The 113918-nt window shown below is 68.7% G+C and carries 101 protein-coding genes, 2 tRNA genes and 2 pseudogenes (1 of these 105 running past the window's edge); 53 read left to right on the top strand and 52 right to left on the bottom strand.

Annotated features, from left to right (window positions below):
• The 3 genes in view from EJ913_RS13305 to EJ913_RS13295 are tightly spaced (each overlapping or abutting the next) and all read left to right on the top strand, a layout consistent with a single transcriptional unit that may run on beyond the window.
• On the top strand, window positions 1-889 hold the 3' portion of the coding sequence (locus tag EJ913_RS13305) for an HlyD family secretion protein (protein WP_126998569.1). It extends 755 nt beyond the left edge of the window; 889 of the gene's 1644 nt are visible here — the last part of the coding sequence; its start codon lies beyond the left edge, outside the window; its stop codon occupies window positions 887-889.
• Window positions 879-1592 carry an ABC transporter ATP-binding protein gene (locus tag EJ913_RS13300; RefSeq protein ID WP_238519822.1) on the top strand — a complete coding sequence of 238 codons (714 nt, stop codon included), beginning with the start codon at window positions 879-881 and terminating at the stop codon, window positions 1590-1592. The genes EJ913_RS13305 and EJ913_RS13300 overlap by 11 nt, the downstream gene beginning before the upstream one ends.
• Window positions 1589-2821: an ABC transporter permease gene (locus EJ913_RS13295; protein WP_126998567.1), complete on the top strand. Its 1233-nt coding sequence runs from the start codon at window positions 1589-1591 to the stop codon at window positions 2819-2821. The genes EJ913_RS13300 and EJ913_RS13295 overlap by 4 nt, the downstream gene beginning before the upstream one ends.
• Here EJ913_RS13295 and EJ913_RS13290 read toward each other — a convergent pair.
• Window positions 2790-3194: a hypothetical protein gene (locus EJ913_RS13290; RefSeq protein WP_126998565.1), complete on the bottom strand. Its 405-nt coding sequence runs from the start codon at window positions 3192-3194 to the stop codon at window positions 2790-2792. The two genes, EJ913_RS13295 and EJ913_RS13290, sit on opposite strands and share 32 nt — an antisense overlap.
• Before the next feature lie 129 nt (window positions 3195-3323).
• Here EJ913_RS13290 and EJ913_RS13285 point away from each other — a divergent pair.
• From EJ913_RS13285 to EJ913_RS13275, 3 genes are all read left to right on the top strand, one after another.
• Window positions 3324-3400: transfer RNA gene (locus tag EJ913_RS13285), tRNA-Pro, on the top strand.
• 52 nt (window positions 3401-3452) lie between these two features.
• Window positions 3453-3749 carry an ETC complex I subunit gene (locus EJ913_RS13280; protein WP_126998563.1) on the top strand — a complete coding sequence of 99 codons (297 nt, stop codon included), beginning with the start codon at window positions 3453-3455 and terminating at the stop codon, window positions 3747-3749.
• Window positions 3750-3772: 23 nt separating this feature from the next.
• Window positions 3773-3849: transfer RNA gene (locus tag EJ913_RS13275), tRNA-Arg, on the top strand.
• 130 nt (window positions 3850-3979) lie between these two features.
• Here the strand turns inward: EJ913_RS13275 and metH are convergent.
• Genes metH through EJ913_RS13250 form a run of 5 tightly spaced genes read right to left on the bottom strand, consistent with a single transcriptional unit; the run spans window position 3980 to window position 10396 of the window.
• Window positions 3980-7471, bottom strand: a complete 3492-nt coding sequence (metH, locus tag EJ913_RS13270) for a methionine synthase (protein ID WP_126998561.1) — start codon at window positions 7469-7471, stop codon at window positions 3980-3982.
• A gap of 42 nt (window positions 7472-7513) precedes the next feature.
• Window positions 7514-7987 carry a DUF29 domain-containing protein gene (locus tag EJ913_RS13265; protein ID WP_126998559.1) on the bottom strand — a complete coding sequence of 158 codons (474 nt, stop codon included), beginning with the start codon at window positions 7985-7987 and terminating at the stop codon, window positions 7514-7516.
• Between the two features lie 3 nt (window positions 7988-7990).
• Window positions 7991-8464, bottom strand: coding sequence for a DUF29 domain-containing protein (locus EJ913_RS13260; protein ID WP_126998557.1), 474 nt, complete (start codon window positions 8462-8464; stop codon window positions 7991-7993).
• Window positions 8465-8513: 49 nt separating this feature from the next.
• The gene (metF, locus tag EJ913_RS13255) at window positions 8514-9425 is read right to left on the bottom strand and encodes a methylenetetrahydrofolate reductase [NAD(P)H] (RefSeq protein ID WP_126998555.1); all 912 of its coding nucleotides are present in this window, start codon (window positions 9423-9425) and stop codon (window positions 8514-8516) included.
• Window positions 9422-10396, bottom strand: a complete 975-nt coding sequence (locus EJ913_RS13250; RefSeq protein ID WP_126998553.1) for an ArsR/SmtB family transcription factor — start codon at window positions 10394-10396, stop codon at window positions 9422-9424. The genes metF and EJ913_RS13250 overlap by 4 nt, the downstream gene beginning before the upstream one ends.
• Window positions 10397-10787: 391 nt before the next feature.
• Here EJ913_RS13250 and EJ913_RS13245 point away from each other — a divergent pair, with 391 nt between their 5' ends.
• A complete protein-coding gene (locus EJ913_RS13245) occupies window positions 10788-11564 on the top strand; it encodes an MlaA family lipoprotein (RefSeq protein WP_126998551.1) in 777 nt (258 codons plus the stop codon).
• 166 nt (window positions 11565-11730) lie between these two features.
• Window positions 11731-12315, top strand: a complete 585-nt coding sequence (locus tag EJ913_RS13240; protein WP_244939346.1) for an MlaC/ttg2D family ABC transporter substrate-binding protein — start codon at window positions 11731-11733, stop codon at window positions 12313-12315.
• Between the two features lie 75 nt (window positions 12316-12390).
• On the opposite strand, the gene EJ913_RS13235 is transcribed toward EJ913_RS13240, so the two are convergent.
• Window positions 12391-13647: an MFS transporter gene (locus tag EJ913_RS13235; RefSeq protein WP_126998547.1), complete on the bottom strand. Its 1257-nt coding sequence runs from the start codon at window positions 13645-13647 to the stop codon at window positions 12391-12393.
• A 185-nt stretch (window positions 13648-13832) separates the two neighbouring features.
• Here EJ913_RS13235 and EJ913_RS13230 point away from each other — a divergent pair, with 185 nt between their 5' ends.
• Complete coding sequence (locus EJ913_RS13230) at window positions 13833-15317, top strand: pentapeptide repeat-containing protein (protein ID WP_126998545.1); 1485 nt, start codon at window positions 13833-13835, stop codon at window positions 15315-15317.
• Here EJ913_RS13230 and EJ913_RS13225 read toward each other — a convergent pair.
• Entirely contained in the window at window positions 15299-15556 is a 258-nt protein-coding gene (locus EJ913_RS13225) for a hypothetical protein (RefSeq protein ID WP_126998543.1), read from the bottom strand. The two genes, EJ913_RS13230 and EJ913_RS13225, sit on opposite strands and share 19 nt — an antisense overlap.
• Between EJ913_RS13225 and EJ913_RS33005 the strand changes: the two genes are divergently transcribed.
• From EJ913_RS33005 to EJ913_RS13205, 5 genes are all read left to right on the top strand, one after another.
• Window positions 15555-15686, top strand: coding sequence for a hypothetical protein (locus EJ913_RS33005; protein WP_274389805.1), 132 nt, complete (start codon window positions 15555-15557; stop codon window positions 15684-15686). The genes EJ913_RS13225 and EJ913_RS33005 overlap by 2 nt on opposite strands.
• 3 nt (window positions 15687-15689) lie before the next feature.
• Window positions 15690-16112: a YsnF/AvaK domain-containing protein gene (locus EJ913_RS13220; RefSeq protein WP_126998541.1), complete on the top strand. Its 423-nt coding sequence runs from the start codon at window positions 15690-15692 to the stop codon at window positions 16110-16112.
• A 3-nt stretch (window positions 16113-16115) separates the two neighbouring features.
• Window positions 16116-17030: a YsnF/AvaK domain-containing protein gene (locus EJ913_RS13215; RefSeq protein ID WP_126998539.1), complete on the top strand. Its 915-nt coding sequence runs from the start codon at window positions 16116-16118 to the stop codon at window positions 17028-17030.
• Between the two features lie 199 nt (window positions 17031-17229).
• Complete coding sequence (locus tag EJ913_RS13210) at window positions 17230-17790, top strand: sigma factor-like helix-turn-helix DNA-binding protein (RefSeq protein ID WP_244939345.1); 561 nt, start codon at window positions 17230-17232, stop codon at window positions 17788-17790.
• 100 nt (window positions 17791-17890) lie between these two features.
• Entirely contained in the window at window positions 17891-18097 is a 207-nt protein-coding gene (locus EJ913_RS13205; RefSeq protein ID WP_126998537.1) for a DUF6494 family protein, read from the top strand.
• A gap of 184 nt (window positions 18098-18281) precedes the next feature.
• On the opposite strand, the gene EJ913_RS31635 is transcribed toward EJ913_RS13205, so the two are convergent.
• Window positions 18282-18431 carry a hypothetical protein gene (locus tag EJ913_RS31635; RefSeq protein ID WP_185909769.1) on the bottom strand — a complete coding sequence of 50 codons (150 nt, stop codon included), beginning with the start codon at window positions 18429-18431 and terminating at the stop codon, window positions 18282-18284.
• Between the two features lie 181 nt (window positions 18432-18612).
• Between EJ913_RS31635 and EJ913_RS13200 the strand changes: the two genes are divergently transcribed.
• Together EJ913_RS13200 and EJ913_RS13195 are read left to right on the top strand one after the other, a co-directional pair.
• Entirely contained in the window at window positions 18613-19110 is a 498-nt protein-coding gene (locus tag EJ913_RS13200; protein WP_126998535.1) for a pentapeptide repeat-containing protein, read from the top strand.
• A gap of 102 nt (window positions 19111-19212) precedes the next feature.
• A complete protein-coding gene (locus EJ913_RS13195; protein ID WP_126998533.1) occupies window positions 19213-20238 on the top strand; it encodes a GGDEF domain-containing protein in 1026 nt (341 codons plus the stop codon).
• 152 nt (window positions 20239-20390) lie between these two features.
• Here the strand turns inward: EJ913_RS13195 and EJ913_RS13190 are convergent, their stop codons facing one another.
• The 5 genes from EJ913_RS13190 to EJ913_RS13170 all read right to left on the bottom strand — a co-directional run bounded on the left by EJ913_RS13190 (window position 20391) and on the right by EJ913_RS13170 (window position 26876).
• Window positions 20391-21488, bottom strand: a complete 1098-nt coding sequence (locus tag EJ913_RS13190) for an NAD(P)H-dependent flavin oxidoreductase (RefSeq protein WP_126998531.1) — start codon at window positions 21486-21488, stop codon at window positions 20391-20393.
• 99 nt (window positions 21489-21587) lie between these two features.
• Entirely contained in the window at window positions 21588-23639 is a 2052-nt protein-coding gene (locus EJ913_RS13185) for a molybdopterin oxidoreductase family protein (protein WP_126998529.1), read from the bottom strand.
• A gap of 146 nt (window positions 23640-23785) precedes the next feature.
• Complete coding sequence (locus EJ913_RS13180) at window positions 23786-25084, bottom strand: TRAP transporter large permease (protein WP_126998527.1); 1299 nt, start codon at window positions 25082-25084, stop codon at window positions 23786-23788.
• Entirely contained in the window at window positions 25081-25650 is a 570-nt protein-coding gene (locus EJ913_RS13175; RefSeq protein WP_126998525.1) for a TRAP transporter small permease, read from the bottom strand. Before EJ913_RS13175 ends, EJ913_RS13180 begins: the two co-directional genes overlap by 4 nt.
• A 215-nt stretch (window positions 25651-25865) precedes the next feature.
• Window positions 25866-26876 carry a TRAP transporter substrate-binding protein gene (locus EJ913_RS13170; RefSeq protein WP_126998522.1) on the bottom strand — a complete coding sequence of 337 codons (1011 nt, stop codon included), beginning with the start codon at window positions 26874-26876 and terminating at the stop codon, window positions 25866-25868.
• Between the two features lie 140 nt (window positions 26877-27016).
• Here EJ913_RS13170 and EJ913_RS13165 point away from each other — a divergent pair, with 140 nt between their 5' ends.
• From EJ913_RS13165 to EJ913_RS13155, 3 genes are all read left to right on the top strand, one after another.
• Complete coding sequence (locus EJ913_RS13165) at window positions 27017-29083, top strand: sensor histidine kinase (RefSeq protein ID WP_244939344.1); 2067 nt, start codon at window positions 27017-27019, stop codon at window positions 29081-29083.
• Window positions 29080-29676 carry a response regulator transcription factor gene (locus EJ913_RS13160; protein ID WP_126998520.1) on the top strand — a complete coding sequence of 199 codons (597 nt, stop codon included), beginning with the start codon at window positions 29080-29082 and terminating at the stop codon, window positions 29674-29676. Before EJ913_RS13165 ends, EJ913_RS13160 begins: the two co-directional genes overlap by 4 nt.
• 169 nt (window positions 29677-29845) lie before the next feature.
• Window positions 29846-31540 (top strand): sensor histidine kinase, encoded by a 1695-nt coding sequence (locus EJ913_RS13155; RefSeq protein ID WP_238519840.1) that lies wholly within the window; start codon window positions 29846-29848, stop codon window positions 31538-31540.
• A 48-nt stretch (window positions 31541-31588) separates the two neighbouring features.
• On the opposite strand, the gene EJ913_RS13150 is transcribed toward EJ913_RS13155, so the two are convergent.
• Window positions 31589-32887, bottom strand: coding sequence for a pentapeptide repeat-containing protein (locus EJ913_RS13150; RefSeq protein ID WP_244939343.1), 1299 nt, complete (start codon window positions 32885-32887; stop codon window positions 31589-31591).
• A gap of 438 nt (window positions 32888-33325) precedes the next feature.
• Here EJ913_RS13150 and mepK point away from each other — a divergent pair, with 438 nt between their 5' ends.
• The 6 genes and pseudogenes from mepK (at window position 33326) to EJ913_RS13120 (ending at window position 45760) form a co-directional block, all read left to right on the top strand.
• The gene (gene mepK, locus EJ913_RS13145) at window positions 33326-33931 is read left to right on the top strand and encodes a peptidoglycan L,D-endopeptidase MepK (RefSeq protein WP_238519842.1); all 606 of its coding nucleotides are present in this window, start codon (window positions 33326-33328) and stop codon (window positions 33929-33931) included.
• A 714-nt stretch (window positions 33932-34645) separates the two neighbouring features.
• Window positions 34646-35573 (top strand): annotated as a pseudogene (locus EJ913_RS13140) (transposase).
• A gap of 862 nt (window positions 35574-36435) precedes the next feature.
• Complete coding sequence (locus EJ913_RS13135; protein WP_126998518.1) at window positions 36436-42927, top strand: calcium-binding protein; 6492 nt, start codon at window positions 36436-36438, stop codon at window positions 42925-42927.
• 261 nt (window positions 42928-43188) lie between these two features.
• Window positions 43189-43467, top strand: a complete 279-nt coding sequence (locus EJ913_RS13130) for a hypothetical protein (RefSeq protein WP_126998516.1) — start codon at window positions 43189-43191, stop codon at window positions 43465-43467.
• 181 nt (window positions 43468-43648) lie between these two features.
• Window positions 43649-44483, top strand: a pseudogene (locus tag EJ913_RS13125) (IS5 family transposase).
• Between the two features lie 686 nt (window positions 44484-45169).
• The gene (locus EJ913_RS13120; RefSeq protein ID WP_126998514.1) at window positions 45170-45760 is read left to right on the top strand and encodes an IMPACT family protein; all 591 of its coding nucleotides are present in this window, start codon (window positions 45170-45172) and stop codon (window positions 45758-45760) included.
• A 62-nt stretch (window positions 45761-45822) separates the two neighbouring features.
• Here EJ913_RS13120 and EJ913_RS13115 read toward each other — a convergent pair whose 3' ends face one another.
• Window positions 45823-46683: a DMT family transporter gene (locus tag EJ913_RS13115; protein ID WP_126998512.1), complete on the bottom strand. Its 861-nt coding sequence runs from the start codon at window positions 46681-46683 to the stop codon at window positions 45823-45825.
• 161 nt (window positions 46684-46844) lie between these two features.
• Between EJ913_RS13115 and EJ913_RS13110 the strand changes: the two genes are divergently transcribed.
• Window positions 46845-48239 (top strand): aminotransferase-like domain-containing protein, encoded by a 1395-nt coding sequence (locus tag EJ913_RS13110; RefSeq protein ID WP_126998510.1) that lies wholly within the window; start codon window positions 46845-46847, stop codon window positions 48237-48239.
• A gap of 160 nt (window positions 48240-48399) precedes the next feature.
• Here EJ913_RS13110 and EJ913_RS13105 read toward each other — a convergent pair whose 3' ends face one another.
• Entirely contained in the window at window positions 48400-49290 is an 891-nt protein-coding gene (locus tag EJ913_RS13105) for an AraC family transcriptional regulator (RefSeq protein ID WP_126998508.1), read from the bottom strand.
• A 133-nt stretch (window positions 49291-49423) separates the two neighbouring features.
• On the opposite strand from EJ913_RS13105, the gene EJ913_RS13100 reads away from it, so the two are divergent.
• Entirely contained in the window at window positions 49424-50179 is a 756-nt protein-coding gene (locus tag EJ913_RS13100; protein ID WP_126998506.1) for an SDR family NAD(P)-dependent oxidoreductase, read from the top strand.
• 533 nt (window positions 50180-50712) lie between these two features.
• Window positions 50713-51804, top strand: a complete 1092-nt coding sequence (locus EJ913_RS13095) for a TRAP transporter substrate-binding protein (protein WP_126998504.1) — start codon at window positions 50713-50715, stop codon at window positions 51802-51804.
• Between the two features lie 55 nt (window positions 51805-51859).
• On the opposite strand, the gene EJ913_RS13090 is transcribed toward EJ913_RS13095, so the two are convergent.
• Window positions 51860-52402: a MaoC family dehydratase gene (locus tag EJ913_RS13090; protein WP_338019045.1), complete on the bottom strand. Its 543-nt coding sequence runs from the start codon at window positions 52400-52402 to the stop codon at window positions 51860-51862.
• Between the two features lie 60 nt (window positions 52403-52462).
• Between EJ913_RS13090 and EJ913_RS13085 the strand changes: the two genes are divergently transcribed.
• A complete protein-coding gene (locus EJ913_RS13085; protein ID WP_126998500.1) occupies window positions 52463-53053 on the top strand; it encodes a TetR/AcrR family transcriptional regulator in 591 nt (196 codons plus the stop codon).
• Between the two features lie 85 nt (window positions 53054-53138).
• On the opposite strand, the gene sciP is transcribed toward EJ913_RS13085, so the two are convergent.
• From sciP to EJ913_RS13055, 6 genes are all read right to left on the bottom strand, one after another.
• Window positions 53139-53474 carry a CtrA inhibitor SciP gene (gene sciP / locus EJ913_RS13080; protein ID WP_425321112.1) on the bottom strand — a complete coding sequence of 112 codons (336 nt, stop codon included), beginning with the start codon at window positions 53472-53474 and terminating at the stop codon, window positions 53139-53141.
• A gap of 161 nt (window positions 53475-53635) precedes the next feature.
• Window positions 53636-54379 carry a flagellar hook assembly protein FlgD gene (locus EJ913_RS13075; RefSeq protein WP_126998498.1) on the bottom strand — a complete coding sequence of 248 codons (744 nt, stop codon included), beginning with the start codon at window positions 54377-54379 and terminating at the stop codon, window positions 53636-53638.
• 71 nt (window positions 54380-54450) lie between these two features.
• Entirely contained in the window at window positions 54451-56271 is a 1821-nt protein-coding gene (locus tag EJ913_RS33000; protein ID WP_126998496.1) for a flagellar hook-length control protein FliK, read from the bottom strand.
• A 250-nt stretch (window positions 56272-56521) separates the two neighbouring features.
• The gene (locus EJ913_RS13065) at window positions 56522-57034 is read right to left on the bottom strand and encodes a flagellar basal-body protein (protein ID WP_126998494.1); all 513 of its coding nucleotides are present in this window, start codon (window positions 57032-57034) and stop codon (window positions 56522-56524) included.
• On the bottom strand, window positions 57027-57404 hold the full coding sequence (locus tag EJ913_RS13060) for a rod-binding protein (RefSeq protein ID WP_126998492.1): 378 nt from the start codon (window positions 57402-57404) through the stop codon (window positions 57027-57029). The genes EJ913_RS13065 and EJ913_RS13060 overlap by 8 nt, the downstream gene beginning before the upstream one ends.
• Window positions 57404-58555: a flagellar basal body P-ring protein FlgI gene (locus tag EJ913_RS13055; RefSeq protein ID WP_404323642.1), complete on the bottom strand. Its 1152-nt coding sequence runs from the start codon at window positions 58553-58555 to the stop codon at window positions 57404-57406. The genes EJ913_RS13060 and EJ913_RS13055 overlap by 1 nt, the downstream gene beginning before the upstream one ends.
• 231 nt (window positions 58556-58786) lie before the next feature.
• Here EJ913_RS13055 and EJ913_RS13050 point away from each other — a divergent pair, with 231 nt between their 5' ends.
• Both EJ913_RS13050 and dksA read left to right on the top strand, forming a co-directional pair.
• Complete coding sequence (locus EJ913_RS13050) at window positions 58787-59212, top strand: flagellar assembly protein FliX (RefSeq protein ID WP_126998490.1); 426 nt, start codon at window positions 58787-58789, stop codon at window positions 59210-59212.
• A gap of 190 nt (window positions 59213-59402) precedes the next feature.
• Window positions 59403-59822: an RNA polymerase-binding protein DksA gene (gene dksA / locus EJ913_RS13045; protein ID WP_126998488.1), complete on the top strand. Its 420-nt coding sequence runs from the start codon at window positions 59403-59405 to the stop codon at window positions 59820-59822.
• A 62-nt stretch (window positions 59823-59884) separates the two neighbouring features.
• On the opposite strand, the gene EJ913_RS13040 is transcribed toward dksA, so the two are convergent.
• Window positions 59885-60691, bottom strand: a complete 807-nt coding sequence (locus EJ913_RS13040; RefSeq protein WP_126998486.1) for a C1 family peptidase — start codon at window positions 60689-60691, stop codon at window positions 59885-59887.
• A gap of 106 nt (window positions 60692-60797) precedes the next feature.
• A complete protein-coding gene (gene ybaL / locus EJ913_RS13035) occupies window positions 60798-62537 on the bottom strand; it encodes a YbaL family putative K(+) efflux transporter (protein WP_126998484.1) in 1740 nt (579 codons plus the stop codon).
• A gap of 124 nt (window positions 62538-62661) precedes the next feature.
• Between ybaL and EJ913_RS13030 the strand changes: the two genes are divergently transcribed.
• Window positions 62662-62982, top strand: coding sequence for a helix-turn-helix transcriptional regulator (locus EJ913_RS13030; RefSeq protein ID WP_126998482.1), 321 nt, complete (start codon window positions 62662-62664; stop codon window positions 62980-62982).
• 132 nt (window positions 62983-63114) lie between these two features.
• Complete coding sequence (locus tag EJ913_RS13025; protein WP_126998480.1) at window positions 63115-63420, top strand: Gas vesicle protein V; 306 nt, start codon at window positions 63115-63117, stop codon at window positions 63418-63420.
• Window positions 63421-63605: 185 nt separating this feature from the next.
• Here EJ913_RS13025 and EJ913_RS13020 read toward each other — a convergent pair whose 3' ends face one another.
• The 4 genes from EJ913_RS13020 to EJ913_RS13005 form a co-directional block, all read right to left on the bottom strand.
• Complete coding sequence (locus EJ913_RS13020; protein ID WP_126998478.1) at window positions 63606-64280, bottom strand: hypothetical protein; 675 nt, start codon at window positions 64278-64280, stop codon at window positions 63606-63608.
• Between the two features lie 101 nt (window positions 64281-64381).
• Window positions 64382-65425, bottom strand: coding sequence for an MBL fold metallo-hydrolase (locus EJ913_RS13015; RefSeq protein WP_126998476.1), 1044 nt, complete (start codon window positions 65423-65425; stop codon window positions 64382-64384).
• A 96-nt stretch (window positions 65426-65521) separates the two neighbouring features.
• Window positions 65522-66181 carry a DUF6655 family protein gene (locus EJ913_RS13010; protein ID WP_126998474.1) on the bottom strand — a complete coding sequence of 220 codons (660 nt, stop codon included), beginning with the start codon at window positions 66179-66181 and terminating at the stop codon, window positions 65522-65524.
• Between the two features lie 44 nt (window positions 66182-66225).
• Window positions 66226-67305 (bottom strand): lipid A deacylase LpxR family protein, encoded by a 1080-nt coding sequence (locus EJ913_RS13005; RefSeq protein WP_211098951.1) that lies wholly within the window; start codon window positions 67303-67305, stop codon window positions 66226-66228.
• 282 nt (window positions 67306-67587) lie between these two features.
• Between EJ913_RS13005 and rraA the strand changes: the two genes are divergently transcribed.
• The 4 genes from rraA (at window position 67588) to tam (ending at window position 72300) form a co-directional block, all read left to right on the top strand.
• The gene (rraA, locus tag EJ913_RS13000) at window positions 67588-68082 is read left to right on the top strand and encodes a ribonuclease E activity regulator RraA (protein ID WP_126998472.1); all 495 of its coding nucleotides are present in this window, start codon (window positions 67588-67590) and stop codon (window positions 68080-68082) included.
• Window positions 68083-68284: 202 nt separating this feature from the next.
• On the top strand, window positions 68285-70879 hold the full coding sequence (acnB, locus tag EJ913_RS12995) for a bifunctional aconitate hydratase 2/2-methylisocitrate dehydratase (protein WP_126998470.1): 2595 nt from the start codon (window positions 68285-68287) through the stop codon (window positions 70877-70879).
• A 194-nt stretch (window positions 70880-71073) separates the two neighbouring features.
• The gene (locus tag EJ913_RS12990; protein WP_126998468.1) at window positions 71074-71481 is read left to right on the top strand and encodes a DUF1810 domain-containing protein; all 408 of its coding nucleotides are present in this window, start codon (window positions 71074-71076) and stop codon (window positions 71479-71481) included.
• A gap of 45 nt (window positions 71482-71526) precedes the next feature.
• On the top strand, window positions 71527-72300 hold the full coding sequence (gene tam, locus EJ913_RS12985; RefSeq protein WP_126998466.1) for a trans-aconitate 2-methyltransferase: 774 nt from the start codon (window positions 71527-71529) through the stop codon (window positions 72298-72300).
• A gap of 10 nt (window positions 72301-72310) precedes the next feature.
• Here the strand turns inward: tam and EJ913_RS12980 are convergent, their stop codons facing one another.
• From EJ913_RS12980 to EJ913_RS12945, 8 genes are all read right to left on the bottom strand, one after another.
• The gene (locus tag EJ913_RS12980; protein ID WP_126998464.1) at window positions 72311-73129 is read right to left on the bottom strand and encodes an enoyl-CoA hydratase; all 819 of its coding nucleotides are present in this window, start codon (window positions 73127-73129) and stop codon (window positions 72311-72313) included.
• Window positions 73130-73355: 226 nt separating this feature from the next.
• Window positions 73356-74423 carry an ABC transporter ATP-binding protein gene (locus tag EJ913_RS12975; RefSeq protein ID WP_126998462.1) on the bottom strand — a complete coding sequence of 356 codons (1068 nt, stop codon included), beginning with the start codon at window positions 74421-74423 and terminating at the stop codon, window positions 73356-73358.
• On the bottom strand, window positions 74420-76138 hold the full coding sequence (locus EJ913_RS12970; RefSeq protein WP_126998460.1) for an ABC transporter permease: 1719 nt from the start codon (window positions 76136-76138) through the stop codon (window positions 74420-74422). The genes EJ913_RS12975 and EJ913_RS12970 overlap by 4 nt, the downstream gene beginning before the upstream one ends.
• A 338-nt stretch (window positions 76139-76476) precedes the next feature.
• Window positions 76477-77532, bottom strand: coding sequence for an extracellular solute-binding protein (locus EJ913_RS12965; RefSeq protein WP_126998458.1), 1056 nt, complete (start codon window positions 77530-77532; stop codon window positions 76477-76479).
• A 66-nt stretch (window positions 77533-77598) separates the two neighbouring features.
• A complete protein-coding gene (locus EJ913_RS12960) occupies window positions 77599-78363 on the bottom strand; it encodes an SDR family oxidoreductase (protein ID WP_211098950.1) in 765 nt (254 codons plus the stop codon).
• Window positions 78360-78809, bottom strand: a complete 450-nt coding sequence (locus tag EJ913_RS12955; RefSeq protein WP_126998456.1) for a MaoC family dehydratase — start codon at window positions 78807-78809, stop codon at window positions 78360-78362. Before EJ913_RS12955 ends, EJ913_RS12960 begins: the two co-directional genes overlap by 4 nt.
• Window positions 78806-79222 carry a Zn-ribbon domain-containing OB-fold protein gene (locus tag EJ913_RS12950; RefSeq protein WP_126998454.1) on the bottom strand — a complete coding sequence of 139 codons (417 nt, stop codon included), beginning with the start codon at window positions 79220-79222 and terminating at the stop codon, window positions 78806-78808. The genes EJ913_RS12955 and EJ913_RS12950 overlap by 4 nt, the downstream gene beginning before the upstream one ends.
• A gap of 10 nt (window positions 79223-79232) precedes the next feature.
• On the bottom strand, window positions 79233-80402 hold the full coding sequence (locus EJ913_RS12945) for an acetyl-CoA acetyltransferase (RefSeq protein ID WP_126998452.1): 1170 nt from the start codon (window positions 80400-80402) through the stop codon (window positions 79233-79235).
• 448 nt (window positions 80403-80850) lie between these two features.
• Between EJ913_RS12945 and EJ913_RS12940 the strand changes: the two genes are divergently transcribed.
• The 4 genes from EJ913_RS12940 to EJ913_RS12925 all read left to right on the top strand — a co-directional run bounded on the left by EJ913_RS12940 (window position 80851) and on the right by EJ913_RS12925 (window position 85184).
• Entirely contained in the window at window positions 80851-82053 is a 1203-nt protein-coding gene (locus tag EJ913_RS12940; protein WP_126998450.1) for a CaiB/BaiF CoA transferase family protein, read from the top strand.
• A gap of 155 nt (window positions 82054-82208) precedes the next feature.
• Entirely contained in the window at window positions 82209-83114 is a 906-nt protein-coding gene (locus EJ913_RS12935; RefSeq protein WP_126998448.1) for a LysR substrate-binding domain-containing protein, read from the top strand.
• Between the two features lie 58 nt (window positions 83115-83172).
• Window positions 83173-84678: a malonate--CoA ligase gene (locus tag EJ913_RS12930; RefSeq protein WP_126998446.1), complete on the top strand. Its 1506-nt coding sequence runs from the start codon at window positions 83173-83175 to the stop codon at window positions 84676-84678.
• Window positions 84675-85184, top strand: a complete 510-nt coding sequence (locus tag EJ913_RS12925; protein WP_126998444.1) for a thioesterase family protein — start codon at window positions 84675-84677, stop codon at window positions 85182-85184. The genes EJ913_RS12930 and EJ913_RS12925 overlap by 4 nt, the downstream gene beginning before the upstream one ends.
• 484 nt (window positions 85185-85668) lie before the next feature.
• Here the strand turns inward: EJ913_RS12925 and EJ913_RS12920 are convergent, their stop codons facing one another.
• The gene (locus tag EJ913_RS12920) at window positions 85669-86049 is read right to left on the bottom strand and encodes a cytochrome c (protein WP_126998442.1); all 381 of its coding nucleotides are present in this window, start codon (window positions 86047-86049) and stop codon (window positions 85669-85671) included.
• Between the two features lie 304 nt (window positions 86050-86353).
• Between EJ913_RS12920 and EJ913_RS32465 the strand changes: the two genes are divergently transcribed.
• The 6 genes from EJ913_RS32465 to EJ913_RS12890 all read left to right on the top strand — a co-directional run bounded on the left by EJ913_RS32465 (window position 86354) and on the right by EJ913_RS12890 (window position 91063).
• Complete coding sequence (locus EJ913_RS32465; RefSeq protein ID WP_244939342.1) at window positions 86354-87313, top strand: hypothetical protein; 960 nt, start codon at window positions 86354-86356, stop codon at window positions 87311-87313.
• A gap of 208 nt (window positions 87314-87521) precedes the next feature.
• Window positions 87522-88016, top strand: a complete 495-nt coding sequence (locus tag EJ913_RS12910) for a sigma-70 family RNA polymerase sigma factor (protein WP_126998440.1) — start codon at window positions 87522-87524, stop codon at window positions 88014-88016.
• Between the two features lie 3 nt (window positions 88017-88019).
• Entirely contained in the window at window positions 88020-88820 is an 801-nt protein-coding gene (locus EJ913_RS12905; protein ID WP_126998438.1) for an anti-sigma factor family protein, read from the top strand.
• 57 nt (window positions 88821-88877) lie between these two features.
• Window positions 88878-89609 carry a Bax inhibitor-1/YccA family protein gene (locus tag EJ913_RS12900; RefSeq protein ID WP_126998436.1) on the top strand — a complete coding sequence of 244 codons (732 nt, stop codon included), beginning with the start codon at window positions 88878-88880 and terminating at the stop codon, window positions 89607-89609.
• 39 nt (window positions 89610-89648) lie between these two features.
• Window positions 89649-90290, top strand: coding sequence for a DUF2076 domain-containing protein (locus tag EJ913_RS12895; protein ID WP_126998434.1), 642 nt, complete (start codon window positions 89649-89651; stop codon window positions 90288-90290).
• A 236-nt stretch (window positions 90291-90526) separates the two neighbouring features.
• Window positions 90527-91063, top strand: a complete 537-nt coding sequence (locus EJ913_RS12890) for a VOC family protein (protein ID WP_126998433.1) — start codon at window positions 90527-90529, stop codon at window positions 91061-91063.
• A 9-nt stretch (window positions 91064-91072) separates the two neighbouring features.
• Here the strand turns inward: EJ913_RS12890 and EJ913_RS12885 are convergent, their stop codons facing one another.
• Complete coding sequence (locus EJ913_RS12885; protein ID WP_126998431.1) at window positions 91073-91954, bottom strand: universal stress protein; 882 nt, start codon at window positions 91952-91954, stop codon at window positions 91073-91075.
• A 156-nt stretch (window positions 91955-92110) separates the two neighbouring features.
• On the opposite strand from EJ913_RS12885, the gene EJ913_RS12880 reads away from it, so the two are divergent.
• Window positions 92111-93775, top strand: coding sequence for an MASE1 domain-containing protein (locus tag EJ913_RS12880; protein ID WP_126998429.1), 1665 nt, complete (start codon window positions 92111-92113; stop codon window positions 93773-93775).
• Window positions 93772-94386 carry a response regulator transcription factor gene (locus EJ913_RS12875; RefSeq protein ID WP_126998427.1) on the top strand — a complete coding sequence of 205 codons (615 nt, stop codon included), beginning with the start codon at window positions 93772-93774 and terminating at the stop codon, window positions 94384-94386. Before EJ913_RS12880 ends, EJ913_RS12875 begins: the two co-directional genes overlap by 4 nt.
• Before the next feature lie 16 nt (window positions 94387-94402).
• Here the strand turns inward: EJ913_RS12875 and EJ913_RS12870 are convergent, their stop codons facing one another.
• From EJ913_RS12870 to EJ913_RS12860, 3 genes are all read right to left on the bottom strand, one after another.
• On the bottom strand, window positions 94403-95590 hold the full coding sequence (locus EJ913_RS12870; RefSeq protein ID WP_211098948.1) for an ABC transporter substrate-binding protein: 1188 nt from the start codon (window positions 95588-95590) through the stop codon (window positions 94403-94405).
• 128 nt (window positions 95591-95718) lie between these two features.
• On the bottom strand, window positions 95719-96861 hold the full coding sequence (gene ada, locus EJ913_RS12865) for a bifunctional DNA-binding transcriptional regulator/O6-methylguanine-DNA methyltransferase Ada (protein ID WP_126998425.1): 1143 nt from the start codon (window positions 96859-96861) through the stop codon (window positions 95719-95721).
• A gap of 129 nt (window positions 96862-96990) precedes the next feature.
• Window positions 96991-97791, bottom strand: coding sequence for a TerB family tellurite resistance protein (locus EJ913_RS12860; protein ID WP_126998423.1), 801 nt, complete (start codon window positions 97789-97791; stop codon window positions 96991-96993).
• Window positions 97792-98077: 286 nt separating this feature from the next.
• On the opposite strand from EJ913_RS12860, the gene EJ913_RS12855 reads away from it, so the two are divergent.
• Both EJ913_RS12855 and EJ913_RS12850 read left to right on the top strand, forming a co-directional pair.
• A complete protein-coding gene (locus EJ913_RS12855) occupies window positions 98078-98641 on the top strand; it encodes a GNAT family N-acetyltransferase (RefSeq protein ID WP_126998421.1) in 564 nt (187 codons plus the stop codon).
• A 112-nt stretch (window positions 98642-98753) separates the two neighbouring features.
• On the top strand, window positions 98754-102410 hold the full coding sequence (locus EJ913_RS12850; protein WP_126998419.1) for a hydantoinase B/oxoprolinase family protein: 3657 nt from the start codon (window positions 98754-98756) through the stop codon (window positions 102408-102410).
• Window positions 102411-102470: 60 nt separating this feature from the next.
• On the opposite strand, the gene hmgA is transcribed toward EJ913_RS12850, so the two are convergent.
• From hmgA to EJ913_RS12830, 4 genes are all read right to left on the bottom strand, one after another.
• On the bottom strand, window positions 102471-103772 hold the full coding sequence (gene hmgA / locus EJ913_RS12845) for a homogentisate 1,2-dioxygenase (RefSeq protein ID WP_126998417.1): 1302 nt from the start codon (window positions 103770-103772) through the stop codon (window positions 102471-102473).
• 30 nt (window positions 103773-103802) lie between these two features.
• On the bottom strand, window positions 103803-104189 hold the full coding sequence (locus EJ913_RS12840; RefSeq protein WP_185909766.1) for a Rieske (2Fe-2S) protein: 387 nt from the start codon (window positions 104187-104189) through the stop codon (window positions 103803-103805).
• Between the two features lie 11 nt (window positions 104190-104200).
• Window positions 104201-105259: a 4-hydroxyphenylpyruvate dioxygenase gene (hppD, locus tag EJ913_RS12835; protein ID WP_126998788.1), complete on the bottom strand. Its 1059-nt coding sequence runs from the start codon at window positions 105257-105259 to the stop codon at window positions 104201-104203.
• Between the two features lie 165 nt (window positions 105260-105424).
• On the bottom strand, window positions 105425-106300 hold the full coding sequence (locus EJ913_RS12830) for a polysaccharide deacetylase family protein (RefSeq protein ID WP_126998413.1): 876 nt from the start codon (window positions 106298-106300) through the stop codon (window positions 105425-105427).
• An 83-nt stretch (window positions 106301-106383) separates the two neighbouring features.
• Here EJ913_RS12830 and EJ913_RS12825 point away from each other — a divergent pair, with 83 nt between their 5' ends.
• Window positions 106384-106926: a GNAT family N-acetyltransferase gene (locus tag EJ913_RS12825; RefSeq protein WP_126998411.1), complete on the top strand. Its 543-nt coding sequence runs from the start codon at window positions 106384-106386 to the stop codon at window positions 106924-106926.
• A 224-nt stretch (window positions 106927-107150) separates the two neighbouring features.
• On the opposite strand, the gene EJ913_RS12820 is transcribed toward EJ913_RS12825, so the two are convergent.
• The 5 genes from EJ913_RS12820 to argH form a co-directional block, all read right to left on the bottom strand.
• Window positions 107151-108548: an MmgE/PrpD family protein gene (locus EJ913_RS12820; protein WP_126998409.1), complete on the bottom strand. Its 1398-nt coding sequence runs from the start codon at window positions 108546-108548 to the stop codon at window positions 107151-107153.
• 86 nt (window positions 108549-108634) lie between these two features.
• Window positions 108635-109477: an ABC transporter substrate-binding protein gene (locus tag EJ913_RS12815; protein ID WP_126998407.1), complete on the bottom strand. Its 843-nt coding sequence runs from the start codon at window positions 109475-109477 to the stop codon at window positions 108635-108637.
• An 84-nt stretch (window positions 109478-109561) separates the two neighbouring features.
• On the bottom strand, window positions 109562-110365 hold the full coding sequence (locus EJ913_RS12810) for an amino acid ABC transporter ATP-binding protein (protein ID WP_280531378.1): 804 nt from the start codon (window positions 110363-110365) through the stop codon (window positions 109562-109564).
• Complete coding sequence (locus EJ913_RS12805) at window positions 110362-111207, bottom strand: amino acid ABC transporter permease (protein WP_126998405.1); 846 nt, start codon at window positions 111205-111207, stop codon at window positions 110362-110364. Before EJ913_RS12805 ends, EJ913_RS12810 begins: the two co-directional genes overlap by 4 nt.
• Before the next feature lie 103 nt (window positions 111208-111310).
• Window positions 111311-112717: an argininosuccinate lyase gene (gene argH, locus EJ913_RS12800; protein WP_126998403.1), complete on the bottom strand. Its 1407-nt coding sequence runs from the start codon at window positions 112715-112717 to the stop codon at window positions 111311-111313.
• 127 nt (window positions 112718-112844) lie between these two features.
• On the opposite strand from argH, the gene EJ913_RS12795 reads away from it, so the two are divergent.
• On the top strand, window positions 112845-113753 hold the full coding sequence (locus EJ913_RS12795; protein ID WP_126998401.1) for a LysR substrate-binding domain-containing protein: 909 nt from the start codon (window positions 112845-112847) through the stop codon (window positions 113751-113753).
• The last annotated feature ends 165 nt before the right edge of the window (window positions 113754-113918 follow it).

Below are 113918 nucleotides of genomic sequence, written 5' to 3'. Positions count from 1 at the left end.
GGTCAGCACCGGCCAGACCGTCGCCGCCAGCCTGTCGGCGCCGACCCTCTTCACCATCGCCCAGGACCTCCGCCAGATGGAGGTGCTCGCCAACATCGACGAGGCCGACATCGGCCGCGTGCGCGAGGGCATGCCGGTGCGCTTCACGGTCAACGCCTTCCCCGGCGACAGCTTCACCGGCCGGGTGACGCAGGTTCGGCTGGCGCCCAAGGAGGACCAGACCGTCGTCACCTACATCGTCGTGATCACCGTCGAGAATCCTGAGATGCGGCTGCTGCCGGGCATGACCGCCAACCTGCGCATCACGGTGGACGAGCGGCTGGCGGCGCTGAAGATTCCCAACGCCGCGCTGCGCTTCCGCCCGCCGGGCGCCGAGCCCGCCGCCGCATCCGCCGACGCTGGGCCGACGCCGACGCTGGGCGGCCCTGGCGGCGGGCGCGGCGCCCAGGCGCTGGAGGCCACCGCCGCCCGCGCCGCCGACGCGCTGAAGCTGGAGGAGGCCAGGCGCCGCGACATCGCCGCCCTGATCGCCGAGGCGCGCGAGCGCTTCACCGCGCTGGACGCCGAGGGCGGCGACCCCGAACGCCGCCGGGCGGAGGCCAACGCCATCCGCACCGGCACGCTGGAGCGCATCGCGGCGCTGCTCGACCCGATGCAGCGCGCGCGCTTCGACGCCCTGATCGACCCGCGCCGGGCTGAGGCCGCCCGCACCGTCTGGGTGCCGGGGCCGTCCAACGGCGCGCCGATGGGGGTGCCGGTGCGGCTCGGCATCGGCGACGGCAGCTTCACCGAGGTGGTGGGCGGCGACCTCCGGCCGGGCCAGGACGTGATCACCGGCATCGCCCCGGCCAACCGCGACGACCGCCGGGGACCGCGCCTTGGCTTCTGACGCCCCTCTGATCGCCGTCGACTCCCTGTCCCGCTCGTACCGGATGGGGCCGCATCGGGTGAAGGCGCTCGACGGGGTGACGCTGCGGGTGGAGCGGGGGGAGTTCGTCGCGGTGATGGGGCCGTCCGGCTCGGGCAAATCCACCTTCATGAACCTGCTGGGCTGCCTGGACCGCCCCGATTCCGGCCGCTACGCCCTGGACGGCGAGGAGGTCGGCCGGCTGTCCTCGGACGCGCTGGCCGTGGTGCGGAACCGCCGCATCGGCTTCGTCTTCCAGTCCTTCAACCTGCTGCCGCGCCAGACCGCCCAGGCCAACGTCGAACTGCCGATGCTCTACGCCGGGGTCGCGCACGCCGCGCGGGCGGAGAAGGCGCTGGCGGCGCTGGCCGCCGTCGGGCTGGACGGGCGGGCGCATCACCGGCCGACCCAACTCTCGGGCGGCCAGCAGCAGCGCGTCGCCATCGCCCGCGCGCTGGTCAACGACCCGGTCCTGCTGCTGGCCGACGAGCCGACCGGCGCGCTCGACACCGCCACCAGCCTGGAGATCATGGCCCTGTTCCAGCGCCTGAACCGCGCCGGCATCACCGTCGTGCTGGTGACGCACGAGCCCGACGTGGCGCGCTTCGCCCGCCGGGTGCTGAGCTTCCGCGACGGCCATCTGGTGGACGACCGGGCGCAGGTGCCCGAGGAGGCGCTGGCGTGACCGCGCTGGACGCCCTGCGCTCGGCCTTGGATTCGCTGCGGGCCAGCCCGCTGCGCAGCGCGCTGACCATGCTGGGCATCGTCATCGGCGTCGCGGCGGTGATCGCCATGGTCGCGGTCGGCGCCGGGGCGCGGGATCAGGTGATGCGGCAGATCGCCAGCCTCGGCACCAACCTCGTGATGGTCGGGCAGGGCAGCGTCGTGCGGTCGGGGGTGAAGCTGGGGGCCGGCACCGCCGCCACCCTGACGGAGGACGACGCGACGGCGATCCTGAACGACATTCCCGCCGTGACGGTGACGGCGCCCTCGGTGCGCTGGGGCCTGCAGATCGTCGCCGGCAACCAGAACTGGGGCACCGTGATGTTCGGCATCACCCCCGACTACATGGAGGCCCGCGACTGGAGCATCGTCCAGGGGCGCGGCATCTCCGACCAGGACGTGACGCAGGCCGAGAAGGTGGTGGTGCTGGGCCAGACCGTGGTGCGCAGCCTGTTCGGCGGCGGCGACCCGGTGGGGGAGCAGGTGCGGGTCTTCGCCACCCCCCTGACCGTCGTCGGCGTGCTGGGCGAGAAGGGCCAGAACACCCAGGGCCAGGACCAGGACGACGTGATCTTCCTGCCGCTCTCCACCGCCAAGCGCAACATCCCCGGCATGGCGAAGTCCAACCCCCGCTTCATCCACAGCGTGGTGGTGAAGACCCACGACGGCGCCGACCAGGACGAGGCGCAGGCGCAGATCCGCGAGCTGCTGCGCCAGCGCCACCGGCTGATCGACGGGCAGGACGACGATTTCTGGATGCGCAACCTGTCGGAGGTGGCGGCGACCCGCGACGCCTCGTCCCGCGCGCTGTCCTTCCTGCTGGCCGCCGTGGCGGCGGTGTCGCTGCTGGTCGGTGGCATCGGGATCATGAACATCATGCTGGTCTCGGTGACCGAGCGGACGCGCGAGATCGGCTTGCGGCTGGCCATCGGCGCCAGGCGGCGCGACATCCTGATGCAGTTCCTGATCGAATCGACGACGCTGTCGCTGATCGGCGCGGCGGTGGGGGTGGTGACCGGGATCGGCACCGCGATGGTGGTGGCCGGGCTGGCCGGCTGGCCGACGCTGATCCGCCTCGATTCGGTGGTGCTGGCGGTGGTGGTCAGCGGGCTGGTGGGGGTGTTCTTCGGCCTCTACCCGGCGCGCCGGGCCTCGCGCCTCAACCCCATCGAGGCGCTGCGGCATGAATAGCCGCGAGACCGTCCTCCAGCCCCTTCTCCGGGCCGCCGTCCAGCCTCACCGCCGCCGTGCCGGTGCGGGCCAGCGCCACCGCCAGCCGGGCGACCCAGAAGACGCCCTCCGGGGCGGCCAGCAGGGCCGGGCGCCGCTCCGCCAGACAGCGCGCCAGGGCCAGCGGGGAGGTCGCGGCGTGCCGCTTGGCGAGGTCGATCTGCCCGATGCCGGGATCGAGCGCCGCCCGCAGCGGCCCCCCGCCCATCGGCGCCACGAGGTCGACGGGATGACCTTGGGCGAGCAGCGCGTGGGCCAGGGCGACGGCGGTGCGGCGATCGGGCGCATCCGACAGGTCGGGCACGAAGACGGCGATGCGGGGCAGGGCGGGCAAGCGGGCGTCCGTGGGGCTGGGGGTTGCGGGCGGAACGCCTTGCGGCCCCGCCTGTCAAGAAACCGACACCGGAATGTGTGCCGACTTCTTGCCGTTCACGCGGGGTTCGTGTATCTCACAACGCGGCGACGGGGTGTAGCGCAGTCTGGTAGCGCGCCAGTTTTGGGTACTGGAGGTCTCCGGTTCGAATCCGGGCTCCCCGACCACCGCCGCAGTCGTTTCGATCCGTCAGGCCATCCCAAGGGAGAGCAGTCCGTCATGAACGTCCGGATCTACCAGCCGACCAAGACGGCCATGCAGTCCGGCCGGGCGAAGACCCACCGCTGGCAGCTCGATTGCGAGCTGGAGACGCCGCGCCGTCCCGAGCCGCTGATGGGCTGGATCAGCTCGGGCGACACGCTCAATCAGGTGCGCCTCAGCTTCGAGAGCAAGGAGGAGGCGATCGCCTTCGCCGAGCGCAAGGGCTGGAGCTATTCCGTCGCCGACGCGCCGATCCGCCGCGTGCGCCCGCGCAACTACGCCGACAATTTCCGCATGGACCGTCCGCGCTTCTGACGCGACGTTTTCCGCCCAGGCAAGGCCCCATAGCTCAGTTGGATAGAGCAATCGCCTTCTAAGCGATAGGTCGCTGGTTCGAATCCAGCTGGGGTCGCCAACGGAAAATGTGTTGAACACAGCGCATGAGCCCCGCTTCGGCGGGGCTTTTTCATGCGCGCAACCCATTGCGTCGTCGTCGCCCAGACGCTGGAGGCCGGCAGAGCCGGCTCCCAGCGTGTTGAGCGCCCTTACACCGAGAAGTACTTGGCGCGGGGGTGGTGCAGGACGATGGCGGAGGTGCTCTGCTCGGGGTGGAGCTGGTCCTCGTCCGACATCTCGATGCCGATGCGGCCGGCGTCCAGCAGCTTGAGCAACTGCTCCTGGTCCTTCAGGTTCGGGCAGGCCGGGTAGCCGAAGCTGTAGCGCGAACCCCGGTAGACCTGCTGCAACAGCTTCTCCTTGTCGCGGCTGTCCTCGGACCCGTAGCCCAGCTCCGCGCGGATGCGGGCGTGGACGTATTCCGCCATCGCCTCGGTCATCTCCACCGACAGGCCGTGCAGGTAGAGGTAGTCCTGGTAGCGGTTCTCGGCGAACCACTCCCGCGCCACCTCGGCGCAATGCTGGCCCATGGTGACGACCTGGAGTCCCAGCACGTCGCGTTCCGGATCGTTCACGTCGCGCAGGAAGTCGGCGATGCACTCGCCGTCCTCCTTGGCCTGACGCGGCAGGGAGAAGCGCGCGGCCTCGGTGGTGCCGTCCTCCTCGAACAGGATCACGTCGTTGCCGTCGGCCGCCGCCTTCCAATAGCCGTAGACGGCGGTCGGCCGCAGGATGTTCTCGGTCGCGGCGATGCGCAGGATGCGGTCGAGCACCGGCCGCAGCTCCTTCTTCGACCACTCCTTGAACTCCTCGAAGGACTTGCCGTCCTTCCGGTAGCCCCATTGCAACTGGTAGAGCATCCGCTCGTTGAGATAGGTCACCAGCGTCTTCAGCGGCACGTGGTCGATCAGCTTCGGCCCCCAGAAGGGCGGGGTCGGCACCGGCACGCCCTCGGCCAGCCGGTGACGGCGGGCGCGGATGGCGTCCTTGTCGAGCGGGCCGGTGGCGACGGTGGTCGCCTGCCCCAGGGTGCGGCGGCGGTTGACCGCCTTGCCCGCCCGCTTGGCCTGCTGGATGGCGATCTGCTGGTCGAAGCTGCCGCCCACCACCTGATCCATCAGGGTCAGCCCGTCGAAGGCGTCGCCCGCGTAGGCCACACGGCCGGAGCCGTAGGAGGCCACGCAGTCGCCCTCGACATAGGCGCGGGTCAGCGCGGCGCCGCCCAGCAGGACCGGCACCTCCAGCCCCTCGCGGGTCATCTCGGCGAGGTTCTCGCGCATCACCACGGTGGACTTCACCAGCAGGCCGGACATGCCGACGGCGTCGGCCTTGTGCTCCTTGGCGGCCTGGATGATCGAGGTCACCGGCTGCTTGATGCCGAGGTTGACCACTTTGTAGCCGTTGTTGGTCAGGATGATGTCCACGAGGTTCTTGCCGATGTCGTGGACGTCGCCCTTCACGGTGGCCAGCACCATGGTGCCCTTCTGCTGGCCGTCGGCCTTCTCCATGTGCGGCTCCAGCCACGCCACGGCGGCCTTCATCGTCTCGGCCGATTGCAGGACGAAGGGAAGCTGCATCTTGCCGGCGCCGAACAGCTCGCCCACCACCTTCATGCCGTCGAGCAGGTAGGTGTTGATGATCTCCAGCGGCGGGTGGGTCTTCATCGCCTCGTCGAGATCGACCTCCAGCCCGGTGCGGTCGCCGTCGACGATGCGCTCCTTCAAGCGGTCCTCGACGTTTTCGGCGCGTGCCTTCTTCTTGGCGTCCGCCGCCTTGCGGCCCTCGAACAGCGCGATGAAGGCGTGCAGCGGGTCGTAACCCTCCGCCCGGCGGTCGAAGATCAGGTCCTCGGCGGTCTTGACCTCGTTCTCGGGGATCTGGTGCAGCGGCAGGATCTTGGAGACGTGGACGATGGCCCCGGTCATCCCCCGCTTGACCGCGTGGTCGAGGAACACCGAGTTCAGCACGTGGCGCGCCGCCGCGTTCAGGCCGAAGGAGATGTTGGAGAGGCCGAGGATGATCTGGCAGCCGGGCATCTCGCGGGCGATGGCCTCGATGCCCTCCAGCGTCCAGATGCCGAGCTTGCGGTCGTCCTCGTTGCCCGTCGCGATGGTGAAGGTCAGCGGGTCGAACAGCAGGTCGGCGGGCGCCAAGCCATACTCGTTCACCGCCAGATCATACAGCCGCTTGGCGATCTCCAGTTTGCGGTCCGGAGTCTTCGCCATGCCCTCCTCGTCGATGGTCAGCGCGATGACCGCCGCGCCGAACTTCTTGGCGAGCGCCAGACGCTTGCGCGCCGGCTCCTCGCCGTCCTCGAAGTTGATGGAGTTCAGGATCGCCTTGCCGCCGTAGAGCGCCAGCGCCTGTTCCAGCACGGTGTATTCGGTGGAATCGATCACCAGCGGCGCCGTGACCGAGCCGACGAAGCGCGCCATCACCGCGTTCATCTCCGCCACCTCGTCGCGGCCGACGAAGGCGGTGCAGACGTCGAGCGAATGCGAGCCTTCCTTGACCTGCTCGCGCGCCATCTCGACGCAGCCGTCCCAGTCGTGGCGCTCCTGCAACTCGCGCCACTTCTTGGAGCCGTTGGCGTTGCAGCGCTCGCCGATGGCGAAGAAGGCGTTCTCCTGGCGCAGTGTGACCTGGCTGTAGAGCGAGGCCACCGCCGGCACCCAATGCACCGTGCGGCCCTTCGGGTTCGGCCGGTGCGAGCCGGCCGGCGCCAGCTTGCGCAGCATCTCGTGCGCCGCCGCGATGTGCGGCACGTTGGTGCCGCAGCAGCCGCCGACGAGGTTCACCCCGTCCTCGACCACGAAGCGCTCCAGCCAATGGGCGAAGTCGCCGGCCAGCAGCGGGTAATGCGTCTTGCCGTCCACCAGTTCCGGCAGCCCGGCGTTGGGCTGGACCGAAACGAGGCCCGGCCAGTTCTGGGTCAGCCAGCGGACGTGCTCGCTCATCTCCAGCGGGCCGGTGGCGCAGTTCAGCCCCATCAGCGGCACGTCGAGCGCCTGGATGACGGTCGCCGCCGCCGCGATGTCGGTGCCGACCAGCAGCGTGCCGGTGGTCTCCACCGTCACCTGGACGAAGACCGGCGTGTCGGACTTGGCCTCCAGCCGCGCCCGCTTGATCCCGTTGACGGCGGCCTTGATCTGCAAGGGATCCTGGCAGGTCTCCACCAGGATGGCGTCGGCCCCGCCGGCGATCAGTCCGGCGGCCTGGACGTAGAAGCTGTCCTCGGCCGGCTGGTAGGCGATGTGCCCCAGGCTCGGCAGCTTGGTGCCCGGCCCGATGGAACCGATGACGAAGCGTGGCCGCCCGTCGGTGAAGGTCGCCGCCGCCTCGCGCGCCAGCTCGACGGCGCGCTGGTTGATCTCGAAGGCTTTTTCCGAGATGCCGAACTCGCCCAGCGTCACGGGGGAGGCGCCGAAGGTGTCGGTCTCCACCATGTCGGCGCCGGCCTCGAAATAGCCGCGATGGATCTCGCGGACGATGTCGGGGCGCGACAGCGGCAGGATGTCGGTGCAGTTCTCGTGCCCCCAGTAATCCTTCTCGACGTCGAGGTCGAGCGCCTGGATGCGGCTGCCGAATCCGCCGTCGCAAAGCAGAACGCGGTCACGCAGGGTGTCGAGGATGTGAGCCATGGGGAGAGTTCTTATCCGTTGCTTCAGGCGTCTTCGGGAAGATCAGGAGAGACCGTGGCGGTTGACCGGCCACCAGTCGGGGTCGAGAACTTGATCGAGGGTGTAGGGGCCGTCGGTGAGGGAGAGTTCGACGGCCGTTCGATCCTGCTCCAGTCCATCGATGGCGTAGTCGCGGCCGCGCCGGTACGCTTTGGCGAAGTCGAGCTTGCCTCGAAGGCTAGGGCTGTCGGCCAGCGCATCGTTCGCCTGATCACGCTGCTCGCGAACCAACCGGCGCCACCCGCCGCGCAGGTCCGCAGCCGGCGAGTGTTCCAGCTTCAGAAGGTGTTCGATCGCACGGACCAGCGCGCTTTCGACCGCGCGCAATTGCGACCGGCCCATGCTCTCGATCTCCTCGGCGACGTTCTCCCAGTCGATGGGCGTGTTGATCCGCTCGCGTGACGCTTCCCGCAGCAGGCGAGCCTGCTCCTCGGTCCAGGCGAGGAAGTCGGTGTCGTAGCCGATCCGGCTGTCCATGCGTCAGCCCTCCAGCCCGTGGCGGTTCGCCGGCCACCAATCGGGGTTGCGCACATCCTCCAGCGCGTAGGGGCAATCCGCCGGAAGCGCGTCGATGTCGAGGCTGTCGTCCTGGCAGGCGTCATCATGCCCGTCGAGCCACGCCTTGCCCAGACTCTCGGCGGGCCAGCGGTGCAGGCTCGGATGCTCCTCCAGAGCTTCCTCCAGATGGCGCCGCGCCTTCGTCACCGACACCCGCCATTTCCGGCGCGGATACGGATCGGGCGAGTGCTCCAGTTTCAGGAGATGCTCGATCACCGTGGCGAGGTGGCTGCGGATGGCGCTCTTGACCTGCCCGCCCATGATGTCGAGTTCCTCGGCGATGTGCTCCCAGTCGATGGGCGTGTTGGGGCGTTCCTGGGCGGCCTCGCGGAGCAGGCGCGCCTGCTCCTGGGTCCAGGCGTAGAAATCCGTGTCGTACCCGATCCGGCTGTCCATGGAATCCGCCCTCCGCGCCGCCAACACCCGAGCTTAGCACAAGGCCGCGCTACCCGGCGACCGGCGCCGGAGCCGCCGCCGGGGCGGCCTTCGCCTTCACCCCCAGCATGCGGCAGATGGCGATGGTCAGATCCGAGCGGTTCAGCGTGTAGAAGTGGAAATCCTTGATCCCCTGCGCCTGCAAGGCCTGGCACTGCTCCGCCGCCACCGTCGCGGCGACCAGTTGCCGGGTCTCCGGGTCGGCGTCCAGATCCTCGAAGGTCGACGCCAGCTTGGCCGGCATCGAGGCGCCGCATTTCCCGGCGAACTCCACCGCGCGGGCGAAGTTGGTGATCGGCAGGATCCCCGGCACGATCGGCACGTGGATGCCCGCCGCCGCGCAACGGTCGAGGAAGCGGAAATAGGCGTCGTTGTCGAAGAAGAACTGGGTGATGGCGCGGGTCGCCCCGGCGTCCACCTTGCGCTTCAGGTTGTCGAGGTCGAACTGGGCGCTCGGCGCCTCAGGATGGCTTTCCGGGTAGGCGGCGACCGAGATCTCGAAATCGGCGATGCGTTTCATCCCCGCCACCAGATCGGCGGCGTAGGCGTAGCCGCCGGGGAACGGCTCGTAGGTGCCGCCCACGCCGCCGGCCGTCTCCGGCGGGTCGCCGCGCAACGCCACCAGATGGCGGATGCCGGCGTCCCAATAGGTGCGGGCGATGGAGTCGATCTCGTCCCGCGTGGCGCCGACGCAGGTGAAATGCGCCGCCGCCGGGATGCCGGCCTCGGCCTGGATGCGGCAGACGGTGGCGTGGGTGCGCTCGCGCGTCGAGCCGCCGGCCCCGTAGGTCACCGACACGAAGCTCGGCGCCAGCGGGGCCAGCCGCCGGATCGACTGCCACAGGCTCTGCTCCATCTTCTCCGTCTTCGGCGGAAAGAACTCGAAGCTGACGGACGGCGTGGCAGAGATGGGCGCGGTCATGACGAAACTCCGCTGAGCGAGAGGGCGGTTTGCGGGGAAGCGGCGGCGGCGCGGGTCGCCGGCCAGATGGACACGGTGAGCGGATCGCCCGGCAGATGGGCCACCGGACCGCAGGTCAGCCCGGACTGGCGGCACCAGCCCGCGACCTCCTGGTCGGAGAAGCCGAGCCGGCGGTGCGCGTGTTCCTCGCGCAGCGTCTCCAGCGCGTGGGGGGCGAAATCGACGATCAGCAGGCGCCCGCCGGGGCGCAGCACGCGCGCGGCCTCGGCGACGACCTCGGCCGGCGATTCGGTGAAGTGCAGCACCTGATGGATCACCGCCGCGTCGAAGGACCCGGACGGGAAGGGCAACTGGTACATGTCGGCCTGCCGCACGTGGCAGTGGCGCAAACCCGCCTCCTCCAGCGTGGTGCGGGCGACGGCCAGCATCTCGCGCGACTGGTCTACCCCGACCGCGCGCTGGACCCGTGGCCCCAGCACCTCCAGCATCCGACCGGTGCCGGTGCCGATGTCCAGCAGTTCCTCCACCCCGTCCTCGGGGAACAGGCGCAGCAGGGCGGCCTCGACCTCCCCCTCCGCCACATGCAGGGAGCGGATTTCGTGCCAGCGGGCGGCGTTCTCGCGGAAATAGGTGGCGGCGGTCTCGGACCGGCCGCGCTTGATCGCCTCCAGCCGCTCCAGGTCGAGGGTCAGGGTCGGGTCGCTGTCGGGGATCGCGTCGACCAGCACGCGGGCCAGCGCCGCCGAGGCGCCCCTTTCGGCCAGCCGGTAGAAGGCGAAGGTCCCCTCGCGGAAGCGGTCGAGCAGACCGGCGTCGCACAGCAGCTTCAGATGGCGCGAGACGCGCGGCTGGCTCTGGCCCAGGATCTGGGTCAACTCGGTCACCGTCAGCTCGCCATGCGCGCAGAGCGCCAGCAGCCGGAGCCGCGTGGTCTCCGCCGCCGCCTTCAGGGTCGCAAGCAGATCGTCCATGCCACACACACCCGCGAATCACCCGCCGGAGACGTCCAGCCGGGGCACGGCACAGCGCCGTTCCGAATACAGATATAAAGATATCTTTATGCGTCGTAAATCACTTTCTCGCGACCGCTTCGGCAATAAAAGACCGAAATCCACGCGCGATCCCAGCGCCTACGGTGGCGGGTTACCCCGGAACTTCCGCCGCGTGGGCTGGTCAAACCGCCAAGCCTGTGTTACTCCACGAAAAGGTGGAGTCTGGACGATTTTTCGCACAGACTCCATCCGAACGCGCCGCCGCCCCAGCCAGAGTCGAGAACTCCAGCCCCGGGAGTTTCCGATGCAAGGCCAGGGAAGGACGGCGATCCGACCCGAGTTCGCGCTTACAGAAAAGAGCCGACGCACCATGAAGCTGGCCAGCCTTTCCCGCTCCCTCCTCCGCTCGGCCGCCGTCGCCGCCTTCGCGCTGAGCGTGACCGCCTGCGCGACCCGGCCGGCCGATTCGGGCGCCGACGCCTACGCGGTCAGCGACCCGCTGGAAGGGGTGAACCGCGTCGTCTTCGGATTCAACGATGTGGTGGACACGGTGGCCCTGCGGCCCGCCGCCGAGGTCTACGTCACCATCGTTCCCGATCCGGTGCGCGACTCGATCCACAGCTTCATCGACAACCTGATGTCGCCGATCTACATCGCCAACAACCTGCTGCAGGGCGATTTCGAGGGCGCAGGCCACGCCACCGGCCGCTTCCTGACCAACACCGTGCTGGGCGCCGGCGGCATCGCCGACGTGGCGACCGCGGCCGGCATCCCCAACAAGCCGGAGGATTTCGGCCAGACGCTGGCGGTGTGGGGAGTCGGCAGCGGCCCCTATCTGGTGCTGCCGCTGCTGGGACCCTCGAACCTGCGCGACACGGTCGGCTACGGCGTGGACACGGTCGGCGACCCGATCCGCATCTGGGCCTACGCCAACGACCACAAGACGCTGAGCTACGTCCGCACCGGCGTCAGCGCGGTCGACGCCCGGTCGCAGGTGCTCCAGTCGGTGGACGACCTGCGCCGCAACTCGCTGGACTTCTACGCCACGGTGCGCAGCCTGTACCAGCAACGGCGTCAGGCGGACATCGCCAACAAGCCGGCCGGCGCCCCGGAATTCCCGGACTTCACCGCGCCTCCGGCCAAGTAACCGGCCTCTGGACGGCGGCGCTCGCAACGGGCGCCGCCCCGGTCCTTTTCGGGGTCCTCCCTCCATCGAAGGTCACATGACCGTTGACAACGGCCGCGCGACCGCCACTTTTGGCCCTACCATGCTGACACGTCGCCTGTTTGTCGCGTGCGCGGCCCTGCTCGCGGTGAGCAGCTGGGCCGGGCGCCCCCTCCTCTCCCCCGCCTTCGCGCAGAGCGCGGATGCGGGAGCCGCTGCGTTCATCCAGAAACTGGGGAACGACGCCATCGCAACCTTCTCGGACAAGGCCAAGCCGCGCCAGCAGGCCTTGGACCAGTTCCGGACGCTGCTCTACAAGGGCTTCGACGTCCCCTACATCGGGCGCTGGGTGCTCGGCCGCTATTGGAACGAGGCGACCGAGGCCGAGCAGGCCGAGTACCAGAAGCTGTTCGAACAGCTGATCGTGACCACCTACGCCGAACGCTTCATCGAGTATTCGGGCGAGACCTTCCGCATCGCCGGCACCGCGCCGGAGGGCGAGACCGACACCATGGTCACGACCCAGATCGTCCGTCCCAACGGCCCGCCGATCAACGTCGCCTGGCGTGTCCGCAAGCGGGGCGCCGACTACAAGATCATCGACATGGTGGTGGAGAATGTCAGCATGGGCGTGACCCAGCGGCAGGAATTCGCCTCCGTCGTCGCGCAGAACGGCGGCAAGGTCGCCGGGCTGATCCAGGCCCTGCGCCAGAAGGTCGGCCGCGCCGGCTGATCGTGCCGCGAAGCGGACAGAGCCGAGACATCAAGGCCGCTCCTCCCGGAGCGGCCTTTTTCGTTCGGCGTTCCGTCAGGAGCACCGCTCCACAGGTTGGGGCGGGGCGGGAGCCGCTTCGGCGTCCGGCCGGGTCTCCGGCATCGCCAGCGCGAACAGCGCCAACCCCACGCCGGCCACGGCCGCCAAGCTGAGGAACGCCGCGTTGTAGCCGCCGTGGACGACGATGACGCCGGCCACCGTGGTGCTCAGCGCGGCACCGATGCCCTGCGTGGTGGCGATGGCGCCCTGGCTGACGTTGAAGCGGCCGGTCCCCCGCGTCAGATCCGCGACGACGACCGGGAACAGCGCGCCGAACACCCCCGCTCCGACGCCGTCGAGGACTTGCACGCCGACCAGCCAATAGGGCGCGTCCGACAGCGTGTAGAGCACGCCGCGTATGGGCAGGATGAGGAAGCCGGCGAGGAACAAGGGTTTGCGTCCCCAGTGGTCCGCCTTGGCGCCGACCAGCGCCGCAACCGGCACCATGACGATCTGGGCCGCCACGATGCACAGCGACATCAGCGTGGTTCCCAGATTCCGGTCCTGGAGAGCCAGCTTCTGCCCGACCAGCGGCAGCATCGCCGCGTTGGCGAAATGGAACAGCGACACGCACACCGCGAAGACCAGCAGAGGGCGGCAGGTGAGGATCGCGCGCAGGCTGGAGGGCTCTTCCCGCCCATGGGCGTCCCCTGGAACCGTCTCGGCATCGAGCCCGCGCGCGACGTCGTGGTCGATGGCCGTTCCGTCGATCCTCCAGATGGCGACGACGCTGGCGACCGTCATCGCCGTCATCAGCCAGAACACCGCAATGGGACCGAAGGCGTAGGCGGCGACACCGGCCAGCGCGGCGGCCACGGCGTTGCCGGCGTGGTTGAAGGATTCGTTGCGGCCGATGCGCCGTGTGAAGGCCCGTGGCCCGACCAGCCCCAGGGTGACGGCGGCGATGGCCGGCGGGAACAGCGCTCCGGCCGCCCCGGTGACGGCCTGGACGACCGCCACCAGCGAGAATTCGGGCAGCCAGGGCAGCAGAAGCGAACCGCCGGTCACCAGCAGGGCGGCGGCGGCCATGACTCCCCGCTTCCACCGGGTGCGGTCGATCAGGGCGCCGGCCGGCATCTGGGCGACGATGCCCGCGATGCCGCCGATGGACATCACGACGCCGATGCTCGCCTCGTCCCAACGCTGGACGATCAGCAGGTAGATGGCGAGGTAGGGGCCCAATCCGTCGCGCACATCGGCCAGGAAGAAGTTCAGCCAATCCAAGGTCCGATGATGCGGACGTGCGCTCATGATCGCGTCTCCGTGAGGGAAAAGGGGAAAGCCCCAGCCTGAACACGCCAGCCGGGCATACGGCCGATCCGGACCGTGGGTGCGATCGAACAGACGCGAATCCGTGACGCGGCCCCCCGAAGCCGCTATCGTTGCGGCCAAGGCACCTGCCTTTCGTCATAGTCGCAACCGGGACCACCGACGCCATGGCCGAACGCGATCCGAACGAGGTCGAGGAGATCCGCAAGATCATCCTGTCCCATCAGGCGTGGCTGAAGCGGCCCGGCAGCGGCAAGCGCGCGGATCTCAGCTTCCGCGACCTGTCGCGGCTGAACCTGGAACGGGTGGCGTTGGCCGGCGCCAAGCTGGCCGGGGCCAACCTGACCAACACGCGGATGGTGAAGGCCGATCTGGGCCAAGCCGACCTGTTCGGCGCCGACATGGAGGGCGTCAACCTGACCGCCGCCACTCTGGCCGGGGCCGACCTGCGCGGCGCCAACCTGCACCGGGCGCTGCTGACCGACGCCAACCTGCGCGGCGCCGATTTCCGGGCCGGCGAACTGTTGGACGACACCCGCAAGACGACGCGCGGCACCGGAACCACGCGGCTGACCGAAGCGAAGATGGAGCGCTCGATCCTGGCCGGCGCCAATTTCGCCGGCTGCGACCTGACCGGAGCCGACCTGAACGACGCCGACCTGACGGGGGCGGAGCTGACCTCGGCCGTGCTGATGGGCACGGATTTCTGCGGGGCGACGCTGGACGGCGCGGTCTTCGGCAACACGGTGATGGACCAGGCGGCGCTGACGCGGACCTACATCCCCTTTGCCCTGCCGCCCGACGCCATCGTGCCGCCCAATTACACCGCGATGCCGGTCGCCGCCTTCCTGGAGCTGGTCGCCGCGCACGAGCGCTGGGTGGACAGCGGCGGGGCGGAGGGGGCGCGGCTCGACCTCGACCTCGTTTCGGTGGCGGGCGCCGATCTTGCCGGACGCTCGCTGGCCGCCGCGCGCCTGCGCCGCTGCCGTCTGCCCGGCGCGCGCCTGACCAAGGCCAGCCTGGAAATGGCGGAACTGTCCTACATCGACCTCGACGAGGCCGATCTGAGCGAGGCCGTGCTGCGCGGGGCCACCCTGCGCCGCGCCTATCTCTCGCACGCCCTGCTGGTGCGGGCCGACGCCCGGCCGGCGCAGCTCGCGGGCGGGCGGTCCTGGCCGACGAACTTCGACGGCGCCGATTTTTCCGACGCCGACCTGCGCCACGCCCGGATGGGCGAGGCGCTGGTGCGCGGCGCCACTTTTCTCAACACCCTGATCGACGGCAGCGGGATCGACCTCACCAACGCGGCTCTGCCCTCTCCCCCGCCTCCGATGGAGGAGCGGCGGCGCCAGAAGCGCTTCGTCCGTCCCGGCTTGGTCGTCCACACCGAACACGGCGCGTTCCCGACCCGCAACTGGTCGGTCGGCGGCTTGTGCCTGCTGGCGGTGAACCAGCCCTACCGTCCGGGCCAGACCTTCCAGGCCCGCGTGGTGATGGCCGACCGGCAGGAGATCGCGGCGGTGGCGAACCTGACCGTCCTGCACCGTGACGAGGAGCGCGGGCAACTGTCGGTGCGCTTCCACCAGTATGGCGACGATCTGAAGGGCCTGCTGAAGGCGGCCTTCCTGGAGCATCAAAAACTAACCGGCTGAAGATGTCGGCGATTGCGTGTGCCACTCTTTGTGAGCATGGCATTGGCGCGAACATTACTAATAAAAAATCCAAATGGCGTCTTGAAGAAGCCAGCGGACATCTGCGCAAAGATTCTTTTCAAAGACTTCGCCAAAATAAAATAAATCGCGCCAATATTATGGCGCTTTGGAACGAATTTTTCAAAGGCTTGTTGATCGGAGGTGCGCCATTCAAGGCCACAAGAGTTGGAGGCTTTCATGGCGGACGAGCAAAAACCCAAAAAGGTTGGAGTCTACGACGGGCCGGGAGCGGCGGCGGGTCTCAACTGGACCTGGATCGTCGTTGGCTTGATCGTCGTGGCGATCGTCATCTACCTGCTGATGCGTTGATCCATGGCGGTCTCCGATCAGCCCGAGACCGTGATTCCCCTGCATGAGGAATCGCTGACCTTCGACACGCGCCGGGTGGAACGGAGCCGCGTGCGCGTGTCCACCAAGGTGGTCGAGCACGAAAGGCTGGTCCGGCAGTCCCTGGAGCAGGAGGAGGTCGAGGTCACCCGCGTGCCCGTCGATCGCGCAATCGATGAATACCCCGGGATCCGTCAGGACGGCGACCTCACTATCGTTCCGCTCGTCGAGGAGATCCTCGTGGTCGAGCGCCGTTTGATGCTCCGCGAGGAAATCCACATCCGCAAGACCAGACACACCGTCGACGTCGAGCAACCCGTCACCACGCGCTCCGAAGAGGTCTGCGTCGAACGCATCGACGCCTCTGGCACGGCCAGCGCCGACACCACCGTCCAGCCCGAGGAATAGAGCATGTCCAAAACCATCGTAGCCCTGTACGACGACCGAACCGACGCCGAAAGCGCCCTGCGCGATCTGGAGAGCGACGGCTTCGAACGCAACGCCATCGCGATCACCTCGCACGCCGACCGCATGGCCGTCGGCGATGCCCCTCGGGAAGGCGGTTTCCTGTCCCAGCTGACCGGCTGGGGCGTTCCCGACCAGGACGCTCATGTCTACGCCGAAGGGGTGCGGCGCGGCGGCTCCCTTCTGAAGATCCGGCTGGACGACGCGGACGTGGACCGGGCCCTCGCGGTCCTGGAGCGCGGCAAGGTCATCGACATCGAGGAGCGCGGCGGCGCCTACCGCGCATCGGGCTGGGCCGGCTACGACGAGACGTCGTCCTATTACGACGAGCGTTCCGTGGCCGAGGAACGCGCCCGCTACGCGGTTACGCAGACCACGCCGGACGTGCGTCTCTCCAGCGCCGCCGAGGCGTTGCGGGACACCAACACCACCGCCGCGACGAGCGCCGGGCGCGAGGAGCAGATCCCGATCGTCGAGGAGACGCTCAACGTCGGCAAGCGCAGCGTGGAGCGCGGTGGCGTGCGGGTGCGCAGCTACATCGTCGAAACGCCGGTGGAGGAGACGATTCGTCTGCGCGACGAAACCGTCACCGTCGAGCGGCGCCCCGGCGACCAGGCCGCGCTGGGGAGCGTTCCGGCCGACGCCTTCCGCGAGCGCACCATCGAAGTGACCGAGACCGATGAGGAGGCGGTGGTCGAGAAGGCCGCCTATGTCCGCGAAACCTTGGTCGTCCGCAAGGACGTCGAGGACCGCACCGAAACCGTGCGCGACACGGTCCGCCGCACCGAGGTGGAGGTCGACGACGCTCGCAAGTCCGGAAGCCCGGTCCCCGGCGCCCGTCCGGACAGCATCGAACGATAAACGTCCGCAAGGGCGACAAGGAAAGCGAACGGAACGGCCGGCGGACAGCGATCCGCCGGCCGTTCCGTTCCTGCAACCGTTTCCGGCACGGGATTGAGGATGGTTCCGTACGATCGGGTCTCCCGATTGCCGGTGGCGGCCCCCATATAAGGGGCGGACGACGACTCATCCGGGGCAAACGCGGCGACGGGGGAAGCGAATGGCGACCTTGAAGGAGTTCGAAGACGCTTTGACGGCGGCGGGCAACACCGAAGCCCTGGCCATCCTGCAAACCCTTCGGGAGCGCGACCGCGCCACACGCTCGGTCCGCCCGGCCCGGCGGCTGACCGGCCGGAAGATGACGCCGGAACTGGCGTCGGAGGTGCTGTATCTCCACCGGAACACCGAGATGACGCAGCAGGAGATCGCCTTTCAACTGGGCGTCAACCAGGGCCGCGTGAACGAGGTCATCAAGCGGGGAAAATGGCTGGACGGCGATCCCGCCTCTCCCGAGGCCGTGGCGCGCGACAAGGCCGTCAAGCGCGCGGAAAAGGGCGTGGGTGTCGCGCCACGCCGCCCGTCGGCGCGAAAGACGGCATCGCCCAAGCCAGGGATGCCCGAGTCGGGGATGCCCGAGTCGGGGATTCTCAAGTCGGGTGATGGGCCCCGGCGCGCGGTCGCCAGCGCATCCCCAAGCCAGGAGCGACAGGCGAAGGAGCCTCCTCCTGCGAAAGAGCGCAAGCCGGGTGTGTCCGATCAACTGTTGCTCGACGGCATCTGACGCAACCCGGCGCGCCGGCCGGGCCCTCCGTCACCCGGAACAAATTTGGTATCCCAGCGTTCGGAGAGGGCGAGAGCGACCGACTCCACAAGAGGGAATCATGAACCAGGAACGCTTCAATCTGGACCTTCGCAAATTCCTCAAGGAGGTTGGCGTCACCTCGCAGAGGGAGATCGAGAAGGTGGTCGACCAGGCGCTGGCCGACGGGCGCTTGAAGGGGAACGAGACCCTGTCGGCGCGAATGGTGCTGACCATCGACGGCCTCGACCTCACCCACGAGATCAAGGGGGCCATCGCGCTGGAGTAGGGCCGCCATCCGGTTCCCCCCCGATAGCGCCCCTTTCCCCTGACGGCTACAGTCTCTCCACCCCGCCGCAACCGGCAACCGGTCGATGACCTTCCGCCCGGCGCAGCGCGTGCAGCAGTTTGCAAGTCGGCTTGCGGCGGGGTTTTCAACCGTTTCAGGGGCTTTGGTCCGTCCGCTCGGGCGCTCAGGCCTCGTCGTATCCGGGCTCCCGCGTCTGGCCCTCGCGGTCGTCGGCCTTTTCGGGTTTGGGCGCGTTGCCGGTGTCGGGTTGCTTGGGCGCCTGTTTGTTGATGGCGCCGGGGACCGGTTGGTCTTCCATGGGTTTGTCACTCATCGCGGTGTCTCCGGTTGGGGATGATGCGACTCAACAACAGGGGCGGGCGGGCTTCGTCCCACGCCGCTTGCCAGACCGGAGGGGCCGGTCGGCGGAATTGTCAAGTTCGCGCCCGAATGACGCGCAGGCTGCGGTTGTCCGGCGCGCCGCCATCCCCATCTACAGCGGGATGATGCCTCCGATGCCCCCCCGCCTCTTCGTCTTCGCCGCCCTGGCGTTCCTGTCGCTGTCCGGTCCCGCGCTGGCCGATTGCGCCGATCCGGCCGAACCGAAGGTGACGTGGCGCCGCTGCTCCTTCGAGGGGCAGGCGATGGCGGAGGCGAAGCTGGCCGGCGCCACCCTGCGCGACACCAGTTTCCAGCGCTCGACCCTCAACAAGGCCGACCTCAGCGAGGCCGACGGCTACCGCACGAAATTCATCAGCGCCACCGCGCGTGGCGCGCGGTTCGACGGCGCGCGGCTGCTCGAAGCGGATTTCACCCGCGCCGATCTGACCGGAGCCACGTTCCGCGACGCCGACCTGCGCAACGCCAAGATGGTCGGAGCGTCGCTGGCCAACGCCGACTTCACCGGCGCGAAGCTGGGCGGCACGGATTTCCGGCACGCCGACCTGTCCGGCGCCCGCTGGATCGACGGCGCGCGCGTTTGCGCGGACAGTTCGATTGGTCAGTGCAACTAATGGACGCCAACGCGGTAAGGACCTGCAACAGAACGCTCTTGCTCAAGCTTTAAACCTTGCGTACCCTTCGGGATCGAACGATTTTTCCGATGGGCAACGACGTTGAGCGACACGGACGATTTCGAAAGGACCAGCGCCCTGGCAAGCCGGGCGCTGGACCGGATGCTGTCCGACCGGTTGCCGCCGAGTCCCGACAACTTCACGCTCTGGTACGTTTATTACAGCGGCCAGCACCCCGACCTGACGCGGGCGGTGGACACCGCCAGCCGTAGCGGCATCGCCCTGTCGCAGGCGCTCTGCGAGGAGCTGTTCAAGCGCTTCTTCACGCTGGACGCCGAGGTTCAGGCGATCCGCGAGACCTCCGACAAGGCGCGCTACGCGCTGGGCCGCGTGCTGGAGCAGCTGGGCAACGTCGGGTCGGAGACCGAGCGCTACGGCCACGCCCTGACCGGCTTCCAGGACGAGCTGACGCAGCCCCTGACCCTGCCGGACCTGCGCGCCATGGTCGCGGCCATCGCCGCCGAGACGGCGGCCATCGTCGATCGCCAGACGGCGCTCCAACTCCAGCTCCAGGAATCGAGCCACCAGTTGGCGGAGATGCGGGTCAGCCTGGACAGCGCCCGGCGCGAGGCGATGACCGACGGCCTGACCGGGATCGCCAACCGCAAGGCCTTCGACCTGATGCTGCTCGACGCCATCCAGGAGGCCGGGCGCGATGGGCTGCCGCTGTCGCTGCTGATGATGGACATCGACCACTTCAAGACCTTCAACGACACGCACGGCCATCTGGTCGGCGACCATGTGCTGAAGCTGGTCGCGCGCATGCTGACCGAATGCATCAAGGGCCGCGACACCGCCGCGCGCTACGGCGGGGAGGAGTTCGCGATCATCCTGCCGCGCACCGCGCTGGACAACGCGGCCAAGGTGGCGGAGCAGGTGCGGACCTTCGTCGGCGGCCGGCAGATCGTCAACAAGGCGCGCAACGCCAATTACGGCACCGTCGCCCTGTCGATCGGCGTCGCCCAGTTCCGGCCGGGGGAGGGGGCGACCGCCTTCGTCCGCCGCGCCGATCAGGCGCTCTACGCCGCCAAGCGCGGCGGGCGCAACCAAGTCAAGCTGGAGGCTTAAGCTCCGGCCCCGCTTGCCCCCTCCCCATCCCTCCCCCGCTTTGCGGGAGAGGGGGCAGGAGCTTTGTCGGCGTTCGGCGGCAGTCCCCTCTCCCGCGAAGCGGGGGAGGGTTAGGGAGGGGGCAAGCGGGGCCGAAACCTCCAAAATCCTGCTCAGCCCCCGGCCAGCCGGCGGATCGCCGAGCCGGTTCCTTCCAGCAATTCGGCGACGACCTCCGCCGCCGGGCGGCGCCTAGCCAGCCGCACTCCCTGTCCGGCCCAGAGCGACAGGAATTCGGCGCGGCCCTGCTGGGCGGCGGCGGTGCGCAGCGGGCGGGTCAGCGCGTTCTGGAGCGGGAAGGGCAGCACCGCGCCCGGCTTGTCCGGGTCTTCGACGCTTTCCATGAACCGGTTGAGGATGCCGCGCGCCGGCCGCCCGGAGAAGGCGTGGGTCAGCCGGATCTGGTCCTCCCCGGCGGCCAGGATCGCCTGCTTGTGGGCCTCGGAGGCGCCGGCCTCGTCGCAGGTCAGGAAGACGGTGCCGAGCTGCACCGCGACCGCCCCCAGCGCCAGGGCGGCGGCGATGCCGCGTCCGTCCATGATGCCGCCCGACGCGATCACCGGCACCCGCACCGCGTCCACCACCTGCGGAACCAGCGCCATGGTGCCGATCAGATTGGCCGCCGGATCGCCGAGGAAGCTGCCGCGATGGCCGCCGGCCTCGCTGCCCTGGGCGATCACCGCGTCGACGCCGGCCTGCTCCAACGCCACGGCCTCGGCGACGGTGGTCGCGGTGCCCATCACGCGGATGCCGCGCGCCTTGGCGGCCTGCACCGTGTCGGCGGGCGGCAGGCCGAAGGTGACGCTGAACGCCGCCGCCCCGCTGTCGAGCACCGCAGGCCATTGGCCGGCGAAGGGATCGCCGGCGTGGGCGGGCGCAATGGGGGCGGGCAGGCCGAGTTCGGCGAAGAAGGGCGCCACCCGTGCCAGCGCCTCGTCCAACAGCGGGGAAGGCGCCGGGTCCGGCTGCGGCGCGAAGAGGTTGACGCCGAAGGGCAGGGCGGTGCGGGAGCGGATGTCGCGCGCCCGTTCGGCGATCTGCGCCGGGGTGAGGTAGGCGGCGCCGACGAAGCCGAAGCCGCCCGCCTCGTTGACCGCCGCGACCAGGGTGGCGGTGTCGCCGCCGCCCGCCATCGGGGCTTGGATGACCGGGGAACGCAGTCCAAGTCGCTCCAGGATCGTCCGGTTGAGGATCGTGGTGTGCGCGGGCATCGCCGCCTCCGTCGGTTGTGCTGACGGAGGCGATGCTACGCCCGACCACTCATCGTGACCAACGACTTGTTCGGAAGGCAAATTTCACTTTGAGTGAAATCACGCCGCCCGCAGCCACACCGCCGTGTCGTGGAAGGCGGCGCCGCCGGCCGGCGGAATCGGTTCCGGCGAGGTCAGGCTGTTGATGCCGATGCCCTCGACGAAGGCGGTGTTCGGCCAGATGCCTTCGACGATCACCACGCCGCGCGGCACCCCGGCGAAGGGCTTGGCGTGGACTACCACGCTGCCCTGCGTGTTGCCGAGCCGCACGGGCGCGCCCTCGGCCAGGGTCAGTTCCGCCGCGTCCTCGGGATGGATCAGCGCGGTCGGGCGGCCCTCCCGCCGCTGCGAAGTGACGGTCTCGTTGAAGGAGGTGTTGAGGAACTGGCGCGCCGGGGCGGTGACCAACCGGAAGGGGTGTTCGGCGTCGGCCTCGCGGCCCGGCGGCATGTGGTCGGGCATCGTCGGCATCCCGCCATAGGGACCGAGCGCCGCCCAGTCCGGCGCGAAACGGAACTTGCCGTCGGGGAAGGCGAAGCCGTTCAGGAAATGCGAGGTCTCGAAATCGGGCTGGGCGTCGATCCAGCGGTTCTCGCTCAAGCTTGCCGCGTCGCCCAGCTCGGACGCCTTCAGCATGGCGTCGATGATCTCCAGCGCGGTCATGCCGAAGCCGGGATGCTCGGCCCCGACGCGGCGGGCGATCTCGGAGATGACCCAATGGTTCTCGCGGGCTTCGAACTGCGGCTCGATCACCCTGCGGCCGATGACGATGTGCATCTGGCCGCCGCCCCGGTAGATGTCGTCGTGCTCCAGGAAGGTGGTGGCCGGGATCACCAGATCGGCCAGTTGGGCCGTGTCGGTCATGAACTGCTCGTGGACGGCGACGAACAGGTCCTCGCGCAGGAAGCCCTGGCGGACCCGCAGCGAATCCGGGCAGATCGCCGCCGGGTTGGTGTTCTGGATCAGCATCGCCGTCACCGGCGGGCCGCCCTTCAGGTCGCGCGGGTCGCCGGTCAGCACCGCGCCGGTGCGCGACTGGTCGAAGGCGCGGATGCGGGTGTCGACCCGGTCCAGCCCCTCCGACAGGGTCTTGTCCAGGCTGTAGATGCCCGACGAGCAGTAGAGCCCGCCGCCGCCCCGGTGCTGCCACGCGCCGGTGACGATGGGCAGGCAGGACACCGCGTGCATCTGCGCCGCGCCGTTGTGGCTGCGGCTGACGCCGTAGCCGACGCGCAGGTAGCTGCGCTGGGTGCGGCCGTAGAGCTGGGCGAAATCCTCGATCTCGGCGACGGTCAGTCCGGTGATGCGGGACGCCCATTCCGGCGTGCGGGTGGCGAGATGCGCCTCGAAGCGTTCCGGCTCGGCGGTCAGGCGGGCAAGGTAGGCGCGGTCGGCGAAGCCCTCGCGGAACAGCACGTGCATCACCGCGCAGGCCAGCGCCCCGTCGGTGCCCGGCCGCAGCATCAGGTGCAGGTCGGACACCTCGGCGGTGCCGGTGCGGTAGGGGTCGATGGTGACCAGCTTGGCGCCGCGCGTCTTCCGGGCGCGGCTGACATGGGTCATCACGTTGACCTGGGTGGCGACCGGGTTGCCGCCCCAGTTGACGATCAGGTCGCTCTCGGCCATCTCGCGCGGGTCGGCGCCCCGGATGTCGCCGTAGCCGGCCAGCCAGCCCATGTTGGCCGGGGTGTCGCAGACGGTGCTGATCTGGCGGGCGTAGCCCTTGGCGTGGCGCAGCCGCTGGATGGCGCCGCGCTGCACGAGGCCCATGGTCCCGGCGTAGAACAGCGGCCAGACGGACTCCGCGCCCAGCGTCCGCTCGGCGGTCAGGAACTTGTCGGCGATGCGGTCCAGCGCCTCGTCCCAGCCGATCGGCTTCCACTGCCCCGAGCCCTTGGGACCGTCGCGCAGCAGCGGGGTCTTCAGCCGGTCGGGGGAGTGCACCCGCTCGGCGTAGCGGCTGACCTTCGCGCAGATCACGCCGGCGGTGTAGCTGTTGTCGGCCGCACCCCGCACCTTGCCGATGCGGTCGGGCGCGACGCGCTCGACCTCCAGGGCGCAGGTGCTGGGGCAATCATGCGGGCAGGCGGTCGGCAGGAATTGGGCCGGCAAGGCTGGCACTCCGGGCTGGCGGAACGGCGGGATGCCGGAGTGTAGAGCGCAGGCTTGAAAAACGACAACCCACAAGAAGGAAAGGCACCAAGTCGCCACGCGGAGACTTGGTGCCTTCGGAAGATAACCTTTTAGGCTTTATGGCTTTACATGAAGCCCAGCAGGCGCGGGAACCACAGGGTGATTGCCGGGATGTAGGTGACCATGCCGAGGAAGATCAGCATCGTCAGCAGCCACGGCCAGACGGCCACGGTCAGTTCGGTGATGCCCATCTTGGTGATGCCCGACGCGACGTAGAGGTTCAGCCCCACCGGCGGGTGGCACATGCCGACCTCCATGTTCACGATGATCAGGATGCCGAAATGCACCGGGTCGATGCCCAGCTTCATGGCGACCGGGAACAGGATCGGCGCCATGATGAGGACGATCGAGGACGGCTCCATGAAGTTGCCGGCCATCAGCAGCAGGATGTTCACTACCAGCAGGAAGACCCAGACGCCCATGTTCTGGTCGAGGATCCAGGCCGCCATGTTCTGCGGGATCTGCTCCGACGTCATCAGGAACGAGAACAGGACGGCGTTGGTGATGATGTAGAGCAGCATCGCCGACATGCTGGCGCTGTCCAGCAGCACCTTCGGCACGCGGCTCAGCGGCATGTCCTTGTAGATGAAGACCGCCACGATGAAGGCGTAGACCGCCGCCATCGCCGCCGCCTCGGTCGGTGTGAAGATGCCGCTGTAGATGCCGCCCATCACCACGACGATCAGCAGCAGCCCCCAGAAGCTTTCGCGCAGCGCGTGGAGGCGCTGGCCGGCGCTGGCCTTGGCCAGGCGCGGGTAGCCGAACTTGCGGGCGCGGTACCAGGTGGTCAGGCCCAGCAGGAAGGCCAGCATCAGGCCCGGCACCACGCCGGCGATGAACATCTGGCCGATGGAGGCGGCCTGCGGGTGGCCGGTGGTGGCGACGCAGTACATCACCATCACGATGGACGGCGGGATCAGGATGCCCAGCGCGCCCGAGGTGGTGATGATGCCGGCGCCGAAGTTGCGCGGGAAGCCCTGCGCCACCATGGCCGGCAGCATGATCGAGCCGATGGCGACCACCGTCGCCGGGCTCGACCCCGACACCGCCGCGAACAGCGCGCAGGCCATCACGCCCGCCAGCCCCAGCCCGCCGTGCCAGTGGCCGACCATCGAGGTGGCGAAGTTGATCATCCGGCGGGCGACGCCGCCATGGGTCAGGAAGTTGCCGGCCAGGATGAAGAACGGGATCGCCATGATCTCGAACTTCTCGATGCCGGTGAACAGCTTCAGCGCGACCGCGTCGATGGGGACGTCGGTCATGAAGAACAGGAAGGACAGCACCGTCAGGCCGAGCGAGATCGAGATCGGCATGCCGGTGAGCATGAGGACGAGCAGAAGCCCGAAGATGATGGCGGCGTTCATGCCGGGCCTCCTTCCTTGGCGGCTTCGACCGGGTCGATGCCCTCGACGTGGCCGTGGTCGTGGTGGGGCAGTTCACCCGTGCGGATGAAGGTCCAGGCGACCTGGAGGAATCGGAAGCACATCAGGTAGGATCCGAGCGGGACCGCCAGATAGACGATCCACATCGGCATCTCCAGATCGGCCGAGACCTGTTCGGTCTGCCCGATGTGGTAGACGAAGCGGGCGCCCAGCGACCCGACCACGCCGGTGAACAGCGCGCCCGCCCCCAGCCCGAACAGCACGAACTTCGCGCGCAGGGGCGGGGCCATCCGGTTGATGATGACGTCCACGCCGACGTGGATGCCGGTGCGCACGCCGTAGGCGGCGCCGAACTTGGCCATCCAGACGAACATGTAGATGCAGAGTTCCTGCGCCCAGGCGAGGTTCCAGTGCAGGACGTAGTCCTGGATCACCGGCACGCCCGAGATGTAGCGGTGGACGACGGCCACGAAGATGATGAGCGTCGCCCCCGCCATGAGGGCGGCGATCAGCGCCTCCTCGAGACGGTCGAGCAGTCGTAGGAGCATGAAGGGGAAACTCCCGGTCGGCGGGGTGTTTTTGGGCGGGTGTTCGCCCCACTCGAACGGAGCCCCTCTCCCCCTGCGGGAGAGGGGTTGGGGTGAGGGGGCGCAAATGTTTGGAACGGGAGCGGCCTTTCCGCCCTGCGGGCGGAACACCCCTCATCCCAACCCTTCTCCCGCAAGGGGAGAAGAGCTTCGATCGTCGGGTTGCTGGCGGTTCGTTACATCTTGAAGCCGGCGGCGGCGGCTTCCTTGTAGATCGACTCGATCAGGTCCTTGCCGACGCGGCTCTCGGCGTCCTTGTGGACCGGCATCAGCGCCTTGACCCAGGCGGCGCGCTCGTCCTTGGTCTGCTCGTGGAATTCGGTGCGGCCCGACGCCTTCATCTGCGCCATCGACACGTCGTTCTCGTTCTGCGCGATGTCGTTGGCGTAGGCGGTGGCCTCCTTCATCGCGCCCTCGAGCGAGGTGCGGACGTCGGCCGGCAGCCCGTCCCAGAACTTCTTGTTCACGATGACCGCGTAGCCGAGATAGCCGTGGTCGGTCAGCGTGGCGTGCTTCTGCACCTCGTGCATCTTCTGGGTGTACATGTTGGACGGCGGGTTCTCCGTGCCGTCGACGACGCCGGTCTGCAGCGCCTGGTACACCTCCGAGAAGGCCATGACCTGCGGCAGGGCGCTCAGCGCGCGCATCTGGGCGTCCAGAACCTTGGACGACTGGATGCGCATCTTCTGGCCCTTCATGTCCTCGGGCTTGATGAGCGGCTTGTTGGCGCTCATGATCTTGAAGCCGTTGTCCCAATAGGCCAGACCGGTGATGCCCTTCGACTCCAGCTTCGAGAACAGCTGCTTGCCGATCGGACCTTCGGTCACGCGGCGCAGCACGTCCTTGTTCGGGAAGATGTAGGGCAGGTCGAAGACCTCGAACTCCTTGGCGCCCAGCGGGCCGAACTTGGCGAGCGACGGGGCCAGCATCTGGACGGCGCCCAGCTGCAGCGCCTCGAGTTCTTCCTTGTCCTTGTAGAGCTGGCTGTTGGGGTAGACCTCGATCTTCACCTTGCCGGCGGTGGCCTTCTCGGCCAGTTCCTTGAACTTCTCCGCACCCTTGCCCTTGGGGGTGTCCGGCGCCACGACATGGCTGAACTTGATCAGGATCTGGTCCTGGGCCAGCGCGACCGGCGCCGTCATCAGGCAGCCGACCGCGGCGGCGCACAGCAGGTTCACGAGCTTCATGGTGGGTGCGTCCTTCCTCAACTATTATCCGCCGGACTGAATGTCCGACGTTGAACTTATCGTGCATTGTTCATTACGGCGTGCGTCCGGGCTATTGTGGATATCCGCAGCCCTCCCCAAATCTTCCGGTCCGCCCACCCGTGCCCAGCCCGCCGCTTCCGCCGCCGCCCGCCTCCGCGTCCCGCGCGCTCCGCGCCTTGCCGCACGCGATGCCCCTTGTCGCCATGGCGCTGGTGGTGGTGCTTCTGGGCGCGTTTCTGTGGCTTTTGCACCGGAACGAGCGCGACGAGGAGGCGCTCGGCCTGATCAAGGACGCGCTGTGGGTCGAGCAGAACCTGCATTTCCAGCTGACCTCCGACGAGGACAAGCTGGAGCGTCTGGCCGAGGCGCTGAGCCGCGAGACGGTCGATCTGCGGCAATTCGCCGCCATGGCGCGTCTGGTCGTGAACACCAACCCGGCGATCGAGCGCGTCCTGTGGCTGGACGCCCAGGGGCGCAGCCGCATGGCGGAACCCCCGGCCGAATCGGAAGCGGGGCTGGACGAGGCGCTCGACGACAAGCCGGGCGCCTCGCCGCGCGGCGACGCCTTCCGCATCGCGCGGTCGTCGGGGTTGCGGGCCTACGGGGTGCCCTACCGGATCGATCCCGGCGACACCGGATTCGACGCGGTGTTCCCTCTCTACCGCGACGGGGCCTTCGCCGGCGCTCTGGTCGGCGTCTTCTCGTTCGAGGCGATGCTGACCCACCACGTCCCCTGGTGGTTCGCCCAACGCTACCAGCTGGAGGTCACCGACCTGCGGGGTGGCGTGCTGGGGGCCAAGTCGCGGATGGCGGTGCCCGGCGCGACGACGGGCGCCGTGCCCGGCGCGGCGGCCGGCGCCGCGCCCGACCCGCTGCGCAGCCACATCATCCCCTTCGACCCGCCGGGCCACGGGGTGGCGCTGGTGGCGACCGCCTATCCCACCGAATCGAACGCCACCCGGACGGTGCTGGTGGTGGCGATCTTCGGCCTGACCGGGTCGGCGCTGTGGAGCCTGTGGTCGCTGCGCCGCCACATCGCCGGCCGGCTGCGGGCGGAGGAGGCGCTGCGCGCCGAGCACGCCTTCCGCAAGGCGATGGAGGACAGCCTGACCGTCGGCATGCGCGCCCGCGACCTGGACGGGCGGATCACCTACGTCAACCCGGCCTTCTGCCGGATGGTGGGCTTGAGCGCGGAGGAGATGGTGGACCGCGGCCCGCCGATGCCCTACTGGCTGCCCGAGGATCTCGACCGCGCCGAGGCCGCCTTCCACGAGGTGCTGGCCGGGCGGGCGCCGGAAACCGGGCTGGAGATGCGCTTCCGCCGTTCCGATGGCTCGCGCTTCGACGCGCTGATCTACGAGGCGCCGCTGATCGACGCCAAGGGGCGGCACACCGGCTGGATGGGCTCGGTCCTCGACATCACCGAGCGCAAGCGGGCCGAGGAGCTGGCGCGCCAGCAGCAGGAGCGGCTGCAGCAGACCTCGCGCCTGATCACCATGGGCGAGATGGCCTCGACCCTGGCGCATGAGCTGAACCAGCCGCTGTCGGCCATCGCCAGCTATTGCACCGGCTGCCTGAACCGTTTGCGGTCGGGCCAGTTCGACACGCAGGAGGTGGCGGCGGCGCTCGACAAGCTGGCGGCGCAGGCGCGGCGCGCCGGGCTGATCGTGCGGCGGGTCCATGATTTCGTGCGCAAGAGCGAGCCGAACGTCGCCCCCTGCTCGCTGTCGCGGGTGCTGGAGGACTGCGTCGGGCTGATGGGCGCCGACGCCGCCCGGCTCGGCGTGCGGGTGGAGTTGGACGCCCCCGCCGGGCTGCCGATGGTGCCGGGCGACCGCATCCTGTTGCAGCAGGTGGTCCTGAATCTGATGCGCAACGGCATCGAGGCGATGGCGAAGACCCCGCGCGCGCGCCGCCGCCTGTCGGTGTCGGTGGTCCGGTCGGACGGCGCGCTGCTCACCGCGATCCGCGACCATGGCAGCGGCATCGCCCCGGAGATCGCCGAGGGGTTGTTTTCCCCCTTCTTCACGACGAAGAGCGAAGGTATGGGAATGGGCCTGAACATCTGCCGCTCCATCGTCGAGCACCACCACGGCCGCCTGTGGTTCGAGGCGGCGCCCGATGGCGGCACCCGCTTCCTGTTCTCGCTGCCCGTCTGTTCCGATTCCCTGGAGACCGCCGAATGACCACCCTGCACATCGTCGACGACGACGAGGCGATCCGCGACGCGCTCGGCTGGCTGTTCCAGTCGCGCAGCGTCCCGGTGATCGGGTGGGATTCGGCCGAGGCCTTCCTGGAGGCCTGGACGCCGGACATGGCGGGCTGCCTGCTGCTCGACATCCGGATGGAGGGGATGAGCGGGCTGGAGCTGTTCGACCGCCTGCTCGGCCGGGCCTGCCGGATGCCGGTGATCTTCCTGACCGGCCATGGCGACGTGCCCATCGCGGTCGCCGCGCTGAAGAAGGGCGCCCGCGATTTCGTCGAGAAGCCCTTCAACGACAACGAGCTGGTCGACCGGGTGATCGACGCGCTGGCCTTCGACGCGGAGCAGCGGGCGCGCGAGGCGGGCCAAGCCGGCGTCGCCGCGCGGGTCGCCACCCTGACCCAGCGTGAAAAACAGGTGATGGAGCTGGTCGTCGCCGGCCGGCTGAACAAGGTGATCGCCGACCAGTTGGGCATCAGCATGCGGACGGTGGAAGTCCATCGGTCGCACGTGTTCGAAAAGATGCGGGTGAAGACGGCGGTGGAACTGACTCGCCTGCTGACCAGCGCCGGATAGGCCGCCCTCTTTCCAAAGTCGAGTTGGGATAAACCCGTAAAGAATACCCGGAGATGTTGGGCGCTCCGGAGACGGGCGCGGATTTTTACTGCGGCACGGCGAATTTCTTGGTGTCCGTCCGGCTTGTTGGTTACACAGACGGTTCATAATTCAGCCGGAGCCTTGGTCGTTGCGTCTGCCCTCCTCCCTATTGGCGCTTGGACTGGCGGTCGTGGCGCCACTGCTGCTGTTCGCGGCGTCGATGGTGTGGATGCTGGACGTCCACCAGCGGACCGAGCTGGAGGACGACCTGCGCGCGATGGCGCTGTCGCTGTCGCAGAACGTCGACCGCGAGCTGGCCAGCCAGACCCGGCCGTTGGAGCTGCTGGCCGCGCTCGGCCAGTCCCATGTCGAGGATGTGCCCGCCCTCTACGCCGAGGCGACGGCCGCCGCGCACAGCCAGGGCGGCTGGCTGGCGATGGGGCTGGTCGACGCCGAAACCTACCGCTTCGTCTTCCACACGCGCTACCCGCTGGGGGTGCAGCCCTTGCCGCCGCCCCGGCTGGACACCGTCACCCGCAAGGTGATCGAGAACGGCCGGTCGGTGATCGGCGGCGTGCTGCCGCCGGGCGGGCCGCCGGGCCGTCCGTCCCTGGTCCTGCGCGCGCCGATGTTCGCCGAGGACCGGGTGCGCTACGTGCTGTCGCTGGCGGTCGGGTTGGAGGGGCTGGCCGGGGTGCTGGGCAGCGGCTCCATCCCGCCGGACTGGACGGTGTCCGTCGTCGATCCGTCCATGCTGATCGCGGCGCGGTCGCGCGACGCCGCCGCCCATCTGGGCCAGCGCGTTCCACCCTCGCTGGAGGCGCGGATGGTCGCCAACGATCAGGGGCTGTTCGTCGCGAAGACGGCCGAGGGCGAGGATTCCTACATGGTCTTCCACCGCTCGCCGAACACCCAGTGGACGGTGGCGCTGGGCGTGCCGGCGGAGGTGCTGCGGGAGCAGCTGGCCTCGTCCCGCCGCGTCATCGTCGGCGGCGGGGCCGCCGCCTGCGCGGCGACGCTGGCGCTGGCGCTGGTGGTGTCGCGCAGCTTCCGACGTCGCCGCAAGGCCGAGCACGAGATGCGCCGGGCCCGCGAAGCCTTCCTGCTGGAGCAGCGCCGCCGTCTGGAGGCCGAGAAGGAGCACGCCGAGGCCGCCAACCAGGCCAAGAGCGAATTCCTGGCGAACATGAGCCACGAGCTGCGCACCCCGCTGAACGCCATCATCGGCTTCACCGAGGCGCTGCTGTCCGGCATCTTCGGCACCGCGCCGCCCAAATACACCGAATACATCCGGGCGATCCACCAGTCCGGCCGCCACCTGCTCGACCTCGTCAACGAACTGCTGGACATGGCGAAGATCGAGGCCGGGCGGCTGGAGCTCTACCCGGCGCAGCTGGTGCTGGAGGAACTGCTGGCCGACTGCCTGGGGCTGGTCGAGGCGCTGTCGGCCCGCAAGGGCGTGGTGGCCACGGCGGGCCGCGTCGATCCGGCCCTGCGGGTGACGGCGGACGGGGTGCGGCTGCGTCAGGCGGTGCTGAACATCCTGTCCAACGCCATCAAGTTCACGCCGTCGGGCGGGGCCGTGCGCGTCGAGGCGGCGGCCGGGCCGGAGGGGGAGGGGGCGGTCATCGTCATCGCCGACACCGGGATCGGCATGTCGGCCGAGGAGCTGACCATCGCCATGGAGCCGTTCCGGCAGGTCAACAACTACCTGACCAAGTCGGAGGCCGGTACCGGGCTTGGGCTGCCGCTGGCCAAGCGCTTCGTCGAGGCGCATGGCGGGACGCTGACCGTGGAGAGCGAGCCCGGTGTCGGCACGACGGTGACGATCCGCCTGCCATAGCCGCTTTGCTTTGGGAGAGGAAAGGGGCGCGTTGCGTGCCCCGGCGGCCTAGCGCCGGCGCGGCGGCTTGCCCGGCAGGTTGGCGCGTTGCAGCTTGGCGCCCGCCATGTCGGCGCCGTCCAGATCGGCGCTTTCCAGATCGGCTTCCGCCAGATTGGCCTGGACCAGGCAGGTCCCCACCAGCAGCGCGCGGCGCAGATCCGCCCCCATCAGGTTGGAGGCCCAGGACCGGCCGGTCGGGCGGCCCGAGGGATCCTTGATCTCCGCCGGTCCGAGCCGCACCCGCGTCAGATCCGCGCCGGTCAGGACGGCGTAGCTGAGGTTGGCGCCGGACAGGTCGGCGCCCATCAGGTTGGCGCCCTCCAGATTGGCGCCGGACAGGTCGGCCATCATCAGCCGCGCCCCGGTCAGCGCCGCCGCCGACAGGTTGGCGCCGCGCATCGACGCGGCGCTGAGGTTCACGTTGCGCAGATCGGCCCGGCTGAGGTCGGCGCCCTCCAGATCGGCGCGTTCCCCGCGCTGGCCGAAGCTGTCGATCCAGCGCTCGTGGTCGAAGATGGCGCGCTGGATCTCCGACCCCATGCTGTCGATGGGGCGGGTCATCTGCGCGGCGCTCAAGCTGGCCTGCGACAGGTCGCAGTCGGCCATGCGCGTGCCGACCAGATCGGCGTTGTCGAACCGGGTGCCGTCCAGCGACGCGCCGGACAGGTTGGCGCCGTTCAGCCGCGCGCCGGACAGGTTGGCGCCGTTCAGCGTCGCCCCCGACAGATCGGCGTTCTGGAGGATCGACCCGGTCAGGTCGGCGTCGGACAGGTTGGCGCCGCGCAGGATCGCGCCGGTCAGGTCGGTCGGGATGCCGCCGGTCGCCGTCGTCTCGTTCTGGAGGCGGGCGAGGGCGGCCTTGTGGAGCAGCCGCGCGGAATCGGCGTCCTGGGCGTCGGGGCCGGAGCCGCGCCGGGCGGTCCCGCCCGGCTCCAGCGTGCCGGAGCGCAGGTCGGCGCCCTTCAGGTTGGCGTTGGAGAAGTCGGCCGCGCGCAGCCGGGCGCCGCGCAGGTCGGTCTGTGTCAGGTTGGCGCGGCTGATGTCGGCGTCGCGCAGATCGACCCCGAACAGGTCGGCGCCGGCCAGATTGGTGCCGTTCAGCCGCCCGCGCGTCAGCCGCGCCCCGACCAGCCGGGCGCCGCGCAGGTCGCGCTGCGACAGGTCGGCGCCTTCCAGGTCGGCCATGGCGAGGTTGGCGCGCGCGCCGCCCGGCTGGCCCTTGATCCAGCGGGCATGGCGATCCAGCACCTCGGCCAGTTGATCCGGCCGAAAGAAGGACACCGAGGACGGGATGGGAGCGGTCACCGTGGACACGGGAAGTCGACGCCACGCAATGGTTTCACTTCGCCAATGATGCGGCGCCATTCCTTACCGAAGGCTGAATGTTTCCCCGTTCGCGCCCTCTCTTTTGGAGGAGCCTTGCCGATGCCGCTCGGCCTATGGCTTTCGGTCGGTGCTGTCGAGGCCAAGTTTGGCGTTGCGACTCGGAAGCGACTCGGAGGCCCCGGTCGGCCGTGGCCGGGCGCGGGTCACCGACATGTTACAGCCCGGTAACGAAGCGGAGCGGCCCTGACATGGGTCGATAAGGTCATGCGAATCCAAGGATTTCATGCTATTTGGCCAGTCTTAACCTTTGGTTCCTTGACACAAAGGGCTAGGGCGTTCCTAAAAGTGTCTCACCCTTCGGGGTAGCGCGCCGCGATGAGAACCCGGCGTGGGGTGGGACAGGGGATGCGAGAAAGCATGATGAAGGATACGGACGCCCAGTCCGAAACGACCGCAGGGCCGCACGACACCATGGCCCGCTCGCTCGACCGCCGCCATCTGCTGCGCGCCGGGCTGGGGCTCGCCGCTTCCGCCGCGATGCTGGCGCCCATGGAGGCCGAGGCGGCGTTGCGCGCGCCGCCGCGCCAGTTGGCGCTGATCAACCTGCACACCGGCGAACGCATCCGGGCGGAATACTGGGCCAAGGGGCGTTACCTGCGCGACGGCATGCGCGAGATCAACCGCGTCCTGCGCGACCACCGCACCGGCGCCGTCCACGCCATCGACCCCAAGCTTCTGGATCTCGTCCACGCGCTCGGCCGCAAGATCGGCAACCGTGGGCCGATCCAGATCGTTTCCGCCTATCGTTCGCCGGAGACCAACGCGATGCTGCGTGAGGCCGACGGCTCCGGCGTGGCCCAGAACAGCTTTCACATGCAGGGCAAGGCCATCGATCTGCGGGTCCCTGGCATGAGCACCCGCCAGCTGCAACGCGCGGCGCTCAGCCTGCGCGGCGGTGGGGTCGGTTATTACCCGGAGAGCAACTTCGTCCATATGGACGTGGGGCCGCTCCGTCACTGGTAAGGCTTGAGCCGAACCGGTTGTTGAGTCCGGCATAAAATGTATTCTGGCCTTCTGAACCGATGTGGCGCCAAATCCAAATAGGATTTGGCGCCCTTTTCGTCCCTAGGCTATTTATCCTTTCTCAGGCGCTTTGGTCAGGTGATTTAGGTCTGTATTCAGAGTTGGTTGAGGCGGCCGCCTCAGCGGCTTGCTTGCGGCGGTGAACATTTGAGTCGTTTGAGTCGAGCGCTTGGGGTTCGTACCGCCACCGCGCGGGCGGCCGCGGGATAGCGTGTCGGGCGCCGCGCCGCCGACTCGCGGCTGGATTCCGTCCGACAAGACGCCTTTCCGGACGGAACCCTTGCAACTGGTGTCGCGGTTTCGCACCCTGTGCGGGAGGCCCCGCCTCCCGCTCCCTCAGGCAAAGGCCGGCGGGCCCATTGCATCCTCCCGGATCCGCATGCCGCGCTCCCGGCACCCCTTCACCATTCCTGGCATCCGCCGCACCGGCGGCGAGGACCAGGATCTCTGGGGCATCGAGCTTCTGCACGAATGGCTGGAGCATCCCGGGCGCTACGACTGGACGCGCTTCGGATGCGACGACATGGGCGCGCTCGACGATGGCGTTGCTAGAGCGGCTTGCGACCGAGTTGAATCGTTCTCTTTCTGTGGGATTTCCTGGGGCGTTGAAATCGGCGATTCTGCGAGGGTTGATCGACCTTCTCGGAGCTGGAGATGGCAGACCCTTATTCCCAGCCTCTCAGAGACCGGGTTGCCCGAGCCGTATCAAGCGAATGCTCGGCTCGCGCCGCGGCGGCCCGGTTCAGCGTCAGCACGGCGATCCGCTGGGTCAAGCGCTTGGTGGGTGGCGACCATCGCTCGCGCCTGAGCGATCACCGCGCGGTGGTGCGGACGCGCTGCTGGCCCACCAAGCCCGACCTGACGCTGGAGGAGATCGGCCCCGAGAAGTGTGCCCGTCGTGGCGTAAGCGTCAGCCTCGGCACGGTGTGGCGCTTCCTCAAGGCCCAGACCCTCACGCTCAAAAAAGCCTACACGCCGCCGAGCAGCAGCGTGATGACGTCGTCGAGGCCCGGCGCGCCTTCATCCGTCGTCAACCGGCCCTCGATCCCGAGCGCCTGGTGTTGCTCGACGAAACCTGAGCCAGCACCAACATACCCCGGCGCCACGGCCGGTCTGCCCGTGGCTTGCGCCTCCTGGCCCCCGTCCCGCACGGGCACTGGAAGACAACCACACTGATCGCCGGGCTGGGCATCACCGGCAGCGTCGCCCCCTGTGTGCTTGACGGGCCGATCAACGCCACCGTCTTCCGCGCCTGCGTCGAACAGATTCTGGCGCCGACGCTGCGAAGCGGCGACATCCTCATCCGAAGTCTTTTCCCTTGGTGCGGTATGTCTTTGCCGATGACGGCTATGCCAGCCCCAAACTGGAAACCGCGCTCGATCGGATCGGCACTTGGACCGTGGAGATCATCAAGCGCTCCGATATCGCCAAGGGCTTTGAACTTCTCCCCCGCCGTTGGGTGGTCGAACGCCTGATCGCGTGGCTCAACCGAAATCGACGCTTTGCCAAGAACTTCGAGGCAACCGTCGAAAGCGCCTTGGCATGGCTCTTCATCGTCAGTGTCGAAATGCTCGTTCTATGAATCGCCCGGACATGAGCGCATTAAAAGTAATTCGGAGTCAGGATCTAAGAATTCATGGAATATAACGTCATAGGAAAAAATATAAAACAAATATTGAATATATTTTCTATTTTAATAATGCTTTAATAGTAAGGGAGATGATCTAGAATTTTTTCAATATTTCCGATTATTACTTAGAAATTTTACTAATCATCCTTGCGGCATTGGATAAAAATCGAGTTCATAATAATCAACAAAATCGGCTTAACGCTGAAATATTGCACACTGAAAAAGTGCACGCGTTTTGGCAGTGTCAGAAAATAACAAAATTAGGGTTCCCGAGCCATGAAAAATGTTTCCAATCCATGAAAAATTTCTCATCTTAGCTAATTTGTTCCTACGTATTGGCTGAAAATATGGTGGAAAAGCAATTTGCGCGAAAACACCATTTTTAATTTTCTTGGTGAGCCATCTCTATATTTTTTTACGATCAACTGGAAAATTATTTTTGATCCGATATCTTGACTACGCCAAGCTCGCCGTGAGATTACCAAATCTACCTTGGAAAAGTTTCACGCGATGGCCGGCATCGTGTCGGAATTCTCGGCCGCTTTCACCGGAATTTGGAATATAGGTAGGTGTTTATATGGGGCAGTCCAGTCTTAATGGCGCTGGCTTCACGACAGATGTCACCGTTACAGGAAATGGACCTGCGGACTTTCTTATTCTTTCTGGAGGCGCCACATTAATTGTTAATGGGGTCGAAACGATAACGGGATCTTCGAATTTAGACGGACCTGACTTTGTTACGCTTGGAAGCAACGGAAATACAATTCTAGTTGATCTGCTTGAAACTCTGACCGGCGGCGTCGGCACCGATGCCGTGACCATCGGCTCCGGCGGCTCGACCATGCTGGTCTCTCTGCTGGAGACCCTGACGGGCGGCGTAGGCACCGATGTGGTGACGGTTGGCAGTACCGGTTCGACGCTGCTGGTGAGCGGGCTGGAGACGCTGATCGGCACCGGCGGCACCAATGTGATCAAGTTGGTCGGTACGACTGGCACCACCATGACGGTGTCGGGGCTGAAAAGCCTGAGCGGCGGGCTTGGGAACGATGTCATCATGCTGGGCTCAGCGGGCAACACCTCAACGATGTCGCAGGTGGAAACCCTGGTTGGTGGCGTTGGAACCGACATCATCACGCTGGGCTCGGCGGGCAACACCGTGGTGGTGTCCAAAGTGGAATCTATGCTGGGTGGTACTGGCATCGACGTCATCATTCTGGGCGACGCCGGTAACACGACAGCGGTCTACAACACTGAAACCGTCATCGGCGGTGCTGGAACGGACACCGTCACGCTCGGCTCCAACGGCGTGACGGTCGCCGCGTGGGGCCTGGAATTCGTCACTGCGGGCGGCGCAGGCGGCACGACGTCTTTGAACTTGGGGGCGCCGGGCAACACCACCACGGTGTCACTGATATCGACAATCGTCGGCGGCACCGGCATCGACGTGATCACGCTGGGATCCTCCGGCATCACTGCGAGAGTGTCGGGGCTGGAGACGCTGACCGGCGGCGCCAGCATCGACGCCGTCACCCTCGGAACCGCCGGTTCGACCATGCTGGTCTCCCGGTTGGAAACCCTGACCGGGGGCGTGGGCACCGACGTCGTCACCATCGGCAGCGCCGGCGCCACCCTGACGGTGAGGTTGCTGGAGACCCTGGCCGGCGGCGTGGGCACCGATCTCGTCACCATCGGCAGCGGCGGCACCACCATGAGGGTGTCGCTGCTGGAGACTCTGACCGGGGGCGTGGGCACCGACGTCGTCACCATCGGCAGCGCCGGCACCACCCTGACGGTGAGGTTGCTGGAGACCCTGGTCGGCGGCGTGGGCACCGATCTCGTCACCATCGGCACCGGCGGCACCACCATGACGGTGTCGCTGCTGGAGACTCTGACCGGCGGCGTGGGCACCGATGCCGTCACCATCGGATCAGTCGGCTCAACGCTGTTGGTCTCTCTGCTGGAAACCTTGACGGGCGGCGTGGGCGTCGATGTCGTTGCGCTGAACAATTCGAACAACACTTTAAATGTAAAGCTTATCGAGACCTTGATCGGCGGATCGGGAGCCGACTTTATTAATTATGCACTTATTTCGGCCAATGATAGAGTGGAATTATACAATATTGAGACTTTTGTTGCTTCTGGCAGTGGAACGCTCAATCTTCAAATCGGATCAACCGGCAGCACGCTGTCGGTTAGTAACGTCGATTATATTATAGGATCGACCGCAACGGATATCATTACTCTTGGGGGAACTTACATCCTGGGGGTCTCTAACATAGAAACCCTTGTGGGTACGAATTCTGTCGATCATCTCGTAACTCTCGGCTCTGGCGGCAACACGACGCTGGTGTCGCTGATCGAGTCGCTGACTGGCGGCGCCGGTGCCGATGCCATCACGCTTGGCAGCACGGGCAACACCCTGCGGGTGTCGCTGATCGAGACGCTGACCGGTGGTATCGGTAGCGACGTCGTCACCATCGGCAGCGCCGGCAGAACCATGACGGTGTCGCTGATCGAGACGTTGGCAGGCACCAACGGTGCCGATACCATCACGCTGGACAGCGGTGGCAACACCCTGCGGGTGTCGCTGATCGAGACGCTGACCGGCGGCGTCGGCACCGACGCCATCACGCTGGGCAGCACCGGCAATACCATGACGGCGTCGCTGATCGAGACGTTGACCGGCGCTGCCGGCAGCGACACCTTCACCATCGGGTCGGCCGGCGGCACGCTTCTCGTTTCCGCCCTTGAAGTCCTGACCGGCTCTGCCCTCATCGACATCGTCACCATTGGCACCACCGCAGGCAGCACCCTGCTGGCGTCGTCGCTGGAAACCCTGGTCGGCGGCTCAGGCATTGACCTCGTCAGCCTGGGCGGCAGCGGCAACACCCTGCTCGTCACACAGATCGAAACCCTGCTCGGCGGTACCGGCACCGACATCGTCAGCCTCGGCGCGGTCAGCAACACCCTGCTGGTGTCGGTGCTCGAAACCCTGATCGGCGATGCGGCGGGCACCGACGCCATCACGCTGGGCACCATCGGCAACACCCTGCTGGTGTCGGCCGTCGAGACACTGACCGGCGGCATCGGCACCGATGTCATCACGCTGTCGGGCACCGGCGGCACCGTTTCGATCGCCTTCATCGAGACGCTGACCGGCACCGCCGACACCGACATCGTCACGATCGGCATCGCCAACGGCACCACGCTGTCGGTCAATCTGGTCGAGACGCTGACGGGAAACTCCGGCATCGACGTTGTCGCGCTGGGATCCGCCGGTGCCACTCTGCTGGTCTCCGAGTTTGAGGCCATCACGGGCGGTGCGGGCACCGATCTGGTCTATCTTGGCTCCTTTGGTAATACGCTGTTGGTCAGCGCGACCGAAGTGCTGACCAGCGGTTCGGGCATCGATGCCGTCACGCTCGGCTCCACCGGCAACACGATCGTCGTGCGTGGCCTTGAGACCCTGACCGGCAACAGCGGCAACGACCTTGTCACGCTGGCCGACACCAGCAACACCGTCCTGCTTTCGGTCATCGAAACCCTGGTCGGTGGCACCGGCACCGACGCCATCGGCCTCGGCGCCATCGGCAACACCCTGCTGGTTTCGGTCATCGAAACCCTGACCGGCGGCATCGGCATCGACACCATCAGCCTCGACACCACGGCCGGTGCCACAATGCTGGTTTCGGCGCTGGAAACCCTGACCGGCGGTGCGGGCACCGACGTCATCAGCCTCGGCACCAGGGCCGGTGCCACAATGTTGGTTTCGGCGCTGGAAACCCTGGTCGGCAACACCGGCCTCGATATCGTCACGCTCGGCTCCACCGGTAACACCCTGCTGGTCTCCGGGTTTGAGACCATCATGGGCGGTGCGGGCACCGATCTTGTCTTCCTTGGCTCGGTCGGCAACTCCCTGGTCGTCAGCTCGCTTGAAGTGTTGATCGGCGGTGCGGGCACCGACACCGTCACGCTCACGGGCGGCGGCACAATCATCGTGCGTGGCCTGGAAACCCTGACCGGTACCGACAGCCTCGACCTCATCACGCTGGCCGACACCAGCAACACGATGGTCGTGTCGGCTCTGGACACTTTGACCGGCGGTTCCGGCCAAGACGTTATCACGCTGACCGGTGACAACAACATTCTGGTCTCCGGCATCGAGACCCTGATCGGCAACACCGGCCTCGACGCCGTCACCCTCGGCTCTGCCGGCACCACGTTGCTGGCCTTCGAGCTTGAGACCATTACGGGTGGTGCGGGCACCGACCTGGTCTATCTTGGCTCCATTGGCCGCGTGCTGTTGATCGACGCGGTCGAGATCCTGATCGGCGACACCGGCAACGACGTCGTCACGCTCAGCTCCGCCGGCAACACGATCATCGTGCGTGGTCTGGAGACTCTGACCGGCAACACCGACACCGACCTCGTCACGCTCGGCTCCGCCGGCAGTACGCTGGTCGTGTCGGCTCTCGAAACCCTCACGGGCAGCACGGGCACCGACGCGGTCATCTTGGGCGGCACGACCGGCGGCACGCTGCTGGTGTCGGCTCTCGAGACCCTGGCTGGCGATTCGGGCAACGACGTCGTTACGCTCGGCTCCGCCGGCACCACCCTGTTGGCCTCCGCTCTGGAGACCCTGACGGGTGGCGCGGGCACCGATCTGGTCTTCCTCGGCTCGGTCGGCAGCACCCTGCAGGTCAGCGGCCTCGACATCCTGATCGGCGGTGCGGGCACCGACATCGTCACGATCAGCAGTTCGACGGCCAACACGCTGATCCTGCGCGGCATCGAGACCCTGCTGACGGGCGGCCCCGGTGCCGACACGATCATTCTGGGCGACACCGGCAACAGCATGCTGGTGAGCGGCGTCGAAACCATCACGGGCGGTACGGCCACCGATCTCATCAGCATCGGCACGACCGGCGGCACGCTGCTGGTGTCGGCTCTCGAGACCCTGGCTGGCGGTTCGGGCAACGACGCCGTCACCCTCGGTTCCACCGGCACTACCCTGCTGGCCTCCTTCCTGGAGACCCTGACGGGCGGTGCGGGCACCGACATCGTGTTCCTCGGCTCCGCCGGGAACACGCTGCTGGCCAACGTGGTCGATGTCCTGGTCGGAGGCGCCGACGAGGATGTGGTCGCGATCGGTTCGGCCGGCGGTACGATCGTCCTGCGCGGCATCGAAGCGCTGACTGGCGGTGCGGGCACCGAAGTCATCCTGCTGGGTGACACGGGCAACACCTTTCAGGTTTCGGGTGTCGAAACGATCCTCGGCGGCACCGCCACCGACGTCGTAACCCTGGCCGGCAACGCCGGCAGCACGCTGCTGGTTTCGGCCCTGGAGACCCTGACAGGCAGTGTCGCGAATGATCTCGTGATGTTGAACCTGCTCGGCAACACGCTGACGGCTTCGGCGATCGACACCCTGGTTGGCGGCATCGGCAGCGACATCGTCACGCTCGGCTCCACCGGAACCTCCCTGCTGGCCTCCTTCCTGGAGACCCTGACGGGCGGTGCGGGCACCGATCTTGTAACTTTCGGCTCCACGGGCTCCACGGTCCTCGTGTCGGCCGTGGAAACCCTGATCGGTGCCGCTGGCACCGAAATCGTGTTCCTGGGCTCGGCCGGCAACACGCTGGTTGCGAATGCGATCGACATCCTGATCGGTGGCGCCGAGGCCGACAGCGTCACTCTGGACAACGCCGCCAGCACGGTCATCCTGCGTGGCATCGAGACCCTGATCGGCAACGTGGGCACCGAGGTCGTCTTCCTTGGCGACACCACCAACACGTTGGCGGTCTCCGACGTGGACATCCTGATCGGGGGCACGGCGACCGACGTCGTCACCCTGCTGACGGCCGGCGCCCTGATCACCCGTGGCGTCGAGACGTTGACGGGCAGCACGGGCACCGACACCGTCCGCCTGGGCGACACGGTGAACACCCTGACCGTGTCCCTGCTGGAAACCCTGACGGGCGGCACCAACACCGACATCGTCTTCCTCGGCTCCGGCGGCAACACGCTGCTGGCCAACGCGGTGGAGGTGCTGGTCGGCGGCTCGGGCACCGATGTGGTCACGCTCGGCAGCTCGGGTGCGACGATCGCGCTCCGTGGCATCGAGACGCTGAGCGGCAACATCGGCACCGAGATCGTCTTCCTCAGCGACACCACCAACACGTTGGCGGTCTCCGACGTGGACATCCTGATCGGGGGCACGGCGACCGACGTCGTCACCCTGCTGACGGCCGGCGCCCTGATCACCCGTGGCGTCGAGACGTTGACGGGCAGCACGGGCACCGACACCGTCCGCCTGGGCGACACGGTGAACACCCTGACCGTGTCCCTGCTGGAAACCCTGACGGGCGGCACCAACACCGACATCGTCTTCCTCGGCTCCGGCGGCAACACGCTGCTGGCCAACGCGGTCGAGGTGCTGGTCGGCGGTTCGGGCATCGACGTGGTCACGCTCGGTTCGACCGGCAACACGATCGCCCTTCGCGACATCGAGACGCTGGTCGGCAGCTCGAACAGCGATATCGTGTTCCTGGGTGACATCGGCAACACGCTGACGGTGTCGGGGGTGTTGATCGTCATCGGCGGTACGGCCACCGACGTCGTCACCATGGGTTCAGCGGGCACGCTGATCACCCGCGGTGTCGAAACGCTGGTCGGCAGCTCGGGCTCCGACATCATCCGTCTGGGCGACACCTCCAACACCCTCTCGGTATCGGTTGTCGAATCCCTGGTGGGCGGCACCAGCTCGGATGTCGTGATGGTGACGGGCGGTTCGGTCCGCTTCGCCGGCGGTCTCGGCGTCGATACGGTGACGTTGCAGACCAGCGCGGGCACCGACCAGATCGTCTATACGACGGACGGTGAAGGCGGGGCCGCGGGTGCGAACACCGGCAACGACGTGATCAACAACTTCCAGTCCGGTACGGACAGTGCCGTGATCACGGGCGCGCTGCGCACCTTCGTCGACCGCAACGGCAGCGGCGCTCTCGACGGGGCGACCCGTGCGCAGGGTGCGGTGAATCTGGCCACCGACGAGGTCGTCCGTCTCTCCACCGTCGTGGCGAGCTTGGCCGACACCGATCTGGCCAGCTTCCGCACCGCCTTGGGCACGCTCACCAACTCCTCGGCGAACGCGAACGCCCTGGTGCTGGCGAACGACGGTACGAACACCGGTCTGTATCTGGTGGTCGATGCCAACGGCGACGGTCAGGTTGCTGCGACCGAAGCCCGCCTGCTGGCGCGCTTCAACATCGTCCTGCTCGGCCCCGGGGACATCAGCCTCGACTGATCCTCGGCTATGTAGCCCGAACCGCGTCATGGCTGAAGTGCCTCTCCCGCCGACGTTATGCAACGAAGGGCACCGTCAAGTCGTTGAAGCTGGCGGTTCAGGAAGGCGCAGTTGGGCGACAGGTACCCAGGGGATCGGGCAATCAGGCGGCGCGCCGGCGGCTTCGGCCCAAGTGGCGAAGAGCTGGGCCCGGGCGGCGCGATAGTCGAGAGTGTCGGGAATTCCGTGTGGGGCCGAGCATAATGAGGAAGAAGACCTCGTGTGGCCCATCGCAGACGGCCTTTCATTCCGGATATCCTGCTGGACCAGCTTCTGGCCGGCGCCGATCCGAAGAGCGTTTTTGATCCCGACGGCCTGCTGGATGGTCTGAAGAAGGCGCTGGGCGAGCGCACCTTGAATGGCGAGATGGACGATCATCTGGCCAGCGAGGCGGCGGCCTGCAACAGCCGCAACGGCTACGCCTGCAAGGCGGTGCTTGGCCGGGACCGGGGCGCCGGAGCTGGGGAACCCGCGCGACCGCCAGGCCAGCTTCGACCGTAAGGGCTACGAGCGGACCCTTCTTCCCGAAACGGTTTCCGTGACCGATATTGCGCACGGGTTCACAAGAGACGGAGGAAGCGATGGGAGAAGGCGTTGGGCTTCATCCCAGAGCCTGTCCGAGAAGAAGTTGAATTGGATGAATCGCTTATGATTCAAAGGCGCCTCCAAGACGGAGGCAAGAATGTGGACGGGCGAGAGCCGCGGGCGTCACAATCGCAGCGGGCTGCGCTACCCGAGCGACCTGAACGATGAGGAATGGAGGCTGATCGAGCCGCTTCTCCCGCCGGCTCGGCATGGTGGGCGGCACCGCAGCGTCGATGTCCGGGCGGTGCTGAACGGCGTGCTGTATGTGCTGGAGACGGGCCGCCAATGGCGTCATCCGCCCAAGGATCTGCTGCCGCGCGGCACGGTTCATGGCTCTCTGCGTCTGTGGGTCTGGGAGGGGAGGCTGGAGCGCATCCACCATGACCTCTGCCTGCGGGTCCGCGAGCAGGAGGGCCGCGAGGCCAGTCCGACCGCCGCCATGATCGACAGCCAAAGTGTCCGCGCGGCGGAAAAGGGGGGCTTGCGGCGGACCCGGTCGGCTACGACGCGGGCAAGAAGATCGGAGGTGTCTCAAATACCACGTCCTCGTCGACAGGCTCGGACTGCTCCTGAACGTCACGCGTTCATCGCGCCGACATCCAGGACCGTGACGGCACCGCCCTGGTCTTGGACAAAGCCACACGCGTCCGGTTCCCCTTCATCCAGGTGATCTTCACCGACGGCGGTGGCCAAGGGAACGTCCCGGCCGCCAAGGTGAGGAGCACTGGCGATTGGCGGTTGAAGATCGTCAAGCGTTCCGATCAGGCCAAGGGGGTCGTTCTTCTCCCCAAGCGGTGGCTGGTCGAGCGAACGCTATCTTGGCTCACTCGATGCCGCCTGGTACGCCATTACGAACCCTACCCTCAACATCCATCGCCTTCATCCGTATCGCCATGATCCTGTTGATGCTTCGGCGAATCGCGCGGAAATAATCGTTCAGGACGGACTCTGAGGTGGGCTCTTCTTCTGTGCGGCTCCATGACATGAGCAGCAGTCTCTGACCAGACGCAGATCATCAACTTTCCGTCAGGCGACTCGCTGAGTCTTTTGATCGTGTACAAGCATATGCCGGTGCTGTGTGCGCCTCGGCGAGACTTGCCGCATCCGTTTCAACCAGTGTTGACGTTGTCGGCACCTCCGGCTTATCCCAAACCATCGGCGATTCGCCGAATGGAAAGAAGAAGAGGGTTGAATTGTAATTAATTGATACCGAGGCTTGAGTAACATTAAATGACAAGCCATGGATATGGAGTAAGTATTTTTGATTGTTCAGGTAGCTTTAAAAGAGGCGTTTTCCTCATAGGAAGCTTGTACTGGATTTTTTCTAACAAACAATGCAGTTGTTGGATTCTCGTGCGCTGTGTGCCGGATTAATCTCTCGTAAGTCATTGATTTGGCGAGAGCCCTTGCACATTTTTATGCTGGATTGTACAGGCTCCCGCTTCCGGAAGCGGGCGTGCCGTGCCGGCATGGACATCCACCAGAGCCGCTCGAATCCGGAGCAACGTCCTTCCGACGCCTGCGTCGGCCGTGGCGCTGATCGGCGGAGTCGCGCTTTCACCGTCGGGCGGATAGGCTGGACAGGGAAGTTTGCGCGGGCGCGATGACGGCGGAGCGGATGTTTACCCTGAGGAAGACGGAACGGTTCGAGCAGGAGGTGAAGAAAAGCCGTTTTCTGGCAGCGGCGGGGCCGGCCGGCAGCGAGGAGGAGGCCCGCGCTTTTATTGCCGGATGCGGCAGCCAGGATGCCGGCCACAATTGCTGGGCCTTCCGCATCGGCGGAGTCTACCGTTTCAGCGACGACGGCGAACCCGGAGGAACCGCCGGACGCCCGATCCTCCAGGCCATCGAGGGGCAGGGGTTGGACCGGGTGGCGGTGGTGGTCAGCCGCTGGTTCGGCGGTGTTTTGCTGGGAACCGGGGGATTGGTGCGCGCCTATGGCGGAACGGCGGCGATGTGCCTGCGCGCGGCGGAACGGGAGGCCATCGTCGATCTCGCGGCGCTGTCGGTCGTCTGCGCCTTCGCGGACGAAGGCCGGATCCGGGCGTCGCTTGCCGGGATTGCCGGGGCGGTCGCGGACTCCGCGGACTTCACGGCCGAGGGCGTGCGACTTCTCGTCCGGCTGCCGCGCGACCGTCTGGACGGGTTCATCCGGACGGTCGCCGACATCACGCGCGGCCAGGCGGACATCGCGCTGCCGGAGGGCTGAAGGCCGGGCCGGGGACGCGCGGGCGGGCTTCTGCGGGGAAGATCCTGCGGACGGAAAGCCGCCTATGCGAAACGCTTGGCGCCCGCGACGCACAGCACAACCAGACCGGTCGACGCCACCATGGTCCAGGCGATGGGTTCGTCCAGCAGCACCCCCGCCAGCACCAGCCCGAGAAAGGGCTGGAGGAGCTGCAATTGGCCGACGCCGGCGATCCCGCCCAGCGCCAGACCGCGGTACCAGAAGACAAAGCCGACCAGCATGCTGAAGACCGAGACATAGGCGAGGCCGATCCAGGCCGGTGCCGCGACGCCGTCCCAGGCGGACGGACGGGTTGCCAGCGCCAGCGCCGCCATGGCCGGCAGCGCCAGCACCAGCGCCCAGGAGATGACCTGCCAACCGCCCAGCCGGCGCGACAGCGCCGCTCCCTCGGCATAGCCGAGCCCGCAGAGCAGGACCGCCAGAACCATCAGGCCGTCACCGGCCAGCGTGCCGCCGCCGTCCCGCGACAGGGCGAAGCCGGCGACCGACAAGCCGCCGACCCCGGAGAACAGCCAGAAGGCCGGTTTCGGCCGTTCGCCGCCGCGAAGCACGGCGAAGCCGGCGGTGGCGAGCGGCAGCAGGCCGATGAAGACGATGGAATGCGCCGACGTGACCTGTTGCAGGGCCAGCGCCGTCAGCAGCGGGAAGCCGGCGACCACCCCGGTCGCGACGATCGCCAGCGGTGCCAGGTCGCGGCGGGATGGCCATGCCTGCCGCAGGGCCGACAGCAGGAGGATGGCGAGGGCCGCCGCGATCACGGCGCGCGCCGAAGTCAGGAACAGCGGCGTGAAGCCGCCGACCGCGACGCGCGTCGCCGGCAGCGACCCGCTGAAGATGACCACGCCCGCCATCCCGCTCCACCATCCCGCCGCCGTCCGCTGCATGACACATCGTCCTTTTTCGCTCCGGTTCCGCCCTGGCGTCTTCCGGGTGGCCGCGCCGCGACCCTAGCGTGCCGGACGCTGGCCGATACAGGGACAGTCCGATACAATTCCACCGATCTGTATGGGTTCTCAGAGCGGTACGGTTGCCGGTGGGGCGGGCGATGAAGGGTGGCAGGGGCACGCGGACGGGCGAGGTGATGGAGGCGATCCGCCGGAAGATGGCGAACGGCACGCTGTCGCCGGGAGAAAGACTGCCGTCGATTCGACGCTTCGCCGCCGCCATGGGGGTGTCGCCCTCCACGGTCGTCGAGGCCTACGACCGGCTCGCCGCCGAAGGCGTCATCCGTTCGCGGCCGGGTTCCGGATTCTACCCGTCCGGCGCCGTCCCGCCGCTGGCCCTGGCGGAGATGGGGCCGCAGCCGGACCGGGTGATCGATCCCTTCTGGGTGTCGCGCCAGTCGCTCGACACCGCCGCCGGGATGCCGAAGCCCGGCTGCGGGTGGCTGCCGGCCGACTGGATGCCGGGCGGGATGATCCGCAAGGCGATCCGCGGGCTCGCGCGTGCCGGGGACGGCCTGCTGGTGGATTACGGCGGCACGCGGGGATCGCCCGACCTGCGCCGGCTGCTGGCCCGCCAGTTCGCGGAGGAGGGGATCGCGGCGGGGGCCGACCGGATCCTGCTGACCGCATCGGGAACCCAGGCCATCGATCTCGTCTGCCGCTTCCTGCTGCGGCCCGGCGACACCGTGCTGGTCGACGATCCCTGCTATTTCAACTTCCAGGCCCTGCTGCGGGCGCACCGGGCGCGGATCGTCGGCGTGCCCTTCACGCCGGCCGGTCCGGACATCGACCGGTTCACGGAGGCGCTGGCGACGCACCGGCCGCGCCTGTACATCACCAACTCCGCGCTCCACAACCCGACGGGAGCGACGCTTTCGCCGCAGACGGCCCACCGGCTGCTCAACGCCGCGGCGGTCCATGACCTGACGATCGTCGAGGACGACATCTTCACCGGCTTCGAACCGGAGCCGTCCCCCAGGCTCGCCGCGCTGGACGGGCTGGCGCGGGTGATCCGGATCGGCAGCTTTTCCAAGACGCTGTCCGCCTCGATCCGCTGCGGCTACATCGCGGCGCGGGAGGACTGGGTGGAGGCGCTGGCCGATCTCCAGGTGGCGACGAATTTCGGCGGCCCCAGCCCGGTGGCCGCCGGGGTCGTTTGCGCGGTCCTGGGCGACGGCGGCTACCGCCGGCATCTGGAGGCGTTGCGCCGCCGCTTGGCGCGGGCGCGGCGGGAGGCGACGGACAGGCTGGGAGCGCTCGGCATCCGGCCATGGCTGATGCCGCGCGGAGGCTTCTATCTGTGGTGCCGTCTGCCCGACGGGCTGGACTCCGCGGACGTCGCGCGGGCGGCGTTGCGGGACGACGTGGTTCTCGCCCCCGGCAACGTCTTCAGCGTTTCGCAGACCGCGTCCGGCTTCCTGCGTTTCAACGTCGCGCAGATGGGGGAGGCGCGCGTCTTCGACGTGCTGGAGCGGTCGATGATGGACAGGAGATAGCCGTGCCCGATCGCCTCCCGACCGGGGCCGAGGCTCCGGCACCTCTCCGTTTGGCCGTCCCCGCCCATGTGGAAGTCCGGCGGGAACCGGGAAACAGGGGCGGGAAACAGGGGCGGGCCGAGCACCTCCGGCAACCGGAACATCCTCTTGTCGAACGGCCCTAAACGGAAGCCTGCGCTTTGCCCCTTGCCGCCTTCGCATCCCGAACGGGCGGCAGACCGAACATGCGCCCATACTCCCGCGTGAACTGGGACACACTCTCGTAGCCCACCGCGAACGCCGCGTTGCTTGCGCTCAATCCTTCCGACAGCATCAGCCGTCTGGCCTCGATCAGGCGCAGATGCTTCTGAAACTGCAGGGGCGAGAGAGAGGTCACCGCGCGGAAATGCTGGTGGAATGACGAAAGGCTCATCCCGGCCACGGCCGCCAGGCGCTCGACCGGCAATGGCTGCGCGAACTCGGTCCGAAGCACCATGACCGCACGGGCCACGCGCCGCGCCGGGCCGTCCGCCCAGCCAAGACGCCGGATCACCGCCCCATGCCGCCCGGACAACAGCCAGTAATGCACTTCACGCACGAGCTGTGCTTGCAACACCGGCACCGATGCCGGACGATCGAGCAAGCGCATCAACCGCAGCGCCGTGTCGGCGACTTCGGCGTCGGTCGGTTCGACGCGAACGGGCGCATGGTCGCCGTCGGCTCCGGCCTCCATCTGCGCGGCCAGATCCGCGATGACCGCCAAGTCGAGTTCCAGGACGAGCGAGAGATAGGGCGCGACGACCGTCGCGTGCGTGATCTGGCTCACGGTCGGCACGTCCGCCGCGATCAGCAACGAGTCGCCGGCGGTGAACGGGAAGGCCTGCGTCCCCATCGTGACGTGCTTGCTTCCCTGCAGGACCAAGCAGACGAGCGGTCGGGAAATGGCGTAGACGAGATCGCTCGGCGCGGTCGCGCGCACGGTTGTGAGGCCTGGAATCGCTGTTCGCGCCAAGCCGGTGGTGTCGGCGTGAGCCTCCGCGTGACGGCGAACGGCATGGAGGAGATCGGTCATGGGGGCAAGCCTAGCCCGTCGCCGCCGCCCGCGCATCGGTTCTTGGAGGATTGGGCAAGAAGTGTCGAGCTTCCGGCAACACCGGCCGGCTCTCCGGTCCGATAGTGGGCTCATCGCACCACAGGAGTTGACCATGACCAAGATCGCCCTCGTGACCGGCGCCAGCCGCGGACTCGGCCGCAACACCGCACTCAGCATCGCCCGCCGTGGCGGTGACGTCGTCCTGACCTACCGGAACCGGAGCGAGGACGCGCAAGCCGTTGTCGCCGAGATCCAAGCCATGGGCCGAACGGCGACGGCCCTCCAGCTCGACACCGGCGACGTTGCCGGCTTCCCGTCCTTTGCCGGGCGGCTGCGGGCGGCGTTGCGCGACATCTGGGCGCGGGAGACCTTCGATCACCTCGTGAACAATGCCGGCCACGGCGACTGTGCCTTGATCGGTCAGACGACCGAGGCGCAGTTCGACGGGTTGGTCAACGTCCACTTCAAGGGGGTCTACTTCCTCACGCAGACGCTTCTGCCACTGATCGCGGACGGCGGCCGCATCGTGAACCTGTCCTCCGGTCTGACCCGGGTGTCGTATCCGGGCTACGCCGCCTATGCGGCGGTGAAGGGTGCGGTCGAGGTGCTTTCCGTCTACATGGCCAAGGAGTTGGGCGCGCGGGGGATTGCGGTCAACACGGTGGCGCCGGGCGCGATCGGGACCGATTTCGGCGGCGGCGCCGTCCGCGACAACCCGGACGTCAACAGGATCTTCGCGGACATGACCGCTCTTGGCCGCGCTGGGGTGCCGGACGACATCGGGCCGATGATCGGGAGCCTGCTGTCCGACGACAATCGCTGGGTGAACGCGCAGCGGATCGAAGTGTCCGGCGGCCAAGGCATCTGAGCGAGGCGATCCGACGGACCGCCGATGAGGGGGGAAATCGGTTTCGATCGCTGCGGGGGCACGGCGGCACGGGCTGCACCGTGCCGCCGGGGGGCCGTTCGGACGGCCAACACCGTGCGCGCGTCGCGGCGCAATGATCGTTCGCGGCCCTGAACGAAAGTAAGGGTGGGCTGGAAAGACAACACCGGCTATACCGTTCATGGACAGGACGGTTGCCGTATTCAGCGGTGACCCTGTGTTGTCCCATTGCGGCGGTCAACCCATCGCCGGACCGTTCCCATCCTTTTGGTGGAGATGCGTCGTCTTCCAAGAAAGTCATTGCGAGCTATTCCGTTTTTGAGCCTTCGTTTCGATGGAGGTTGAGCATCCTTGCGTGAAAATTCCGGCAAACACAGCGCTTTCGTGGAAAGGATGCGATTTATGATTTGCCGCAATCCGGTTTTTCTCCCTAATCTTGTTCATCGGCATGATCGGGTTTCCGGGAGCATTGGGTTCGCTCTATGGAATTTGATCCAATTAATGAGGAAACGTTTATGAAGCGTCGTTCCTTCCTGACCACGGCGGGTGTCGGCGTCGCCGCCAGCACGCTCGCCGCACCGGCCATCGCGCAGTCGCAGCCGGAGATTCGCTGGCGTCTGGCGTCCAGCTTCCCCAAGAGCCTGGACACCATCTATGGCGGGGCCGACACCATCGCGCACCGTGTCGCGGCGGCCACCGACGGCAAGTTCCAAATTCGCCCCTTCGCCGCCGGCGAGATCGTCCCCGGTCTCCAGGTGCTCGACGCCGTGCAGAACGGCACGGTCGAGTGCGGCCATACCGCCAGCTATTATTACGTCGGCAAGGATCCGACCTTCACCTTCGACGCCACGGTCCCCTTCGGTCTGAACGCCCGCCAGCAGAACGCCTGGATCTACAGCGGCGGCGGCATGCCGTTGCTGCGCGAGTTCTTCCAGGGTTACGGCGTCGTCAATTTCCCGGCGGGCAACACCGGCGTGCAGATGGGCGGCTGGTTCCGCAAGGAGATCAAGACCGTCGAGGATCTGAAGGGCCTGAAATTCCGAATCGGCGGCTTCGCCGGCCAGGTTCTGGCGAAGCTCGGCACCGTGCCGCAGCAGATCGCCGGCGGCGACATCTACCCGTCGCTGGAAAAGGGCACCATCGACGCGGCCGAGTGGATCGGCCCCTACGACGACGAGAAGCTCGGCTTCAACAAGGTCGCCAAGTATTATTACTATCCGGGCTGGTGGGAAGGCGGGCTGAATGTCTCGCTCTACGTCAACCAGCAGCAGTGGGACCAACTGCCCAAGACCTATCAGGCGGTCTTGGAGGCGGCCTGCTTCGAGGCCAACCTGACCATGAACGCCAAATACGACGCCGAGAATCCGGCGGCCCTGCGCCGTCTGGTCGCTGGCGGCGCGCAGTTGAAGCCCTTCCCGCGCGAGGTGATGGAGGCCTGCTACAAGGCCGCCTTCGAGCTGTACGACGAGACCGCCAAGAACAACCCGAAATTCGCCAAGATCTTCGAGCCGTGGAAGAAGTTCCGCGACGAGGAGTATCTGTGGTTCCGGGTCGGCGAAAGCTCCTTCGACAACTTCGTCTTCACGGCCGGGCAGAAGCGCGGCTGACAGCGGTCGGTTGGAAGGCCCCGGCGGACAATCCGCCGGGGCCTTTTTCATGAGGTCACGCCGGCGTGTCCACCCCGGCGCGGGTCGGGGACAGCAGATTGGCGATCATCGTCTGGACCGTCTCATCCTTCTGGTTCAGCGTGACGATGCGGACGCGGACGATGCCGCGATCCGGGCGCTTGGACGACAGCCGCGCCTCCTCGATCTCCCCCTCGATCCGCAGCGTGTCGCCGGGCCGGGTCGGCTTGGGCCACGCGATGCTGTCCACCCCCATGCCGATGTAGCCGCCGGCCAGATCCGCGTCGCTGCCGACGATCATCCGCATGGTCAGCGCCGTCGTGTGCCAGCCGCTGGCCGCCAACCCGCCGAACAGGGTCGCCTTGGCCGCCTCGGCGTCGAGGTGGAAGGGCTGCGGGTCGAAGCGGCTGGCGAAACCGACGATCTCCTCCTCGGTCACGGCCAGCGGCCCGCCGGTGAAGCGGTCGCCCACGGCGAGGTCCTCGAAATAGCGCATTCCCCAGTTCCTTTCGTCGCGGTCGGCGTTTATGATGGAGACCGGTCTGTCTCTTTTCCGATGGTAGAGACCGATCTGTATCATTGTCAATCCGTCGAATCGGCGGGTTCGATGACGGCCAAGGGATTTGGCCAGGAGGGGTGGATGGACGCGGCGTTGGAGCGGCGCAGGACGGCGCGGGACCGGATCCTCGACACGGCGGCGGAGCTGTTCTACCGCGAGGGCATCCGCGCGGTGGGGATCGACGTCATCATCGCCCGGTCCGGCGTCGCCAAGATGAGTCTCTACCGCAACTTCGAGTCCAAGGACGATCTGGTCCGCGCCTATCTGGAACGCAACGCGGTGCTGCACCAAGCGTGGTGGGACCGGGTCGTCGCCCGCTGTCCCGGCGATCCCAAGGCGCAGTTGAAGGGGCTGTTCGTGTCGCTCGGCCACTGGATCGCGCACCCGCAATTCCAGGGCTGCCCCTTCACCAACGCGGCGGCGGAACTGCGCGACCCGGCCAACCCGGCGCGGGCGGTGGCGCTGGCCCAGAAACGCGCCATGCGCGACCGGTTGCGCGCCTTGGCGGCGGCGGCGGGGGCGGATGATCCCGACCGATTGGCCGGGCAGCTCCATGTGTTGATGGAGGGCGCCTACGCGACAGGGCCGGCGATGGGCCCGGACGGAGAGAGCGGGGCGGTGGCGTCGGCGTCGGCGGTGCTGATCGACGCGGCTTGCGGGGCCGAGTCGTAAGGGGCGTTTTGGCGCAATCCAGGCATGCAAACACCGCAGGGAATTCCTGCGGTGCGATGGTCGGCGTCGGTGGTTTGCGGCTGTCTTACTCGGCGGCGTCGATGCGCGGGCGCACCTGGAACTGGCCGTCGCCGCGGTAATCCTGCAACCGCGTGGCGCGCAGGCCGCGCATGCCGTGGCTGTCGATCAGCCGTTGCCAGGAGAGGAACTCCTCCACCGATAACGTGTAGCGGCGGCAGGCTTCTTCCAGGCTTATCAAGCCCGAACGCACCCCGGCCACGACCTCGGCCTTGCGCCGCATCACCCAGCGCTTGGTGTCGGGTGGCGGAAGGTCGTGCTCGGTCATCGGATGCCCTTCCGGGCCGATGACCGCTGAACCGACCATCAGGTCGCCGTCGATGTCGCTTTCGATGAGTGCCATGCGCGGACGCTCCAACCCAAACTCTGACTTCCACGAATTGGAGGTACTTTACCCATCCGGCGCTTAACAAATGCCTAAACTATTGGGTTAATGAGTCCGCGCGGGGTAGTGGGGTGCCCGAAGGGATAGGGCGTGGGTTGAGCGGCACCCGGGGCATCGCCTCAGTAGACGGTGGTCAGGCTCGACAGCGGGACTTCGCTGGTGCCGATGGTGAGCACGGTCTCGCCATCCTTGTTGGACCCGATGCCGCCCACGGTGCCGAAGGTGTAGCTGGTCGTCTTGATCGTGGCGTCCTTTTCCGCCGAGGTCGGGGCGACGTTCATCCGGTAGGTGCCGGGTTGAACCGCGTTGCCGCTGTCGTCCTTGAAGTCCCAGGTGACGGCGTGCTTGGTGCCGGCCGAGGTCTCGCCGGTCATCGAGCGGACGAGGCGGCCCTGCCCGTCGAGAATGTCGACGCGCACCGACTTGGCGGCGGTTTCCAACTGGTAGCCGAGCGGCGCCTGGGTCATCCCCTGGGTGTACTGGAAGCTGTCGCCTTCGTAGGAGACCGTGCGGCCGAGATAGGCGAGGTTGGTGGACGCGGTGCCGGCGCCCTGCAGCTTCACCAGCTTGTCCAGCCGGCTGTTGGTTCCGATGTTCTGCTCGACGTTGGCGAATTCGACCAACTGCTTGGTCATTTCGTTCGTGTCCATCGGCTTCAGCGGGTCCTGGTTCTTCATCTGCGTGGTCAGCATGGTGAGGAAGGTCTCGAAATTGTCGCCGAGACCCTTGGTGGCGCTGGCCGTCTTCCCTTCGTCGGTGGTGGGCGTGTTCTTGGACACGGTCTTCGAGCCGGTGGACTTGGTGCCCGCGTAGGTGCCGTACTGGTTCAGCGTCAGGCCGGTGGAGTCGGTGGTCGTCGCCATGGCGGTTGTCCTTGAGGCTCGATGGGGCCGGTTGCGGCCGAATTGGGAAAAGCTGGGGCGGTTCTTCGGGATCAGGCGCGGATGTCGAGCCGGCCGTTGCCGACCGTCACGGTGTAGGCGGCGTCGGCCGGCTCCGCCTCCTCGCCGCCGCCGCCCTGGCCGCGACCCCGCTTGCCGGACCCGCCGCCCTTGGCGTCCTGGAACGGGTTGCCTTCGCCGCGCAGGCTGAAGTTCAGGCTGTTGGAGTCGGCCTGGAGACCGGCATCCTGAAGGGCGCGCTCCAGGCCACGGCTGTCGCGTTGCAGCAGCTCCAGCGTCTGGGCCTTTTCCACCGCGACCATCGCGCTGACGCGGCCGTCGGCGCCGATGTCCAGCTTGATGTCGATCCGCCCCAGCTCGGCCGGGTGCAGGTTGATGGTGAACTGGTCGACGTCGTCGGCGACGTTCTTCTTGATGTGGACGGCGACCTGATCGGGAACGCCCAGCGGCGCGCCGGCGGTGCCGCGCGAGGGGCGCATCGCCACCGCCGCCTGCGCGGCCTCGATCGGGGCCGCGGCGTGCGGGGCTTCCATCGCGGCCAGCGCGGCGTGGGTGTGCGACCCGGCGGTCTGGTGGATGGAGCCGGTTTCGGCGGTGCCGGCGGTCGCGGCGGTGCCGGCGAGGGCGCCGACGGCCTGGCTTTCGGCGGCGCTCTTCAACGCCTCGACGGCGGCCGGGGCGGGGGTGGCGGGGGTTTGGACCGTCGCGGTCTGGACCTGTGGCTGGCCGTCGTTCTTGCCGCCCTGTTCGTTGCCGGATTGCTTGGCCCCGGTCTTGTCGCCGGCCTTGGCCTTGGCCGCCGCGATCAGGTCGGCGAAGCTGGTGGGCAAGGGCGCGTCGTCGTCGGTCGGCAGGGCTTCGGCGGCCGGGCCGGCGTCGGCGGTCGCCGTGGGATCGGCGGGAACGGCGCCGTCGGCGGCCGGGGTCGCGGCCTCCTTGCCGGGCTTGCCGTCGACGCCTTGGCCGGCTTGGCCGGCGGTCTGGGTCGCCGCCTGCTGGGCTTGGGCGAGTTGGGCCGCGAGCTGGGCGGCGGGGTCGGGCTTGGTTTGGGCGGTCGCCGAGGCGATGGCGTCGGCGGTTGTCGGGGACTCGGTGGCCGTGGCGTCGGTCGCCGTGGGCTGGGTCTGGGCGACGGTGCCGGCCAGTTGCAGGCTGGCCAGCAGGGTGTCGCTGGTGGGCGTGACGATCTCGACCACGGTTTCGGTGACGGTCAGCGTCACGTCCAGCACGGTCACGTCGCCGTCCGCCGCCGCGCCGTCCTCGGGCGGCGCGGCGGCGGTGTCCTGGCTGGCGTCCAGGTCCGCGTCCTCGACGGTTTCGTCCGTCGCGGCGGCGTCGGCCGCCGAATCGGCGGACTGGGTGGTCTGGCCGCTGGCGGTTGCGCCGTTCGCGGCGGCCTTGCTGTCCTTGGCCGCGTCCTTGGCGGCCGGTTTGTCGGTCTTCGCGGGGGCGGTCTTGCGCGCGGGCTCCTCGGCCTTGGCGGGGGCCGGTTCCTTGGCGTCCTTGGGCGGCGGGTTGCGCTCGGCGGCCTGGGTCTCGGCTTGTTTCGGCGCCTCGTCGCGCGCCGTCTGGCGCGCGGGCGGGGCGGTGTCGAGGCGCGGCCGTTCGGCGCGGATCGGGGCGGCGGCCTTGCGCTGCGCGGCCTCCTTCGCCTCCCTGGCTTCGCGTGCCATGTCCTTCGCCGCGTCCTTGGCGGTGGCGTCGGCTTGGTCGCGCTTGCGGGCGACGGCGTCGCTCAGCATGCGCTCCATCATCTTGGAAAACATGTCGTCCTTGGCGCCCGTCCCCTGGGTCTGGGTCTGGGCGAGGCCGTCGAACAAGGAAGACGCTGCGGTGTTCGATTGGATTTCCATGGAACGGTTCCTCAAGACGGCTGGACGCATCCGGTCATTGCAACTGGTGGGCCAAGTCCGGAATGGGCTGCCGGGCGCGGGAATCGGCGATCGGAGGGGGTGGTGCGGCAGTTCCCGCCGTCGGGCGGCAAAAAGCGCCGGGTGGCACCGGTCTTTCTTGCCGCTCCGGAACGCGGCCATGAAAAAAGGCCGCCCCGAAGGAGCGGCCTCGAAACCCGGAGGACGACGGTCGCAAGGACCGCCGACGCCGTCACAGCTGCTTGTTCAAGGCCGAGGAGGTGCGCGGACCGCTGGGCGGCGGGGCGTAGCCGCGGCCGCCGCCCATATGCGCGGCGTAGGCGGTGGCCGGGGCCTTCTGGGCCCTGGTCACGGCGGCGACCACGGTGTCGACGACGATCTTCTGCGCCTGGCCGCCGACGCGCAGGGCCTCGGCGTTGTCGGCCGAGGCGGCGTAGAGCTGGCCGGTGGCCTCCTTCAGCGCCGTCTTCAGCTCCGCCGGCAGGGCGATCACCCCGTCGCGGTCGACGCGCAGCATGCGCGAGATCTCCTCGTAGACCAGCGACATCGGCTGCTTCTCGCGGGCCATCTGGAGCAGTTCGGCGGTCGGGCGCCGGGCGCGCACGGCGGCGGCCTCGCGCTGGAGCAGCAGGGTCAGGCGGCCCATCAGGTCGACCAGCGCGGTGGCGCGCTCGAAGGCGTTCTTCGGCAGGTTGGAGGGCGCGGCCTTGGCGGGCTGCGGGAAACGGACGTCGACCTTATCCATGGCTGGCCTCCTGGGCGCGAAGAAGCTCTTGGTAGACTTGGTTGGCGATGCCGAGACCGCCGCGCTGGGTGACCTGCTTGCCGAACTGTTCGATCAGCATCGGGCGGAACATCTCCTCGCCGCGCCCGCCGCCGAAGGTCTCGTCGGTTCCGATGCCGTCGAACATGTGGCCCATCATCTGGGACACGAAGACGTTCTCGAACTCGGTGGCGGACTTGCGGATCTGGGCAAGCTTTGCCGGGTCGACCTTGGCCTCGAGGTCGGTAATCTTTGCCTGGGTGCGGACGCCGTAGCCCTCGGCCTTGGCCCGTTCGATCATCGTCGGCAGCTTGGGGGCCGGCGGCGGGGGAAGGGCGGGGCTCAGGTCCATCAGATCACCTCGATCTCGGCTTGCAGGGCACCGGCGGCCTTGATCGACTGGAGAATGGCGATCATGTCCCGCGGTCCTACCCCCAGAGCATTCAAGGATTGTACCAACTCCTGCAGGGTGACCCCGGAATTCATCACGGCAAGGCGGTTGTTGGACTGGTCGTCGACCTGGATGTCGGTGCGCGGGACCACGGCGGTCTGCCCCTGGCTGAACGGGCCGGGCTGGCTGACCTGCGGGGTCTCGGTGATGCGGATGGTCAGGTTGCCCTGGGCGATGGCGACGGTGGAGATGCGGACGTTCTCGCCCATGACGATGACGCCGGACTTCTCGTCCACCACCACGCGGGCGACCTGGTCGGGGGTGACGCGGAGCTGCTCGATCTCGGTGATCAGCCCGACCACGTCGCCGCGCCGCGATTCCGGCACCGTCAGCAGCACCGAGGACGGGTCGGTCGCCTGGGCGCGGTTGCCGCGCAGCTGGATGTTGATGGCGGTCGCCACCCGCTGCGCCGTGGTGAAGTCGGGGTTGCGCAAGCTCAGCCGCAGCACCGGCAACTCGGCCAGTGCGAACTGGATTTCGCGCTCGACGATGGCCCCGGAGGAGATGCGGCCCGAGGTGGGAACGCCGCGCGTCACGCTGGCGCCCTGGCCCTGGGCGGAGAAGCCCGACACCGCGATGGGCCCCTGACCCACGGCGTAGACCTCGCCGTCGGCGCCCATCAGCGGGGTGACCAGCAGGGTGCCGCCGAGCAGGCTCTTGCTGTCGCCCATCGCCGACACGGTCACGTCGATGCGGGTGCCCTGCGCCGCGTAGGCCTGCAACGTTCCCGTCACCATCACCGCCGCCACGTTCTTGGTCCGCAGGTTGGTGCCGCGCGTGTTGACGCCCATCCGTTCCAGCATGCCGGTCAGGCTCTGTTCGGTGAAGGGCGAGTTGTTCAGGCTGTCGCCCGTGCCGTTGAGGCCGACGACCAGCCCGTACCCGATCAGCATGTTGTCGCGCACGCCCTCGACATCGACGACGTCCTTGATGCGGGCCGAGGCGGCCTGGACCGGCGCGGCCGCGACCATCAGCGCCAGGACGGCGGCGAAGCCGGCCAGACCGGCGAGCTTGGCGGCGCGACCCAGAAAGGCGAGGGCGGGGAACGGCATGACGCGGGTACTCCTGAACGGGCGTCCCTCCCCATACAAACCCCGTGCCAGAGGCGTCGAAGGCAGCCCATCCGCCAAAGGGCCGAGAAGAACCCTGTCGAAGCGGTCTCTTTTGGTCCTGCCGGGGCGGCAATTTTTGCCCGATTGCGGCAAGGCTTGACCGGGTGTTAAACTCTGTCCATCTAGAGTACGCGCGTTATCGTACCCATTACTGCAAACGGCTGCACGGACATGAAAGTCGAAGGCCCCGGCAACATACGCGGCAGCGGTTCGGTTCGCCGCACCGGCAAGGCCGAAGGCACGTCCGGCGCGGCCTTCTCCAAGCAGCTGGTCGGCGAGAGCAACACCGCCCAGGGCGTCGGCGCGACCGCGTCGATGTCCGGGGTGTCGGGCGTGCTCGCCCTGCAGGAGGTCGACGCGACCGACGACGCGACGGCGCGGGCCTCGCGCGGGAAGATGCGCGCCGAGGAGATGCTCGACAAGCTGGAGGAAATCCAGCACGGCCTGCTGTCGGGCTCGCTGTCGACCCAGAAGCTGATGGACCTCGCCAAGGTGGTGCAGACGCGCCGGGCCCAGGTGGACGATCCCGATCTCGCCGAAATCCTCGACGAGATCGATCTGCGCGCCCAGGTCGAGCTGGCGAAGCTGACCTCGTGAGCCGGCGCGCGTCCCATGGCGCGCGGATCGCGGCCCGGTTGTGGACGCGGTCGCAAAAAGATCACAAATCTTTTTCATTCCAAGGGCTTGTTTGGCTGTTTCCTGGGCCAACCATGGGGTTGCGGTCGCGCGTCCGCCTGCCTATACTCCGCGCCGCCCGGATCACCCCTTTTGCGCTGGATGCTTTCGGATGACGTCGCCGCTGCTGCCTCAGAACTACACGCCGTCGGATGACGAGGCGTTCATGAACCCGACGATGCGGGAGTATTTCCGCCAGAAGCTGCTGCGCTGGCGCGCCGAGCTGCTGGCGGAATCCAATGGGACGCTGAACAGCCTCCAGGAAGGCGGCATCCAGGAACCGGACATCGCCGACCGCGCGTCGGCCGAGACCGACCGCGCCCTGGAACTGCGCACCCGCGACCGCGAACGCAAGCTGATCTCCAAGATCGACGCGGCGCTGGAGCGGATCCACGACGGCAGCTTCGGCTATTGCGAGGAGACGGGGGACCCCATCGCGGTCCGCCGGCTCGACGCCCGCCCGATCGCGACGCTGAGCCTGGAGGCCCAGGAGCGTCACGAGCGGATGGAGCGCACCCAGCGCGACGACTGACCGTCGCGCCGGGAGAAAGGTCGCAGGGTTTCGGCCGCTGGGCTCCGGGCGTCGTCGTGTCTTCAGACCACGACGCCGTACCCCTCGTTGAAGGCCGCCTTGACGTAATCGGCGCTGGGGTAGGCGAAGCCCTGGTCGCCCCAGCCCGGTCCCCAGCTGTTGCGGACGATGAAGCCGCCGTCGCGGCGGTAGCCGACCACGCACACCGCGTGGCCGCCCAGCACGGCGCCCGGGTCGTGGCGCTCAAGCTCGCCGTCCGGACCCAGGGCCAACCAGCCCGGATCGACGTTCAGCCGGGTCAGGATCGGCCCGTTGGTCGCCAGCCATTTCCGCCACACCGTCGGGTTGACGCCGAGATTGTGGAAACTGGCGATGCGGAACGTCGCCGCCTTGGCGTAGAAGGCCTCGGCGGTTCCCTGCCAGAGCGGCCCCTCCATCGGCAGATCGTCGTCCAGCGCGCAGCCGTATTGCCTGGCGATCTCCAGCGCCCGCTTGGGCTGGGCGCCCTCCTGCTCGATGAAGGTGGTCGGGTAGCTGGTCAGCTCGTCGGTTTCCTTGTCCGCCATCCAGATGAAGCGGGGCGAGAGCCGAACCGCGATGTCGATCGCCGCCTTCTTGGCGAAGTGATAGCGCAGCACCCCGTCCGCCGTGGCGAAGCCGACGCAGGCGCCGCTCGATCCCTGGGTGCTCACCGGCCAGCGGTCGTCGCGGAGATCCACCGAATCGGGCAGATGCAGGGAGGAGATGGCGGGGATCGCCCCGCTGTCCAGCGCCGCCTGCCACGACCAGTCCGCCTGCGTGTCGCGCGACGGAATGCAGTTCAGGACGAGGTTGGGCGGGGCGTTGGGCGGAATGGGCTGGCCGATCATGCTGCGCGTCCGCGGCTGCGGGCGCTCCGTCCGGAGGGAGGAGGCCGTGTTGACATCCTCCCATGGTTGCCGGGATCGCCCGCCCTGTAAAGGGCGGGCGTCGGCATCAGGCGAGGCTGACGGTTCCGTCGGTCGGCGAATCGGTGTCCGGGGCGCGCTTCGTCTCCTCCGGCTTGCCGGAGTCGGCAGCCGCCTGACGCTCCTGGGCGTATTCGATCATCCGCCGGGCGATCTCGCGCTCGCCCATGAAGACGGTGTCGGCGCCATGGTCGCCCAGATAGGTCACGGCCTCGTCGCTGTGCGCGCGGGCGGCGATGGCGATCCGGGGGTTCAGGCCGCGCGCATGCTCCACCACGCCGCCGCCCTCCAGGGCGTCGGGAACGGTGACGAGCAGCAGGGCCGCCCCCTCCACGCCGGCGCGTTGCAGGATGCCGGGAGCGATGGCGTTGCCGTAGACGACGCGCAGCCCCTCGTTCTGCAACGCCTTGGCCCGCTCGCGCTGGAGGTCGACGACCACGCAGGGCCGGCCCTCGGCAACCAGCTTTTGCGTCACGTGGCGGCCGACGCGGCCGTAGCCGACGACGATCGCGTGGCCGGTCACGTCGTGGTAGTCGCGCAGCTCCGGCAGCGTGTCGGTGGCCGGGGTGCCGACGGGGTCGGCCGGGTAGAATTTCTGGATCAGGGCGAACAGGAACGGGTTGGCGGTGATCGACAGCAGCGCGCCGGCCAGCACCAGCCCCTGGCCCTCTTCCGGCATGATGCCCAGCGACGTGCCGAGCCCGACCAGGATGAAGGAGAACTCGCCGATCTGCGCCAGACTGATCGCGACCGTCAGCGCGGTGCGCATCGGGTAGCGGAACAGCAGCACCAGGCCGAAGGCGGCGACCGACTTGCCGAGCAGGATGATCGCCACCGTCGCCGCCACCGACCAGGGCGAGCGGACCAGCACCATCGGGTCGAACAGCATGCCGACCGACACGAAGAACAGCACCGCGAAGGCGTCCTGCAGGGGCAGGGTCTGCTCCGCCGCGCGGTGGCTGAGGTCGGATTCGCTCAGCACCATGCCGGCGAAGAAGGCGCCGAGCGCGAAGGACACGCTGAACAGCTCCGCCGAGCCGTAGGCGATGCCGAGCGCGATGGCCAGCACGGCCAGCGTGAACAACTCCCGCGAGCCGGTCCGGGCGATCCGGCCCAGCACCCAGGGAACCGCCCGCCGGCCGCCGACCAGCATCAGGGCGACGAACAGCGCCACCTTGCCCAGCGTGATCGCCAGCGACAGCAGCAGGCCCTCCTCCATTCCGCCGCCGTTGGCACCGCTTTCCAGCATGCGCGCGACCGGCGGCAGCAGCACCAGCGCCAGCACCATCGCCAGATCCTCGACGATCAGCCAGCCGATGGCGATGCGTCCGCGCTCCGTCCGGAACAGATCGAGCTGTTCCAGCGCCCGCAGCAGCACCACCGTGCTGGCGACCGACAGGGCGAGGCCGAACACCAGACCCGCCGCCAGGCTCCAGCCGAGCAACGCCGCTAGCCCCCAGCCCATCAACGTGGCTATGGTGATCTGCACGATGGCGCCCGGCACCGCGATCGCCCGCACCTTCATCAGGTCGCCCAGCGAGAAATGCAGCCCCACGCCGAACATCAACAGGATGACGCCGATCTCCGCCAACTGGGAGGCGAGGTGCAGGTCGCCGACATAGCCCGGCGTGAAGGGCCCCATGGCGACGCCGGCCAGGAGATAGCCGACCAGGGGCGACAGGCGCAATCGATGCGCGGTCGCCCCCAGGATGAAGGCCAGGACGAGGGCGGCGACCATGGTCGTGATCAGCGGCACATGATGAGGCATACGGGCGTGTCTCCCGACAGGCAGGGGGGTGGCAGGCAGGGCTTGGAATCGCGATGGTTAAGCCTCATATGTGGTGAAAATGATCGGTTTCAACGTTTTTGGCGGATAAAAATTGGGTGAATATATGCCTATCAAGGGCAGCCTGACACCGGGCCAATGCCGCGCCGCGCGCGGCTTTCTCGACTGGACGCAAGAGGAACTGGCCGACCGCGCGGCGGTGTCGCGCGGCACGATCCGCGATTTCGAAAAGGGGCGCCACGCCCTGCACCGCAGCACGGAGACGCTGCTGAACGCCGCCTTCGTCGCCGCAGGCCTGCGCTTCGTGCCGGCCTGCGAGGGTGGCCCGGGCGTGTTCTGGCCGGGAGAGGCCGGCGCGGTTCCGCCCCGGCCGGACGCCGGGCCGGACGCCGAAGGGCCGGGCCGCGAGCCGTCCGGCGGAGAATGAGAATGTTGCCGGGCGACGGCGGAAGCTTGCTGCGGTCGGCGTCCAGGGGGGGTAGCATGGGGCGTGGGCGCAACCCGACGCGCCGAAACGCAACCGGTTCAAACGCCGTCAACCCAACCAGGAGGTCCTCCCGTGAGCCGACATGAGGAAACCGTCTACCGCACGACGAAGAAGGTCGGTGAACCCAGCCTGGCGGAGATGAAAAGCCAAGCGTCCCGGCTGAAGCAGGATCTCGACCAGTTCAAGGTGCGCGGCGCCGGTGCGGCCCTGATCCAGCCCTTGCAGGAACGCATCCGCGACCTGGAGGCGGCCATCGCCCACGCGCAGGCGGCCAAGGGCGGCGGAACCCCCGATCCGGACGCGCCGGATTACCAGCGGCCGGTCGCCCGCACGACCTCCAGCCGTTTCCCGCCGCGCGGAAAGCCCACGCGGGTGTGATGATCCCGTCCGTTCGCGGACGGAGGCCCCATTCGAGCGTGCACGATCGGCTGGCATTGCTTGGCAGCAGTCCCGCGGCGCTTCCCCGTTTGCGATCGCGAGCGAACGGAGGGGGTGAGCGATGCTGGCAAAAGCGATGTCCGTGACCGCGCCCGGCCTGATCGCTTGGCGGGTGGCGAAGGAGTTCAGCGCCCCACCGGTATGACGGCGCCGATGTTTGCGTGGGCGCGCGCGGAAGCGGGAAGGCGGCGTCCGCTTGCCAGATGCTCCGCCAGGGTGTCCAGGGCGGTGCGCAGTTTCCCCATGTTGCGGGTGCCGCCGGCCCATTCCTCCATCCCGCACACGGACAGGGCCACGCGGCCCATGGGAGCAAGCAGCACGGCGGAGCGGCCGGCGGGCGGGAGCGCGTCGCTTGGCGCAGCCGCGGTGCCCGGCGTCGACTTGGTCGAGGCCGCCTTGCCGTCGGTAACGGCCAGCCCGGTGGCGAGAAGGACGCGCCACAAGGCGTTGCGGCCGTCCATCATGGGGTCGGAGCCGCCTCCGCCGCCAAGCCGTTCCCCGTAGACCGCGATCATGGATGGCTGGTGCACCGCCCGCTTGAAGCAGCGGGCCAGCCACGCGCCGGCGTCGTGCTGGCGCTCGTCGATCATGCCGCGCCGCAGATAGGCGTCCAGGGGACAGGCGTCGAGGATCCGCAAACCCAGGGTGGGCGGCGCGCCGTCTTCTTTACGCTCGCGGGTCTCCACCGCATGGGGAGAGTGGCGCAACCGTTCCGGAGTGGCCGTGCGCCGGGCCTGACCGGCGGTGACCGGCTGGTCGACGCCTAGGATGAAGCCCGGTGTGACGGTTGTCCGCTTCACGCTTTTCGCCTTGCCCATGCCATCGCCTTTCGCGCATGCAAATCGGAATTTATGCCTATAATGCATATACGATGGGATGGGGGTCCGCTACGCTTTTCGGTTTATTCCTGCGTTGGCGCCGTTTCCCCGCCATTGGCCGCTTCAGCCGGCGCTCGCCCAGCGGACGGCACGTCGATGGGAAAGCCGAAGCGCGGCACCCGGAAATCGATCGGCGGCCCCGGCCGTTCGGCCAGCGCCTGCGTCAGTTCGCGCAGGGGCGTCTCCATGCCGTCGTCGGCCAGCGGGAAGGCGCCGAAATGGATGGCGACGCTGACCCGCGATTCCAGCGTGGACGCCGCCGCGACGGCCTCGTCCGGCCCGATGTGGACGGGCGCCATGAACCAGCGGGGCTCGTAGGCCCCGATCGGCAGCAGCGACAGCGTCATCGGTCCGAAGCGGCGGCGGATTTGGGCGAAATGCTCCCCGTGGCCGGTATCGCCGGCGAAGTAGATGGTTCCGGACGGGGTCGTCACCACGAAGCCGCCCCACAGGGTCTTGTCGCGGTCGAACGGCCCCCGCGCGGAGAAATGCTCGGCCGGCACGTAGGTCGCCTGCACCTCGGGGGAGAGATCGCTTCGTTCCCACCAGTCCAGTTCGGTGACTTCGTTGGACGGTACGGCCTTGCCCACCTTCAGCCCGGTCACGATCCGTGGGTTGTCCCGCTTGGCGAGCGCCGCCAGCGTCGGCCGGTCCAGATGGTCGTAGTGGTTGTGGCTGAGCAGCACGACGTCGATGGCCGGCAGGTCCTCGAACGGGATGGCCGGCGCCAGGACGCGCCGTGGCCCGAGCCAGGAGGTCGGCCCGACCCGGTTCGACCAGACCGGATCCGTCAGGATGTTGAGACCGGCGACCTGCAACAGGACCGTCGAATGCCCGACGACCGTCGCGCGGATGCCCGGCTCCCGCATCTGGTTGGCCGGTTTCCGCGCCGGGACGGACGCCACCGTCCTGGGCCAGGGCTCGGCTTTCTGGCCCTCCATCTTCCAGCGGAGCACGTCGCGCAGGCCACGGGCGGCGCGGCCGCTGGGATTCACGAAGCGGCCGTTTTCCATCCGGGAGCCCGCATAGGGCGTCGCGGGATGCGGGGTTTCCAGATCCTTGGGCACGTCGTTCCTTCCCTTGTGTCGCGGGGCCCCCACGATAACGCCGGAACCCGGAATGCGTGCCGGCTTTTCGCCAAGTGCACCGGGGGCGGGGAGGCGCTATTCCGCGTTGGCCCGCTCCGGCCTTGCCGCCGGTTTGGCTTCCATGCTTTCCCAGGGGGCGGGCTGAGGCCGTTCGCCCGAGGGCAGCAAATCGTTGGTCTCCCAGCGCAGCAACAGCAGGAGCACCCATTCCGCCTTGTTCGAGAAGCCGTATTGCGGGCCGCTCGACGCCACCAGCGCGCCGGTCTTCCGGTCGTAGGCGGTGCCGGCGACCTTGGCCACGCCCTGGGTCAGCTCCTTCTTGAACAGGGAGATTTCCGGGGTCGAGGCGTTGTTGGCCATGGGAAGCGGCATGGTGATGCTGGGGATGCCGACCAGCGAGTTCTCGCTGTCCACCGACAGGGCGCCGACCCGCAGCTCCACCACCGTGTCCGCCGCGTCGCGGGCCGACAGCCGGGCGCCGCGCCGCAGCAGCGCGTCGCGGATGGCCGAGATCGCGTATTTGTTGTCGTAGCCCTCGACGCTGGACGAATCCACATAGACGCTGCCCGTGACCGACAGCGTCTCGGCCAGCCGCTCGGCCGCCTTGTCGGCGGCGGTCGAGATCAGCAGCTGTTCGGTCGCCGTCCGCGCCGGGGTCGTCACCTGCGAACTGGAACAGCCGGTCAGCAGCCCGAGCGCCAGCAGGGCGGCGGCCGGGCCGTGCCGGACGGTCATGGGACCGGTGTCTTCGTGTGGATCGCCATCCGGTCTCCTTCCGATCAGAAACGCGCCGACACCGACAGGGAGCCGTAGGTGTCGGCCTTGTCCTGGCCGTCGAACTCCTTGGTGCGGAAGATGTGGGTGTAGGCGATGCGGACGTCGCTGACCGTCACGGCGAAGCCCAGCTGCAGGTCGCCGACCAGCGGCTTCTTGTCGACGCTGGGGCTGTCGCGGAAGGTGTTGCCGTCCAGGAAGATGTCGCGGGCCACCGCGCGGCCCTGCGCGCTGGCGAAGAGGTACCAGCCGAAGCTTCGGTCCGGCTCGAAATAGCTGGTGCCCTGGAAGGGCGGGGCGATGCGCGGCGGGCCATAGTCCTGCGGCAGGTCGGCGCCGATGCGCAGCGTCAGCCCGGCCGACCCGAAGGTGTAGACGTTGCCGACGCTGACGCCCACATCGGGGGTCGCGTCGAAGGCCAACCCGAAGGGGGAGGCCACGTACAGCCCGCGCCAGGCGCGGTTGTAGCTGAGCACCACGCCCAGCTCGTTGTGCAGCTGCGATCCCCAGCCGCGCGGCGTCCGCGAATCGGTCAGGCGGTGCACGAACTTCTGCGTCTCGTCCGCCAGCGAGGCCGGGCCGACGACCCCGACCGTCAGGTTGATGCGGTCCAGGGTGGTCGCCGTCTCCGACGCCAGGCCGGCGTTGGCGTAGAGGAAGCCGGCGTAGGGGCGGTCGCGCGGGTCGGGGGTGCGGGGTTCGATCTCGCGCGGGGTGAACATCTTCTGCCCCAGCGAATAGGTGATCCGCCGCTTGGTCCCCTGGTTGAACAGCGGCACCGCGTCGGCCACCCCGTTGACCCAGTCGGGGACGGAGGTCTCCGGCGGGGTGTAGGAGAACTGGATGCCGTTCGTGTAGTGCCGGTCGCCGTTCGCGAACAGGTCGTTCTCGATGATGACCGAGAGGATGCCGTCGGGATCGCGACCCGGCGCCATTTCCGCCCGCGCGGAAGAGGGGACGGCGGACAGCCCCGCCAGCCCCAGCAGAATGGCGAGGGCGGGGCCGGCGGCCCCGGCGGCCCGTCCCGTGCGATGGCCGCCCGTACGATCATGGCAACGCGGCGTGATGGAACGGGGGTCGCGCATTCTGGTCCTCTTTCCGGGGCATGGTTTTCGATGCGGAAGATCCGGAAACGAAACGGTTTTGCTTCGTTTGCCAATCCGAAACTGGAGGCTCGGTCCCGAAACGCAACCCCTCTTCGGAAGGAGTAGCCTGCGTCGCGCCGAACACGGACGGGCCGCGCGGAGGAGCGTCAAAACGTCTCCGTCCAACCGGGAGCGGCGTCGGGCCCATGGCGGCCCTTGTCTTGCTCAAGCCTTTGGCGCAAGACGTCGTCCACGGGTTTTCCAACGCGCGGAGCCGCCGACATGACCTTCGTTTCCACCTGCGACCTGCTCGACCGCTTCAAGGACGACGCCCGCGTCGTGCTGCCGGGGCTCCGGGATTTCGGCGCGGTGACCCGCTTCTCGGGGCCGGTCGTCACCGTCAAGTGCTTCGAGGACAACTCCCGCGTCAAGGAACTGCTGGCGACCCCCGGCGAGGGGCGGGTGCTGGTGGTCGACGGCGGGGGCAGCCTGCGCTGCGCGCTGATGGGCGACATGATCGCCGGCTCGGCGGTCAGGAACGGTTGGGCCGGGGTGGTGATCTGGGGCTGCGTGCGCGACGTGGCGGAACTGGCGACGCTTCCACTCGGGATCCGGGCGGCGGCGGCCACCCCGCGCCCCTCCGTCCGCCGCGACCAGGGATTGACCGGGCTGTCCATCGCGCTGCCTGGCGCGGCGGTCGAGCCGGGCGACGTCCTGTTCGCCGACGAGGACGGCATCGTCCTGCTGACCGGGGAACAAGCGGCCGGTCTGAAATAAAGCCATCGGGCAAAGTGGTGATACCATGAACAGGTAATACCAGTGCAGAACCAACGCCGGTTGCTTACCGTTCCTTGCGCGAAAGCGGGTGCGCCCCCTTGCTCTTTAGTTTGGCCGGGGATATAAAACCGGCGTGAAGTCAAGCGGGCCGTCTCACGGTTCCCCTCCAAGGGCCGGCCTTTCATTTATGAGGAACCCAGCCGTGCTCCAAGCATATCGCCAGCATGTGGCCGAACGCGCCGCCCTCGGAATTCCGGCCCTGCCGCTCTCCGCCAAGCAGACGGCGGAGCTGATCGATCTGCTGAAGGCCCCGCCGGCCGGCGAGGACGCGTTCCTCCTTGACCTCATCACCCACCGCGTTCCGGCCGGCGTCGACGACGCCGCCCGCGTCAAGGCCGGCTTCCTCGCCGCCGTCGCCAAGGGCGCCGACAGCAGCCCGCTGATCTCCAAGGTCAAGGCGACCGAACTGCTCGGCACCATGCTGGGCGGCTTCAACATCGAGCCGCTGATCGCCCTGCTGTCCGACGCCGAATGCGGCGCGACGGCGGCGGAAGGTCTGAAGAAGACCCTGCTGGTGTTCGACTACTTCCACGACGTCAAGGCGCTGGCCGACGCCGGCAACGCCAACGCCGTGGCGGTCGTCCAGTCCTGGGCCGACGCCGAATGGTTCACGTCGCGTCCGGAAGTCCCGGCCTCGCTGACGCTGACCGTCTTCAAGGTGACCGGCGAGACCAACACCGACGACCTGTCGCCGGCTCCCGACGCGTGGTCGCGCCCCGACATCCCGCTGCACGCGCTGGCGATGCTGAAGAACCCGCGTCCGGGCATCGAGCCCGACGAGCCGGGCGTCCGCGGCGCCACCAGGCAGCTCGCCGAGCTGCAGAAGAAGGGCAACCTGATCGCCTATGTCGGCGACGTGGTCGGCACCGGCTCCTCGCGCAAGTCGGCGACCAACTCGGTCCTGTGGTTCACCGGCGAGGACATCCCCTTCGTCCCGAACAAGCGCTTCGGCGGCGTCTGCCTGGGCACCAAGATCGCCCCGATCTTCTACAACACCATGGAGGACGCGGGCGCGCTGCCCATCGAGCTGGACGTCGGCAAGATGGACATGGGCGACGTGATCGAGCTTCGCCCCTACGAGGGAAAGGCGCTGAAGAACGGCGAGGTCATCGCCGAGTTCACCGTCAAGTCCGACGTGATCTTCGACGAGGTCCGCGCCGGCGGCCGCATTCCGCTGATCGTCGGCCGTGGCCTGACCGCGCGGGCCCGCGAGGCGCTGGGCCTGCCGGCCTCCACCCTGTTCCGCCAGCCGGCCACCCCGGCCGACACCGGCAAGGGCTACAGCCTCGCCCAGAAGATGGTCGGCCGCGCCTGTGGCCTGCCGGAAGGCAAGGGCGTCCGTCCCGGCACCTATTGCGAGCCGAAGATGACCACCGTGGGGTCGCAGGACACCACCGGCCCGATGACCCGCGACGAGCTGAAGGATCTGGCCTGCCTGGGCTTCTCGGCCGACCTCGTCATGCAGTCCTTCTGCCACACCGCCGCTTATCCCAAGCTGGTGGACGTGAAGATGCACCACGAGCTGCCGGACTTCATCTCCACCCGTGGCGGCGTCGCGCTGCGTCCGGGCGACGGCGTCATCCACTCCTGGCTGAACCGCCTGCTGCTGCCCGACACCGTGGGCACCGGCGGCGACAGCCACACCCGCTTCCCCATCGGCATCTCCTTCCCGGCGGGCTCCGGTCTGGTGGCCTTCGCCGCCGCCACCGGCGTCATGCCGCTCGACATGCCGGAATCGGTGCTGGTGCGCTTCAAGGGCGCGATGCAGCCGGGCGTCACGCTGCGTGACCTCGTCAACGCCATCCCGCTCTACGCCATCAAGGCCGGGCTGCTGACGGTCGAGAAGAAGGGCAAGAAGAACGTCTTCTCCGGCCGCATCCTGGAGATCGAGGGTCTGCCGAACCTGAAGGTCGAGCAGGCGTTCGAGCTGTCCGACGCCTCGGCCGAGCGCTCGGCGGCGGGCTGCACGGTGCACCTCGACAAGGCGCCGATCATCGAATACATGACCTCCAACATCACCCTGATGAAGTGGATGATCGCCAACGGTTACGCCGAGAAGCGGACCCTGGAGCGCCGCATCAAGGCGATGGAGGCGTGGATCGCCGATCCGCAGCTGCTCCAGCCCGACGCCGACGCCGACTACGCGGCGGTGATCGAGATCGATCTGGCCGACATCAAGGAGCCGATCCTCGCCTGCCCGAACGATCCCGACGACGTGAAGACGCTGGCCGAGGTCGCGGGCGACACCATCGACGAGGTGTTCATCGGCTCCTGCATGACCAACATCGGCCATTTCCGCGCCGCCGGTAAGATCCTGAACGGCAAGTCGGACATCCCGACCCGCCTGTGGATCGCGCCGCCGACCAAGATGGACGCGCAGATGCTGACCGAGGAGGGCTACTACGCCACGCTCGGCAAGGCTGGCGCCCGCATGGAGATGCCCGGCTGCTCGCTCTGCATGGGCAACCAGGCGCAGATCCGCAAGGGCTCGACCGCCATCTCGACCTCGACCCGCAACTTCCCGAACCGTCTGGGCATCGACACCCGCGTCTACCTGTCCTCGGCCGAACTGGCCGCCGTGGCGGCGCTGATGGGCCGGATCCCGACCAACGCGGAGTATCAGGCCCAGGTCGGCGTGGTGAACGAGAAGGCCGACGAGGTCTACCGCTACATGAACTTCGACCAGATCCCGGTCTTCCAGGACGTGGCGGACACCTTGGACGCCAAGGTGGCGTAACAAGGTCCCACGACAGGCTGGTTCGTTTCTCCCCCCGCCGGGGTTTCCCGGCGGGGGATTTTTTTGGTCCCGGCACGGCGGTTCGTCGCCGCCGCCGCCGTTGGTTCGTCTCGTCGGCAACTCCGGCCGTCTTGCACTCGTCGCTTGGCGTGCTCATCCTTTACCAGCCGGAACGGCGGGACAAGGAGCGGGACATGCAGCCGGACGACCCTTTCGATCTCCAGCGTTTCGTAAGCGCACAGGAACCCGTCTTCGCGACCGTGCTGGAGGAGCTGCGCGCCGGCCGCAAGCGAAGCCACTGGATGTGGTTCGTCTTTCCCCAGCGGCGCGGTCTCGGCCGGTCGGAGACGGCCCTGTTCTACGGCATCGATTCCCTCGACGAGGCGCGGGCCTACCTCGCGCACCCGATTCTCGGCCCCCGGCTGGAGCAGGCGACGCGCGCCGTGCTGGCGATCCAGGGGCGGTCGCTGCACGCGATCTTCGGCTATCCGGACGACCTGAAATTCCGCTCGTCCATGTCGCTGTTCGCCGAGGCGGCGGGCGCGCAGAGCCCCTACCGGGAGGCGCTCGACCGCTGGCCCGACGACGAGCGGTCGGCGTGACGGGGCTCGACTCTTCCCTCGGCATCTTTTGAACCGGAGCGCCCGATGACGTGGTCCGCCGCCCAGTACAGCAAATTCGAGGACGAACGGAACCGGCCGATCCGGGACCTGCTGGCCCGTGTTCCGGACCGTGCCGTCACCAGGGCCGTGGATCTCGGCTGCGGCCCCGGCAACTCGACCGCGCTGCTGGGGGAGCGCTTTCCCGGCGCCACCGTCACCGGGATCGACAGTTCCGCCGACATGATCGCGGCGGCGCGCAAGCGTTTACCCGATCTTCGTTTCGAGTTGGCCGACATCGCCGCGTGGCGGGGCGCGGACGGCCCGTTCGACCTGATCCTCGCCAACGCCTCCCTGCAATGGGTGCCGGACCACGCGGCCCTGCTGCCGGCGCTGCTGGACAAGCTGGCGCCGGGCGGGCAACTGGCCGTGCAGATGCCGGACAATCTGGAGGAGCCGGCGCACCGGCTGATGCGGGAGGTCGCCGCCGAGGGGCCTTGGGCCGCCAAGCTCGCCGACGCCCACCGCGCGCGGGCCGACCGCCACGGCGCCGAGTGGTATTACCGCACCCTGCGGGAGTGCGGCGCCTCGGTCGATGTGTGGCGGACGGTGTATTTCCATCCCCTGGCCGGCGGGGCCGGCGCGGTGGTGGAGTGGTTCAAGGGAACCGGGCTGCGCCCCTTCCTCGACCCGCTGGACGAGGCCGGGCGCGCCGCGTACCTCGCCCGCTACGAGGCCGCCGTCGCGCGGGCCTACCCGGCGCTTCCCGACGGGACGGTGCTGCTGCCCTTCCCCCGCCTGTTCTTCGTCGCGACCCGCTGAAAGTGTCCCGTCAGTGCCCGGTCCAGAACGGGCGGCGCTTCTCCAGGAAGGCGGCGATGCCTTCCTGGTAGTCGGCGGACAGGTAGCAGCGGCGCAGCAGATCCTTGTCGATGTCCGGCGGCAGGCCATGGTCGCGCAGCCGGCGCAGGCCCTCGCGCGTCGCCCACAGGGTCAGGGGCGCCAGGGCGGCCAGCTCCTCCGCCAGGGCTTGGCCCTGGGCGACCAGCCCCTCCTCGGTGGCGACCACCGTGCGCAGGGCGCCGGCCATCGCCAGCTCGTCGGCGGTCAGCAGGCGGGCGCTGAAGATCATCTCCTTGGTCCGCGCGGTGCCGAGCACCGCCGACAGCCGGGCGAGGTTCTTGACGCTCAGGCAGTTGCCCACCGTGCGGGCGATGGGAAAGCCGAAGCGCACCGAGGGCGAGGCGATGCGCACGTCGCAGCAGGCCGACAGCAGCGCGCCCTCGCCGACGCAGGCGCCCGACAGGACGGCGACGGTCGGCACGCGGACGGATTCCAGCGCCATCGCCGCCGCCTCGGCGCGGGTTTCGAGGATGGTGAAATCCTCGGGCGAGGAGACGGCTTGCAGGCAGGACAGGTCGGCCCCGGCCATGAAGGCCGGCTTGTCGCCGGTGGCGCCGGTCAGCGCCAGCGCCTTCACCGTGGGGTCGGCGTCGACCGCGCGGCAGATCTCGATCAGCCGGTCCTCCATCCACGGCGTCATGGCGTTGCGGGCGTGGGGCCGGTTGAAGATCACCCATTGGACCGCGCCACGGCGTTCGGTCAGGATCTCGGGCGGCGCGCCGGTGGTATCGGTTGTGAGGTCGGTCATGCGGATGGTCCTTGAGCTTGTCGGATCAGCGGCTTGAAGGAAAGGGGCATGGAGCCGACCGAAGCCCTTCTCCCCTTGCGGGAGAAGGGTTGGGATGAGGGGTATTCGCCGAAGGCGAAGAGGAAATTTGCGCACCCCTCACCCCAACCCCTCTCCCGCAAGGGGAGAGGGGCTTGATCGGCCCCTTTGAGGGAGAGGGGTTGGGGAAACCCTGCTACGCTTGCTGTCAGACCGCCGGGGCCAAAATCTGGCAGGCGTCGATGGGAAGATGGACCGTCGTCTCGGCGCCCGGTCCGTAGCGGAGTTCCGGCGGCACGAAGGCGCGGATCGTCCGCCCGACGCCGACGTCCACCAGCACGTCGCGGTGCTCGCCGAGATAGGCGGAGCGGATCACGGTGCCGGGCAGGCTGTTGCAGGGCAGGCCGCCGGCCTCGCCCAGCCGCACCTTGGACGGCCGGACGCAGAGCGACACCGGGTTGCCGCGCGCGGCCGCGCTGCGGTCCGGGGCGGTCAGCACGGTGTCGCCGACGCGGATGGCGCCCGCGCCCTCGCTGGTGCCGACCAACTCGTTGTTGGAGCCGATGAACCCGGCGACGAAGGCGTTGGACGGCCGCTCGAACACGTCTTCCGGGGAACCGAACTGCTGAACCGCGCCGGACTTCATGACGGCGACGCGGTCGGCGGTGACCAGCGCCTCCGACTGGTCGTGGGTGACGTAGACCGTGGTGATGCCCAGCAGGTCGTGGACCTGCCGGATTTCGAACCGCATCTCCTCGCGCAGGTGGGCGTCGAGGTTGGACAGCGGCTCGTCGAGCAGCAGGATCGCCGGCTCCACCACCAGCGCGCGGGCCAGCGCCACGCGCTGCTGCTGGCCGCCCGACAGCTCGGACGGGTAGCGGTCGCGCAAGCTCTCCAGCCGGACGGTGCGCAGCGCGCGGTCGAGCCGCTCGGTCAGTTCCGCCTTGGGCAGGCGGCGGATGGTCAGGCCGAAGGCGACGTTCTCGGCCACCGTCTTGTGCGGCCACACCGCGTAGTTCTGGAACACCAGCGAGATGCCGCGCTTTTCCGGCGGCAGCACGCCGCGCGGCGAGGAGAGCAGCACGTCGTCGGCCCAGATCTCGCCCTCGGTCGGGGCCTCGAAGCCGGCCAGCAGTTGCAGCGTGGTCGACTTCCCGCAGCCCGACGGCCCCAGCAGCGCCAGCAGCGTGCCGTTGGGCACCTGGAGGTCGATGCCGCGCAGCGCGGTGTAGTTGCCGAAGGTCTTGCGCAGGTTGGTGATGCGGATGCCGCTCATGAGGGAACTCCGGCCGCCTCGGCGGTCTTGCGTGAGGTGCGCCGCGCGCCGGTCAGCCCGGCCAGCGGGCGGGCGATAGCCACCAGCAGCAGCGTGATCAGGAGGAGAAGGACGCTCATCGCGCAGACGGCCTCGTAGTTGCCGCCGTCCTTGGCGTTGTAGATCAGCGTCGTCATGACGTTGGTCTTGGGCGTGATCAGGAAGACGGCGACCGACAGCTCGCGGATGATCGGGATGAAGACCAGGAACCAGCCCGACACCAGCCCGCCGCCCATCAGCGGGATGGTGATCGACAGGAAGGTCCGCGCCTCCCCGGCGCCCAGGCTGCGGGCGGCGCGCTCCAGCTCCGGCCCGATGCCCTTCAGGATCGACCCGCCATGCGAGTAGGCGATGGGCAGGAAGGTGGCGGCGAAGGCGGCGATCAGCAGCAGCGGCGTGCCGTAGAGGTTGAAGGGCGCGCGGGTGTAGGCGGCGAAGAAGCCGACCGACAGCACGATGCCGGGGATGACGATGGGCACCGTCGCCACCGCCCCCAGCAGGGAGGCGCCGGTCATCAGCCGCCGTTCGACGATGTAGGCGACCAGCGTGCCCAGCGCCACGCACAGCGTCGCCGCCAGGGTGGAGTAGACCAGCGAGTTGACGATGGCCGTGTGGGTCTCCGAATTGCCGAAGATCGCCCACCAGTACCAGTAGAGGGACAGGTTCTCCCAAGACAGCCCCTGGCCCCAGGCGCGGGTCAGCGACACCAGCAGCAGGGCGGCGTAGGGCAGGAAGACGGCGGTCATCGGCATCAGCAGCGCGAAGAGCAGGGCCGGCCAGCGCCAGCCGCCCAGACGGATCTGCCGTCCGGCCCGCGTCTTGCCGGAAATCGTGACGTACTGCTTGCGGCCCAGATAGCGGCGGCGCATCCAGAACAGGCCGCCGGTGACCAGCAGGAGCGGCATGCAATAGGCGGCGGCCAGATAGATTTCCGGCGGGAAGAGTTGATAGAACTCGGCCAGCTTGGTGGTGACGACCGGGATGCCGGTCGGCGTCAGCAGGAAGGCCGGGACGCCGAACAGGGTCAGCCCCTGGATGAAGGACAGGATGAAGCTGGCGATCACCGCCGGGGCGGCCAGCGGGATGGTGATGCTGAGCATTGTCCGCAGCACCCCGCAGCCCAGCGTCGTCGCCGCGTCCTCCAGCTCCACCGCCATCTCGTCGAGCGCGCTCGACACCATGGTGAAGCTGTAGGGCACCGTGTAGATGCCGCAGACGAAGACGGCGCCCGCCATCGAGTAGATGTTCAGCGGCGTTCCGCCGTCGGCTCCGGCCAGCGACCGCCACAGCACGTTCAGCCAGCCCGAATTGGGCGCGGCCAGCAGGATCCAGCCGGTGGCGCCGATGAAGGACGGGGTGACGAAGGCGGTCAGCGTCAGCACGCGGATGCTGCGGCGGAACGGCATGTCGGTGCGCGACACCAGCCAGGCCAGCGGCACGCCGATGCCGACCGCGATCACCGCCGTGGCGGTGGCCAGCAGCAGCGAGTTGACCAGCGGCTCGATCAGATCGGCGGACTGGACGACGCGCGCGTAGTTGTTCAGGGTCCAGGCGCCGGTCGCGTCGTCGTGGAAGCTGTTGAACACCACCCAGCCGAAGGGCTGGACCACCAGCATCGCCAGCAGGAGGACGACGGCGCCGAGGATCGCGGTCTTGACGACCGGCACTCGGGCCATGACGGGACGCGCTTCGGCGCCACGGGAACTGGTTGAGATGACCCCCATTGGGTCTGCCTCCCGTTGCCAAGGATGGGCCTTGCGACCCAGCATGATGGAGTGTCCCCGAACCGGCGGCCGGGTGGCAACCGCCGCTGGTGCGGAGTTCGCGGTGATCGCCTAGGGCACCAAAGCCCTCTCCCGCCCCGGGAGAGGGAGGGGACCCGCGAAGCGGGGAGGGTGAGGGGCTAGCGGGCGTGGTACGCAATCCATGTCCCTCTAGCCCCTCACCCTTCCCACGGCATCCGCCGTGGGCCCCTTCCCTCTCCCGGGGCGGGAGAGGGAGCTGAATGCAGCCGTTAGCGCACCAGTTCCTTCCACTTGGCGATGCCTTCCGCCACCTCGGCGGCGAGGTCGTCGCCGGTGTTGCGGAACCACTTCATCTGGTCGAGCGAGCGGCCTTCCGCCCAGGCGACGTCGGTGCGCAGCGTCGGCCAGAAGTTCCTCGACAGGATGTCGGAGACCTCCTTGGAATAGAGGAAGTTGGTGAACAGCCGGGCGGCGTTGGGGTGGGGCGCCTTGGCCGGGATGCCGGTCAGGCCCAGGTTCAGGATGGCGTCGTCGGTCGGCACGCTGACGTCGATGGGGTTGCCGGCCGCCTTCTGGGTCAGCGTGTAGCTGAACGGCGCGCCCGATCCGACGACGCGCTCGCCGGCCAGGATGTCGGTGACGGTGTCGACGTTGGACTGGCCGACCTTGGGCTTCTGCTGGCCGAAGCGGCGCAGGTAGTCGTCGCCGTACTTGCGGCGGATGGCGACCACCCAGCTCGCCACGTCGCCGGAGAAGGCGGGGCTGCCGGTGGTGATCTTGCCCTTCCACTGGTCCTCCAGCAGCGCCATCCAGCTCGTCGGCGGGGCGGAGACCTTGCCCGGCGCGTAGTTGATGCTGGTCAGGCTGATGGCGCCGACGTGGTACATGGCGTCCTTGTCCAGCCCCTTGAAGGCGGCGGGCAGCATGGCCGCGTCGGGCGGGTCGTAGGCGGCCAGCGCGCCGATCTTCTTCAGCTCGGTGTAGTGCAGCAGGTTGGTGGTGCCCAGCGAATCGCACTCGGCGACGCCGTTCTGCAGCTCCAGCCGCAGGCGGGTGTAGACGGTCTGCGAGGCCTGGCGGAGAAGCTGGACCTCGATGCCCGGATACTTCGCCTTGAAGGCGTCGCGGATCGCCTCCATCGTCTGCTGCTCGTAGGAGCCCCAGTAGAGCGTCAGCGCGCCTTCCTTGCGGGCGGCGGCGTAGAGCGGGTCGTCTTGCGCGGCGGCCAGGCGGGCGAAGCCGGTCCCGGCGAGGCCGCCGGACAGCAGCGCCGTCCCGACCAGCCCGCCCGTCTTCAGAAGCCCGCGGCGTGTGATGTCCGTCATGTTCGTCGTCCCTGTTCCAGGTTGTTGAGGGTCGCCGTTCCGGCGTTGTTGGTCTTGGTGTCGTGTTCAGTAGTCGCCGGTGGTCGCGCCGCCGTCGGCGACGAGGGTCTGGCCGGTGACGTAGGCCGCGTCGTCCGACGCCAGGAAGGCGACGATGGACGCGATCTCGTCGGGCTTGCCCAGCCGGCCGATGGGGGTCTTCTCCACCCACTGGGCGCGGATCGCGTCGGGCACGCCCTCGACGATGCTGGTCTCGACCACGCCCGGCGCCACCGCGTTGACCAGGATGCCGCGCTTGGCGCCTTCCAGCGCCGCCGTCCGCGTCAGCCCGACCACGCCCGCCTTGGAGGCCGAGTAGTTCGCCTGCCCGAAGGTGCCGAGCATGGCGGTGGAGGCGATGTTGACGATGCGGCCCCAGCCCCGGTCGCCGACCAGCTTGAAGGCCGTCTGGCAGCCGAGCCAGGTGCCGCGCAGGTTCACGTCGATGACGGCGCTCCATTCCGCGTCGCTCATCTTGATCAGCGAGCGGTCGCGGACGATGCCGGCGACGTTGACCAGGATGTCGACGGCGCGGAGGGGCTCGGGCAGGGCGGCGACGGCGGCGTCCCAGCTCGCCCGGTCCGACACGTCGAGCTGCACCGCGCAGGCGTTGGTCCCGCCGTCGCGCAAGGCCGCGGCGACCCGTTCGGCCGGCTCCAGCCCGATGTCGGCGACGATCACGGCGGCGCCCTCGGCGGCCAGCCGCTCGCACACCGCGCGGCCGATGCCGCCGCCGCCGCCGGTCACGAAGGCCGTGCGGCCCTTCAAACGATCCTGCATGGTCATGCTCATGCCGTCACCCGCCGCCCGATGGAGAACACGTCCTCGCCTTCCTGCACCGTGCCGCCGCTCTGGTTGCGCACGGTGATGCCGACGCGGACGATGCCACGGTCGGGCTTCGACGCGCTGGGGCGGACCTCCAGCACCTCGGCCTCGTACTGGATGGTGTCGCCGGCGAAGACCGGGCCGACGAAGCGGCGGCGGGTCTCCAGGAAGGCCAGGATCGCCCAGTCGTCGATGGCGGAGCGCAGGCCGGTGCTCATCGAATGGGTCAGCATCCCGTGGGCGATGGTCCGGCCGAAGCCGTTCGCCTTGGCCGCCTCGGCGTCCATGTGCAGCGGGTTGAAGTCGCCGGTCAGCCCGGCGAACCAGACGATGTGCGCCTCGGTCACGGTGACGCGGGTGGACAGCGCGCGGGCGCCCGGTTCGATGTCGTCGAGGTGGATGGGGGTGGTCATGCGTCGCTCCCTCCTGCGTCGCTGGGGGGCCGGAAGACCGGCAGGCTGATGGTCTCGTCCACGCGGTGGAAGGCGACGGACAGCGGCAGGCCGGCGCGCAGATCCTCCTCCGCGACGCCCTCGATCCGCGAGAAGACGGTGACGCCCTCCTCCAGCCGGACCAGGGCGCAGGTGTAGGGATCGCCCCGCGTGTTGCCGCGATGGATCACGGAATAGGTGAGCAGCTCGCCGCGCCCGCTCGTCTCGACCCAGTCGGGCTTGGCGTGGGGGGCGTGGATCGAATGGGCGCGCGGATACCATTGATGGCGCCCGGTCTCCGGGCAGCGCTGGATCAGGAACCGGCCCTCGCGCGCCGCCTCCCAGAAGGGGGCGGAGGTCTCGTCGGGGATCGGCAGGACGGTCATGGCGGTCATGGGATCCCCTTTACACGGTGAGAATGACGGTGGCGGCGGAGCAGAAGGTCCCGCCCAAGCCATGGGCCAGCGCGACCTTGGCATCCGGCACCTGCATGCCCGGACCCTCGCCGCGCAGTTGGCGAACGCTCTCGATCAGGGTGAAGATGCCGCGCTTGCCCGGATGGTTGGACGACAGCCCGCCGCCGTCGGTGTTGGTCGGCAGGCTGCCGCCCTTGGCGGACAGGTTGCCGTCCGCGACGAAGGCCCCGCTCTCGCCGCGCCCGCAGAAGCCCAGATCCTCCAGCGCCAGCATCGGCGTGATGGTGAAGGCGTCGTAGATCTGCGCCACGTCGATGTCGGCCGGCGTCACCCCGGCCATGGCGAAGGCGCGCGGGCCGGACAGGGCGGCGGGGGTGGACAGGTCGTCGGGGATCTGGCTGTTCTGGGTCCGCGCGACGGCGGCGCCGTAGCCGGCCAGATGGACGGGGCGGCGCTTGAGGTCGCGCGCCCGCTCCCGGCTGGTCATCACCACCGCGCCGCCGCCGTCGGTGACGACGCAGCAGTCCAGCCGGTGCAGCGGCGAGGCGATCATCGGCGAGGCCAGCACGTCGTCCACCGTGATCGGCTTGCGCAGCCGGGCCTGGGGGTTGGCGGCGGCGTGCTCGCGGAAGGTCACCGCCACCTGGGCCAACTGCTCCGGCGTGGTGCCGTAGAGGTCCATGTGGCGCCGGGCGAACAGCCCGTAGGTGGAGATCAGCGTCGGCGCGTAGGGGATCTCGTATTGGCCGGGGCCGGCGGGGAAGACGAAGGGGTCGAAGGACGGCGTGTTCAGCGGCCACCAGCGCGGGCAGGCGGCGTAGCTGATGACCACCACCTCGGCCAGGCCCATGGCGATGGCGGCGGCGGCCTGACCGGCCTGCAGGATGTAGGAGCAGCCGCCGACGTCGGTGCTGTTCACGTAGGTCGGCTGGATGCCGATGTATTCGGCCAGCTCGATGACGTCCATCGTGCCGCCGCCCTCGGCCCAGTCGCCGGACGCGGCGCAGAGCCCGTCCACGTCCTTCAGCGTCAGCCCGGCGTCGTCGAGCGCGCCCAGGATGCACTCCATCTGAAGGGCGAAGGGGTGGACGCGGGGGGCATCGCGGCGGGGCGATTCGAAGGCGCCGACGATGGCGGTTCTGCCCGAGAGATCCTTCACGGCCCTGGTCGTCCTTTCACGGTTGCGGGAACCTTGCGCGGCGCCTGGCGCCAGCGTGCAAATGGGCTCCGTTGGACAAATATCGGAAGACGAGGCGACCGTCCGGCACGGGGAACGCGAAGTCTTCCCGGTGCCTTTGGCCGATGTGGACAGATGTCGATCGCCGCCGGTCCGCTCCCGGCACAATCGAGAATACCGGAGACCCTCCGTGTCACAAGCAGAAAAAAGGCTGCGGTCCGGTGCATGGAACGCACCAATGAAACGGCCGGTCCACGCCACGTCCGGTGCTTTCCATGCACCGGATTGGGCCAAACTAAGCGATTGTTTTCCGGGCGCCGCGGCGCAAGCCTTTGGGCATCGCATTCCCGTCCCAAACCCAGCCGGCGCCTTGCGGCGCGGCCATCTCCGGCCCGGTCCCCCGGTGTCCGGCAGCCCCGAAGGATCGCTCATGACCGACACCGAAACCCAACGCCGGGACGGCCCGCTGGCCGGCGTGCGCGTTGTCGATCTCACGCACATGTTGGCCGGTCCCTACAGCACCTGGCTGCTCGGCGCGCTGGGCGCCGACGTCATCAAGATCGAGCGTCCGGGCAAGGGCGATTTCACCCGCGTCATCGCGCCGTTCAGCGACGACGAGAGCATTTACTTCATGAGCGTCAACCGCAACAAACGGAGTCTTACGCTCAACTTGAAGGAGGAGAAGGGGCGGGAGATCCTCAAGCGCATCGTCGCCTCCAGCGACGTGCTGGTGGAGAACAACCGGGCCGGCGCGATGGACCGGCTGGGGCTGGGCTACGCCGATCTGAAGGCGGTCAACGAGAAGCTGATCTACGCCTCGATCTCCGGCTTCGGGCAGGACGGCCCCTACCGCCACCGGCCCTGCTTCGACGTGGTGGCCCAGGCGATGTCGGGAATGATGAGCATCACCGGCGAGCCCGGCGGCCAGCCCAACCGCGTCGGCGCCTCGATCGGCGACATCGGCTCCAGCCTGTTCGCCGCCATCGGCGTCCTGTCGGCCCTGCAGAAGCGGAACAGCACGGGGGAGGGCAGCTTCATCGACGTGGCGATGCTGGACTGCCAGCTGGCGCTGATGGAGAACGCCATCGCGCGCTACCTCAACGCCGGCGACGTGCCGCGCGCGCTGGGCAGCCGCCACCCGCTGATCGCGCCCTTCCAGTCCTTCCCCACCGCCGACAAGCCGATCGCCGTCTGCGTCGACACCAACGAGCAGTGGGAGCGGATGTGCGGCGCCATGGGGCTGGAACACCTGCTGACCGACCCGCGCTTCCTCACCGGCTCGCAGCGCAACGCCAACCACGCGGAGCTCGAGCCGCTGCTGATCCCGGTCTTCGCCACCCGGCCGCGCGACGAATGGCTCGACCTTTTCGACGAGGCCGACGTGCCGTCCAGCCCGATCAACAGCGTGCCCGACGCGCTGCTCGACCCGCAGGTGGTCCACCGCAACATGGTGGTGGAGGTCCCGGCCGGTTCCGGCAAGCGCTTCGCCGCCGTGCCGATCCACATGCAGGGCGCCCCGCTGGCGGCCGAGGCCCCGGCGCCCAAGCTGGGCGAGCACACCGCCGACATCCTGGCGGAGCTGGGCTTCAGCCCCGCCGACGTCGAGGCGCTGCGGCGCGACGCGGTGGTGTGAGGACGGGCGCGATGACGGACGGGCGGGGGAAGGGGACGGGAGAGCGGGCCGGTGACGGGACGCGTGCGGCGCTGGCGAAAATGCTTCATGATGCCATCGGAATCGTCCCGTCACCCCCAGCCCCGCCCCTCTCAACCTCGATGGCCCAGCCCCGCATGGCGCGCCGCCTTCCCCCGCTTCTCGCCCTTCGCGCCTTCGACGTCTTCGCCCGGCTGGGCACCGTGCGCGCGGCCGCCGACGAGCTGGCGGTGTCGCACACGGTGGTGTCCCGCCACATCCAGAACCTGGAGCAGTCGGTCGGCGTCAAGCTGGTCGCCAAATCGGGGCGCGGCCTGTCCCTGACCCGCGAGGGCGTGCGCTTCGCCGCCCAGATGCGCCGCGCCTTCGACCTGATCGCCGACGCCTGCGGCGAGCTGCGCAACGGCGGGATGGAGGCGGTCCACATCTGCTGCCTCGCCGGTCTGGCCTCGCGCCGGCTGCTCGCCCGCCTGCCGGAACTGGAGGCGGCGGTGGCCGGGCGCGAGGTGACCCTGCAACCGACCTCGACCCGCCCCGATTTCGGCCGGGGCGAGGCCGACGCCGAGATCATGTATCTGGAGGACGGCTCCGTCGCCGAGGGGCTGCGGGCCGAGATGTTCGCGAAGCCCCGCATCCTCGCCATCGCCAACCCGGAGTTCAAGGCGCGCTACCCCGACGTGCGCACCCCCGCCGATCTGCTCGACCTGCCGCTGATCCACGAGCAGTCCACCGGCATGTGGGAGGCGTGGCTGGAGGAGGCCGGCATCACCGACCCGCCCCGGCTGCGCGGCCCCCGGCTGTGGCAGGCGCATCTGACCATCGAGGCCGCCCGGCTCGGGCGCGGGGTGGCGCTGGTCAGCGACCTGCTGGTCGCCGACAACCTCGCCAGCGGCGAGCTGGTGGAGATGGTCGAGAGCAACGTGACCATCGGCGGCTATTACTTCATCGCCCCGGCGCAGAAATGGAACACCCCGGTCATCGCCGCGATCCGGCACTGGCTGCGCGACGTGTTTCCGCCGCCGGACTCCCAGCCTCCCGTCTGACCCCCCATTGTCTGGAACGGCGCCGTCCGGCCCCTTCGACCATCGCGGAACCCCGATCATGACCGACACCCTGTTCGACCATCTGCTGAGCCCGGCCACCGACCCGGCGCGCCTCGCCATCGAAACGGCCGACGGCGCCCGCCTGTCCTACGGGGATTTGCGCGCCGCGACCGGCCGGATGGCGAACGTCCTCGTCGCCCTGGGCGCGCGGCCCGGCGACCGCGTGGCGGTCCAGGTCGAGAAGTCGGTCGAGGCGCTGGTCCTCTACCTCGCCTGCCTGCGGGCCGGCGTGGTGTACCTGCCGCTGAACACCGCCTACACCCCGGCGGAGCTGGCCTATTTCGTCGGCGACGCCGAACCGGCCCTGATCGTCTGCGACCCCGCGCGGCTCGACGCCACCGTGGCGCTGGCGGCAGGCGCGCCGGTGCGCACGCTGGACGCGCAGGGCAGGGGCAGCCTGAGCGACGCGGCGGCGGGCCAGCCGGACGATTTCGCCACGGTCGCGCGCGGCGCCGACGATCTGGCCGCCATCCTCTACACGTCCGGCACCACCGGGCGGTCGAAGGGGGCGATGCTGACGCAAGGCAACCTGCTGTCCAACGCGCGGGTGCTCCAGACCGAATGGCGGTTCGGGGCCGACGACGTGCTGCTCCACGCCCTGCCGATCTTCCACACCCACGGCTTGTTCGTGGCCTGCAACCTCGTGCTGCTGTCCGGCGCCTCGATGGTTCTGCTGCCGCGCTTCGACCCGGCCGACGTTCTGGCCCGGCTGCCGGCCGCCACGGTGATGATGGGGGTGCCGACCTTCTACACCCGCCTGCTCGGCCAATCCGGGCTGACGCCGGAGGCCTGCCGGACGATCCGCCTGTTCGTCTCCGGCTCCGCCCCGTTGCTGGCCGAGACGCACCGCGCCTGGGAGGAGCGCACCGGCCACCGCATCCTGGAGCGCTACGGTATGACCGAGACCGGGATGCTGACCTCCAACCCCTACGACGGGGACCGCATCGCCGGCACGGTCGGCTTCCCGCTGCCGGGCGTGGACCTGCGCATCACCGACCCGGCGACCGGCGAGCCGCTGGAGGCTGGCGCCATCGGGGCCATCGAGGTGCGCGGCCCGAACGTCTTCAAGGGCTACTGGCGGATGCCGGAGAAGACCGCCGCCGAGTTCCGGCCGGGCGGCTTCTTCATCACCGGCGACCTCGGCCGGATCGACGAGCGGGGCTACGTCCACATCGTCGGGCGCGGCAAGGACCTGATCATCAGCGGCGGCTTCAACGTCTACCCCAAGGAGGTGGAGGGCGAGATCGACGCGCTGCCCGGCGTGCTGGAAAGCGCCGTGATCGGCATTCCCCACCCCGATTTCGGCGAGGGCGTCGTCGCCCTGGTGGTTCCCGACGGCAAGACCCCCGTCACCGAGGCCGGCGTTCTCGCCGCCCTGAAGGAGCGGCTCGCCCGCTACAAGCAGCCCAAGCGCGTGGTGCTGGTGGCCGAGCTTCCGCGCAACAGCATGGGCAAGGTGCAGAAGGCGGAGCTGCGCAACGTCCACGCGGGGGTGTTCGGATGAGCGACCGGAATGTCTCGACGGATTCCTTTTCGACCGAGATCCCCGTTTCCGAGCCGTTGCGCGTCGCGGAGGACTGGATCGACCTCTACGGCCACATGAACATGGTGCGCTACGTCGGCGTGTTCGACGAGGTCGGCTACGGCCTGCTGGACCGCTGGGGCCTGGGCGAGACCTACACCCAAGAGACCAGGCACGGCCTGTTCGTCGTCGACGTCGCCGTGAACTACCGGCGCGAGATGACCGCCGGAACGATGCTGACGTTGTCGCTGCGGGTGCTGGAGGCCGACGACAAGCGGCTGCTGAGTCTGATGGAGTTGCGCCGCGCCGACGACGGGACCCTGGCCGCGACGATGGAGCAGCTGTCCATCCACGTCGATCTGACGACGCGGCGCGTGGTTCCCTTCGCGGAGCCGGCGGCCCTGCGGCTGCGCGCGCTGGCGGAGGCCCACGCGCAAACGCCCCTGCCGCCGGGCCACAAGCGGCGGCTGGAGTGCCGGGCGCCGTAAACAGGATTGGGCACGTCCCGCCCTGGGTGTTCCCCTTCTCCCCCGCTGGGCGCCACGGCATGCGCAGGGCTCGCACACGCGGTGAGACAGGCGCCTCATGGCTGAGCAAAGCCCCCATCCCATGACGGGACAGGGGCTTTTGCGCCTGTAGGGTGTGTTTCTTCGCAAACGCGCGATGTGTGCAGCAGGGTATGCGCGTTGGTGTTGAGCAAAGCCCCTCTCCCCTCGCGGGAGAGGAGTTGGGGTGAGGGGGGCAAGCTTCCGCCTTCGGCGAATACCCCTCATCCCAACCCTTCTCCCGCAAGGGGAGAAGGGCCATTCGCCTACAAAGGTTGCGGCGCCTTCGCGGATGCGAGAGGTGTGCATACCGTAGCGGGGGCAGGGGGACTGAGGCGGCCTCCTGCAGGCGGGTGGACATGTTTGCTCCTGGGAGTCCCCCGGCGGCCTAGGCGATGTCGCGTCCACGTTCGGCGCCGCGCTGCGGTCATCTGGCTTTTGAGATCACGCCATTCAAATACTCATTCAGGTCGCGAAAATCCTTCACTGTCCATGCGAAGGCAGGCAAATTCACATCGTTTTCCCGCAAGGTCCTTGGGATCAGATCGCCATTCGGACGTAATATTATGGATGATACGATGACGCCGGGGTAATCGAGCAAACGCTTCTTGAACTCGGGTGTCGTAAGATCGGGCGTTGGAGGATTGCTTTTCTTGGCCAAAGGTCCTGTGCCTCTAACGTCACTGCCATGGCACATGGCGCAACGGTTCAAAAAAATCCGCTCTCCATTGCGACTGTCCGCCAAGGACGCTGATGGTATGAAAAACGGCATCACCAACGCGGCAATGAAACTTGCTCCAAGCCTCATGAGGTCATGTCCCGGACGGTGCTGAGTCATCGTGCATGAAAAGGCTGAAGGAGTGATTGAGGCGTCTCTCGGTTGTCTTAAAGCTTCGCTCCTTTGTCGCCAAGGGCGGTGCTGATGCTGGTTGGCGCCGTCAGCGCGCAGGGACTGCGGGCGGAGGAGCGTTGGCTGACGTGGCCCAACGGCTGGGGAGCGAACATTTTTGTCCGCCGACAACCCTCGAAACCGCATTTTCCCAAAATTCCCCAAAGAAGGAAAATTTACCTATAAATTGGCGCTCCCGTTCCCGCCGCCCCCGGAGCCCCCCATGCCCCTCGACGCGCCATCCATCCCCGCCCCCAACTTCCCCCGTTGGGCCGAGGAGCCTCCGGTGCCGCCGGACGGCTCGCTGGTTCCGGGATCGCGCTTCGCCGAGGAGCAATGGGTGATGGCCGCCGGCATGCTGGCGCGCGGGTCCTCCTTCCTGCACGTCGCGCGCGCCCTGGGGTGCAGCCGCACCACGCTGTGGCGGGCCTATTACGGCTCGCAACCCCTGCGCGTGCGCGTCTGGTGGGAGCGTCAGGCGCTGAACCGCGAGGCGGAGCTGCGGCTGTCGTCGCTGCGCGATCTGGTGGCGCAGCAGGTGGAGCGGCTGGTGGCGATGGGCGATCCGGCGACGGTGCGCTGGGCGGCCGACCGGCTCGGCCTGTTCGGCGCGCCAAGTGGGGCGTTCCAGAGCCAACCTGAGACCGGAATCGGGCATCTGTCTCCCTCTCCCGCCCCGGGAGAGGGCATGGAGCCGACGGCCGCAGGCCGGACGGGCGCCGAAGGCGATCGTAGTGCGGAATGCGGTCGCGAGGCTTGCGAGCGACCTCGGGGCCCGCCGCGCAGCGGCGGGAAGGGTGAGGGGCTATCGGAACATGGATCAAGCACCACACCCGATAGCCCCTCACCCTCCCCGCTTCGTGGGTCCCCTCCCTCTCCCGAGACGGGAGAGGGCTTTGGCGCCACAGGTGATTGCGCCGCTCCCGCCGGAACCGTCTTCGGTCCGCCGGCCGCACCCCTGTTCCCCGCCTTCGACGACGCGGTCCCCGGCGCGTTCCGCGAACCGGCCCTGCCCGATCCCGCCATCATCGCCGCCATCCTGGCGCGCCCGGAAGCGGATGGTCCCAAGGGCGCCTATCCCTGGACCTTCAACCCCGACGACGCCTACCCCAGCCTCGGCTCGGCGGAGGAGCGGCGCGGCAAGGGCGTCTACGGGCGGTGCGGCGGTGGGGCCGCCGGATGAGCCGCCGCGCGCCGGAACGCAACACGGAACGGGACGGAAAAGCGTTCCACGGTGTTTCAAACGTTCCAAAGCTGCCAGCCGCCAGCCGCCAGCCGCCCTTGGCGCGGCCCGTGCCCTCACCGGTCCGCGCAAATTTTTTTCCGTTCCCCGCGATTAAAACGCTCCGCCGTTCGTATGCTTGAGGACGGAGTTGGAAAAGACGGGGAGCATGGACATCTCAGGTCATCTCGCGGTGCTGCGCCGCTACGCGTTGGTGTTGACGCGTGAGCCGGAACGCGCCGAGGATCTGGTCCAGGAGGCCGCTCTCCGCGCGCTGGAGGGCGGCCACACCTGGCGGGATGGCCATGACCTGCGCAAATGGCTGCTGGCCATCGTCCACAACACCCACGTCTCCCGGTGCCGCCGCCAGCGGACCGAGCGGGAGGCCGAGGCGACGCTGACCCTTCAGTCCGCCGGAACCCAGGCCCCCAACCAGGCGGACCGCGTCACGCTCGGCGAGACGATGAACGCCCTGATGGGACTGCCGGAGGACCAGCGCGCGGTGCTGATGCTCGTCGCCATCGACGGCATGAGCTACCGCGACGCCGCCGAATGCCTCGGCATTCCGATGGGCACCCTGATGTCCCGCCTCGGCCGCGCCCGCGCGGCCCTGCGGGCGGCGGCCGACCAGACTCCCGTGTCCCATCTGCGTCTGGTGAGGTGATCCATGCCGATGCCCGTCTCCGAGGACGATCTGCTGGCCTATGTCGACGGCCAGCTCGATCCCGCCCAGCGCATCGCGGTCGAGGCCTACCTCCAGGAGCACCCGGTCCTGGCCGCCCGCGTCATGCAGGATCTGCGGCAGCGCGACGAGGTCCGCCTGTTCCTGATGGGCGACGCCACCGCAAACGACACGGCCCCGCCGGCCCCCGCAACGCCTCCTCCCGCCCCCGTTCCGGCCGGAATCGTCAAGCCGGCGGTCCGCTGGCGCCCGGCGCGGCGCGCCCGCTCCGCCATCGCGGCGGCCATCCTCATCGGCCTCGGCTGGACGGCCCACACCCTGGTCGGGGACGTGCTGATCGATCCGGTCGCGGCGGCGCATCCGGTCCCGGTCTTCGCCGACGAGGCGGTCGAGGCCCATCGGGCGGCGATTTCCGTCGGTCCGACCTTCAGCGGGCTGGCGCCGGAGGAGGCGCCCCGGCTGGCGCAGCTCGTCTCGCGCGCGGTCGGCGGGCTGCTGCCGATTCCGAGCTTCCCGGAGGATCTGCTTCCCCTGGCGTCGCGCATCGTCCCCTGGGACGAGGGCAGCGCGGTCCAGGTGGTCTACACGACGCACGGCTTCGCCCGCGTGACGCTGTTCGCCGCCGAGGAGCGCCGCTTCGCCGTCACCACCCCGGAGGCGGCCGAGATCAGCGGGCTGTCGGTCGTCTACTGGCGGCAGGGCCATCACGTCTACGCGCTGTGCTCCAGCGTTCCGGCCAAGGAACTGCTGGCCCTGGCCGAGGCGGCGCAGGCGTCGTGGTTCTGACCCCCCGTTCCTTCATCCCATCCCAGCGCTCCATCCATCGCACCGTAAGAGGCTTCCATGTGGAACCAGCAACAGCCCAACCAGTCCCCCTTCGGAGGGTACGGCCAGACCGTTGACCGCGCGGTCTTCGACGAGGGCCTGCGCAAGCACATGCTGCGGGTCTACAACTTCATGATGATCGGCCTCGCGGTGACCGGCCTGGTCGCGGCCCTGGTCGCCAGCACCCCGGCGCTCTACGTGCCGATCTTCACCACGCCGCTGAAATGGGTGGTGATGCTGGCGCCGCTGGCTTTCATCATGGTGCTGTCCTGGAAGTTCGAGAGCATGTCGGTCGGCGCGCTCCAGGGGACCTTCTGGGCCTTCTGCGCCGTGATGGGCGTGTCGATGGCGTCGATCTTCCTGGTCTTCACCGGGGCCAGCGTCGCGCGCGTCTTCTTCATCACCGCCTCGATGTTCGCGGCGATGAGCCTGTGGGGCTACACCACCAAGGCCGATCTGTCGAAGATGGGCGCCTTCCTGATGATGGGCCTGATCGGCATCGTCATCGCCAGCCTGGTGAACATCCTGGTCGGCTCGACCGCGCTCCAGTTCGCGATCTCGGTGATCGGCGTGCTCGTGTTCACCGGCCTGACCGCCTACGACACGCAGCGCATCAAGCAGGAATACGCCGAGCATTACGGCCACGACACCAACACCAAGCTCGCCATCATGGGCGCGCTGTCGCTGTATCTGAACTTCATCAACCTGTTTCAGATGCTGATGCAGCTGATGGGACAGCGCGACGAGTAACCGTTTCCTCCCTCTTACCATCGAAGGCACACGTTCACCATGGACCAGACTGAGCGCCAGATCATCGACGACCTGTTCGCCAAGCTGCGCCAAGCCGAGGCCCAATCCGGCCCGCGCGACCCGCAGGCGGAATCCCACATCCACGACCAGATCGCCCGCCAGCCGGCGGCGCCCTATCTGATGGCCCAGTCCATCGTCATGCTGGAGCAGGCGCTGGCCGCCTCCCAGTCCCGCAACGAGGAGCTGGAGCAGCAGATCCGCCAGCGCCCGGCGGCCCCGGCGAGCACGGGCGGCGGCGGCATCTTCGGCGGCCTGTTCGGTGGCTCCAAGCCCGCCGCCCCGGCCCCGATGGCTCCCCCGATGGCCCCGCCGCGTCAGGCCGCCGGCCCTTGGGGGCACCAGCAGGCCCAGGCGCCCGCCTACGGCGACCCGCGCGTGGCCGCCTACGCCAACCCGAACCAGCCGCGCCAGGGCGGCGGCTTCATGGCGGGCGCCATGCAGACCGCCATGGGCGTCGCGGGCGGCATGCTGCTGGGCAGCGCGCTGAGCAGCGCGTTTTCCGGCGGCGGGGAAGCGAACGCGGCCGAACCGCCGGCGCCCGCGCCGGAACCGGCACCCGAGCCGGAAACCTCCAGCTGGGATGACGGCGGCGGCGATTTCGGCGGCGACGAGGATTTTTGATTCCCTGAGCCGGCGCCGTCCCGATCATCGTCGGGACGGCGCCGGCCGTCATCCCATGGCACGCAACTTTTCCAGCCGCCCAGCCCCAAGGCCGGGCGGCTTTTTCTTTGCCCGCATCCCGGTCGGCAGCGGTTTGTTGACAGTGGTTTCAAGTGAAACTAAATTGACGGGCATGAGGCGCGCCCACGGTCCTTCCGCCGGAGACGGCCCGCCGAAGAAAACGGGAGCGAGCACCCATGCTGGTCGAGAAAATCCATCACGTCGCCTACCGCTGCAAGGACGCCAAGGAGACGGTGCAATTCTACAAGACGGTCCTCGACATGGACCTGATCGGGGCGATCGCCGAGGACAAGGTGCCCTCGACCAAGGAACCCGATCCCTACATGCACCTGTTCCTGGACGCCGGGAACGGCAACATCCTGGCCTTCTTCGAGCTGCCGAACTCGCCGCCGATGGGCCGCGACCCCAACACGCCGGAATGGACCCAGCACATCGCCTTCCAGGTGAAGGACGTGGAGACCATGCTGTCGGTCAAGGAGCGGGCGGAGAAGGCCGGTCTTTCGGTGCTGGGGCCGACCAACCACGCGATCTTCAAGTCGATCTACTTCTTCGACCCGAGCGGCCACCGGCTGGAGGTCGCGGCCTGGACCGCCACCGACGACATGCTGAAAAGCATGAAGGACGTCGCCCACGCGATGATCGATGAGTGGAGCGTCACCAAGCAGCCGCCGCGCCACACGGCTTGGCTCCACAGCAGCGAATTCGCGAACTGAAGGCAGCGTTCACGCCTTCGCCCACGGCATCAGCGAGGCCAGCACCGCCGCCGGGGCGTTGGTGGACGGGCTTTCCCCGGTGATCAGGGTGTCGCAGGGCAGCCCGTCGAGCACCTCGTGCGCGACGCTGCCTAGGACGGCGCGCGACAGGCCGTTGCGCCGCGCCGACCCCATGACCACCAGATCGTAGCGGCCGTTCCGCGCCGCCGCGACGATCTGCGGGGGCGGTGACCCGGTCCGCACCTCCACGGTCACCGTCCGGTCGATGGCCTCCGCGTCGTCCAGCAGGGCGCGGAAGTCGTCGGCGAACTCCGTCGTGTCCAGCCGGGTCGCCGGCGGGTGGGCGATGGCCGGCACGTCGAAGACGTGGAGCAGGTCGAGCCTCCCGTCCGGCGCCAGCAGACGCGCCGCCGCGACCGAGGGCCGCGACCGTTCGGAGAAATCGACCGGAACCAGCGGCCGCGCGTAGGGGCCGAGCGGCTTGGCGCGCACGATCAGCAGCGGGGTCTCGTCGGCGATGGCGATCCGTTCGGCGGTGGCCGGGAGGAACAGCTCCGTCACCCCATCGCGCTGGTGGTGGCCCACCACCACGAGATCGGGCTGCCACGTTTCCGCATAGCCGGCGACCTGCGGCCCGACCGCCTCGCCCTTCACGGCGACCGCCCGCGTCGCGATGCCGGCGGCGCCGGGCGTGGCGAGGAGATGGCGGCGAATCTCCATCTCGACATGGTGCAGCGGCATGGCGCCGTAAAGCCGATCCCCGTCCCGGACGACGTGGAGCGCCGTCAGCTCGGCCCCGAATTGGGAGGCCAACCGCACCGCACGCTCCATGGCGCGGTCCGATTTCGGTTCGAGATCGGTCGCCAGCAGGATCCGCCGAAGAGTCGCCATGGGGGTTCTCCGCATCCGTTCAAAGCCCGCCGCCTCGCGCCCGGCCATCCGTTCCATGATCGGAAACGGGAAGGAGCCTTGTCCATGCCGGCTTTTACGGACTATGACCGGGGATCGCGACGATTTGGCGGGAAACAAGGCCGGACCCAAGGAAGCATGACGGATTTTCGCGACCGCTGGCGTCTCGCCCCGGCCTGGGTGAAGGTGGCCTGTCTGACGCTCGCCTATCTGGCCGCGCACGTGTCCCTCGACTGGATCAGCTTCATCCACGAGGTGTCGCCGCTCAACGTCACGCCGTGGAATCCGCCTTCGGGGCTGATCATGGGGATGTCGCTGGTCTTCGGGGTCCGGGCGGCGCCGCTGGTGTGGCTGGGGCTGATGGCGTCGGATCTGGTCGTGCGTGGGTTGCCGGTGGCCCTGTGGGCGACCATGACGGCGAACGCCGTCGTCGCCGCCGGCTATGGGGCGGCGGGCTGGATGCTGCGTGAGCGGCTTGGCCTCGACCCCGGCCTGCCCCGGCTGCGCGACGTCGTGCTGCTGCTGGCGGGCGGAGCGGGCACCGCCATGGCCGCCGGGGCCGGCTACATCGCTATCCACACGATGATCGGGCTGTTCCCCTGGTCGGGCTTCCCCGACGCGCTGCTGCGCTATTGGGTCGGCGAGATCATCGGCATCGCCGTGCTGACGCCGCTGGTGCTGGTCGGGCTGCGTGGGCCGGCGCTTCGCGTCTCCTGGGCCGGGGCGGCGGAGGTCGGCGCCCAGGGGTTGCTCATCGCCTTCGCGCTCTGGCTCGATTTCGGGCCGCTGGGCTCGGCGCAGTACGAGCATTTCTACCTGCTCTTTCTGCCGGCCGTGGCCATCGCCGTCCGCCACGGGCTGCCGGGGGCGGCGCTGGCGTCGGTCATCACCCAGGCCGGGCTGATCGTCGCCGTCCAGGCGACGGGGGTGGAAACGGCGCGGATGACCCATTTCCAGCTTCTGATGCTGACGCTGGCGGTCACGGCGCTGCTGCTGGGCACGGTCGTCAGCGAGCGGCGGCGGGTGGAGGCGTGGGTCCGCGAGCGCCAATCGGACCTCGCCGGCGCCGCCCGGCTGACGGAGGCCGGCGAGATGGCGGCGGCCCTGGCCCATGAACTGAACCAGCCTCTGTCGGCCGCCATGAGCTACGCGCGGGCCGCCCGCAAGATCGCCCGACTGGAGGAGACCTCCCCCCGTCTGGGAGAGATCCTGGACAAGACCGTGGCCCAGACCGAGCGGGCCGACCGGGTCATCCGCAGCCTGCGCGACTTCGTGCGGAAGGGCCGGAGCGAGCGGTCGCCGCTGCCGGTCGCCGGGTTGGTCGCCGACTGCGTGACGCTGGCCGGTCCGCTCGCGACCCGCCACCGCGTTTCCATCGCCGCCGAGGTGGCGCCCGGCCTGCCGCCGGTGCGCGGCGACGCGGTGCAGTTGCAGCAGGTGATCCTCAATCTGGTGCGCAACGCCGCCGAGGCGATGGCGGAGGGGATGGCCGAGGGGATCGAGGATCCCGGCCCGCGCAACCGCCGCATCGTCCTCTTCGCTCATCTCGCGGGGGAGGCGGACGCCGTCGTCATCGGCGTCCGCGACAGTGGGCCGGGCCTTGCCGGGGTGGTGGAGCGCAACCTGTTCGCGCCCTTCGTCACCACCAAGGCGACCGGCATGGGGCTTGGCCTGTCCATCGCCCGCACGCTGGTCGAGGGGCATGGCGGCAGTCTGACCGGCCGGCGGCTGCCCCATGGGGAGACCGTCTTCGAATTCACCATTCCGGTCCATGGAAGCGACGCCGGGGAGGCCGCAGGATGATCACCGACCCGCCCGTCACCTTCGTGGTGGACGACGACGAGGCCGTCCGCGATGCGCTGGCCGTTCATCTGGAGCTGGCCGGGCTGGCGGTGCGGACCTACGCCTCGGCCGCCGAATTTCTCGACGCGGTCGATCCCGGCCAGCCGGGCTGCGCGGTGCTCGACATCCGCATGCCGGGCATGGACGGGTTGGCTCTCCAGCAGGAGATGGCGCGGCGCGGTCTGACCCTGCCGGTGATCGTCGTCACCGGGCATGGCGACGTGCCCGCCGCCGTCCGGGCCTTCCGGGCTGGGGCGATCGATTTCCTGCAGAAGCCCTTCGACGAGGACCGGCTGATCGAGCGCGTGCGGGAGGCTTTCGCGCGCGATGCGGCGGGGCGGCAGGCCGACGCCGAGGCCGCCCGCATCCGCCGCCGCATGGACCTGCTCAGCCCGCGCGAGCGCGAGGTGATGGAACTGGTCGCGCAGGGCCTGCCGAACAAGACCATCGCCCGCCGGCTGGACATCGGCACCCGCACGGTGGAGACCCACCGCGCCCGCGTGCTGGAGAAGATGGAGGCCCGCAACGCCCCGGAACTGGCCCGGATGCGGATGCGCCTGGAAGAAGGGTGAGGCCCGCCCGGCCGCGTCAACCGTAGCCGGGGGCGAGGTCGAAGGTGCCGTCGCGGCCGGAATTGGCCACCGACATCACCACGTCCTTGACGTTGTAGCCGTCGTGGTCGTTGGGCGAGAAGCTGTACTCGCCGAAATAGCCGGGCCGCTTCTTCAGCGTGTTCCAGTAGCCGATGATCTCGGAGGGGGCGGAGCCGGCGTTGCCGGCCGCCTCGGCGATCAGCGACACCGCGTCGAAGCCGCAGGTCACCCACCACAGCAGGGTATCGTTCAAGGGCACGCGGTCGCGGAAGCGTTGCAGGAACTCCTGGCTGCGCGGCGGCAGGGTCCGGCCCGCGCCGTGGTGGCTGGAACTGCGGAAGCCGAGCGCGAAGACGTTTTCCCAGTTGGCCAGCTTGGCGAGCTGCGGGCCGATGGCGCCCGACGAAAGCGTCGGGTGGCCGACGACCGAAACGTCCCAGCTCACGGCGGCGCGCGCGTTCAGCAGGCGCGACACGAGGCCCACCGAATTGCTCCACAACACGACGGCTTCGGCGCCGGACTCGCGCGCCCGCCGCAGATCGGCAAGCAGGTCGGTCTGGGTCGGGTCGATGCTGGCCTTGTCGGCGATCTCCATCCCGTCCGTGACGAAGCTTCGCGCCGAATCGTTGACCGCGTTGACGCCGTATGCCGACGTGTCGCCGAACAGCGCGACCCGCTTGGTTTTCAGGACCGACCGGCAATAATGGCGCACCGCTTCGTCCCATTGCGCGTTGGACGGCGCCGAGCGGAAGGCGTTGGGGTAGCGCAGCGGTTCGATCAGGCTGTCGATCACGCAAGGGTGGATGTTGGGCATCTTCGCCTTGGCGACCAGCGCGGTGATCGCCAGCGATTCGCCCGAACTGGTCGGCCCCCACAGCGCGTCCACCTTGTCCGCGATCATCCGCTGGGCGCCGCCGACCGCCTTCGACGGATCGCCCTGGGTGTCCTGCGTGACGATCTCGATCCGGCGCCCCTTGACGCCGCCGGCCGCGTTGATGGTTTCGGCCCCCAGGATCGTGCCCCGGTGATGCCCGGCGGCGGAAGCGGAGATCGGCCCGGTCAGGGCGACCAGCCAGCCGATCCGGATGGGTTGGCTCTGCGCGATGGCCGGACGTGGAAGGATCGAGGCGGCGACCAGCGCGCCCGCCGCGCCGATGCCGAGCTTACGACGGTTGATTGTCATGATGTCCTCCATGGACCATGCCAACATTGTAAGGCGGGCCGTCGGTCGTGGCGCGACAATCTTTTTGCCGATGCATCCTCACGTCGTGGTGCGGCGCTGTCCGTCCGGAATTTCCCGCTTCTTCGGCATCATGAACGCGCGGTCGCCCTGACCCTGTCGGCATGGTCCGCCGCCATGCCGGCGGGCGCCGGTTCCGCCTCGCGTTCGATCAGGGCGCGCTTGCGCTCGATGCCCCAACGGTAGCCGGACAGCGCCCCGTCGCTCCGTACCACCCGGTGGCAGGGGATGGCGACCGCCAGCGCGTTGGCCGCGCAGGCCCCGGCCACCGCCCGGACCGCCTTGGGCGCACCGATCCGCGCGGCGATCTCGGCGTAGCTGGCGGTCGTGCCGGGCGGGATGGCGCGCAGCGCCTGCCACACGCGCCGCTGGAACGCGGTGCCGCGCAGGTCCAGCGGCAGGTCCAGGCCGATCCCCGGCGCTTCGACGAAGCCGACCACCGTGGCGACGACGCTCTCGAACGCCCCGTCGCCGCCGATCAGGCGGGCGTGGGGAAAGCGGTCCTGCAGGTCGCGCAGCAGCGCTTCGGGATCCTCGCCGATCAGGATGGCGCAGACGCCCCGGTCGCTCATGGCCACCAGAATCGAACCCAGCGAGCAGTCGCCGACGGCGAAGCGGATGTTGGCGTTGGTGCCGCCGGCTTGGTAGTCGCCGGGCGTCATCCCCAGCATCGCGTCGGAAGCCTCGTAGAACCGCCCGCTCGAATTGAAGCCGGCGCCGTAGATGGCCTCGGTCACGCTGCCGCCGCGCGCAAGCTCTTCATGGACCCGCCTGGTCCGCCCTGCCGTGGCGTAGTCCCTGGGCGTCACGCCGACGACCGCCTTGAAGACGCGGTGGAAATGATGCGGGCTGAGACCGGCCTCCCGGGCCAGCTCGCTCAGGCTCGGCGTCTCCTCGGCCTCGTCGATCCGGCGGCAGATGGCGGCCATGCCGGCCGCGTGCCGGTCGCGCAGCGGCGGGCGGTCGGGCTCGCAGCGCCGGCAGGGGCGGAAACCAGCGGCCTCCGCGTCGGCGGCCGTCCGGTGGAAGCGGACGTTCTTCGGGTTCGCGGCCCGCGACGGGCAGGAGGGGCGGCAATAGACCCCGGTCGTCGCCACCGAATAGCAGAACTCGCCGTCGGCGCTCCGGTCGCGGGCCAGCACGCGGAACCAGCGCGGGTCCCGTTCGGTCGCCGTTTCTGCCGGTGTCGGGGCGGGTGCGGTGGACGTGCTCATCGCCAACTCCTGTTCGAATTCCGTGTCGTCCAGCCAATCTGGCATCGGGCGGCGGAACCGGCACTCCGGCCCTTGCGGTCGAATCGAAATCGGGCCTTTTGCCGTCCGCGGGCCGGATCAGGGGCTGGATCAGGAGAGGACGGCGGCGCCCTCCCGCTGCTTGCGGATGCGGTCGTAGGCGGCGTTGATCAGGGCGATCTTCTGGGTCGCCAGATCGATGAACTCCTGGGGCATGCCCTGGGCGACCAGCAGATCGGGGTGATGCTCGCGCACCAGCCGCCGGTGGGCGGTCTTCACGGCCGCGTCGTCGGCGGCGCGGGGGATCCCCAGCACATGGTAGGGATCGGTCTCGTCGCTCTCCCCGGCCAGATGATGCCCGGCGAGGATGCGTTCGAACTCCGCGTCGGCGAAGCCGAAGATGTGGGCGACCGCCCGCAGATAGGCGACCTCCGTCTCGTGCAGCTCGTCGTCGGCCTCGGCGATCATCAGCAGGCTGTCGAGCAGTTCCTCCAGCACCGCGTGGCGGTCCTCGAACAGGTCGGCGATCTGCCGGGCGTACTCCTCGAAGCCGTGGGTGTCGCGGCGGGCGAGGTCGAAGACGCGCCCGACGTTGTCCAACTCCTCCGGGGGCACGCGGAACAGGCGCTTGAAGGTGTCCACCTCCACCCGTTTGACGACGCCGTCGGCCCGCGCCATCTTGGCGGCCAGCGCGATCACGCCGATGGTGAAGGCGATGGTCTGGGTGGCGGGGTCCGGTTCGTCCCCCTTGGCGGCCTCCCCGGTGGACGGCGTGCCGCAGCAGCCGTCGCTCAGCCGGCCATCGCTCAACTGGTCGACCGCGTGTCCGGCCAGAGCGCCGAGCAGGGCGCCCAGCGGCCCGCCGATGGCGAAGCCCGCCGCTCCGCCGAGGATCTTTCCCCAGATGCTCATGGACTCAACCCACCCGATTCGCCGATGCCGCTCCAAGCATAACGGCGGCGCCGGGCCGGGCCAACTGTGTCCTTGCCGCAACAGAAAAGAACGGTTCGCTTTGCAAAGTTTTCATGAGCGCTTGCGAATTCCAGCGAACGGTCCATGTTGCACTGCAACAGAGACGGCTGTGACAAAGCGCCGTCCATCGGTGACCGCAGACCCGGCAAGAGGGGCGGCACCGGCTTTCTGGGGTTGAACGTTCTGCGCAATGCGTTTTCGAAATCGAGAACCGTGAGCGAGAGCCATGACTGTCATCCGCAAGATCCTGCCGACCGAACTGCCCCTCTACCGGGCGCATCTTCTTCGCCTCGATCCTGCCGACCGCTACGCCCGCTTTGCCGGAACCGTGTCGGACGAGGTGCTGGAGCGCCACTGCGCCGCCATCGACTGGACGCGCACCACGCTGATCGGCGCCTTCCTGAACGGCGAACTGCGCGCCGCGCTGGAGCTGTGCGGCGACCGCGTCCTGTGGCCGAACGAGGCCGAATTCGGCATCAGCGTCGAGACGGAGCTTCAGGGCCGGGGCGTCGGCAGCACGCTGATCCGCCGCGCGCTGACCGTCGCCCGCAACCGCTCCATCGGCAAGGTCCACATGCTGTGCCTGGCGGAGAACATCCGCATGCGCGCCCTGGCGCGGCGCTTCGGCGGCAGGATGGAGATGGAATACGGCGAGATCACCGCCCGCTTTGATCTGCCGACCCCCAACCAGTTCTCCTTCGCGCTGGAAGCGCTGGAGGACGGATCGGGCGCGTTCAACAGCCTGCTCGCCAGCTTTTCCTCCGGCCAGAGCGATCTGGCCGCAGCCTGATGGACGCTGCCCTCGGGAGCGTCATTTGAGTCGTTGACGTTGGCGTCCGGATCGCGAAACTCCGCCCTCAAGCGCGGCGCGTGTGCCGCGCGGCGGAGCCTTGGGTGCGAGCATGGACGGCAAGACGCGTGAGGGGAACGGCCAGAATGGACTGGGCCACGAGGGTGGCCGCTGGCAGTTCTGGATCGACCGTGGGGGCACCTTCACCGACATCGTGGCGCGGCGCCCGGACAGCGCGGTCGTCACGCACAAGCTGTTGTCCGACAACCCGGAGCGCTACGCCGATGCCGCCGTCCAGGGCATCCGCGACCTGCTGGGACTGAAGCCCGGCGAGTCGATCCCGGCCGACGCGGTCGAGGCCGTCAAGATGGGCACGACCGTCGCCACCAACGCCCTGTTGGAACGCAAGGGCGAGCCGACCGTGCTGGTGGTGACCGAGGGCTTCGGCGACCAGCTCCGCATCGGGCATCAGGCGCGGCCCAAGATCTTCGCCCGGCGGATCGTGCTGCCCGAACAGCTCCACACCCGTGTGGTCGAGGTGCCGGAACGGGTGATGGCCGACGGCCGCGTCCTGAAGCCGGTCGACCTGCACGCCGTTCGTCGCGGATTGGAGGAGGCCTACCGGCTCGGTTTCCGCGCCGCCGCCGTGGTGCTGATGCACGGCTACCGCTACCCCGAGCACGAGCGTCAGGTCGCCTCGCTGGCCCGCGCGGTCGGCTTCACCCAGGTCTCGGTCAGCCATCTGGTCAGCCCGCTGATGAAGCTGGTCGGGCGCGGCGACACCACGGTGGCCGACGCCTACCTCTCGCCGATCCTGCGCCGTTACGTCGACAGGGTGGCCGGCGACCTGAACGGCGTGCCGCTGATGTTCATGCAGTCGAACGGCGGGTTGACCGACGCCCGGCGCTTCCAGGGCAAGGACGCCATCCTGTCGGGGCCGGCGGGTGGCGTGGTCGGCGCCGTGCGCACCGCGCGGATGGCGGGGTTCGACAAGGTCATCGGCTTCGACATGGGCGGCACCTCGACCGACGTGTCGCACTACGCCGGGGAGTACGAGCGCGCCTTCGACACCACCGTCGCCGGGGTGCGGGTGCGGGCGCCGATGATGCACATCCACACGGTGGCGGCCGGCGGCGGGTCGCTCTGCGTCTTCGACGGCACCCGCTTCCGCGTCGGGCCGGACAGCGCCGGGGCCAACCCCGGCCCGGCCTGCTACCGGCGCGGCGGGCCGCTGACCGTCACCGACTGCAACGTGATGGTCGGCAAGCTCCAGCCGCGCTTCTTCCCGCAGGTCTTCGGACCGGAGGGGAACCAGCCGCTCGACGCCGAGGTGGTGAAGGCCCGCTTTACCGAACTGGCGGCAACGGTCAACGCCGCGCTCGGCACCACGATGACGCCGCATCAGGTGGCCGAGGGCTTCCTGCGCATCGCGGTGGACAACATGGCCAACGCCATCAAGAAGATTTCGGTGGAGCGCGGGCACGACGTCACCCATTACACGCTGAACGGCTTCGGCGGCGCGGCCGGGCAGCATGTCTGCGCGGTCGCCGACGCGCTGGGCATGACGCGGGTGTTCCTGCACCCGCAGGCCGGCGTGCTGTCGGCCTACGGCATCGGGCTGGCCGACACCGTCGCCATCCGCGAGCGCGCGGTCGAGGGGCCGCTGAGCGAGGCGGTGGTCGACCGCCTGACCCTGCTCCTCACCGATCTGGAGACCGAGGGGCGGGCCGAGCTGACCCGCCAGGGCATCGCGGCGGACCGCCAGACCATCCACCGCCGGGTCCACGTCAAGGCGTCGGGGTCGGACACGGCGCTGGCGGTGCCGTTCGGGTCGCGCGTCGCCATGACGGCGGCCTTTGCCGACGCTCACCGCCGCCGCTACGGCTTCCTCACCCCCGGCACCGCGCTGGAGGTGGAATCGGTGACGCTGGAGGCGGTCGGCCTGACCGACGCGGCGGAGGATCCCGATTTCGCCGGCCAATCCACCAGCGCCCTGCCGCGCCGGCTCGCCACGGTGGCGCTTTACACCGGCGACAAGGCGCGCGAGGCCCCGCTCTACGACCGCGCCCAGTTCCAGCCGGGCAACCGCGTCGTCGGCCCGGCGGTGCTGGCCGAGGCGGTCGCCACCACGGTGATCGAGCCGGGCTGGATCGCCGAGGTCACCCGCAAGAACCATCTGGTGATGACCCGGCTGGAACCGGCCAGCCAGCGCCTCGCCGCCGGGACCACGGCCGACCCGGTGACGCTGGAGGTCTTCAACAACCTGTTCATGTCCATCGCCGAGCGCATGGGCGTGACGCTGGAGAAGACCGCCCGTTCGGTGAACATCAAGGAGCGGCTCGACTTCTCCTGCGCGCTGTTCGACCGCGACGGCGGGCTGATCGCCAACGCCCCCCACATGCCGGTCCATCTGGGGTCGATGGGCGAGAGCGTGCGAGCGGTGGTGGAGCGGCGCGGCGGCGCCTTCGCCCCCGGCGAGGTCTTCGCGCTGAACGACCCCTACCACGGCGGAACCCATCTGCCCGACATCACCGTCGTCTCGCCGGTGTTCGACGAGGCTGGGAAGGAGCTGCTGTTCTTCGTCGCCTCGCGCGGGCACCACGCCGACGTCGGCGGCATCACCCCCGGCTCGATGCCGCCGGACAGCGTCACCATCGCCGACGAGGGCGTGCTGCTGGACTGCGTGCCGCTGATCGAGGACGGGCGGTTCCGCGAGGAGGAACTGCTGGAGCTGCTGGGCTCCGGCCCGCACCCCGCGCGCAACCCGGCGCAGAACATCGGCGATCTCAAGGCGCAGATCGCCGCCAACGAGCAGGGCATGCGGGAGCTTCACCGCATCGTCCGCTCCCATGGGCTGACCACCGTCGCCGCCTACATGCGCCACGTCCAGGACAACGCCGAGGAGCAGGTCCGCCGCGCCATCGGCGTGCTGCGCGACGGGGCTTTCTCGGTGACGCTCGACAACGGTGCGGTCATCGCGCTGGCGGTGTCCATCGACCGGGAGACGCGCTCGGCCAAGGTGGACTTCACCGGGACCAGCGCGCAGCTCGCCAACAACTTCAACGCCCCCTCGGCGGTGTGCCGGGCGGCGGTGCTCTACGTCTTCCGCACGCTGGTGGACGACGACATCCCGATGAACGAGGGCTGCCTGCGCCCCATCGAGATCGTCATCCCCGAGGGCAGCATGCTGGCGCCCGAAAGCCCCGCCGCCGTGGTCGCCGGCAACGTCGAGACCAGCCAATGCATCGTCGACGCGCTGTTCGGCGCGCTGGGGGTGATGGCGTCCGCCCAGGGCACCATGAACAACACGACCTTCGGGAACGAACGGCACCAGTACTACGAGACGGTCTGCGGTGGCTCGGGGGCTGGCGACGGCTTCGACGGGACCGACGCGGTGCAGACCCACATGACCAATTCGCGCCTGACCGACCCGGAGGTGCTGGAATGGCGCTTCCCGGTGCTGGTCGAGAGCTTCCGCATCCGGCGCGGGTCGGGCGGGGCGGGGCGCTGGCGCGGCGGCGACGGGGTGGTCCGCCGTCTGCGCTTCCTGGAGGCGATGACCGCCGCCATCCTCGCCAACCACCGCAAGGTGGCGCCCTTCGGCCTGAAGGGCGGGGCGGACGGCGCGCTTGGCCGGACCTGGATCCAGCGGGCGGACGGCAGTGTGCAGGAACTGGCCCCGCAGGACCGCATGGCGGTCCAGCCGGGCGACGCGCTGGTGGTCGAGACGCCGGGCGGTGGCGGTTACGGGGAGGCGGCGGGAGCCTGAGGCGGTCGGGGGAGCGTAGGGTGACGACGCTTCGCGGCAACCCCCGCCCGACCCAGGGCATCAGGGCTGGAAACGGCGCTCCAGCCCCTGCCAGCAGCGGTAATACTCGTGCTGGAGCTGCGCCGTCTCCAGCGCGAAGCGCGTCGGCCGGATGACGGCGCGGGTCTCGACCATGAAGGCCATGGTGTCGGCGACGCGCTGGGGGGCGGACGTGTCGGCGGCGGTCGCCTTGGCGAAGGTCTCGGCGTCGGGGCCGTGGCCGCTCATGCAGTTGTGCAAGCTGGCGCCGCCGGGCAGGAACCCCTCCTCCTTGGCGTCGTAGACCCCAACGATCAGGCCCATGAACTCGCTGGCGTAGTTGCGGTGGAACCAGGGCGGCCGGAAGGTGTCCTGCTGCACCAGCCAGCGCGGCGGGAAGATCACGAAGTCGATGCTGTCCACGCCGGGCGTGTCGCTCGGCGATTGCAGGACCAGGAAGATCGACGGATCGGGGTGGTCGAAGCTGATCGAGCCGATGGTGTTGAAACGGCGCAAATCGTATTTGCAAGGCGCGCAGTTGCCGTGCCACGCGACCACGTCGAGCGGCGAGTGGCCGATCCGCGCGGTCCACAGATTGCCCAGGAACTTGGCGACCAGTTCGAAATCGCCGTCGATGTCCTCGTACCACGCCGTGGGCGTCAGGAAGTCGCGCGGGTTGGCCAGACCGTTGGCGCCGATGGGGCCGAGGTCGGGAAGCTGGAAGTGCGCCCCGTAATTCTCGCAGACATAGCCGCGCGCGGTGCCGTCCGGCAACTCGACGCGGAAACGGAGTCCTCGCGGGATCAGCGCGATCTCCTGCGGCTCGACCTCCAGCACGCCCAGTTCGGTGAGCAGGCGCAGCCGGCCCTGCTGCGGCACGATCAGCAATTCGCCGTCGGCGTCGTAGAAGAAGCGACCGGTCATCGGCCGGTTGGCGGCGTAGAGGTGGATGCCGCAGCCGGTCTGCGCCTCCGGCCCGCCGTTGCCGGCCATGGTGACCAGCCCGTCGAGGAAGTCGGTGGGCGTGTCCGGCATCGGCGGAGGGGCCCAGCGCAGTTGGTTGGGCGGCGTCGGCACCGCGTCGAAGCGGCTGAGCAGCCGGTGGTTTCCCTCCAGCGGCTCGAAGGGCAGATGAACCGCCGCCGGGCGGATGCGGTAGAGCCAGGAGCGCCGGTTGCGCGCGCGCGGCGCCGTGAAGGCCGTGCCCGAGAGCTGTTCGGCGTAGAGCCCGTAGGGCGGGCGCTGCGGCGCGTTGCGGCCGACCGGCAGCGCGCCGGGCAGAGCCTCGGTGGCGAACTCGTTGCCGAAGCCGGACTGGTAGGCGAGGGGGGCGGGGAAACTCATGGGCTTGGCTCTCCCGGAACGGAGGGGCGGTCAGGACGCGATGCGGACGAGGCCGTCGGGATCGACCAGGACCGGCACCGCCGCCAGACGGCAGCCGGGCGTCACCGGGCCGGACAACGGCCGCCCGTCCTCGACCGAGAATTCAGCGAAGTGACTGGAGCAGATCAGGCGCCGTCCGTCTTCGCTGAGCACCCGGCCGTGCCGGTAGGTCAGCGGCAGCCAGACATGCGGGCAGGCGTTGACGTAGGCGCGGACGGCGTCCCCCTGGCGAATGGTCAGCATCGAGAAGACGCGGCGGCCCTCGCCGAAGCGGAACTCCTTGGCCTCGCCATCGGGCAGGGCGTCCAGCGGCCCCAGCGCCGTTCCCGGCGCCGGGGCTTGGGGATCCTGGCGCCAGGACTCGTCGTCCGCCGGCAAGGGGTCCTTCCTCACGCCGCCGGGCCGATGACGCCGCGGTTGAGCTGGTCGGCCTCGATGCTTTCGAACAGGGCCTTGAAGTTGCCCTCGCCGAAGCCGTCGTCGCCCTTGCGCTGGATGAACTCGAAGAAGATCGGGCCGATCACCGTCTTGGAGAAGATCTGCAGCAGCAGCTTGGTGTCCTTGCCCTCGACCACCCCGCCGCCATCGATCAGCAGGCCGTATTCGCGCAGGCGTTCCAGCGGCTCGCCATGGCCGGGCAGGCGGTCCTCCACCTTGGCGTAATAAGCGTCGGGTGGGGCCGGCATGAAGTCCAGCCCGTTGCGGCCCAGCCGGTCCACGGTGTCGTAGATGTCGTCGGTCTCCAGCGCGACGTGCTGGATGCCCTCGCCCTTGTAGTCGCGCAGGTATTCCTCGATCTGGCTCTTGTCGTCGGCGCTCTCGTTGATTGGGATGCGGATCTTGCCGTCCGGGCTGGTCAGCGCCTTGGAGAACAGGCCGGTGAACTTGCCCTCGATGTCGAAGTAGCGGATCTGGCGGAAGTTGAAGAGCCGCTCGTAGAAGCCGGCCCACACCGCCATGTTGCCGCGCTGGACGTTGTGGGTCAGGTGGTCGATGGTGTGCAGCCCGACCCCCTCGGGATGGGCCTCGCGCGCGCCCGCCCAGCGGAAATCGACGTCGTAGATCGACCCGTTGTCGCCGTAGCGGTCGACGAAATAGAGCAGGCTGCCGCCGATGCCCTCGATGGCCGGGATGTTCAGCTCCATCGGGCCGACCGGGTTGGGCACCGGCTTGGCGCCCAGGCTCACCGCGCGGTCGAAGGCGTGTTTGGCGTCCGCCACGCGGAAGGCCATGGCGCAGGCGCAGGGGCCGTGCGCCTCGGCGAAGCGGCGGGCGAAGCTGTCGGGCTCGGCGTTGACGATGAAGTTGACGTCGCCCTGGCGGTAGAGGGTCACGTTCTTCGAGCGGTGCCGGGCGACGGCCGCGAAGCCCATCGTCTCGAACAGCGCGCCGAGCTTCTCCGGTTCGGTCGAGGCGTATTCGACGAACTCGAAGCCGTCGGTGCCCATCGGGTTGTCGTCGGTGATGATCGTCAAGGCGGCGTCTCCTGGTGCGGCGCGGGGAGCCCGGAACCGGTTTCCTCCATGTCGTTTCAATTGAAACCATAAAACGATCCGTTTGTGAAACGGAAAGTCCAGGGGGCCGCCATCGCCCCCCGTCATGGATGGTCCGGGCTACGCCGGAAGCGCCGCGCGCTCGCAGGCTTCGTAATGGTCGGCGATCTCGCGGCCGGTCGCCCACCACACGTCGTCGTATTGGCGGACATGGGCGAAGAACTCCTCCAGGATGCGGTAGCGCATCGGGCGGCCGGTGACCTGCGGGTGCATGATCATGGTGGCGACCCCGTTCCAGTCGCGGGTCTGGTCGAACTCGTCGCGCCAGATGGACAGAACCTCCTCGCGGCCGAACAGGGCGCGCGGGCTGCTGCGGTGGCTCATGCCGAAATTCCAGTCGTCGAAGCTGTAGTTCACCGGAATCTCGATCGGCCCGGCGCCGTCGGGCAGGGCGTGGCGGTAGGGCCGGATGTCGTCCCGCCAAGAGCTGGAGTAGCGGATGCCCCGGTCGCGCAGAAGCTGGAGCAGCTCGGTGAAGTTCTCGCCGGACGGCGCGCGGTAGCCGACCGGGGTGACGCCGAGGATCCGCTTCAGCGCGTCGAAGCCGCGATCCACCTCCTCGACCATCGTCGCCAGATCGCCCGGCTCGGGCCGTATGTGCAGATAGCCGTGATGGGCGATCTCGTGGCCGCCCTTCAGGATCGCCTCGCAGGCGGCGGGGTGGGCCTCGGCCGTCCAGCCGGTGACGAAGAAGGTCGCCTTCACCGCGTGACGGGCGAGCAGTTCGAGGATCTTCGGGATGCCGACCCGCGCCTCGTAGCCGCCGTAGGACATGGTGACGAGGCGTTCGGCGTTGCGGCGATCGCCGCCGAGCCAAACCGATTCCGCGTCGACGTCGAAGCCGGGGAACAGCGCGCAGCGGGCGCCGTTCGGCCAGGGGAAGTCGGGGGCGGGCGGGGCCGGGTTCGCGGGTTTGGGAGTGAGGTCTGGCATCATGGGACGGTCCTGCCGGGTTGCGGATCGCTGCGGGATGGGGTGGGATGGCGGCGTGTGTCCGTCTCGCCACAGGAAAGCCGGGAATGATCGAACTGAGGAGCGCCAGCCTTGCCGATGCGGGGGAACTGGCGCGGATCCACGCCGGGGTCTGGCGCCACACCTACCGGGATCTTGCGCCGGAGGCGGCGATCCGTCTGTTGAACGAGGACCGGCGGCGGGCCTTCTGGGTGACGTTGCTGCAAGATCCCGGCCCGGACACGGCGCTGATCGTCGCGACCTGGGATGGGGCGGTCGCCGGGTTCGCGCTGGGCGGTCCGTCGACGGAGGCGGCGTTCGGAGGGCGGCCGGAGGTCAAGTATCTCTACGTCGACCGCGCCCACGCGCGACAGGGGATCGGCCGGCGGTTGCTGACCGCGCTGGGCGCGGAGCTTTTTGCGCGTGGGGCGACGGGGGTGGGGCTCGGCGTCGTGATCGGCAACGATCCGGCGATTGCCTTCTACGAGGCCATGGGCGGGCGGTTGCATGGGCGCTACGTCGATCCGGGGCCGATCTGGCGCTCGGAGAATTTGCTCTACGTCTGGGACGATCCGGCGTGTCTTCTGGGGCGGGATGCGGAGGCCGGTTGAACCGAACGGCGAGGGAGAGGCGCCGGTTGCCCCCTCCCTAACCATCCCCCGCCCTTGGCGGGAGAGAGAACTCCGCCGAACACCGACAAGGGTCCGGCCCCCTCTCCCGCCAGAGGCGGGGGAGGGATGGGGAGGAGGCAACCGAGGCCGGACTCTTTCGATACCGTTCGGACGCTCAAGAGGAAGACGTGCCGGCCGGTCCATGGCGGTGCCCTCCCTGCCCGTCAGGCGAAGCGGCGCGGTGCGCCCAGCGCCCGCAGCCGTTCCGCCAGCCCCCGGACATCCGCCTCCTCGTCAAGTCCCTCGACGGTAGCGATCAGACGGGCGACCGCATCCTCCTCCAGCGCCATTCCGGCAAGGCGCCGGATTTTCGCCAGATGCTCGGCGGGCGGCAGCGGGTTGGTGGGCGAACCGAGCGGATCGACGATTCGATCAACAAGGCTGCGGCCATCGGCGGTTTCCACCGTCACGAACGGCTCCTCCGACCCGCCGAGCGCGGGATCGGTCTCCAGAACCACCTTCTCCATCGCCGCGCGCAAAGCGGAGTCACCACGCCGCCCGGCCCGGAACGCGTCGAGACCGACCCCGCCCTCCGGCGCAACGATCAGCGTGGCGAGCGCGAAGGGAAGGCTCATCTGCGCGGCGGCGAGGCTGGAGACTTCCCGCCCCCCGCACATGCCGACGAGGAAGGCCGGCGCCCGCACACGAACGTAGCGGATGTCGTCGGCCCGCAGGCCGTGCCGGCGGATCAGCGCGCCCAGCGCGTCGATGGCACCGTGGGTGCCCCGGCAGGAGGCGTGCGGCTTGATCGCCACCCGCTCCAGCCGCCAGCGCTCGCCGAGCCCGTCCACCAGCGCCTCCGGCACCGCCGAGCCCGGCGCGAAGGTGCGCAGGAACCCACCCCACACGTCCTCGAACACGGCCGCCGGCCCGGTCAGCCCGCCCCGCGCCAGCAGCGCCGCCAGCAACCCGCCCTCCGCCGCGCGGCCGGCGTGGACGCGCTTGGTCTGGCTGCCGTCGTGGATGAAGGCCCACAACCCACCGCTGAAGCTCGCGGCGTGGCCCAGCGCGTGGGCGACGGCCTCGGCGGGCAGGCCGAGGATGCGGGCCGCCGCCGCCGCCGCGCCGAAGGGGCCGCAGGTGGCGGTGGAGTGCCAGCCGGCCTCGTTGTGCGGCCGGTAGGCGCCGCAGGCCTCCAGCACCCGGCGCGCCACGTCGTAGCCGAGCGTGACGGCGAGGAGGAACTCGCGGCCAGAGACCGGCCGCTCGGCCAGCCCCAGCGCCGCGACCGCCGCCGGCACGACCACCGCGCCGGAATGGTCGCAGCCGCCGGTGTCGTCAAGTTCGAAGGCGTGGCAGGCCGTCCCGTTGACCAGGGCCGCCGAGCGGGCGCCGACCCGGCGGTCGGTGCCCCAGACCGGTTCATCGCCGGCCGGCTCGGTCGCCAGCACCGTGGCGAGCAGCGCCGCCCCCTCCGCCGAGGCCGCCCCGGCGATCCCGCAGGCCAGCGTGTCGAGCGTGTGCCGCTTGGCCTTGGCGAGGATCGCGTCGGGAAGGGCGTGGGCGGCCGTGCCCGCGACGAAGCGGGCGAGGACCCGCGCATGCTGGGAGTCGGATGGCATGGTTCCGGCCAATCGAAAGGGTCTCGGTGCGAACCGCCGCGTCGCCGCGACGGTTCGCAAGACGGATCACGGTGTGGGCGCCGCGCTCACTTCACCGGCTGGCCGTTGACCAGCGCCGTCGTCACGCCGTTCGCCTCCAGGTTCCACTTGGCCAGCACGGCCTTGTAGGTGCCGTCGGCGATGATGTCCTGCAACGCCTTGGCGACCGTGTCGCGCAGGCCGGGGGCGGTCTTGGCGAAGGCCATGCCCTGGTGCTGCTGGGTGAAGGGCTGGCCGATGATCACGTAGGCGTTCGGCTCCAGCGTCAGCAGGTAGGGCAGGGTCTCGCTGCCCTGGACGGCGGCGTCGAGGCGCTTCTGGCGCAGCTGGGTGCGGGCGTCGGCGGAGCCTTCGGTGCCGACGATGGTCAAAGCCGGCTTGCCGGCGGCCTCGCAGTTCGCCTTGCTCCACTTCTCCATCTCGCCGGGGAAGCTGGTGCGGCGGCTGGCGCCGACCGTCTTGCCGCACAGGTCGGTCATCGCCTTGAAGGCGTCCTTGTTGTCGATGGTCGTGTAGAACTGCGCGCCGGTGGTCAGGTAATCGACGAAGTCCAGCGTCTCGCGGCGGGCCTCGGTGTCGGTCATGCCGGACAGGATCATATCGACGCGGCCGGTCGTCAGGCCGCTGACCATCTGCTCGAAGCTGATCTCCTGCCACTTCACCTCGAGGCCGAGCTTCTTGAACAGCGCGTGGCCGAGGTCGATGTCGAGGCCGGTCAGGGTCGCGGTCTTGGGATCCTTGAACTCCATCGGCGGGTAGTTGGGCACGTTGGCCACGGTGATGGTCTTGGACGCCTTGATGTTGTCCGGCAGCCCTTGCGCCGAGGCGGGGGCGGACAGGACACCGGCCGTCAGGGCCACGGCGCAGACGGTGGAAAGAATGCGGTTCATGACGAAAGCTCCTTGTTCATTTGGTTTGTTTTCAAAACACGAAACGTTGGGTGTCGCGTCCTGTCCTGCTTGCTTCCGGAAGCTCTATTTCCGAACCATGGAGATGAAATCCTGGGTCCGCTTCTGGGTCGGCTTGGCGAGAACCTGCCGGGGATCGCCGATCTCGACGACCTGCCCGCGATCCATGAAGGCGACGCGCTGGCAGACGTCGCGGGCGAAGCCCAGCTCGTGCGTCACCACGATCATCGTCATGCCGCTGGCCGCGAGGTCGCGCATCACGGTCAGCACCTCCCCCACCAGCTCGGGGTCCAGCGCGGAGGTCGGCTCGTCGAACAGGATCAGCTTGGGCCGCATCGCCAGCGTCCGCGCGATGGCGACGCGCTGCTGCTGGCCGCCCGACAGCTCGGCGGGGTAGGCGTCGCGCTTGTCGGCCAGCCCGACGCGCTCCAGCAGGGCGTGGGCGTGGTCGCGCGCCTCGGCCGGGCGTTCGCGCAGCACCTGCACCGGTCCCTCGGTGATGTTCTGGGTGACCGTCAGGTGCGGGAACAGGTTGAAGCGCTGGAAGACCATGCCGATGGAGCGGCGCTGGCGGGCGATCTCGCCATCGTCCAGCTCGTGCAGCTTGTCGCCGACCCGGCGGTAGCCAATCAGTTCGCCGCCGACGAAGATGGCGCCGCCGTCGATGCGCTCCAATTGGTTGATGCAGCGCAAAAAGGTGCTCTTGCCCGACCCGGACGGACCGATGACGCCCAGAACCTCGCCCTTGGCCACCCGCAGGCTGATGCCCTTGAGGACCTCGACGGAGCCGAAGCGCTTGCGGACGTCGGCGGCGACCACCAGCGGCTCGTCGCCGACGGCGTGGAGATGCAGCGGATCGCTCGCCATCATGCGTTTCCTCCGACCGGGCGGACGCCCTTGGCGTAATACCGTTCGATGCGCATCTGGATCAGGCTCAGCGCCGTCACGGTGACGAGGTACCAGCTGGCCGCGACGATCAGCAGCTCGATGACGCGGGAGTTGGCGTAGTAGATGTTCTGCGCGCTGTGCAGGATGTCGGTGAACTGGATGACGCTGGCTAGCGAGGTCAGCTTCACCATGCCGATGAACTCGTTGCCGACCGGCGGCACGATCACCCGCATCGCCTGCGGCATGATGATCCGGCGCAGCATCTGCAAGCGCGGCATGCCAATGGACTGCGCCGCCTCGTACTGCCCCTTGTCGACCGACAGCAGGCCGGCGCGCACCACCTCCGCCGTGAAGGCGCCCTGCTGGATGCCCAGCCCCAGCAGCGCGGCGACGAAGGGCGTCATCACCTCCACCGTCCGCACGCTGAACACCCCCGGCAGGCCGATGTACGGGAAGATCAGGGCGAGGTTGAACCACAGCAGCAGTTGCAGCAGGGCCGGCACCGCCCGGAAGAACCAGACATAGGCGATGGCGGTGTATTTCAGGACCGGGTTCTCGGACAGCCGCATGACGGCGAAGACGACGCCCAGCGCCAGCCCGAGCAGCATGGCGAGGATCGCCATCAGGATGGTGTTGCCCAGACCGTGCAGGATGACCGGGACGGTCAGGAACTCGGCGACGTAGGACCATTCGATCTGGCCGACGGCGAAGGAATAGACCAGCGCGGCCAGTAGCCCCAGCACGACCGCCGCCCCGACGGCGCGTCCGGGGTGGCGCCGGGGCACCAGCGTGAGGTGGCTGATCTCGTAGACGGTGTCGGTCATGGCGCCCTCACAAGACGGGATGAGCGGGAACCCACAGCGTACGCTCCTCCGGGGCGCGGCCGACACCGCGTTTCCGGGGGAGCCTCGCCGGTCTCGGACGGGGTCAGGCCGCCGCCCATTGACGCTGGCTGTCGCACAGCGTCCGCAGCCGGTCGATCTGCTCGGCGACGCGGGCCGGGGCGGTGCCGCCGTAGCCGGAACGGGCCGCCACCGCCGCCTCGGGCGTCAGGTGGGGCAGGACGTCCGCCGTCAGCCGGGGATCGACCGAGGCCAGTTGTTCCGGCGACAGATCCGACAGGCCGACGCCGTGCTCCTCGCAATACCGGACCAGCGCCCCGGTGATCTCGTGCGCCTCGCTGAACGGCACGCCGTTGCGCGACAGCCAGTCGGCGACCTCGGTCGCCAGGGTGAAGCCTTCGGTCGATTGCCGGGCCAGCGCCTCGGTGCGGACCGTCATCGTCGCCACCATGCCGGCCATGGCGGGCAGCACCAGCTCCAGCGTGTCGATGGCCTCGAAGGCGGCGAACTTGTCCTCCGACAGGTCGCGGTTGTAGGCGAAGGGCAGGCCCTTCAGCGCGACCAGCATCAGGTTCAGCCCGCTGATCAGCCGCGCCGCGCGTCCCCGCGTCAGCTCGGCGATGTCCGCGTTCTTCTTCTGCGGCATGATCGAGGAGCCGGTCGCGTAGGCGTCGTCCAGCTCGACCCAGCCGAACTGGCGCGACGACCACAGGAAGATCTCCTCGGCCAGCCGCGACAGGTCGACGCTGAGCATGGCGGTGACGAACAGGAATTCCGCCACGTGGTCGCGGCTGCCCACCGCGTCGATGGAGTTCTCGCAAGGCGCGTCGTAGCCCAGTTCGCGCGCCGAGATCTCCGGGCTGAGCGCGATGGCCGACCCCGCCAGCGCGGCGGCGCCGAGCGGCGAACGCGCGGAGCGGCGGTCCCAGTCGGTCAGGCGGTCGATGTCCCGCGCGTAGGCCTGGGCGTGGGCCAGAAGCTGATGGGCGAAGGTCACCGGCTGGGCCGGTTGCAAATGGGTGAAGCCCGGCGCCAGCGTTTGCTGATGCGCGGTGGCCTGGGCCAGCAGCGCGTCCTGCAACTCCAGAACCCCGGCGGCGATATCGCGCGCCTTTTCCCGCAGGTAGAGCTTCAGGTCGTTGGCCGCTTGGTCGTTGCGCGACCGGCCGGCGCGCAGCTTGCCGCCCAGCGTGCCGAGGCGCTCGACCAGCGCGCGCTCCAGGAAGGTGTGGACGTCCTCGTCCTGGGGCGCGGGCTGGACGGTGCCGGCCGCGATGTCCGCGCCAAGGGCGGCCAGCGCCGCGACGATCTCGTCGCCCTCCGGCGCGGTCAGGATGCCGGCGCGGACCAGTTCCCGCGCGTGGGCGGCCGAGGATCTCAGATCCTGCGGAGCGAGCCGGAAATAGCTGTTGGGCGAGCGGGACAGGCGCTTCATGGCCGGAGACGGGGCCGAACGGAAGCGTGCTCCCCAAAGCTGTGTGCCCTGAGTCATGGACCTTGTCCCTCGTGTTTGGATGACGAAACGGTGACGCAGGATCGGGCTCTGGACAACGGAATTGATTTCCGGAACTCTAGTCGCAAATGGAATACCGCCCCGGCGGCAGGGAGGCCGCGACGCCATGGTTGCCCAACTCTACCCCACCGTGACCGCGCTGCGGGTCGTCGTGGCGCTGGCCCAGGGCGGCACCGTGTCGGCGGCGGCGCCGCTGCTCCACCTGACTCAGAGCGCGGTCAGCAAGCAGTTGAAGAGCATCGAGGATCTGGTCGGCGCCCCGCTGTTCACGCGGACCAGCCACGGGCTGGTGCCGACGGAGGCCGGGGCCATCTACATCGCGCAGGCGCGTCTGGTGATCGGGGCCTTGGAGACCGCCGCCGTGAAGGTGGCCGAACTGCGGCGGTCGCAATCGGCGATCCGCGTGCATGTCCTGCCGATCCTGGGTGACCGCTGGTTCATGCCGATCTACCCGCGCTTCATGGAGCGCTGCCCGGACACCACGGTGCAGTTCACCACCTTCGCGCCGACCGACACCGCCGAGGAGGCCGATCTGGTGTTCCGTTTCGGCCAGGGGCCGTGGCCCGGCTGGCACGCCGACTATCTGTTCGGACGCGACGTGCTGCTGGTGGGGGCGCCGTCGATGATCGAGCGCAACGGCGGGTTGGCCGACGCCGCCGACGCGCGGCGCTTCACGCTGCTCGATCACCCGCAGACGCCGCTGCGCTGGGCGATGTTCGCCGCCGCGCACGGGCTGGGCGACGCGCCGCCGGCCGGGCTGATCCGCTTCGGCTACTACGCGCTGGTGATCCGGGGGGCGATCACCGGCCAGGGCCTGGCACTGGTGCCGCGCTGCCTGATCCTGGACGAGCTGGCCGACGGGCGGCTGGTCAACCCGCAGGGTCTCAGCTTCCGCAGCGAGTACCGTTACTGGCTGACCATCCGCGAGAACCAGCGCCTCAACCCCGGCATCCGCGCCTTGCGCGACTGGATCCTCGAAGAGGCCGCGAAGACAGAAATTCCGGTCATTGCGTAGAGGGTCGAGCAAAGCCCCTCTCCCCTCGCGGGAGAGGGGTTGGGGTGAGGGGGTGCAAACATTCGTCTTCGCCTTCGGCAAATACCCCTCATACCGTTTCGAAGGAATGACGTCGTTGAGCGTATGAGCATAGCTACGTCTTTCTTTCCGGATGCGGGGGCACTG

It is taken from the genome of Azospirillum doebereinerae, assembly GCF_003989665.1.
In the GTDB taxonomy this organism is placed as follows: domain Bacteria; phylum Pseudomonadota; class Alphaproteobacteria; order Azospirillales; family Azospirillaceae; genus Azospirillum; species Azospirillum doebereinerae.
This window is presented reverse-complemented; position numbering and strand designations above follow the sequence as displayed.

Bases quoted from the DNA above. Each gene is read 5' to 3' on its own strand.
- EJ913_RS12875 (WP_126998427.1), top strand. From the start codon at position 93,772: ATGATCACCGACCCGCCCGTCACCTTCGTGGTGGACGACGACGAGGCC.
- EJ913_RS13065 (WP_126998494.1), bottom strand. From the start codon at position 57,034: ATGGATAAGGTCGACGTCCGTTTCCCGCAGCCCGCCAAGGCCGCGCCC.
- EJ913_RS12900 (WP_126998436.1), top strand. From the start codon at position 88,878: ATGTGGAACCAGCAACAGCCCAACCAGTCCCCCTTCGGAGGGTACGGC.
- EJ913_RS13110 (WP_126998510.1), top strand. From the start codon at position 46,845: ATGAAGGGTGGCAGGGGCACGCGGACGGGCGAGGTGATGGAGGCGATC.
- EJ913_RS12910 (WP_126998440.1), top strand. From the start codon at position 87,522: ATGGACATCTCAGGTCATCTCGCGGTGCTGCGCCGCTACGCGTTGGTG.
- EJ913_RS12990 (WP_126998468.1), top strand. From the start codon at position 71,074: ATGCAGCCGGACGACCCTTTCGATCTCCAGCGTTTCGTAAGCGCACAG.
- EJ913_RS13215 (WP_126998539.1), top strand. From the start codon at position 16,116: ATGTCCAAAACCATCGTAGCCCTGTACGACGACCGAACCGACGCCGAA.
- EJ913_RS33000 (WP_126998496.1), bottom strand. From the start codon at position 56,271: ATGGAAATCCAATCGAACACCGCAGCGTCTTCCTTGTTCGACGGCCTC.
- EJ913_RS13175 (WP_126998525.1), bottom strand. From the start codon at position 25,650: ATGCTCCTACGACTGCTCGACCGTCTCGAGGAGGCGCTGATCGCCGCC.
- EJ913_RS13060 (WP_126998492.1), bottom strand. From the start codon at position 57,404: ATGGACCTGAGCCCCGCCCTTCCCCCGCCGCCGGCCCCCAAGCTGCCG.
- EJ913_RS12795 (WP_126998401.1), top strand. From the start codon at position 112,845: ATGGTTGCCCAACTCTACCCCACCGTGACCGCGCTGCGGGTCGTCGTG.
- EJ913_RS12855 (WP_126998421.1), top strand. From the start codon at position 98,078: ATGACTGTCATCCGCAAGATCCTGCCGACCGAACTGCCCCTCTACCGG.
- EJ913_RS13250 (WP_126998553.1), bottom strand. From the start codon at position 10,396: ATGGACGATCTGCTTGCGACCCTGAAGGCGGCGGCGGAGACCACGCGG.
- tam (WP_126998466.1), top strand. From the start codon at position 71,527: ATGACGTGGTCCGCCGCCCAGTACAGCAAATTCGAGGACGAACGGAAC.
- EJ913_RS12935 (WP_126998448.1), top strand. From the start codon at position 82,209: ATGGCGCGCCGCCTTCCCCCGCTTCTCGCCCTTCGCGCCTTCGACGTC.
- EJ913_RS12970 (WP_126998460.1), bottom strand. From the start codon at position 76,138: ATGGCCCGAGTGCCGGTCGTCAAGACCGCGATCCTCGGCGCCGTCGTC.
- EJ913_RS13090 (WP_338019045.1), bottom strand. From the start codon at position 52,402: ATGATACAGATCGGTCTCTACCATCGGAAAAGAGACAGACCGGTCTCC.
- EJ913_RS13170 (WP_126998522.1), bottom strand. From the start codon at position 26,876: ATGAAGCTCGTGAACCTGCTGTGCGCCGCCGCGGTCGGCTGCCTGATG.
- EJ913_RS12885 (WP_126998431.1), bottom strand. From the start codon at position 91,954: ATGGCGACTCTTCGGCGGATCCTGCTGGCGACCGATCTCGAACCGAAA.
- EJ913_RS13055 (WP_404323642.1), bottom strand. From the start codon at position 58,555: ATGCCGTTCCCCGCCCTCGCCTTTCTGGGTCGCGCCGCCAAGCTCGCC.
- EJ913_RS13205 (WP_126998537.1), top strand. From the start codon at position 17,891: ATGAACCAGGAACGCTTCAATCTGGACCTTCGCAAATTCCTCAAGGAG.
- EJ913_RS12940 (WP_126998450.1), top strand. From the start codon at position 80,851: ATGACCGACACCGAAACCCAACGCCGGGACGGCCCGCTGGCCGGCGTG.
- sciP (WP_425321112.1), bottom strand. From the start codon at position 53,474: ATGGCACTCATCGAAAGCGACATCGACGGCGACCTGATGGTCGGTTCA.
- EJ913_RS32465 (WP_244939342.1), top strand. From the start codon at position 86,354: ATGCCCCTCGACGCGCCATCCATCCCCGCCCCCAACTTCCCCCGTTGG.
- EJ913_RS12860 (WP_126998423.1), bottom strand. From the start codon at position 97,791: ATGAGCATCTGGGGAAAGATCCTCGGCGGAGCGGCGGGCTTCGCCATC.
- ada (WP_126998425.1), bottom strand. From the start codon at position 96,861: ATGAGCACGTCCACCGCACCCGCCCCGACACCGGCAGAAACGGCGACC.
- hppD (WP_126998788.1), bottom strand. From the start codon at position 105,259: ATGGGCACCGACGGCTTCGAGTTCGTCGAATACGCCTCGACCGAACCG.
- EJ913_RS13235 (WP_126998547.1), bottom strand. From the start codon at position 13,647: ATGAGCGCACGTCCGCATCATCGGACCTTGGATTGGCTGAACTTCTTC.
- EJ913_RS12810 (WP_280531378.1), bottom strand. From the start codon at position 110,365: ATGATGGCGAGCGATCCGCTGCATCTCCACGCCGTCGGCGACGAGCCG.
- EJ913_RS12920 (WP_126998442.1), bottom strand. From the start codon at position 86,049: ATGAGGCTTGGAGCAAGTTTCATTGCCGCGTTGGTGATGCCGTTTTTC.
- EJ913_RS12930 (WP_126998446.1), top strand. From the start codon at position 83,173: ATGACCGACACCCTGTTCGACCATCTGCTGAGCCCGGCCACCGACCCG.
- EJ913_RS13265 (WP_126998559.1), bottom strand. From the start codon at position 7,987: ATGGACAGCCGGATCGGCTACGACACCGACTTCCTCGCCTGGACCGAG.
- EJ913_RS12850 (WP_126998419.1), top strand. From the start codon at position 98,754: ATGGACGGCAAGACGCGTGAGGGGAACGGCCAGAATGGACTGGGCCAC.
- EJ913_RS12960 (WP_211098950.1), bottom strand. From the start codon at position 78,363: ATGAGCATGACCATGCAGGATCGTTTGAAGGGCCGCACGGCCTTCGTG.
- EJ913_RS13225 (WP_126998543.1), bottom strand. From the start codon at position 15,556: ATGAAAGCCTCCAACTCTTGTGGCCTTGAATGGCGCACCTCCGATCAA.
- EJ913_RS13095 (WP_126998504.1), top strand. From the start codon at position 50,713: ATGAAGCGTCGTTCCTTCCTGACCACGGCGGGTGTCGGCGTCGCCGCC.
- dksA (WP_126998488.1), top strand. From the start codon at position 59,403: ATGACGTCGCCGCTGCTGCCTCAGAACTACACGCCGTCGGATGACGAG.
- EJ913_RS33005 (WP_274389805.1), top strand. From the start codon at position 15,555: ATGGCGGACGAGCAAAAACCCAAAAAGGTTGGAGTCTACGACGGGCCG.
- EJ913_RS12925 (WP_126998444.1), top strand. From the start codon at position 84,675: ATGAGCGACCGGAATGTCTCGACGGATTCCTTTTCGACCGAGATCCCC.
- EJ913_RS13280 (WP_126998563.1), top strand. From the start codon at position 3,453: ATGAACGTCCGGATCTACCAGCCGACCAAGACGGCCATGCAGTCCGGC.
- EJ913_RS13040 (WP_126998486.1), bottom strand. From the start codon at position 60,691: ATGATCGGCCAGCCCATTCCGCCCAACGCCCCGCCCAACCTCGTCCTG.
- EJ913_RS12815 (WP_126998407.1), bottom strand. From the start codon at position 109,477: ATGAACCGCATTCTTTCCACCGTCTGCGCCGTGGCCCTGACGGCCGGT.
- mepK (WP_238519842.1), top strand. From the start codon at position 33,326: ATGATGAAGGATACGGACGCCCAGTCCGAAACGACCGCAGGGCCGCAC.
- EJ913_RS13120 (WP_126998514.1), top strand. From the start codon at position 45,170: ATGTTTACCCTGAGGAAGACGGAACGGTTCGAGCAGGAGGTGAAGAAA.
- EJ913_RS13115 (WP_126998512.1), bottom strand. From the start codon at position 46,683: ATGCAGCGGACGGCGGCGGGATGGTGGAGCGGGATGGCGGGCGTGGTC.
- EJ913_RS12890 (WP_126998433.1), top strand. From the start codon at position 90,527: ATGCTGGTCGAGAAAATCCATCACGTCGCCTACCGCTGCAAGGACGCC.
- EJ913_RS13245 (WP_126998551.1), top strand. From the start codon at position 10,788: ATGAAGCTGGCCAGCCTTTCCCGCTCCCTCCTCCGCTCGGCCGCCGTC.
- EJ913_RS12805 (WP_126998405.1), bottom strand. From the start codon at position 111,207: ATGACCGACACCGTCTACGAGATCAGCCACCTCACGCTGGTGCCCCGG.
- EJ913_RS12965 (WP_126998458.1), bottom strand. From the start codon at position 77,532: ATGACGGACATCACACGCCGCGGGCTTCTGAAGACGGGCGGGCTGGTC.
- EJ913_RS12880 (WP_126998429.1), top strand. From the start codon at position 92,111: ATGACGGATTTTCGCGACCGCTGGCGTCTCGCCCCGGCCTGGGTGAAG.
- EJ913_RS12820 (WP_126998409.1), bottom strand. From the start codon at position 108,548: ATGCCATCCGACTCCCAGCATGCGCGGGTCCTCGCCCGCTTCGTCGCG.
- EJ913_RS13260 (WP_126998557.1), bottom strand. From the start codon at position 8,464: ATGGACAGCCGGATCGGGTACGACACGGATTTCTACGCCTGGACCCAG.
- EJ913_RS12870 (WP_211098948.1), bottom strand. From the start codon at position 95,590: ATGACAATCAACCGTCGTAAGCTCGGCATCGGCGCGGCGGGCGCGCTG.
- EJ913_RS13085 (WP_126998500.1), top strand. From the start codon at position 52,463: ATGGACGCGGCGTTGGAGCGGCGCAGGACGGCGCGGGACCGGATCCTC.
- EJ913_RS12895 (WP_126998434.1), top strand. From the start codon at position 89,649: ATGGACCAGACTGAGCGCCAGATCATCGACGACCTGTTCGCCAAGCTG.
- metH (WP_126998561.1), bottom strand. From the start codon at position 7,471: ATGGCTCACATCCTCGACACCCTGCGTGACCGCGTTCTGCTTTGCGAC.
- EJ913_RS12980 (WP_126998464.1), bottom strand. From the start codon at position 73,129: ATGACCGACCTCACAACCGATACCACCGGCGCGCCGCCCGAGATCCTG.
- EJ913_RS13210 (WP_244939345.1), top strand. From the start codon at position 17,230: ATGGCGACCTTGAAGGAGTTCGAAGACGCTTTGACGGCGGCGGGCAAC.
- EJ913_RS12975 (WP_126998462.1), bottom strand. From the start codon at position 74,423: ATGAGCGGCATCCGCATCACCAACCTGCGCAAGACCTTCGGCAACTAC.
- EJ913_RS13050 (WP_126998490.1), top strand. From the start codon at position 58,787: ATGAAAGTCGAAGGCCCCGGCAACATACGCGGCAGCGGTTCGGTTCGC.
- EJ913_RS13200 (WP_126998535.1), top strand. From the start codon at position 18,613: ATGCCCCCCCGCCTCTTCGTCTTCGCCGCCCTGGCGTTCCTGTCGCTG.
- EJ913_RS13100 (WP_126998506.1), top strand. From the start codon at position 49,424: ATGACCAAGATCGCCCTCGTGACCGGCGCCAGCCGCGGACTCGGCCGC.
- EJ913_RS12825 (WP_126998411.1), top strand. From the start codon at position 106,384: ATGATCGAACTGAGGAGCGCCAGCCTTGCCGATGCGGGGGAACTGGCG.
- EJ913_RS12905 (WP_126998438.1), top strand. From the start codon at position 88,020: ATGCCGATGCCCGTCTCCGAGGACGATCTGCTGGCCTATGTCGACGGC.
- EJ913_RS13105 (WP_126998508.1), bottom strand. From the start codon at position 49,290: ATGACCGATCTCCTCCATGCCGTTCGCCGTCACGCGGAGGCTCACGCC.
- ybaL (WP_126998484.1), bottom strand. From the start codon at position 62,537: ATGCCTCATCATGTGCCGCTGATCACGACCATGGTCGCCGCCCTCGTC.
- rraA (WP_126998472.1), top strand. From the start codon at position 67,588: ATGACCTTCGTTTCCACCTGCGACCTGCTCGACCGCTTCAAGGACGAC.
- EJ913_RS12830 (WP_126998413.1), bottom strand. From the start codon at position 106,300: ATGATGCCAGACCTCACTCCCAAACCCGCGAACCCGGCCCCGCCCGCC.
- EJ913_RS31635 (WP_185909769.1), bottom strand. From the start codon at position 18,431: ATGAGTGACAAACCCATGGAAGACCAACCGGTCCCCGGCGCCATCAAC.
- EJ913_RS13075 (WP_126998498.1), bottom strand. From the start codon at position 54,379: ATGGCGACGACCACCGACTCCACCGGCCTGACGCTGAACCAGTACGGC.
- EJ913_RS13190 (WP_126998531.1), bottom strand. From the start codon at position 21,488: ATGCCCGCGCACACCACGATCCTCAACCGGACGATCCTGGAGCGACTT.
- EJ913_RS13030 (WP_126998482.1), top strand. From the start codon at position 62,662: ATGCCTATCAAGGGCAGCCTGACACCGGGCCAATGCCGCGCCGCGCGC.
- EJ913_RS13005 (WP_211098951.1), bottom strand. From the start codon at position 67,305: ATGCGCGACCCCCGTTCCATCACGCCGCGTTGCCATGATCGTACGGGC.
- EJ913_RS13220 (WP_126998541.1), top strand. From the start codon at position 15,690: ATGGCGGTCTCCGATCAGCCCGAGACCGTGATTCCCCTGCATGAGGAA.
- EJ913_RS12950 (WP_126998454.1), bottom strand. From the start codon at position 79,222: ATGACCGCCATGACCGTCCTGCCGATCCCCGACGAGACCTCCGCCCCC.
- EJ913_RS13180 (WP_126998527.1), bottom strand. From the start codon at position 25,084: ATGAACGCCGCCATCATCTTCGGGCTTCTGCTCGTCCTCATGCTCACC.
- EJ913_RS13010 (WP_126998474.1), bottom strand. From the start codon at position 66,181: ATGACCGTCCGGCACGGCCCGGCCGCCGCCCTGCTGGCGCTCGGGCTG.
- hmgA (WP_126998417.1), bottom strand. From the start codon at position 103,772: ATGAGTTTCCCCGCCCCCCTCGCCTACCAGTCCGGCTTCGGCAACGAG.
- argH (WP_126998403.1), bottom strand. From the start codon at position 112,717: ATGACTCAGGGCACACAGCTTTGGGGAGCACGCTTCCGTTCGGCCCCG.
- metF (WP_126998555.1), bottom strand. From the start codon at position 9,425: ATGACCGCGCCCATCTCTGCCACGCCGTCCGTCAGCTTCGAGTTCTTT.
- EJ913_RS12955 (WP_126998456.1), bottom strand. From the start codon at position 78,809: ATGACCACCCCCATCCACCTCGACGACATCGAACCGGGCGCCCGCGCG.
- EJ913_RS13230 (WP_126998545.1), top strand. From the start codon at position 13,833: ATGGCCGAACGCGATCCGAACGAGGTCGAGGAGATCCGCAAGATCATC.
- EJ913_RS13160 (WP_126998520.1), top strand. From the start codon at position 29,080: ATGACCACCCTGCACATCGTCGACGACGACGAGGCGATCCGCGACGCG.